Origin of the sequence: Rahnella rivi (assembly GCF_019049655.1) — a bacterium.
In the GTDB taxonomy this organism is placed as follows: Bacteria; Pseudomonadota; Gammaproteobacteria; order Enterobacterales; family Enterobacteriaceae; genus Rahnella; species Rahnella rivi.
The window spans coordinates 57,113-172,455 of sequence record NZ_JAFMOX010000061.1; the positions used below are offsets into that span (position 1 = coordinate 57,113).

Annotated in this window: 96 protein-coding genes, 2 tRNA genes and 2 pseudogenes (2 of these 100 running past the window's edge); 57 read left to right on the forward strand and 43 right to left on the reverse strand. The window is 53.2% G+C overall.

Translation table 11 applies throughout. The features are described 5' to 3' along the window. Nucleotides 1-61 carry the final stretch of an L-threonylcarbamoyladenylate synthase gene (locus J1779_RS14380; protein WP_056780712.1) on the forward strand. It extends 560 nt beyond the left edge of the window, so only the last 61 of its 621 coding nucleotides appear in the window; the start codon falls outside the window, past its left edge; the stop codon is at nt 59-61. Nucleotides 62-790: 729 nt separating this feature from the next. Continuing rightward, entirely contained in the window at nt 791-1,681 is an 891-nt protein-coding gene (gene rluB, locus J1779_RS14385) for a 23S rRNA pseudouridine(2605) synthase RluB (RefSeq protein ID WP_183848129.1), read from the forward strand. A 97-nt stretch (nt 1,682-1,778) separates the two neighbouring features. Here rluB and cobO read toward each other — a convergent pair whose 3' ends face one another. Both cobO and J1779_RS14395 read right to left on the reverse strand, forming a co-directional pair. Continuing rightward, nucleotides 1,779-2,369, reverse strand: a complete 591-nt coding sequence (gene cobO, locus J1779_RS14390; RefSeq protein ID WP_217204064.1) for a cob(I)yrinic acid a,c-diamide adenosyltransferase — start codon at nt 2,367-2,369, stop codon at nt 1,779-1,781. Between the two features lie 38 nt (nt 2,370-2,407). Beyond that, nucleotides 2,408-3,169 (reverse strand): YciK family oxidoreductase, encoded by a 762-nt coding sequence (locus J1779_RS14395; protein ID WP_056780701.1) that lies wholly within the window; start codon nt 3,167-3,169, stop codon nt 2,408-2,410. Nucleotides 3,170-3,527: 358 nt separating this feature from the next. Between J1779_RS14395 and sohB the strand changes: the two genes are divergently transcribed. Next, nucleotides 3,528-4,571 (forward strand): protease SohB, encoded by a 1,044-nt coding sequence (gene sohB / locus J1779_RS14400; RefSeq protein WP_056780698.1) that lies wholly within the window; start codon nt 3,528-3,530, stop codon nt 4,569-4,571. Between the two features lie 92 nt (nt 4,572-4,663). Here the strand turns inward: sohB and J1779_RS14405 are convergent, their stop codons facing one another. Further along, nucleotides 4,664-4,915: a YciN family protein gene (locus J1779_RS14405; protein ID WP_056780695.1), complete on the reverse strand. Its 252-nt coding sequence runs from the start codon at nt 4,913-4,915 to the stop codon at nt 4,664-4,666. A gap of 461 nt (nt 4,916-5,376) precedes the next feature. On the opposite strand from J1779_RS14405, the gene topA reads away from it, so the two are divergent. From topA to acnA, 3 genes are all read left to right on the forward strand, one after another. Next, the gene (topA, locus tag J1779_RS14410; RefSeq protein ID WP_122095507.1) at nt 5,377-7,974 is read left to right on the forward strand and encodes a type I DNA topoisomerase; all 2,598 of its coding nucleotides are present in this window, start codon (nt 5,377-5,379) and stop codon (nt 7,972-7,974) included. Between the two features lie 363 nt (nt 7,975-8,337). Beyond that, on the forward strand, nt 8,338-9,312 hold the full coding sequence (gene cysB, locus J1779_RS14415) for an HTH-type transcriptional regulator CysB (RefSeq protein ID WP_056780687.1): 975 nt from the start codon (nt 8,338-8,340) through the stop codon (nt 9,310-9,312). Between the two features lie 192 nt (nt 9,313-9,504). Continuing rightward, nucleotides 9,505-12,180, forward strand: a complete 2,676-nt coding sequence (gene acnA / locus J1779_RS14420; protein ID WP_217204065.1) for an aconitate hydratase AcnA — start codon at nt 9,505-9,507, stop codon at nt 12,178-12,180. Between the two features lie 81 nt (nt 12,181-12,261). Here the strand turns inward: acnA and ribA are convergent, their stop codons facing one another. Further along, complete coding sequence (gene ribA, locus J1779_RS14425) at nt 12,262-12,867, reverse strand: GTP cyclohydrolase II (protein ID WP_056780679.1); 606 nt, start codon at nt 12,865-12,867, stop codon at nt 12,262-12,264. 297 nt (nt 12,868-13,164) lie between these two features. On the opposite strand from ribA, the gene pgpB reads away from it, so the two are divergent. The 3 genes from pgpB to lapB all read left to right on the forward strand — a co-directional run bounded on the left by pgpB (nt 13,165) and on the right by lapB (nt 15,673). Continuing rightward, nucleotides 13,165-13,920 (forward strand): phosphatidylglycerophosphatase B, encoded by a 756-nt coding sequence (gene pgpB, locus J1779_RS14430; protein ID WP_136375330.1) that lies wholly within the window; start codon nt 13,165-13,167, stop codon nt 13,918-13,920. A gap of 265 nt (nt 13,921-14,185) precedes the next feature. Further along, on the forward strand, nt 14,186-14,497 hold the full coding sequence (locus J1779_RS14435) for a LapA family protein (RefSeq protein ID WP_056781019.1): 312 nt from the start codon (nt 14,186-14,188) through the stop codon (nt 14,495-14,497). 6 nt (nt 14,498-14,503) lie between these two features. Then, nucleotides 14,504-15,673 carry a lipopolysaccharide assembly protein LapB gene (gene lapB / locus J1779_RS14440; RefSeq protein ID WP_056780671.1) on the forward strand — a complete coding sequence of 390 codons (1,170 nt, stop codon included), beginning with the start codon at nt 14,504-14,506 and terminating at the stop codon, nt 15,671-15,673. 75 nt (nt 15,674-15,748) lie between these two features. Here lapB and J1779_RS14445 read toward each other — a convergent pair whose 3' ends face one another. Beyond that, on the reverse strand, nt 15,749-16,036 hold the full coding sequence (locus J1779_RS14445; RefSeq protein WP_056780668.1) for a hypothetical protein: 288 nt from the start codon (nt 16,034-16,036) through the stop codon (nt 15,749-15,751). Between the two features lie 191 nt (nt 16,037-16,227). On the opposite strand from J1779_RS14445, the gene pyrF reads away from it, so the two are divergent. Beyond that, nucleotides 16,228-16,956 carry an orotidine-5'-phosphate decarboxylase gene (gene pyrF / locus J1779_RS14450; protein ID WP_217204066.1) on the forward strand — a complete coding sequence of 243 codons (729 nt, stop codon included), beginning with the start codon at nt 16,228-16,230 and terminating at the stop codon, nt 16,954-16,956. Between the two features lie 12 nt (nt 16,957-16,968). After that, nucleotides 16,969-17,298, forward strand: a complete 330-nt coding sequence (yciH, locus tag J1779_RS14455) for a stress response translation initiation inhibitor YciH (protein ID WP_056780660.1) — start codon at nt 16,969-16,971, stop codon at nt 17,296-17,298. A gap of 70 nt (nt 17,299-17,368) precedes the next feature. Here yciH and osmB read toward each other — a convergent pair whose 3' ends face one another. Next, on the reverse strand, nt 17,369-17,587 hold the full coding sequence (gene osmB, locus J1779_RS14460) for an osmotically-inducible lipoprotein OsmB (RefSeq protein ID WP_056780657.1): 219 nt from the start codon (nt 17,585-17,587) through the stop codon (nt 17,369-17,371). Nucleotides 17,588-17,988: 401 nt separating this feature from the next. Here osmB and araD point away from each other — a divergent pair, with 401 nt between their 5' ends. Then, on the forward strand, nt 17,989-18,684 hold the full coding sequence (araD, locus tag J1779_RS14465; protein ID WP_217204067.1) for an L-ribulose-5-phosphate 4-epimerase: 696 nt from the start codon (nt 17,989-17,991) through the stop codon (nt 18,682-18,684). A gap of 12 nt (nt 18,685-18,696) precedes the next feature. Here the strand turns inward: araD and J1779_RS14470 are convergent, their stop codons facing one another. Genes J1779_RS14470 through J1779_RS14480 form a run of 3 tightly spaced genes read right to left on the reverse strand, consistent with a single transcriptional unit; the run spans nt 18,697 to nt 22,838 of the window. Then, nucleotides 18,697-19,440, reverse strand: coding sequence for a DeoR/GlpR family DNA-binding transcription regulator (locus tag J1779_RS14470; RefSeq protein ID WP_122095503.1), 744 nt, complete (start codon nt 19,438-19,440; stop codon nt 18,697-18,699). Between the two features lie 60 nt (nt 19,441-19,500). Continuing rightward, nucleotides 19,501-21,933, reverse strand: a complete 2,433-nt coding sequence (locus J1779_RS14475; RefSeq protein WP_217204068.1) for a formate C-acetyltransferase/glycerol dehydratase family glycyl radical enzyme — start codon at nt 21,931-21,933, stop codon at nt 19,501-19,503. A 5-nt stretch (nt 21,934-21,938) separates the two neighbouring features. Next, complete coding sequence (locus tag J1779_RS14480; protein ID WP_217204069.1) at nt 21,939-22,838, reverse strand: glycyl-radical enzyme activating protein; 900 nt, start codon at nt 22,836-22,838, stop codon at nt 21,939-21,941. 146 nt (nt 22,839-22,984) lie between these two features. Between J1779_RS14480 and fsa the strand changes: the two genes are divergently transcribed. Together fsa and kdgT are read left to right on the forward strand one after the other, a co-directional pair. Beyond that, nucleotides 22,985-23,650 carry a fructose-6-phosphate aldolase gene (gene fsa / locus J1779_RS14485; protein WP_056780627.1) on the forward strand — a complete coding sequence of 222 codons (666 nt, stop codon included), beginning with the start codon at nt 22,985-22,987 and terminating at the stop codon, nt 23,648-23,650. Nucleotides 23,651-23,911: 261 nt separating this feature from the next. Next, the gene (gene kdgT, locus J1779_RS14490; protein ID WP_217204070.1) at nt 23,912-24,907 is read left to right on the forward strand and encodes a 2-keto-3-deoxygluconate transporter; all 996 of its coding nucleotides are present in this window, start codon (nt 23,912-23,914) and stop codon (nt 24,905-24,907) included. A gap of 44 nt (nt 24,908-24,951) precedes the next feature. Here the strand turns inward: kdgT and lsrK are convergent, their stop codons facing one another. Next, nucleotides 24,952-26,544, reverse strand: coding sequence for an autoinducer-2 kinase (lsrK, locus tag J1779_RS14495; RefSeq protein WP_168734077.1), 1,593 nt, complete (start codon nt 26,542-26,544; stop codon nt 24,952-24,954). A gap of 70 nt (nt 26,545-26,614) precedes the next feature. Next, complete coding sequence (lsrR, locus tag J1779_RS14500) at nt 26,615-27,601, reverse strand: transcriptional regulator LsrR (RefSeq protein WP_056780619.1); 987 nt, start codon at nt 27,599-27,601, stop codon at nt 26,615-26,617. Nucleotides 27,602-27,832: 231 nt separating this feature from the next. Between lsrR and lsrA the strand changes: the two genes are divergently transcribed. Genes lsrA through lsrG form a run of 6 tightly spaced genes read left to right on the forward strand, consistent with a single transcriptional unit; the run spans nt 27,833 to nt 33,708 of the window. Continuing rightward, complete coding sequence (lsrA, locus tag J1779_RS14505; protein ID WP_217204071.1) at nt 27,833-29,395, forward strand: autoinducer 2 ABC transporter ATP-binding protein LsrA; 1,563 nt, start codon at nt 27,833-27,835, stop codon at nt 29,393-29,395. After that, nucleotides 29,389-30,465, forward strand: a complete 1,077-nt coding sequence (lsrC, locus tag J1779_RS14510; RefSeq protein ID WP_217204072.1) for an autoinducer 2 ABC transporter permease LsrC — start codon at nt 29,389-29,391, stop codon at nt 30,463-30,465. The genes lsrA and lsrC overlap by 7 nt, the downstream gene beginning before the upstream one ends. Then, nucleotides 30,465-31,490, forward strand: coding sequence for an autoinducer 2 ABC transporter permease LsrD (gene lsrD, locus J1779_RS14515; protein WP_217204073.1), 1,026 nt, complete (start codon nt 30,465-30,467; stop codon nt 31,488-31,490). Before lsrC ends, lsrD begins: the two co-directional genes overlap by 1 nt. A gap of 28 nt (nt 31,491-31,518) precedes the next feature. Further along, nucleotides 31,519-32,520: an autoinducer 2 ABC transporter substrate-binding protein LsrB gene (lsrB, locus tag J1779_RS14520; RefSeq protein WP_420804209.1), complete on the forward strand. Its 1,002-nt coding sequence runs from the start codon at nt 31,519-31,521 to the stop codon at nt 32,518-32,520. 18 nt (nt 32,521-32,538) lie between these two features. Next, the gene (gene lsrF / locus J1779_RS14525) at nt 32,539-33,414 is read left to right on the forward strand and encodes a 3-hydroxy-5-phosphonooxypentane-2,4-dione thiolase (protein WP_122095493.1); all 876 of its coding nucleotides are present in this window, start codon (nt 32,539-32,541) and stop codon (nt 33,412-33,414) included. 3 nt (nt 33,415-33,417) lie between these two features. Then, nucleotides 33,418-33,708 (forward strand): (4S)-4-hydroxy-5-phosphonooxypentane-2,3-dione isomerase, encoded by a 291-nt coding sequence (gene lsrG, locus J1779_RS14530; RefSeq protein ID WP_217204075.1) that lies wholly within the window; start codon nt 33,418-33,420, stop codon nt 33,706-33,708. Between the two features lie 147 nt (nt 33,709-33,855). Here lsrG and J1779_RS14535 read toward each other — a convergent pair whose 3' ends face one another. From J1779_RS14535 to J1779_RS14555, 5 genes are all read right to left on the reverse strand, one after another. Then, nucleotides 33,856-34,701 carry an amino acid ABC transporter ATP-binding protein gene (locus J1779_RS14535; RefSeq protein WP_238485167.1) on the reverse strand — a complete coding sequence of 282 codons (846 nt, stop codon included), beginning with the start codon at nt 34,699-34,701 and terminating at the stop codon, nt 33,856-33,858. Nucleotides 34,702-34,728: 27 nt separating this feature from the next. Continuing rightward, entirely contained in the window at nt 34,729-35,643 is a 915-nt protein-coding gene (locus tag J1779_RS14540; protein ID WP_056780589.1) for an amino acid ABC transporter permease, read from the reverse strand. A gap of 35 nt (nt 35,644-35,678) precedes the next feature. After that, nucleotides 35,679-36,182, reverse strand: coding sequence for a GNAT family N-acetyltransferase (locus J1779_RS14545; protein WP_056780587.1), 504 nt, complete (start codon nt 36,180-36,182; stop codon nt 35,679-35,681). Nucleotides 36,183-36,197: 15 nt separating this feature from the next. Beyond that, nucleotides 36,198-37,127 carry an ABC transporter substrate-binding protein gene (locus J1779_RS14550; RefSeq protein WP_200930324.1) on the reverse strand — a complete coding sequence of 310 codons (930 nt, stop codon included), beginning with the start codon at nt 37,125-37,127 and terminating at the stop codon, nt 36,198-36,200. A gap of 204 nt (nt 37,128-37,331) precedes the next feature. After that, entirely contained in the window at nt 37,332-38,516 is a 1,185-nt protein-coding gene (locus J1779_RS14555) for a M20 peptidase aminoacylase family protein (protein ID WP_217204076.1), read from the reverse strand. A gap of 236 nt (nt 38,517-38,752) precedes the next feature. Between J1779_RS14555 and J1779_RS14560 the strand changes: the two genes are divergently transcribed. The 6 genes from J1779_RS14560 (at nt 38,753) to J1779_RS14585 (ending at nt 45,517) form a co-directional block, all read left to right on the forward strand. Then, nucleotides 38,753-39,739 carry an MsnO8 family LLM class oxidoreductase gene (locus J1779_RS14560; RefSeq protein ID WP_122095489.1) on the forward strand — a complete coding sequence of 329 codons (987 nt, stop codon included), beginning with the start codon at nt 38,753-38,755 and terminating at the stop codon, nt 39,737-39,739. 9 nt (nt 39,740-39,748) lie between these two features. Beyond that, nucleotides 39,749-41,086 carry an LLM class flavin-dependent oxidoreductase gene (locus J1779_RS14565; RefSeq protein WP_217204077.1) on the forward strand — a complete coding sequence of 446 codons (1,338 nt, stop codon included), beginning with the start codon at nt 39,749-39,751 and terminating at the stop codon, nt 41,084-41,086. Between the two features lie 185 nt (nt 41,087-41,271). Further along, nucleotides 41,272-42,249, forward strand: coding sequence for an oxidoreductase (locus J1779_RS14570; RefSeq protein WP_217204078.1), 978 nt, complete (start codon nt 41,272-41,274; stop codon nt 42,247-42,249). A gap of 194 nt (nt 42,250-42,443) precedes the next feature. Continuing rightward, nucleotides 42,444-43,418, forward strand: a complete 975-nt coding sequence (locus J1779_RS14575; protein WP_217204079.1) for a chemotaxis protein — start codon at nt 42,444-42,446, stop codon at nt 43,416-43,418. 291 nt (nt 43,419-43,709) lie between these two features. Further along, nucleotides 43,710-44,804, forward strand: a complete 1,095-nt coding sequence (locus J1779_RS14580) for a GGDEF domain-containing protein (protein ID WP_217204080.1) — start codon at nt 43,710-43,712, stop codon at nt 44,802-44,804. A 173-nt stretch (nt 44,805-44,977) separates the two neighbouring features. Next, complete coding sequence (locus tag J1779_RS14585; protein ID WP_056780564.1) at nt 44,978-45,517, forward strand: DUF2058 domain-containing protein; 540 nt, start codon at nt 44,978-44,980, stop codon at nt 45,515-45,517. 9 nt (nt 45,518-45,526) lie between these two features. Here the strand turns inward: J1779_RS14585 and J1779_RS14590 are convergent, their stop codons facing one another. Continuing rightward, nucleotides 45,527-46,225, reverse strand: a complete 699-nt coding sequence (locus J1779_RS14590) for an RluA family pseudouridine synthase (protein ID WP_217204081.1) — start codon at nt 46,223-46,225, stop codon at nt 45,527-45,529. A 348-nt stretch (nt 46,226-46,573) separates the two neighbouring features. Here J1779_RS14590 and J1779_RS14595 point away from each other — a divergent pair, with 348 nt between their 5' ends. Next, nucleotides 46,574-47,329, forward strand: coding sequence for an HNH endonuclease (locus J1779_RS14595; protein ID WP_217204082.1), 756 nt, complete (start codon nt 46,574-46,576; stop codon nt 47,327-47,329). Between the two features lie 1,233 nt (nt 47,330-48,562). On the opposite strand, the gene J1779_RS14600 is transcribed toward J1779_RS14595, so the two are convergent. Then, nucleotides 48,563-49,498 carry a LysR family transcriptional regulator gene (locus J1779_RS14600; protein ID WP_217204083.1) on the reverse strand — a complete coding sequence of 312 codons (936 nt, stop codon included), beginning with the start codon at nt 49,496-49,498 and terminating at the stop codon, nt 48,563-48,565. Nucleotides 49,499-49,673: 175 nt separating this feature from the next. Between J1779_RS14600 and J1779_RS14605 the strand changes: the two genes are divergently transcribed. From J1779_RS14605 to J1779_RS14660, 12 genes and pseudogenes are all read left to right on the forward strand, one after another. Continuing rightward, entirely contained in the window at nt 49,674-51,179 is a 1,506-nt protein-coding gene (locus J1779_RS14605; RefSeq protein WP_217204084.1) for an MFS transporter, read from the forward strand. Nucleotides 51,180-51,297: 118 nt separating this feature from the next. Further along, nucleotides 51,298-51,525, forward strand: a complete 228-nt coding sequence (locus tag J1779_RS14610; RefSeq protein WP_183846766.1) for a hypothetical protein — start codon at nt 51,298-51,300, stop codon at nt 51,523-51,525. Nucleotides 51,526-51,539: 14 nt separating this feature from the next. After that, nucleotides 51,540-52,562, forward strand: a complete 1,023-nt coding sequence (locus J1779_RS14615) for a 3-oxoacyl-ACP synthase III family protein (protein ID WP_217204085.1) — start codon at nt 51,540-51,542, stop codon at nt 52,560-52,562. Nucleotides 52,563-52,593: 31 nt separating this feature from the next. Then, nucleotides 52,594-54,447, forward strand: coding sequence for an asparagine synthase (glutamine-hydrolyzing) (gene asnB, locus J1779_RS14620; RefSeq protein ID WP_217204086.1), 1,854 nt, complete (start codon nt 52,594-52,596; stop codon nt 54,445-54,447). Further along, nucleotides 54,447-55,532: an AfsA-related hotdog domain-containing protein gene (locus J1779_RS14625; RefSeq protein ID WP_217204087.1), complete on the forward strand. Its 1,086-nt coding sequence runs from the start codon at nt 54,447-54,449 to the stop codon at nt 55,530-55,532. The genes asnB and J1779_RS14625 overlap by 1 nt, the downstream gene beginning before the upstream one ends. Nucleotides 55,533-55,536: 4 nt before the next feature. Next, nucleotides 55,537-56,664, forward strand: a complete 1,128-nt coding sequence (locus tag J1779_RS14630; RefSeq protein WP_217204088.1) for an oxidoreductase — start codon at nt 55,537-55,539, stop codon at nt 56,662-56,664. Nucleotide 56,665: 1 nt separating this feature from the next. Continuing rightward, a complete protein-coding gene (locus tag J1779_RS14635) occupies nt 56,666-57,436 on the forward strand; it encodes an SDR family NAD(P)-dependent oxidoreductase (protein WP_217204089.1) in 771 nt (256 codons plus the stop codon). Nucleotides 57,437-57,444: 8 nt separating this feature from the next. After that, on the forward strand, nt 57,445-58,221 hold the full coding sequence (locus J1779_RS14640) for an SDR family NAD(P)-dependent oxidoreductase (RefSeq protein ID WP_217204090.1): 777 nt from the start codon (nt 57,445-57,447) through the stop codon (nt 58,219-58,221). Between the two features lie 53 nt (nt 58,222-58,274). Further along, a complete protein-coding gene (locus J1779_RS14645; RefSeq protein WP_217204091.1) occupies nt 58,275-58,586 on the forward strand; it encodes a hypothetical protein in 312 nt (103 codons plus the stop codon). Nucleotides 58,587-58,673: 87 nt separating this feature from the next. Next, nucleotides 58,674-59,339 carry a 4'-phosphopantetheinyl transferase family protein gene (locus J1779_RS14650; protein ID WP_217204092.1) on the forward strand — a complete coding sequence of 222 codons (666 nt, stop codon included), beginning with the start codon at nt 58,674-58,676 and terminating at the stop codon, nt 59,337-59,339. An 11-nt stretch (nt 59,340-59,350) separates the two neighbouring features. Next, nucleotides 59,351-60,037, forward strand: coding sequence for an NADPH-dependent F420 reductase (locus J1779_RS14655; RefSeq protein ID WP_217204093.1), 687 nt, complete (start codon nt 59,351-59,353; stop codon nt 60,035-60,037). A gap of 179 nt (nt 60,038-60,216) precedes the next feature. Continuing rightward, a pseudogene (locus J1779_RS14660) lies at nt 60,217-61,096 on the forward strand (IS5 family transposase). Between the two features lie 215 nt (nt 61,097-61,311). On the opposite strand, the pseudogene J1779_RS14665 reads toward J1779_RS14660, so the two are convergent. Then, nucleotides 61,312-62,564: pseudogene (locus tag J1779_RS14665) on the reverse strand (tyrosine-type recombinase/integrase). A gap of 194 nt (nt 62,565-62,758) precedes the next feature. Next, a tRNA-Asn gene (locus J1779_RS14670) sits at nt 62,759-62,834 on the reverse strand. Between the two features lie 265 nt (nt 62,835-63,099). On the opposite strand from J1779_RS14670, the gene J1779_RS14675 reads away from it, so the two are divergent. Both J1779_RS14675 and katG read left to right on the forward strand, forming a co-directional pair. Then, nucleotides 63,100-64,125: an LLM class flavin-dependent oxidoreductase gene (locus tag J1779_RS14675; RefSeq protein ID WP_183846786.1), complete on the forward strand. Its 1,026-nt coding sequence runs from the start codon at nt 63,100-63,102 to the stop codon at nt 64,123-64,125. A 261-nt stretch (nt 64,126-64,386) separates the two neighbouring features. After that, nucleotides 64,387-66,597 carry a catalase/peroxidase HPI gene (gene katG, locus J1779_RS14680; protein ID WP_217204094.1) on the forward strand — a complete coding sequence of 737 codons (2,211 nt, stop codon included), beginning with the start codon at nt 64,387-64,389 and terminating at the stop codon, nt 66,595-66,597. A gap of 245 nt (nt 66,598-66,842) precedes the next feature. Here the strand turns inward: katG and J1779_RS14685 are convergent, their stop codons facing one another. From J1779_RS14685 to J1779_RS14695, 3 genes are all read right to left on the reverse strand, one after another. Beyond that, nucleotides 66,843-67,874 (reverse strand): methionine synthase, encoded by a 1,032-nt coding sequence (locus tag J1779_RS14685; protein WP_122095463.1) that lies wholly within the window; start codon nt 67,872-67,874, stop codon nt 66,843-66,845. Nucleotides 67,875-67,901: 27 nt separating this feature from the next. Next, nucleotides 67,902-68,885 (reverse strand): DUF1852 domain-containing protein, encoded by a 984-nt coding sequence (locus J1779_RS14690; protein ID WP_217204095.1) that lies wholly within the window; start codon nt 68,883-68,885, stop codon nt 67,902-67,904. A gap of 332 nt (nt 68,886-69,217) precedes the next feature. Further along, nucleotides 69,218-69,778 (reverse strand): TetR/AcrR family transcriptional regulator, encoded by a 561-nt coding sequence (locus J1779_RS14695; protein WP_217204096.1) that lies wholly within the window; start codon nt 69,776-69,778, stop codon nt 69,218-69,220. A 157-nt stretch (nt 69,779-69,935) separates the two neighbouring features. On the opposite strand from J1779_RS14695, the gene J1779_RS14700 reads away from it, so the two are divergent. Beyond that, nucleotides 69,936-70,718, forward strand: a complete 783-nt coding sequence (locus J1779_RS14700) for an SDR family NAD(P)-dependent oxidoreductase (RefSeq protein WP_217204097.1) — start codon at nt 69,936-69,938, stop codon at nt 70,716-70,718. A 713-nt stretch (nt 70,719-71,431) separates the two neighbouring features. Here the strand turns inward: J1779_RS14700 and J1779_RS14705 are convergent. The 3 genes from J1779_RS14705 to J1779_RS14715 all read right to left on the reverse strand — a co-directional run bounded on the left by J1779_RS14705 (nt 71,432) and on the right by J1779_RS14715 (nt 74,134). Continuing rightward, a tRNA-Asn gene (locus J1779_RS14705) sits at nt 71,432-71,507 on the reverse strand. Between the two features lie 143 nt (nt 71,508-71,650). Then, entirely contained in the window at nt 71,651-72,427 is a 777-nt protein-coding gene (gene mtfA / locus J1779_RS14710) for a DgsA anti-repressor MtfA (protein ID WP_056780536.1), read from the reverse strand. Nucleotides 72,428-72,598: 171 nt separating this feature from the next. Continuing rightward, the gene (locus J1779_RS14715; RefSeq protein WP_238485169.1) at nt 72,599-74,134 is read right to left on the reverse strand and encodes an EAL domain-containing protein; all 1,536 of its coding nucleotides are present in this window, start codon (nt 74,132-74,134) and stop codon (nt 72,599-72,601) included. A 226-nt stretch (nt 74,135-74,360) separates the two neighbouring features. On the opposite strand from J1779_RS14715, the gene J1779_RS14720 reads away from it, so the two are divergent. Next, on the forward strand, nt 74,361-75,374 hold the full coding sequence (locus J1779_RS14720) for an alpha/beta fold hydrolase (protein WP_056780532.1): 1,014 nt from the start codon (nt 74,361-74,363) through the stop codon (nt 75,372-75,374). Between the two features lie 86 nt (nt 75,375-75,460). On the opposite strand, the gene J1779_RS14725 is transcribed toward J1779_RS14720, so the two are convergent. Then, nucleotides 75,461-75,967, reverse strand: coding sequence for a phenolic acid decarboxylase (locus tag J1779_RS14725; RefSeq protein ID WP_122095459.1), 507 nt, complete (start codon nt 75,965-75,967; stop codon nt 75,461-75,463). Between the two features lie 160 nt (nt 75,968-76,127). Between J1779_RS14725 and J1779_RS14730 the strand changes: the two genes are divergently transcribed. Next, nucleotides 76,128-77,024: a LysR family transcriptional regulator gene (locus J1779_RS14730; RefSeq protein ID WP_217204099.1), complete on the forward strand. Its 897-nt coding sequence runs from the start codon at nt 76,128-76,130 to the stop codon at nt 77,022-77,024. 24 nt (nt 77,025-77,048) lie between these two features. Here the strand turns inward: J1779_RS14730 and J1779_RS14735 are convergent, their stop codons facing one another. Further along, entirely contained in the window at nt 77,049-78,677 is a 1,629-nt protein-coding gene (locus J1779_RS14735; protein WP_217204100.1) for a phosphoethanolamine transferase, read from the reverse strand. Nucleotides 78,678-79,060: 383 nt separating this feature from the next. Between J1779_RS14735 and lpxA the strand changes: the two genes are divergently transcribed. Then, nucleotides 79,061-79,849, forward strand: a complete 789-nt coding sequence (lpxA, locus tag J1779_RS14740; RefSeq protein ID WP_056780517.1) for an acyl-ACP--UDP-N-acetylglucosamine O-acyltransferase — start codon at nt 79,061-79,063, stop codon at nt 79,847-79,849. A 21-nt stretch (nt 79,850-79,870) separates the two neighbouring features. Here the strand turns inward: lpxA and J1779_RS14745 are convergent, their stop codons facing one another. The 4 genes from J1779_RS14745 to J1779_RS14760 form a co-directional block, all read right to left on the reverse strand. Further along, on the reverse strand, nt 79,871-80,884 hold the full coding sequence (locus J1779_RS14745; RefSeq protein ID WP_217204101.1) for a DUF2891 domain-containing protein: 1,014 nt from the start codon (nt 80,882-80,884) through the stop codon (nt 79,871-79,873). A gap of 12 nt (nt 80,885-80,896) precedes the next feature. Beyond that, nucleotides 80,897-81,844 (reverse strand): DUF979 domain-containing protein, encoded by a 948-nt coding sequence (locus J1779_RS14750; protein ID WP_390975824.1) that lies wholly within the window; start codon nt 81,842-81,844, stop codon nt 80,897-80,899. After that, on the reverse strand, nt 81,844-82,533 hold the full coding sequence (locus tag J1779_RS14755) for a DUF969 domain-containing protein (protein WP_056780508.1): 690 nt from the start codon (nt 82,531-82,533) through the stop codon (nt 81,844-81,846). Before J1779_RS14755 ends, J1779_RS14750 begins: the two co-directional genes overlap by 1 nt. A gap of 351 nt (nt 82,534-82,884) precedes the next feature. After that, complete coding sequence (locus J1779_RS14760; RefSeq protein ID WP_056780504.1) at nt 82,885-83,544, reverse strand: epoxyqueuosine reductase QueH; 660 nt, start codon at nt 83,542-83,544, stop codon at nt 82,885-82,887. A 186-nt stretch (nt 83,545-83,730) separates the two neighbouring features. Between J1779_RS14760 and J1779_RS14765 the strand changes: the two genes are divergently transcribed. The 6 genes from J1779_RS14765 (at nt 83,731) to dsrB (ending at nt 88,658) form a co-directional block, all read left to right on the forward strand. Next, nucleotides 83,731-84,741, forward strand: coding sequence for an AI-2E family transporter (locus tag J1779_RS14765; protein ID WP_056780501.1), 1,011 nt, complete (start codon nt 83,731-83,733; stop codon nt 84,739-84,741). Between the two features lie 215 nt (nt 84,742-84,956). After that, nucleotides 84,957-86,015, forward strand: coding sequence for an NAD(P)-dependent alcohol dehydrogenase (locus tag J1779_RS14770; protein WP_217204102.1), 1,059 nt, complete (start codon nt 84,957-84,959; stop codon nt 86,013-86,015). A 166-nt stretch (nt 86,016-86,181) separates the two neighbouring features. Next, a complete protein-coding gene (locus tag J1779_RS14775; RefSeq protein ID WP_056780492.1) occupies nt 86,182-86,526 on the forward strand; it encodes a hypothetical protein in 345 nt (114 codons plus the stop codon). A gap of 245 nt (nt 86,527-86,771) precedes the next feature. Then, on the forward strand, nt 86,772-87,560 hold the full coding sequence (locus J1779_RS14780) for a potassium channel family protein (protein WP_238485170.1): 789 nt from the start codon (nt 86,772-86,774) through the stop codon (nt 87,558-87,560). Nucleotides 87,561-87,858: 298 nt separating this feature from the next. Beyond that, nucleotides 87,859-88,068, forward strand: coding sequence for a transcription antiterminator/RNA stability regulator CspE (cspE, locus tag J1779_RS14785; RefSeq protein ID WP_013575246.1), 210 nt, complete (start codon nt 87,859-87,861; stop codon nt 88,066-88,068). Nucleotides 88,069-88,460: 392 nt separating this feature from the next. Next, nucleotides 88,461-88,658: a protein DsrB gene (gene dsrB / locus J1779_RS14790; RefSeq protein ID WP_056780486.1), complete on the forward strand. Its 198-nt coding sequence runs from the start codon at nt 88,461-88,463 to the stop codon at nt 88,656-88,658. Nucleotides 88,659-88,744: 86 nt separating this feature from the next. On the opposite strand, the gene J1779_RS14795 is transcribed toward dsrB, so the two are convergent. The 5 genes from J1779_RS14795 to J1779_RS14815 all read right to left on the reverse strand — a co-directional run bounded on the left by J1779_RS14795 (nt 88,745) and on the right by J1779_RS14815 (nt 96,074). Beyond that, nucleotides 88,745-90,442, reverse strand: coding sequence for a methyl-accepting chemotaxis protein (locus J1779_RS14795; RefSeq protein WP_217204103.1), 1,698 nt, complete (start codon nt 90,440-90,442; stop codon nt 88,745-88,747). Nucleotides 90,443-90,681: 239 nt separating this feature from the next. Then, a complete protein-coding gene (rcsA, locus tag J1779_RS14800) occupies nt 90,682-91,296 on the reverse strand; it encodes a transcriptional regulator RcsA (RefSeq protein ID WP_183846810.1) in 615 nt (204 codons plus the stop codon). A gap of 388 nt (nt 91,297-91,684) precedes the next feature. After that, nucleotides 91,685-92,875, reverse strand: coding sequence for a glycoside hydrolase family 88 protein (locus J1779_RS14805; RefSeq protein ID WP_217204104.1), 1,191 nt, complete (start codon nt 92,873-92,875; stop codon nt 91,685-91,687). A gap of 31 nt (nt 92,876-92,906) precedes the next feature. After that, complete coding sequence (locus tag J1779_RS14810) at nt 92,907-94,193, reverse strand: oligosaccharide MFS transporter (RefSeq protein WP_217204105.1); 1,287 nt, start codon at nt 94,191-94,193, stop codon at nt 92,907-92,909. A gap of 42 nt (nt 94,194-94,235) precedes the next feature. Then, nucleotides 94,236-96,074 (reverse strand): DUF2264 domain-containing protein, encoded by a 1,839-nt coding sequence (locus tag J1779_RS14815; protein ID WP_217204106.1) that lies wholly within the window; start codon nt 96,072-96,074, stop codon nt 94,236-94,238. A gap of 248 nt (nt 96,075-96,322) precedes the next feature. Here J1779_RS14815 and J1779_RS14820 point away from each other — a divergent pair, with 248 nt between their 5' ends. After that, a complete protein-coding gene (locus J1779_RS14820; protein WP_217204107.1) occupies nt 96,323-97,174 on the forward strand; it encodes an AraC family transcriptional regulator in 852 nt (283 codons plus the stop codon). 5 nt (nt 97,175-97,179) lie between these two features. On the opposite strand, the gene J1779_RS14825 is transcribed toward J1779_RS14820, so the two are convergent. Beyond that, nucleotides 97,180-98,568 (reverse strand): CoA transferase, encoded by a 1,389-nt coding sequence (locus J1779_RS14825; RefSeq protein ID WP_217204108.1) that lies wholly within the window; start codon nt 98,566-98,568, stop codon nt 97,180-97,182. Nucleotides 98,569-98,957: 389 nt separating this feature from the next. On the opposite strand from J1779_RS14825, the gene J1779_RS14830 reads away from it, so the two are divergent. Continuing rightward, nucleotides 98,958-100,613 (forward strand): glucan biosynthesis protein D, encoded by a 1,656-nt coding sequence (locus J1779_RS14830; protein ID WP_217204109.1) that lies wholly within the window; start codon nt 98,958-98,960, stop codon nt 100,611-100,613. A 142-nt stretch (nt 100,614-100,755) separates the two neighbouring features. Here J1779_RS14830 and J1779_RS14835 read toward each other — a convergent pair whose 3' ends face one another. Then, nucleotides 100,756-100,938 (reverse strand): hypothetical protein, encoded by a 183-nt coding sequence (locus J1779_RS14835; protein ID WP_056780449.1) that lies wholly within the window; start codon nt 100,936-100,938, stop codon nt 100,756-100,758. 390 nt (nt 100,939-101,328) lie between these two features. On the opposite strand from J1779_RS14835, the gene J1779_RS14840 reads away from it, so the two are divergent. Continuing rightward, nucleotides 101,329-102,426, forward strand: a complete 1,098-nt coding sequence (locus J1779_RS14840) for a glycerol dehydrogenase (protein WP_122095444.1) — start codon at nt 101,329-101,331, stop codon at nt 102,424-102,426. A gap of 33 nt (nt 102,427-102,459) precedes the next feature. On the opposite strand, the gene J1779_RS14845 is transcribed toward J1779_RS14840, so the two are convergent. Continuing rightward, nucleotides 102,460-103,746, reverse strand: coding sequence for a DUF445 domain-containing protein (locus J1779_RS14845; RefSeq protein WP_056780443.1), 1,287 nt, complete (start codon nt 103,744-103,746; stop codon nt 102,460-102,462). Nucleotides 103,747-103,895: 149 nt separating this feature from the next. On the opposite strand from J1779_RS14845, the gene J1779_RS14850 reads away from it, so the two are divergent. From J1779_RS14850 to J1779_RS14860, 3 genes are all read left to right on the forward strand, one after another. After that, on the forward strand, nt 103,896-105,554 hold the full coding sequence (locus J1779_RS14850) for a multidrug ABC transporter permease/ATP-binding protein (protein ID WP_217204110.1): 1,659 nt from the start codon (nt 103,896-103,898) through the stop codon (nt 105,552-105,554). Between the two features lie 29 nt (nt 105,555-105,583). After that, nucleotides 105,584-106,402, forward strand: coding sequence for a hypothetical protein (locus tag J1779_RS14855; protein WP_217204111.1), 819 nt, complete (start codon nt 105,584-105,586; stop codon nt 106,400-106,402). Nucleotides 106,403-106,553: 151 nt separating this feature from the next. Further along, on the forward strand, nt 106,554-108,983 hold the full coding sequence (locus J1779_RS14860; RefSeq protein ID WP_217204112.1) for a DUF3772 domain-containing protein: 2,430 nt from the start codon (nt 106,554-106,556) through the stop codon (nt 108,981-108,983). Between the two features lie 825 nt (nt 108,984-109,808). Here J1779_RS14860 and J1779_RS14865 read toward each other — a convergent pair. The 3 genes in view from J1779_RS14865 to J1779_RS14875 are tightly spaced (each overlapping or abutting the next) and all read right to left on the reverse strand, a layout consistent with a single transcriptional unit that may run on beyond the window. Then, nucleotides 109,809-112,946, reverse strand: a complete 3,138-nt coding sequence (locus tag J1779_RS14865; RefSeq protein WP_217204113.1) for an efflux RND transporter permease subunit — start codon at nt 112,944-112,946, stop codon at nt 109,809-109,811. Beyond that, nucleotides 112,943-114,184 carry an efflux RND transporter periplasmic adaptor subunit gene (locus tag J1779_RS14870; protein ID WP_217204114.1) on the reverse strand — a complete coding sequence of 414 codons (1,242 nt, stop codon included), beginning with the start codon at nt 114,182-114,184 and terminating at the stop codon, nt 112,943-112,945. The genes J1779_RS14865 and J1779_RS14870 overlap by 4 nt, the downstream gene beginning before the upstream one ends. After that, a protein-coding gene (locus J1779_RS14875; protein WP_217204115.1) for a TolC family protein crosses the window boundary here: on the reverse strand, nt 114,181-115,343 show its 3' portion. It continues 94 nt past the right edge of the window; the window shows 1,163 of its 1,257 coding nt (coding positions 95-1,257); the start codon falls outside the window, past its right edge; it ends in the stop codon at nt 114,181-114,183. Before J1779_RS14875 ends, J1779_RS14870 begins: the two co-directional genes overlap by 4 nt.

The window sequence follows — 115,343 nt, forward strand, 5'->3', positions numbered from 1 at the left end:
GACCGAGTCGGTTCCGGAAGTGGTCCGCGAAGGGGCCGGCGATCCGACGCCTTTCCGCTAAGCATTTACGCGTTACTGGCTAAAAAATAATCACCCTGACAGCCCCCGAAGCATACAAATTGAAGATAATTGTGTATAATGGCGGGCTGACTTTTTGTAAGTCATTGTATTGATAAGTAATGCTGTCTGGCGATGTGTTTTATCTGTGCATGTGTCGAGTGATCCCGTGCAGAAATGAAGTTTCCGCGACAGTCCGCTTATCTCCCAAACTGAATTTTGACGGGCAGGCGATGTTCACATCGTGCTGGCCGCTCCCCCCGACGCCTGTGAAGGCGACAAATGAGGCTGCTCAATGAGCGAGAAGTATAATTCCCAGAAACACTCCAGTGACAGATCCAAACCGGCACGTTCACCAGGTGATAAGCCGAAAAGCGGCAGAAACTCCGGTGCAGCGAAAGCCCGTCCTGAACTGTCACGTGCTGAAAAACGCGGCGAAAAGCCACGTTCAGACAAGCCACGTTCAGACAAGCCACGTAGCGATAAACCTAACAGTGATAAACCCCGCAGCGACAAACCGCGTTCAGACAAACCACGTTCTGATGCCGGTCGCAGCGATTCACGTTCTGATTCCCGCATCGAAAAACCAGGTCGCGGCAAGACGCGTCCTGAAAATCCACGCGGTGAAAAACCTCGTGCGGTGAAACCACGCGCCGGCAAGCCAAAAGCTGAAACGCTGTTTGATGAAACCGGTGACGAAGACGAAGTGAAGTACCAGAAGCCGAAAAATGCGCTGGACAGCACCGAAGGGCAAAGCGAAAAGCTGCAAAAAGTGCTGGCACGTGCGGGCCACGGTTCGCGTCGTGAAGTGGAAGCGATGATCCAGGCCGGGCGCGTCAGCGTCGACGGTAAAATCTCCACGCTCGGCGACCGCGTTGAAGTCACCGGCGGCACAAAAATCCGTCTCGACGGCCACGTGCTGTCAGTGATGGAGTCTCAGGACACCGTGTGCCGCGTACTGGCGTACTACAAGCCGGAAGGCGAGTTATGTACCCGCAGTGATCCTGAAGGCCGTCCGACCGTCTTCGACCGTCTGCCAAAAATGCGCGGTTCGCGCTGGATTGCCGTAGGCCGTCTTGATGTCAACACCTCAGGCTTGCTGCTGTTCACGACCGACGGTGAACTGGCAAACCGCCTGATGCACCCAAGCCGTGAAGTTGAACGTGAGTATGCGGTGCGTGTATTCGGTCAGATTGATGATGAAAAAATCAAACAGCTGAGCCGTGGCGTGCAGCTGGAAGACGGCCCTGCCGCTTTCCGCTCGATCAAATTCCAGGGTGGCGAAGGTCTTAACCAGTGGTACAACGTGACCCTGACCGAAGGCCGTAACCGTGAAGTGCGTCGTCTGTGGGAAGCCGTTGGCGTTCAGGTCAGCCGTCTTATCCGCGTTCGTTACGGTGATTTGAATCTGCCAAAAGGCCTGCCTCGCGGCGGCTATAAAGAGCTGGATCTCCCGGACATCAACTACCTGCGCACGCTGGTAGAAATGAACGAAGAAACCGTCAGCAAAATGCCGGTAGAACGTGACCGCCGCCGTGTGAAAGCCAACCAGATCCGTCGCGCCGTTAAGCGCCACACTCAGGTTGCTCCTGCACGTCGCAGTGCCCCGGCGAAAAGAGGCTAATCGCGACTTAGCGATATTGTTTCGAATCCGCTGAAGAACCGCAGTCACTGACTGCGGTTTTTTTTATCTCCATTCAGGGAACTGACGAATACGCCTGTTACCAGTCGATTCCCTGTTGCGCCATAATACCGGCATCAAAAGCATGTTTCACCGGGCGCAGTTCGCTGACGGTATCGGCCATTTCCAGCAAATCGCGATGGCAGCCCCGGCCGGTGATGATGACTGTCTGATGCGACGGACGCGCATTCAGCGCATCCACCACGTCCTGCAATTCGAGATAGCCGAAACTGACCATGTACGTCAGCTCATCAAGCACCACCAGATCTAACGACGCATCGGCAAGCATCCGCTTTCCGTGCTGCCATACGGCCTGACAGGCCTGCGTATCCGTCTCTTTGTTCTGGGTTTCCCAGGTAAAGCCGGTCGACATCACCTGAAACTCAACACCGTGCGGTTCGAGCAGGTTTTTTTCACCGTTCGGCCATTCTCCTTTGATGAACTGTATGACCGCAGCGCGCATCCCGTGACCGACGGCGCGGGTGACGGTGCCGAAAGCCGCCGTGGTTTTGCCTTTGCCGTTGCCGGTGAAAACAATCAAAATTCCGCGCTGTTCTTTCGCGGCGTCAATGCGTGCATCGACCTGTTCTTTTAACTTTTGCTGGCGCTGCTTGTGGCGATCTTCGGTCATGAAAGGCTCCGTTGTATTTTCAGGGCATTCTGGCACGGCTATTCGGCAGGGCCCGCTTTGCGGCCTGGCTGGGCATCAAAACTCATGCCGGTTTTACGGCGGCTGTCATCACCCATCAGGTACAGATACAGCGGCATAATATCGGCAGGTGTCTTGAGCTTATCCTTATTTTCATCCGGAAACGCCGAGGCACGCATACTGGTGCGCGTGCCGCCGGGGTTGATGCAGTTGACCCGCAGCCCGGTGTGCTTATGTTCTTCCGCCAGCACCTGCATCATCCCTTCAGTGGCAAACTTCGAGACGGCATAGGCGCCCCAGCCGCTGCGGCCTTCGCGCCCCACGCTTGAGGTGGTGAAGACCAGTGAAGAGCTGGCCGATTTCAGCAACAGCGGCAACAGCGCCTGCGTCAGCATGAAGGTGGCGTTCACGTTCACCTGCATCACGTTCATCCAGTCCTGCAAGTCGATGTCTGCCATCGGCGTGATCTCGGTGAGCAGCCCTGCATTGTGCAGAACACCGTCGAGATGCGGTACCCACTGTGCAATCTGATCCGCAACGCGCTGGCAATCCTGCTGGCTGGCAGTGAGCAAATCAAGAGCATAAATGAAAGCAGGGCGCAGATTTCTCGCCGCAATCTCCTGCTGAACGCTGGCCAGTTTACTTTCTGTACGGCCAAGCAAAATCACCTGAGCGCCGAAGCGGGCATAGGTGAGGGCGGCTTCGCGGCCAATGCCGTCGCCTGCGCCGGTCACCAGAATAATGCGGTGATTGAGTAAGTCAGATTTCGGATGATAGTGCACGTTCTGTCCTCATAACGGGTCGGAATGTGGCGGCAAATGGCCGTCGTCACATGCGTCATTTGTAAAATCAAAACGCCGGAAGTGGGAGATACTGCGCTCAACCAGGGTCCGGCATTTCGGCGGAATTAGGGTGTGTTTCAGGTGTGATCACCGGTTATATGCCTGAAATGAACATGAGTTTCAATGATTAACCGAAAAACAGACAGCTCTTTTGTAACAAAATTGGAACAGACGCGCATCCGTATTTACCTCTGGCTGACAATGTCACATTCCCGCAAGACGCCGGTTAAGCTATTGTCTAGAATGTTCAGCATCTTTATTACCACGGTTTTATTTGCACATTGAAAAGGCGGTTTGAGTGGATTTACTTTCTCTTTATGGGTTGTTTTTAGCCAAAGTCGTCACCGTTGTCATTGCCATCGGCGCACTGGTGGTCCTGGTGGTCGGGCTTCGTCAGCGTAAATCTCAGGGTAAAGGTGAGTTACAGCTGACAGACCTGGGTGAACAATATCGCGAGATGCAGCGTGAAATGCGCACTGCAAGGCTTAATCCCGCAGAGCAAAAACTGCGCGGAAAAGAGCTGAAGAAAAAGGATAAAGCAGAAGCCAGACAGAAGAAATTGCAGGCGAAAACCGGCGAGAGCAAACGCAAGCCTTGTCTGTATGTGCTGGATTTCAAAGGCAGTATGGACGCCCATGAAGTGACCTCGCTGCGTGAGGAAATTTCTGCGGTGATGGCCGTCGCCACGCCGGAAGATGAAGTGTTGTTACGTCTGGAAAGTCCCGGCGGTGTGGTCCACGGGTACGGCCTGGCGGCCTCGCAGTTAGTGCGTTTACGCCAGAGCGGCATCCGCCTGACGGTGGCGGTAGACAAAGTGGCGGCCAGCGGCGGTTATATGATGGCCTGCGTTGCCGATCGTATTGTCGCGGCACCTTTTGCGATCATCGGTTCCATCGGCGTGGTTGCGCAAATTCCTAACTTCAACCGCTTGCTGAAAAAGAATGATATCGACATCGAATTGCATACTGCTGGCGAATTCAAACGGACGCTGACCCTGTTGGGGGAAAACACCGAGGAAGGGCGCGAGAAATTCCGTGAAGATCTCAACGAAACGCATGTGCTGTTCAAAGATTTTGTGCACCAGAATCGCCCTTCACTGGACATTGACGCCGTGGCGACCGGTGAGCACTGGTTTGGCACACAGGCGCGTGAAAAAGGGCTGATCGATGCCATCGGAACCAGTGATGATTTGCTGATTGCTGAAATGAAAAACCATGAGGTGATTGCAGTGCGTTACGCACGCCGCAAACGCATGATGGACCGGTTCACCGGCAGCGCGGCAGAAAGTGCCGACCGCCTGTTCCTGCGCTGGTTGCAGCGCAGTCAGAAACCGCTGCTGTAACCGAACATTCAATAATGAAAAGGGGACGAAAGTCCCTTTTTTATCACTGTTTTTTATCGGTAAATCTTCAGACAATCCCGGTTGGTATTCACTTAATTTTCGAGATGGTATTTTTCTGAAAACAGATGTGCCAGATGTTTAAACATATTAAATACAGCCGTTGTTTTTCGGGTGGGTAAACCGTCGTCATCCATGAAGAATTCCCCGCGGAAAACCAGCACATTGCCTTTCTGCTCAACCTCTGTGGCGATCATTCCCTGCATGTAATCTTCATGTTCACGGATAACCTTATTCGCTTCGATCAGTAAAGCTTCACGACTAATTGCCGATGTATTTTCGTGCATGTTATTTACTCCCCACTATAATTTCTGACGATATTGTAATCCTGCTGATGATAAAACCGCAAATCCGCTGGGGTTAATCCTTTAAGTAAGTGCTCATGTTTTGCACAGTCAGGGGAAAAGTTTCACCACTTTATCGAAATGGGGGATTCGGTGTTAATTAGGTTGCGCAGCGATTTTTATCAGGTAGAGTGTGGGATTTTGTGGCTTCAGGTGGAATGTTTTGTTTACGCTTGGTCATTATTTGACGTGAAAACAGGCACAGTCCGCTGAACCCTGTCTGGTTAATCCCTCGCAGAATCAGTGTTTTGAACCTCTGGAAGTCAGATCGCTCGTTCTTTGAAAGAAATGAGTTGACGTTCTGACTCACTGCCGCAATATAAAAAAAGACATGATATTGTGCCGCGGCATAACTAGACAAAAACTTCTTCAGCTGATGAAGAATCATTCAGGTAAAGGTAATTATGGGCAAAGCTCTCGTAATAGTTGAGTCCCCGGCAAAAGCCAAAACGATTAATAAATATTTAGGAAATGACTACGTGGTTAAGTCCAGCGTCGGTCATATTCGTGATTTACCGACCAGTGGATCCGCTGCTAAAAAAACCGCCGTCTCAACCGAAGAAAAGCCAAAGAAAAAAGTAAAAAAGGATGAGAAAACTGCGCTGGTTAATCGCATGGGCGTCGATCCTTATCACGGCTGGGAAGCGCAATACGAAATACTTCCGGGCAAAGAAAAAGTGGTTGCCGAGTTAAAAGCGTTAGCCGAAAAAGCTGACCACATCTATCTCGCAACCGACCTTGACCGCGAAGGAGAGGCGATTGCCTGGCATTTGCGGGAAGTGATTGGCGGTGACGATAAACGTTTCAGCCGCGTGGTCTTTAACGAAATTACCAAGAACGCGATTCAGAACGCTTTTAAAGAACCGGGCGAACTGAATATTGATCGTGTTAATGCCCAGCAGGCGCGTCGTTTCATGGACCGCGTGGTGGGTTACATGGTGTCGCCACTGCTGTGGAAGAAGATTGCCCGCGGTTTATCCGCCGGTCGTGTTCAGTCTGTGGCGGTGCGTCTGGTGGTCGAGCGTGAAAAAGAAATTAAAGCGTTCGTGCCGGAAGAGTATTGGGAATTGCATGCAGATTTGCTGGCGAAGAAAGACACCGCGCTGCAAATGGAAGTCACGCATCATCTCGACAAACCGTTTAAACCGGTTAATAAAGAACAAACTCACGCTGCGGTTTCGCTGCTTGAAAAAGCGCGCTACACGGTTGTCGATCGTGAAGACAAACCGACCAGCAGTAAGCCGGGTGCACCTTTTATTACGTCCACGTTGCAACAGGCTGCCAGCACGCGTCTGAGCTTCGGCGTGAAGAAAACCATGATGATGGCCCAGCGTCTGTATGAAGCCGGTCACATTACCTACATGCGAACCGACTCCACCAACCTGAGTCAGGATGCGGTAGAAATGGTTCGCGGCTACATCGGTGAGAATTTCGGTGATAAATACCTGCCGAAAGCGCCGTTGCAGTACAGCAACAAAGAGAATTCACAGGAAGCGCACGAAGCGATTCGTCCTTCTGACGTGGCCGTGGTGTCTGAACAACTGAAAGACATGGAAGCCGATGCCCAGCGTTTGTACCAGCTGATCTGGCGTCAGTTTGTTGCCTGCCAGATGACACCGGCGCAATACGATTCTTCCACGCTGACGGTGAAAGCGGGCGATTACTCCCTGCGCGCCAAAGGCCGTACTTTGCGTTTCGACGGTTGGACGAAAGTCATGCCAGCGCTGCGTAAAGGCGATGAAGACCGCATTCTGCCTGCTATTGAAGTCGGTACCGACCTCGATCTGCAACAACTGCTGCCTACTCAGCACTTCACCAAACCGCCTGCGCGTTTCAGCGAAGCGTCACTGGTTAAAGAGCTGGAAAAACGTGGCATTGGCCGTCCGTCTACCTATGCGTCGATCATTTCGACCATCCAGGATCGTGGCTATGTTCACGTTGAAAACCGCCGTTTCTACGCCGAGAAAATGGGTGAAATCGTCACAGATCGTCTGGAGCAAAACTTCCGCGAACTGATGAACTATGATTTCACCGCGCGCATGGAAGACGGTCTGGATCAGGTTGCCAACAACAAAGCTGAGTGGAAAGCCGTGCTCGACGAATTCTTCACCGAATTCAGCAAGCAACTGGAAACCGCAGAAAAGGATCCGGAAGAAGGCGGTATGCGCCCGAACCAGATGATCCTGACCAGCATTGAGTGCCCGACCTGTGGCCGCCCGATGGGTATCCGTACCGCCAGCACCGGGGTGTTCCTCGGCTGTTCCGGTTATGCATTGCCGCCGAAAGAACGCTGCAAAACCACCATCAACCTCATCGCGGATGCCGAAGTGCTCAACGTGCTGGAAGGGGATGAGGCAGAGGCCAATGCGCTGCGTGCGAAACGTCGTTGTGGCAAATGTGGCACTGCGATGGACAGCTACCTGATCGACAACCAGCGTAAGCTGCACGTCTGCGGTAACAACCCGGAATGTGACGGTTACGAAATCGAGCAGGGCGAATTCCGCATCAAGGGCTATGACGGCCCGATCGTTGAGTGCGAGAAATGTGGTTCTGAAATGCACCTGAAAATGGGACGTTTCGGCAAGTACATGGGTTGTACCAATGACGAGTGCAAAAACACCCGTAAGATCCTGCGTAACGGTGACGTTGCACCGCCGAAAGAAGATCCGGTTCCGCTGCCTGAGTTGCCGTGTGAGAAATCAGACGCCTACTTCGTTCTGCGTGACGGCGCTGCCGGTGTGTTCCTCGCGGCCAATACTTTCCCGAAATCGCGCGAAACCCGTGCGCCGCTGGTGGAAGAGCTGAAGCGCTTTAAAGATCGCTTGCCAGAGAAACTGAGTTATCTTGCGGACGCGCCCGTCGCTGACCCGGAAGGCAACAAATCGATGGTACGTTTCAGCCGCAAAACTAAGCAGCAGTACGTGTCTTCGGAAAAAGACGGCAAAGCCACTGGCTGGACAGCGTTCTTCGTTGACGGCAAATGGGTGGAAGGCAAAAAGTAATGATTGCCGTTAGCCCGCCTGTCAGGCGATAACTCATTGTTACTCTTTTGTGAAAAACCAGTCCTCCGGGCTGGTTTTTTTATTGCATTCAGATCTATCATCGACAGGTTTCTGACCACTTTCTTCTCAGGCTTATGCTGTCTGCGTTAATCCTTATGTTATCTGGCTATACAACGTGTTAATTCTTGATATAATTGTTATATAAAATTTATTTTTATTCACAATAGTAATAAGCTAATGCGTCTGCCTCATAAAAAGGCGCGTTTACAGACTTCGGGCATTCAATAAAAATCATTTCCAGTCTGTTCAGCCGGCAGGCGAACAGGGATGGTGACAGGGTTTGAAACCAGGGTGGTATGAGATATGAAATTGCAGCAACTGCGCTACATCGTAGAGGTTGTTAATCACAATCTGAACGTCAGTTCGACGGCAGAAGGCCTGTACACGTCGCAGCCAGGGATCAGCAAACAAGTCAGAATGCTGGAAGATGAGCTCGGTATTCAGATCTTCTCCCGCAGCGGAAAACACCTGACGCAGGTCACACCGGCAGGGCAGGAAATCATCCGTATCGCCCGCGAAGTGTTGTCCAAAGTTGATGCGATCAAGGCCGTGGCCGGTGAGCATACCTATCCTGACAAGGGATCGTTGTATGTCGCCACCACGCACACGCAGGCACGCTACGCCTTGCCGAACGTGATTAAAGGCTTTATCGAGCGTTACCCGCGCGTTTCACTGCATATGCATCAGGGCTCTCCGACGCAAATCGCGGAGGCCGTTTCAAAGGGCAACGCGGATTTCGCCATTGCTACCGAAGCGCTGCACCTGTACGACGATCTGATCATGTTGCCTTGCTATCACTGGAACCGCGCGGTGGTGGTTCAGCCCGATCATCCGCTGGCGGGTAAAGAGAAGGTCACCATCGAAGAGCTGGCGGCCTATCCCATCGTCACTTATACCTTCGGTTTTACCGGTCGCTCGGAACTCGATACCGCGTTTAACCGCGCCGGTCTGACGCCAAAAATTGTGTTCACCGCCACTGATGCGGACGTGATCAAAACCTACGTGCGGCTGGGGTTGGGCGTGGGCGTGATCGCCAGTATGGCGGTCGATCCGGTTCAGGATCCGGATCTGGTGACCGTGGATGCGCGGGATATTTTCACCTACAGCACCACCAAAATCGGTTTCCGCCGCAGCACGTTCCTGCGCAGCTACATGTACGATTTCATCCAGCGCTTTGCACCGCATCTGACGCGTGACGTGGTGGATACCGCGATTGCCCTGCGCTCGAATGAAGATATCGAAGAGATGTTCAAAGACATCAAATTACCGACGAAATAATTCCGCCACTGTTTCTGATGTAAAACGTCCCGCGCCATCTTCTGATGACGCGGGATTTTTTTTATCGGATGATCCGTTTGAGCTGTTATCAAAATGTTAACAATAATATGTGTTATCTTTATATATGCACTTATAAGCCAGCGGGTTATTCCTCTTTCGCCCAGCTGGTGCTGTGAAGCATAAGGAGAAGCTATGTCGTCCGATATTCGTAACAGAAGTCTGGATAAGCTGGCAGTCCAGGGTAAGGAGTTCCACTACTACAGTCTGCCACTTGCCGCCAAAACGCTGGGTGATATTCAGCGCCTGCCTAAATCTCTTAAAGTCCTGCTCGAAAATCTGCTGCGCCACGTTGACGGTGACACTGTCACGGAAAATGATTTGCTGCAGCTGGTGGAATGGCAAAAAACCGGCCACGCCGATCGCGAAATTGCTTACCGTCCGGCACGCGTTCTGATGCAGGATTTCACCGGGGTACCCGCCGTGGTGGATCTTGCCGCAATGCGTCAGGCTGTTAAACGCCTCGGTGGCAATGTCGATCAGGTGAATCCGTTATCGCCGGTCGATCTGGTTATCGACCACTCGGTCACCGTGGATGAGTTTGGCGATGAAGAGGCGTTTGATGAAAACGTCCGGCTGGAAATGGAGCGCAATAACGAGCGTTATCAGTTCCTGCGCTGGGGGCAAAAAGCTTTTAACCGTTTCCGTGTGGTGCCGCCGGGCACCGGTATTTGTCACCAGGTCAATCTGGAGTATCTCGGTCAGACCGTCTGGCATGAAGAACAGAATGGCAAAACGGTGGCTTATCCCGATACGCTGGTCGGTACAGACTCCCACACCACCATGATCAACGGCCTGGGCATTCTGGGCTGGGGTTGCGGCGGTATTGAAGCTGAAGCGGCGATGCTCGGACAGCCGGTTTCCATGCTGATCCCGGACGTCGTGGGCTTCAGGCTGACGGGAAAACTGCGCGAAGGGATTACCGCCACCGATCTGGTGTTAACCGTCACGCAGATGCTACGTAAACATGGCGTGGTGGGTAAATTCGTTGAATTCTTTGGCGACGGTCTGGCCGATCTGCCGCTGGCGGATCGCGCGACCATTGCCAATATGTCGCCTGAGTTTGGTGCAACCTGCGGGTTCTTCCCGGTGGATGACGTCACCCTCGGTTACATGAAACTCAGTGGCCGCAGCGATGAACAAATCGAACTGGTGAAAGCCTATTCACAAGCGCAGGGCTTATGGCGCAATGCCGGTGATGAGCCTGTGTTCACCAGCACACTGGCGCTGGACATGGGCGATGTCGTGCCGAGTCTGGCCGGTCCGAAACGTCCGCAAGACCGCGTTGCGCTGCCGGATGTGCCAAAAGCCTTCAAAGCCGCCACCGAACTGGAACTGGGCAATAACAAGCCGGGGCATACTGACAAAGAAAGTTTCACTCTTGATGGTCAGCATTACTCGCTGGACACCGGCGCGGTGGTCATTGCGGCAATCACCTCCTGTACCAACACCTCCAACCCGAGCGTACTGATGGCGGCCGGGCTGCTGGCCAAAAATGCCGCTGAAAAAGGGCTGACCAGTAAACCCTGGGTGAAAACTTCGCTGGCACCGGGCTCTAAAGTGGTGACCGATTATCTGAATGCCACCGGGCTGATGCCGTATCTGGAAAAATTGCGCTTCAATCTGGTGGGTTATGGCTGTACCACCTGTATCGGTAACTCGGGCCCGCTGCCTGAGCCTGTTGAATCCGCTATCAAAAGTGGTGATCTAACGGTGGGAGCTGTGCTGTCGGGTAACCGTAATTTTGAGGGGCGTATCCATCCGCTGATCAAAACTAACTGGCTGGCATCGCCGCCGCTGGTGGTGGCTTACGCGCTGGCCGGGAACATGAACGTCAATCTGACGACCGATCCGCTCGGTGAAGATCAGCAGGGTCAGCCGGTTTATCTGAAAGACATCTGGCCAACGGCGGCGGAAATCGCGCTTGCCGTCGGGCAGGTCACGACGGAAATGTTCCACAAAGAGTATGCCGAAGTGTTCAACGGCGACGCCAGCTGGCAGGCGATTCAGGTTGAAGGGACGCCAACTTACACCTGGCAGGAGGACTCCACCTACATCCGCCATCCGCCGTTCTTCAGTGACATGAAGGCTGAACCGGATGCCGTGGAAGATATTAAAGACGCGCGCATTCTGGCGATTCTGGCGGATTCCGTTACCACCGATCACATCTCACCGGCCGGGAACATCAAAATCGACAGTCCGGCGGGACTGTATCTGAAAAACCACGGTGTCGAACCGAAAGCCTTTAACTCGTACGGCTCCCGACGCGGTAACCATGAAGTGATGATGCGCGGAACGTTTGCCAACATCCGTATCCGCAACGAAATGGTGCCAGACGTGGAGGGCGGCTATACGCGCCACATCCCGTCGCAGGAACAGCTTGCCATCTACGACGCAGCGATGCGCTATCAGCATGAAAGCGTGCCGACGGCGGTGATTGCCGGCAAAGAGTATGGTTCCGGCTCCAGCCGTGACTGGGCAGCGAAGGGGCCGCGCCTGCTGGGCGTGCGCGTGGTGATCGCCGAATCTTTTGAGCGGATCCACCGTTCTAACCTGATCGGCATGGGCATTTTACCGCTCGAGTTCCCGCAGGGCGTGACGCGCAAAACGCTGAAACTGACCGGCGACGAGCAGATCAGCATCAGCGGGCTGCAAACGCTGAAACCGGGGCAGGAGGTGCCGGTGCAGATCGCGTTCGCTGACGGCCAGACGCAAACTATCAACGCCCGCTGCCGTATTGATACCGGCAACGAACTGACCTATTTCCAGAACGGCGGCATTCTGCATTACGTGATCCGCAAAATGTTGTGATGGGTAAAATGCGTTAATACTGCGTTTTCTGCATAAAAAAGGGCACCTTCATAAGGTGCCCTTAATATTTGCCGGTCAGAATTACTTGTGGCGCAGATCGTTATCGAGCAGATGACCCATTTTGGCCGCTTTAGTCGATAAATAACGCTCGTTTTCCGGGTTACGCCCGACGACCAGCGGAACTCGTTCGACGATGTTGATCCCGGCTTCTGTCAGAATTTCGACTTTTTTCGGATTGTTGGTCAGCAGGCGGACCGAATCAACACCCAGCAATTTGAACATGTCGGCGCACAGCGTGAAGTCACGTTCATCGGCGGCAAAACCGAGCTGGTGGTTGGCTTCGACGGTGTCGTAGCCTTTGTCCTGCAGGGCGTAAGCGCGGATTTTGTTCAGCAAACCGATGTTACGGCCTTCCTGACGGTGATACATCAGAATGCCGCGACCTTCTTCGGCGATGTCGTTTAACGCTGCTTCGAGCTGAAAACCGCAGTCGCAGCGCAGGCTGAAGAGGGCATCGCCCGTCAGGCATTCAGAGTGAACGCGTGCCAGAACGGGCGTTTCACCACTGATGTCACCAAAAACTAACGCCAGGTGGTCATGCCCGGTGGCCAATTCTTCAAAACCCACCATCAGGAAATCACCCCAAGGTGTCGGCAGATTGGCTTCTGCCACCCGTTTCAGCTGCATTTTACGCTCCAAAAAAAACACAAATTGTCTTCATTTACAGTGAGTATTTTACTTATTGATGCGCATCCTACGTGCGGATGCGGTGTCAGGATAGGGAATCGGTGCCTTTCCTTCACAACAGGGCACCATTTTGCCACAGTTTGACCTGCGCATTGACGGGAATATTTGAACAAATAGTTCATAACTTATGAACTATAACAGTAACCTCAACAACCTGGATTTAAGGAATGTGCAAGAATTACAACATTGCTACACTTCTACTCTTTTACGCATTTTACGAAAACAGAAAGGACGACTATGTTTGATATCGCCAAACGCACCGCCCTCGGGGCACTTCTTCTGCTTATCATGCCAGCGGCGGTGTGGGTCAGTGGCTGGCTATGGACCCCCGGCGGCAATCCGGCGATTTTACTCCCGCTCTACTGGGTGACCGAAACCGTCAGCCAGCCCTGGGGCGTGTTGACCACGGTTATTCTGTGCGGCTGGTTCTTATGGTGCCTGCGTTTTCGTCTCAAAGCGGCAATCGGGCTGGTGCTGATGATTTCTGTGGCGCTGCTGATCGGCCAGTCCACCAAGACGTACATCAAAAAGGAAGTGCGCGAGCCACGCCCTTACGTCGCCTGGCTGGGCACTGATCATCAGATGAACGTTGAAGAATTTTACGGTCTGAAACGCAAGGCGCGTAGCCAGCAGGTGAAAGAACTGCTCGGCGATAACGTCCAGATCCCGCACTGGCTGAACAGAAGCTGGCAGAAAGATACCGGTTACGCGTTCCCGTCCGGCCATACCATGTTTGCTGCTACCTGGGCATTACTGGGTATCGGGCTATTGTGGCGCCGTAAACACTACAAGACGGTGACCGCGCTGATGGTGTGGTCGGTGGTGGTGATGGGCAGCCGGCTGATGCTGGGCATGCACTGGCCGCGCGATTTGATTGCTTCGGTGGGGATAAGCTGGCTTTTGGTGACGCTGGCCTGCTGGCTGACGGACCGTTACATCGGTCCGCTGACGCCGCCACCGGCAGAAGATCAGGACATCGCAGAGCGCGACTGAGGCTGTTTTCACGCGCACAGCATTTCTGAAAAGAGGGGGGCTTTTACCGTTCCCCTTTGATTTCACGCAGATCGTCCCCATATCACTGATATGTTGTTTTCACCGGTTCACGTCGCCGATCGCAAAAGTCGTGCGATCTTCAGACAGTTACTCTTTTAACCCTCTGCAATGTTTCCCAGCTTTGTGCAGAAATGCTAACTTATTAGGTCGGGACGAGAGTTTTTGGCATAATTCATCCGGTACACCCGGCATTACAGGAATGAATGTGAAATATCTGCTGATTTTTTTATTTTTACTGGTCATCGTGGTGATTTCCATCACGTTAGGCGCGCATAACGATCAAACTGTGACCTTCAACTATTTGCTGGCGCAGGGTGACTATCGCGTATCGACGCTGCTCGCCGTGCTGTTTGCGACCGGTTTCATTCTGGGATGGGTCATCTGCGGATTGTTTTACCTTCGTGTACGCCTTTCACTTGGCCGTGCTCAGCGCAAAATCAAACGTCTGGAACTGCAAATCGAACCCGTGGCTGTCGTGACGCCGCCTGCAGCATCTTATGATGTCAGCAAGGAATAATCCTTTATGTTAGAGCTGCTGTTTCTGTTGTTGCCCGTTGCGGCCGCCTATGGCTGGTACATGGGGCGCAGAAGTTCTCAGCAGGACAAACAGGAAAATGCTAACCGCCTGTCGCGTGAATACGTTGCCGGGGTTAACTTCCTGCTTTCCAATCAGCAGGATAAAGCGGTCGATCTGTTCCTCGAAATGTTGAAAGAGGACAGCAGTACGGTCGAAGCGCACCTGACTCTGGGTAACCTGTTCCGCTCCCGTGGCGAAGTCGATCGCGCGATACGTATCCACCAGTCCCTGATGGAAAGCGCATCGCTGACGTTCGAACAACGTCTGCTGGCCGTGCAACAACTGGGCCGTGACTACATGACCGCCGGTTTTTACGATCGCGCCGAGGACATGTTCAACCAGCTGGTGAAAGAGCAGGATTTCCAGCTTTTCGCGCTCGAGCAGCTCCTGATCATTCATCAGGCCACCAGCGACTGGCAGAACGCCATCGATGTGGCCGAACGTCTGGTGAAACTGGGTAAAGAAAACCGTCGCAAAGAGATCGCGCATTTCTGGTGCGAACTGGCCTTGCAGGCAATGGTGTCGGACGATTTTGATAAAGCCACCGGCCTGCTGAAGAAAGCTGCGCAGGCCGACAAACTTTGCGCCCGCGTGTCGATCATGCAGGGCCGCATTCTGATGGCGCAGGGCGATTATCGCAAAGCCGCCGATGCGTTACAGCGGGTGCTTGAGCAGGACAAAGAAGTGGTCAGCGAAGCGCTGCCGATGCTGCAGGAGTGCTATCAGAATTTGCAGGATACGCTGGCCTGGGCGGAGTTTCTCAAACGCTGCGTGGATGAAAATACCGGTGCCACGGCTGAACTGATGTTGGCGGAAATCATTCATCAGGAAGAAGGGCGGGAAGTGGCGCAGAACTACATCAACCGTCAGCTTCAGCGCCACCCGACCATGCGCGTGTTCCACCATCTGATGGATTACCATCTGGCGGATGCGGAAGAAGGGCGAGCGAAAGAAAGTCTGGGATTACTGCGGGATATGGTCGGCGAACAGATCCGCACCAAGCCGCGTTACCGTTGCCATAAATGCGGCTTTACCGCGCATTCGTTGTACTGGCATTGCCCGTCGTGTCGTGGCTGGGCAACCATAAAACCTATTCGCGGGCTGGACGGGCAGTAGCGATATAAACGCAAAACAATGTTTTTAAACGGGCAATAACCTTATTGCCCGTTTTTATGTCGGTCAGACCTGAATTTACTTCTTCTTGCTGCTCGCTTTACGGGCGCTGATCAGCGTACGTAATTTCTTGATTTCTTTGGCCGTCAGCGCAGGCTCGGACTCTTCCGCCAGATGCTGATTATCAATGTCATGTTCGGTCGCTTTTGCGGCTTTCTTCCCTTTATGCGCTTCCGGATTAAAACTTGCCTCCAGACGTGCGGCGACTTCTGCACTGAGTGAATGTTCTGCGTCTGCAGCTGCGTTCTTGATCAGCTCTTTTAATTCCACCGGAATTTTTACGGTCAGGGTCGTTATCTCACTCATTTTTCTGCCTTTCCTTCGTGTAAAAGTAACAAGCTAAGCCAGCCTTGTGACATCGTCTAGTGATTAACAAAAATTTAATAAAAGTGTCACATTAGGCATAGCTGTAAATTCAGCGTCTTGCCATGTAAAATGCGGGCGGCAGAAATTAAGCTTTCCCTTCCAGATTTGATAACTCACAAGAGGCTGAAGACATGAAGTCAGAAAATAAGATTAACAACAACGACTTAAATTCCTCACCTATTGTTGTCGCCCTCGATTATGCCGATAAATCTGCGGCGCTCGCCTTTGCAGATAAAATCGATCCCCGTGATTGCCGTCTGAAAATCGGCAAAGAGATGTTCACTCACTTCGGGCCGCAGATGGTCAAAGATTTGCAGTCGCGCGGATTCGACGTATTTCTGGATCTGAAATTCCACGATATTCCTAACACCACCGCCCACGCGGTGGCCGCGGCTGCCGATCTCGGCGTATGGATGGTCAATGTGCACGCCAGCGGTGGCGCGCGCATGATGACGGCGGCAAAAGAAGCGCTGGCCCCCTTTGGTAAAGATGCGCCACTGCTGATTGCCGTGACGGTTCTGACCAGCATGGAAGGCAGCGATCTGGCCGATTTAGGCATTACCCTTTCTCCGGCGGATTACGCAGAGCGTCTGGCTCGCCTGACCCGTAACTGCGGCCTGGATGGCGTGGTCTGTTCCGCGCAGGAAGCCACGCGCTTTAAAAGCGCGCTGGGCAGTGCATTCCAGCTGGTCACGCCGGGGATCCGTCCTGCCGGCAGCAAAGCTGACGATCAGCGCCGGGTGATGACGCCGCAGGAAGCGATGGCGGCCGGGGTGGATTATATGGTGATTGGTCGTCCGATCACCCAATCCGCCGATCCGGCGCAGACCCTGCGTGAAATCCGTGATTCATTGCGTTAAGCAGAGGCTGATATGAACAACGACAACAACAGTCGCCTGGTCTATTCAACAGACAGCGGCAGGATTGATGAACCGAAAGCAGCAGTCGTTCGCCCGAAAGGCGATGGCATTGTGCGCATTCAGCGTCAGACCAGTGGCCGTAAAGGGAAGGGAGTGTGCCTGATCACCGGCGTTGATCTGGATGACGCAGCGCTGGACAAACTGGCGGCGGAATTGAAGAAGAAGTGCGGCTGTGGCGGTTCAGTGAAAGACGGTGTGATTGAGATCCAGGGCGATAAACGCGACCTGCTCAAACAATTGCTCGAAGCGAAGGGAATGAAAGTCAAACTGGCGGGCGGCTGATCAACTCTGAAGGTGATGAGATGCTGCGCCGGTCAACAGCGCAGCGTCTTTCTGTTTTTTGACTCTGTTTTTATTTGCTAACCTGATGACCCACAATACCACCGACTGCTGCGCCACCTAATGTACCTAACGTACTGCCATCAGTCAGAACCGCACCACCCAGTGCACCGGCACCGGCACCAATTGCCGTGTTACGGTCACGTTTAGACCAGTTACCGCAGGCGGTAACAGACATCGCAAGAGTCAGAACCAGTGCAATACTGGCAACGCGTTTATTTACGAGCATCATAGTTATCTTCCTCAAAGGATTAACGTTCAGCATCATTTATAAGTATAGGTAAGTTGCAGCGTTCTCACCGAAATTCACCTTGTATTCCTTCACGCTACTTACAAATTCTCTGGCTGTTCCGAACCTTTATTCATAATTCGTATCATCCGGACGCACTTTTGCATCCGTTGAATTAAAATAGTGAAATTACCATTCATTCACTAGGTGAATAATCTTAATTCACCAGTGCATTGCGTGAGCGGAGCACAAAAGACTAAAGCGCGGCGAGATTTCATCCAAATCTGTCCCTGTGGGCACTTTTGTGTTTGCAGCAGAACTGTACGCACTCTTTAGCGATTTTCCCCATACCTGCCACCTCCTGCCGCCCAGACAATAGGTCATCGACAGACGAGGGAACCAACATGCTGAAACAACTGAAAGAGCAGGTACTGGAGGCTAACCTGGCACTGCCCCGCCATCATCTGGTGACCTTCACCTGGGGAAATGTCAGCGCGGTAGATCGCCAGCAGGGGCTGATGGTCATCAAGCCGTCCGGCGTGGAATACGACCACATGGGTGTGGATGACATGGTGGTGGTGGAGCTGGAATCCGGCAAAGTGGTTGAAGGCAATAAAAAGCCCTCATCCGATACCGATACCCACCGGGTGTTATACCTGAATTTCCCGCAGGCGGGCGGCATCGTGCATACCCATTCGCGCCACGCCACCATCTGGGCGCAGGCAGGCATTGATATTCCGGCATGGGGCACCACGCACGCGGATTATTTTTACGGCAATATTCCCTGCACACGCCTGATGACCGAAGCAGAAATTGCCGGGCGTTACGAATGGGAAACCGGAGAGGTGATCGTGAAAACGTTCGCCGAACGCAACCTGTCACCGGCTGATATCCCGGCCGTGCTGGTGCATTCTCACGGGCCGTTCACCTGGGGAAAAGATGCAGATAACGCGGTGCACAATGCGGTCGTGCTGGAAGAAATCGCCTACATGGGCATCTTTTCCCGCCAGCTGACGCCGCAGCTGCCAGACATGCAGCCGCAGTTACTGGATAAACATTATTTACGCAAACACGGCAAGAACGCCTATTACGGTCAGTGAGACAGGATGAAGTCAGCCGACCAGGCTGACTTTTACACCTGAAAGCGCAAGCTGTTGCTGAAAGTCTTCCGGCAGTTTGTCATCTGTGATCACCCGGCTGAAGGCATTGACCGGCCCGAGCGGATTGAGGTTAATCTGGCCGAACTTCGACGAGTCCGTCAGCACAATGTTCTCAGCGCCTTTCGCTATCACCGCATTGACAATATCCGCCCGCAACATATCTCTGCCGGTAAATCCGGTGGCCTCAGTAAACCCGTCAATGCCGACAAATGCCTTGCTGAAATTGGTCTGTTGCAGACACATTTTGGTCAGCGGGCCGACCACTGTCTGGCTGGTTTTCTGATACATTCCGCCAAGTAACACCACCTCGCACGGCATACTTTTCAGCAGTGACGCCACATAGCTGCTGACGGTGATCACCGTCAGATTCTTCTTGTCGGAAAGGTACTGTGCCAGCAGGGCAATGCTGCTGCCGCTTTCAAAAAAAACCGTTTCACCGTCGCGGATTAACGATGCCGCGAACCTGGCCAGTTTTTGTTTCTGGGCGAAATTCGACATCATGCGGGTATCCACGTCATCGGTTTGAATGGCGACGGCAAAACCGTGCGCACGACGCAGATAATCACGCTGCTCCAGCTGGGTCAGATCATGGCGGATGGTCACTTCCGACACCTGACAAATCTCCGACAACTCACTGACGCTGATCCGCTGTTTATCGTTTACCCATTGCAGAATAACTTGTTGTCTGTCGTTCATAATCGCCCGAAATACGGGCGGCCACAGCCGCCCCGATAAAGGTAAATTCAGAGGAGAACATCAAAGCGTATGTTCAGTGCGCGCAATAATATCATCCTGCGCCTCAGGCGATAAAGCCGTAAAGAACGCGGAATAACCGGCAACGCGCACCACCAGATCGCGGTAGTTTTGCGGCTCTTCGCGTGCCTTGAGCAGCGTCTCGCGGGAGACAATATTGTACTGCACGTGCCAGCCACGATGTTCCTCAAAGAAGGTGCGCAGCATCAGCATTAACGTCTGGCGGTCGCCTTCATTGTCCAGCGAGGCCGGATTCAGCTTCTGGTTCAGCAACACCCCGCCCAGTATTGCTGCGGTCGGCAATTTACCCAGCGAATTAAACACCGCCGTCGGCCCGAGATGGTCGGTGCCGGATGCCGGGCTCGCGCCTTCTGCCAGCGGAGTGTACGCCTTTCTGCCGTCCGGTGTTGCGGGAGTGGCCGCACCAAAGGGCACGTTGGCAGAAATCGACGAGGTCCCCGCGTAGTAGGTGCCGCCAGTCGGGCCACGGCCAAAACGGGTGTTGTGATAATTTGCCAGTTCATCGATGTAACACTGATAGGCGCGCACCAGCAGCTGGTCCACGTCATCATGATCGTTGCCGTATTTTTCCGCGCCGTTAATCAGACGCTGACGCAGACGCTCACCGTCCAGCCCCTCATAGTCTGATGCCAGCGCTTTAGCCAGTTCCTGCTGGCCAATCACACCCTGATCGAACACCAGTTTTTTTACCGCTGCCAGGCTGTTCCCCAGATTGGCGATACCGACCTGCAACCCTGATACCCAGTCGTACTTCGCGCCGCCCTGTTTGATGGTTTTGCCGCGCTCAATGCAGTCATCGACCAGCGCCGAGCAGAGAATATCCTGCGCATTTTCTTCCAGAACGGTATCAACCACGCATTCGATTTCGATGGATTTGCGCGTGTAATAACGGATCTGCGCATCCCACTGGGCAAACACCTGTTCAAAGTTCTCGAAATTCCCCTGCGACAAACCGCGTGCCTGCGGCAGGAAGCAGGTTTGGCTTTTCGCGTCCTGCCCCTGTTCCAGCGCGGCGAGCATGACGCGGGCAAAGTTGATAAAACTCATGCCGGTGCAGCGGTAACCCCATTTTCCGCCGACCGCGGTTTCGATGCAGCCGATGGCGGCATAATCGTAAGCATCTTCTTTTTCGACGCCCAGTTTGATGAATTCAGGGATCACGATCTCATCGTTATTGAAGGCGGGCATACCGAATCCGCAGCGGATCACCTGTACACAGGCATCGAGGAAATCGGCACTCATACCGGCGTGATAGCGCACGCTCAGGTTTGGCTGGGTCGAACGCAGCTGCCCGCACGACTCCAGCACCGCGTAGGAAAGGGGATTTACGGCATCAGACGGCACGCCGTGATGCAGATTCTGACCGCCGATGGTGACGTTCTGATACAGCGGGCTGCCCGCTGACGCTTTCGAGTGGGTACCGGAGCGGATCTTATTGACCTCCAGCAGTTTCAGCCAGCAACTTTGCAGCAACTCGATCGCCTGATGGCGTTCCAGCGTCTGCTCCAGCTCAACATCGCGGCGGTAGAACGGGTACAAATACTGATCCATGCGGCCAAACGACACCGAGTGACCGTTGGATTCAATCTGCAAAATCAGCTGAATGAAATAGCACAGCTGCAAGGCCTGCCAGAAGCTTTCAGGCGGCTGATGGGCGATCAGCTCGCAGTGGGCAGCGATAGTCAGCAATTCAGCACGGCGGCTTTCGCGCGGCTCCGAAGCGGCCATTTCGCGCGCCAGGCTGGCGTAGCGGACGATGTGATCGCTGACCGCCGCCAGGGTGATATCAATGGCTTTCAGCAGCTGTTCTTTATGCAAATCCTCCCAGTCCGTCAGATTAATGCGGCTGCGGCGCTCATCGACTTTCTGACGCAGCCCGTCCAGCCCCAGCTCCAGCAGCAGCGGGAAATTCACCGCCAGATGGGCATCACCGGACGTCATATTGCCTTCGGCTTTCACGATGCCGCTGTCGAGCAGCGCTTTTTGTTCATCAGTGAACATGCCGTAGCAGCGATCCTGCACCGTCTGGCCGCGCCACCACGGGCAAATTTCATGCAGGATTTTCTTATTGGCTGGGCTGACGGCAAAACCTGTCCCCGGACGGTCAGCCAGCGCGTCTATTTCATTTTCAATCCAGCCGACGGTGTATTCCGGAAAAATCGGCGCGGCGCGCACTTCGCTGGCCTGATTGCCGACGATCAGCTCGTCATGTTTGATCCAGAGGGTGCGCTGACTCAGGTGTCTGGCCAGCGCCAGCGCGCGGCGAACCGGCAGCGGTTTGTCGGCGTGTTGCTGATAAACCTGCGTGTAATGCTGCGCGCGCTCGGTACAGACCGGCGGTTTAACGATATGGATCAGCGCTTCTTTATGCGCACGGATACGGGCGGAAAGGGTGTTCAGATTCAGTTGAGTCATTCTTTTTATCCTCTTAACTGTGCACAAAGCCCTTTTTCTGCGGCGTATTCTTCGGCGAATGTCAGCAGGTCAGGGTCATTTAACGGCTGGCGCGCGGCCAGATAAGGTTGTCCGAGCAGGACGTATTTATTGATACCCAGGGTGTGATACGGCAAAAAATGGATGGCTTCGCAGCCCGTTTCTTCAGCTGCAAAATCGATAATCTGACGGACAGACGCCCGGTCTGCGTTGAAATCAGGGATCAGCGGAACGCGCACAATCAGCCTCTGACCGGCTGCAGCCAGACGCCGGAAATTATCCAGCACCCGTCTGGCCGAGCCACCGGTCAGCCGCCGGAAGGGGGCGTCGGCGACATGTTTGAGATCGGCCAGCAGCAAGTCCAGCGCGCCAAGTGAAGGGTCGATGTATTTCCACGGCACATGCAGACAGCTTTCCACGGCGGTGTGCAGCCCTTCCTGACGGCAACGTTGCAGCAGCGTCAGCGCGGTGTGCGGCTGCATAAAAGGTTCTCCGCCGGAAAGCGTCACGCCGCCGCCGGTGCGCTGATAAAAAGGTTTATCGCGCAGGATCTGCGTCATCAGCGCGTCGATATCCGCCTTATTTCCGCACACGCTCAGCGCACCGGCCGGGCAAACCTGTTCTATCTGGCACATATCGCTGGCGAGGAAATCGTCCCGACGGATCTCAATACCGTTCTCCGTGACGGCCACGGCGTGCGGAAATGCCTGCGCACAGTGCTGGCATCCGGCGCTGCACAGGCGGGCGTCGAACAGAATGTCAGGCGCAGCCGCACGGCTTTCCGGGTTCTGACACCAGGTGCAACTCAGTGAACAGCCTTTGAGAAAGACGACCGTGCGGATCCCCGGGCCATCATGAGTGGAATAACGCTGCACATTGAAAATCATACGGACACTCTCGCGGTTAAAAACCTTCACTCATAATTTACAGGCTTTCATTCGTAAGTCAGTTTGATGATGATCAACAAACCTTGCGCTTGCAGGCGTACACTCTCAGAACTTTGCATTCGCTCACAGGTTTCAAGGAGAGGGTTATGGAGCTGTATCTCGATACTGCCGATGTCATTGCGGTAAAACGTCTTTCACGCATTCTGCCGTTACAGGGAGTGACCACCAATCCGAGTATTGTGGCGAAAGAGGGGAAATCGCTGTGGGACGTACTGCCCGCACTGCGTGATGCGCTGGGTGGCACCGGGAAATTATTTGCACAGGTGATGGCGTCAGATGCCGAGCAAATGGTCGCTGAAGCTCTGTTACTTTCACAGCGGGTGTCGGGTTTAGTGGTGAAAATACCGGTCACGCGGGAAGGCCTGGCGGCGATTAAAAAGCTGAAAGGGATGAACATTCCGACGCTCGGCACAGCGGTTTACGGCGCGGGTCAGGGATTGTTATCGGCGCTGGCCGGTGCGGAATATGTTGCGCCTTATGTGAACCGGGTCGACGCGCAGGGCGGTGACGGCATCGCGATGGTCAAAGAGTTACAGACGCTTCTCACCCTCCATGCACCGCAGTCCAAAGTGCTGGCAGCGAGTTTCAGAACGCCGCGTCAGGCGATGGATTGTTTGCTGGCAGGCTGCCAGTCGATCACCCTGCCGGTGGACGTGGCTGAACAGCTGCTCAACACGCCTGCGGTCGAAGCGGCAATAGAAAAGTTTGACGCAGACTGGCGGCAGGCCTTCGGCACCACTTCCCTCGGCTGATTTCCTCTTCGTTTCACCCCCGCCCGCACAGGTCACTGTTGCGGGTTTTTTTGTTTCCATAGGTTAAGAATTTTCGTACAAAAAAGCTGGAAATGTGATTTCGCGCCGAAATTAATTATTGACGAACGCCATTAATGAAACCGCTGATCTAAAAAATAGAAACATCGTTTCATTTTATGATTGCGGTCAATTTTATAAGCCTGATGAATGGATAACGTAGCGGCATAACGTCATCCAATACTTTTATATCAGGTGGAAAATATGCACATTAAAAGAGCGATAGAAAGAATCCCCGGCGGCATGATGTTGGTGCCTCTGTTCATCGGCGCGCTGTGTCACACCTTTGCCCCTGACTCGGGAAAATATTTCGGTTCCTTCACCAACGGGCTGATGACCGGCACGGTGCCTATTCTGGCGGTCTGGTTCTTCTGCATGGGTGCCTCCATCAAAATCAGCGCGACCGGTACCGTACTGCGTAAATCCGGCACGCTGGTTATCACCAAAATCGCTGTTGCCTGGATTGTGGCGGCAATAGCCTCGCGCTTTATGCCGGAAAACGGCGTCGAGTTTGGCTTCTTCGCCGGGCTGTCGGTGCTGGCGCTGGTGGCGGCGATGGACATGACTAACGGCGGTTTATACGCCTCGGTGATGGAGCAATACGGCACGAAAGAAGAGGCGAGCGCCTTTGTTCTGATGTCGCTGGAATCTGGCCCGCTGATGACCATGATCATTCTCGGCACGGCGGGTATCGCCTCTTTTGAACCGCACGTCTTTGTCGGTGCCGTTCTGCCCTTCCTGATTGGTTTTGGCCTGGGGAATCTGGATCCTGAACTGCGTGAATTCTTCGGCAAAGCGATTAAAACGCTGATCCCGTTCTTTGGTTTTGCACTCGGTTGCACCATCAATCTGACCGTGATTGCACAGACAGGTCTGCTGGGTATTCTGCTGGGTCTTTCGGTGATTGTCGTGACCGGTATCCCGCTGATGCTGGCAGATAAATTTATCGGAGGGGGTGACGGAACCGCCGGTATCGCCGCCTCCAGCTCCGCCGGTGCGGCAGTGGCAACACCCGTGCTGATTGCTGAAATGGTGCCGGAATTCAAAGCCGTCGCCCCGGCCGCCACGGCGCTTGTCGCCACCTCGGTGATTGTGACCTCGATTCTGGTCCCGATCCTGACCGCCATGTGGTCGAAAAAAATGAAAGGAAGAGCCGCAAAACAGAGCGTTAAGCTGGAGACGGTGGCGCGAATTAAATAAGCAGAAACGAAGGGGGCGTTCAGTTCCCCCTTTATCACCCCGGTTTATAACCCCGGCGCTTTCCACATCGACGTCGTCAAATGCCGGTCAACCAGCCCCAGTTGATCGGCATACACTTCCTGCCAGTTGGCTTTCTGCACCAGATATTTTGCATGATTCGCCACATCCGGCTGATATTCCCGCTCCCAGCGCACCAGGGCTTCGCCGGTATCCGCGAGAGAGGCATACACCCCGGCGGCCACACCGGCCGCAATCGCGCAGCCCAGCGCCGTGGCTTCTTTTACCACCGGCACATTCACCGGCACGCCGGTAACGTCACTTAAAATCTGACACCACAATTTCCCCTTCGAACCGCCACCGGAAAACACCAGTGATTTGGCGCGCACGCCTGAAAAAGCGGCGATCATGTCAAGATTACAGGCCGAGACGATAGCGGCATTTTCTTCCAGTGCGCGGAACAACGTCGGTTTGTTGCATTTTTCAGGGTCGATGGAGAGATTGATGAACGACGGCGCGGCGTGATACCAGTTTTTGAAATGCATCGCATCAGAGAACACCGGCGTCACGCCCCACGAACCGACCGGCACGCGGGCGGCCATGTCTTCCAGCAGGCTGTAAGTGTCCACGCCCAGGCGCTGCGCCAGGGTTTTCTCTTCGGTGCAGAACGCATCACGGAACCAGCGCATGGTCAGGCCGGTGAAAAAGCTGATGGATTCTGCCTGCGCCATGCCGGGGATGACGTGCGGATTCACGCGGATATTCATCTCAGGGTCGGTCACCGGCTGGGGTAAATTGACGATTTGCTGCCAGAACGTGCCGCCGAGTACGGCGGTCTGGCCGGGGCGCACCAGCCCGAGGCCGAGCGTGCCGAGCTGCGCATCGCCGCCGCCCATGCCGACCGGCGTACCCGCTTTCAGGCCGCAGGCATCGGCGGCGCTGGCGGTGACGTAGCCGAGGCGGGTGCCGGTTTCAGCCACCGGCGACAGCATATCGGCACGCAGACCGGCCATGTCCAGCAACTCAGGCCGCCAGTTACGGGTGGTGAGATCTAACATCCCGGTGGTGCCGGCATTTGACGGGTCAACCGCCAGTTCGCCGCTGAGCATATACGCCAGCCAGTCGCTGATCATCGTGATGGTGGCGGCCTGACGGTAGATATCCGGGCGATGATGAGCCAGCCACAGCAAACGCGGCATGGCGCTGAGTGCCAGCGTCTGGCCGGAACACTCATAGACTTCGCGTTCAAATTCAAAATCGTGGATTTCTTTCAGTTCGGAGACTTCGCGGCTGGCGCGCGCATCCACGTTGGCGCAGGCCCAGATCGGGGCGCCGGATTTGTCATACAGCACAATGCCTTCGCGCATCGAACAGGCGGCAACGGCCCGGATGGCGGAGGCGGGGAGATGTGCTTCCTGCAATGCCTGACGGATACACTGGCAGGCCAGCTGCCAGTTTTTTTGCAGATCAAATTCCATCGAGCCGGGCACATCCGGCACCGCCAGATGGATCCACTCGGCCTGTCCGGCGGCTATCTGTTCGCCTTCAAGATTGAAAATCACCGCGCGGACACTGCCGGTCCCGGCGTCCAGCGCCATTAAATAGCTGCGTTCGTGGTCAGAGTTCAGGGTTGAGGTCATCGCCAGGTTCTCCCGTGCCGGTTTATCGGGCACCTGTTACCTGACCGCCACACCCCTTACACCCTGCGGGTCAGCCGAGCAGCGCCAGCATGGCTCTTGCTGTGCTCTCTTCAGTAACCAGTGCGTTAATGCGTTTACCTTTCAGCGCCGCGACAATGGCCTCGGCTTTCTCGACACCGCCCGCCACGCCTAACACGGTGGGGATGCTGGCCAGTTCGTCCGGCTTCACGGCGATCAGCTCATCGTGGATCGCCATATTTTCCGCCAGCTCGCCGCTGCGCTGCATAAAGAAACCGAGAATGTCGCCGACCGCGCCTTTGCGGCCAAATAACAACTGTTCGCCTTCGCTGATATACCCGGAGCGCAGGATGGTCGCTTCCTGTTTCTGATTCAGCGAACCAATGCCCACCACCGCGATATCGGCGGCGCAGGCTGCCAGCATCACGTCATGAACGTTTCGTTCCTGACGGAAAATCGCGGCCACGCTGGCGGATGACGCCCGCAGCGGCGCGGGAATAATGCTGACCCCGCAGGCGGCATCCAGCTGGCCGATGCCGGTCATATACGGCCCGACACCGCCGGAAAGCGTCACCATGCGGATTTGCTGCGAGGAGATAAATCCGCTCAGGTGTTGCAACGTACTCATCGCCGTTTCGCCAAACCCTACCGCCAGCAGCTGTTCTGGTTTGAGCAGGGTCATCAGCATATGCGCCGCGCCGACGCCCAACCGTGCGCTCAGCGAGCCGTCGGCCAGCTGCGGCAGCACGCGGATTTGCTGCAAGTCAAAACGTTCCAGCAGGGTGTTTTCCAGCGACAGACACCCCTCGAAACGCGAGTTAATTTGCACCCGGATTACCCCGGACTGCCGGCCTTTTTCCAGCAGGCGCGAGACTTTCAGCCGCGTCAGCCCAAGCCGTTCACCAATCTCATTTTGGGTCAGGCCGTCGTGGTAATAGAACCACGCGGTGCGCGCCAGCAGTTCCTCTTCACCCATGCTGAATTCCAGATGATTAGTTAAATCGGACAGGACCGTTTTTGTGCCGTTTTCAGAAGTCATAGTGAACACTTATCAAAATGTAGATCAATTGTTCGTTAACGAAATGTTGTTAACTGTGATGTGTATGGCAAATTCCAAATGATTGACGCCTGAATCATATCGCAGAGTATATGAGTTGAACAAATTGTGATCGACCCAAAAGTTTTCTTCCCCGCCGCAGACTAGGTTTATGAACAATGTTAAATGATAAATACATTTGTTCACTTAATGTATCCAGTCCGAGGTCGACGCATGCAGCACAGCGAACATTCATCCGCAGCACCCGGTTGCCCGCCTGTACTTTTACAGGTCAGCGGCGTCAGCAAAAATTTTTCCGGTATCGCCGTGCTGAAAGACATCAGTTTCAGCCTGCACTCCGGGGAAGTGCATGCGCTGCTCGGCGGGAACGGGGCCGGGAAATCAACGCTGATGAAAATCATTGCCGGCGTCGAGACAGCGGACAGCGGTGAGATGCAGCTCGCGGGGCAACCGCTGGTGGCGATGACCCCCGCGAAAGCGCATGAGGCGGGCATCTATCTGGTGCCGCAGGAGCCGATGCTGTTCCCGAGCCTGACGGTGCGGGAAAATATTCTGTTTCGCTTACCCGCCCGGCAGGCCAGCGAGAAAAAACTGCAACACACGCTGGACGGGCTGGGCTGCAACCTGCCGCTCGGTGCGCTGGCTGGCACCCTTGAGGTGGCCGATCAGCAACTGGTGGAAATCCTGCGCGGTCTGATGCGCGACGCGCGATTGCTGATCCTTGATGAACCGACCGCCTCGCTGACACCGGCAGAATCCGCCCGCCTGTTTACCCAGGTCAGGCATCTGACTGACAAAGGCGTCGGCGTGGTGTTTATCTCGCATAAACTGCCGGAAATCCGCGCGATTGCCAACCGTGTCAGCGTCATGCGAGACGGCAATATCGCGCTGAGCGGCACATTGTCTGACCTCGACAACGATGCGCTGATCCGCGCTATCACCCCGCAAAACCTGGAGAACGCGCTGCCCGCAGAACAAAAACTGTGGCTGGATCTGCCCGGCACACGGCGTAATCAGGCAGGCAGCGAACCGGTCTTACAGGTGCAGAATCTGACCGGTGAAGGCTTTATCAATATTTCATTCAGCGCCCGCGCCGGGGAAATCGTCGGGCTGGCAGGCGTGGTGGGGGCTGGGCGAACCGAACTGGCGGAAACCCTGTATGGCCTGCGCCCCGCGCAAAGCGGTCAGGTGATGCTGATGCAACAAGACATCAGCGGCCTGACGACCTTACAGCGGCTGAAAAAAGGGCTGGTGTATCTGCCGGAAGACCGGCAGGCCTCCGGCCTGTATCTGGATGCGCCGCTGAGCTGGAACACCACTTCACTCACCTTCAACCGTCAGGGCTGGTGGCTGAATATCAAACGCGAAGCCGCAGTGCTGGAACGCTATCACCGGGCACTCGGCATTAAATACCGCGACGGGGCGCAAACCGCCCGCACGCTTTCCGGCGGTAATCAGCAAAAACTGCTGATCGCCAAATGCCTCGAGGCGCAGCCAGCGGTGCTGATTGTGGATGAACCAACGCGGGGCGTGGATGTGTCCGCGCGCGCCGACATTTACCAGCTGCTGCGCAACGTGGTGGAGCAGAACGTGGCGGTGATCCTGATTTCTTCCGATCTGGATGAGATCGAAGCGCTGGCAGGGCGGGTGTTCGTCATGCATCAGGGTGAACTGAGCGGCGAATTGCGCGGGGCGGACATCAACGTCAATAACATCATGCACATCGCGTTTGGTAATCATCCCCAGACCGCCGCCACCGGAGGATCCTCATGCTAAAGCGCATACAGAACAATCGTGAACTGACCGCGCTGATGGCGATTATCGCGCTGTTTGCCCTGCTCGGCGCAATGGACAGCCAGTCGTTCAGCTTCCAGACCCTGAGCATGATTTTCGGCAGCGCGCAGATCCTGATGCTGCTGGCGATGGGGGCCACCGTGGTGATGCTGACCCGTAACATTGACGTGTCGGTGGGTTCCATTACCGGCCTGTGCGCCGTGACGCTGGGTGTGCTGCTCAACGGCGGCATGAGCCTGCCGCTGGCCTGTCTGCTGACGCTCGGCACCGGCCTGCTGGCCGGGGTATTCAACGGTGTGCTGGTCGCGTGGCTGCGTATTCCGGCGATTGTCGCCACGCTCGGTACGCTCGGGTTATACCGCGGGCTGATGCTGCTGATGACCGGCGGCAAATGGATTGAAGGCTTACCGGCCGGGCTGAAATCGCTCTCCGAACCGGTGTTCCTCAGCGTTTCATCACTGGGCTGGCTGGTGATTGTTTTACTTATGGCGATGTTCTGGATGCTCAGCCGCACCGCCTTTGGCCGCAGTTTCTACGCTGTCGGCGACAACTTACAGGGCGCACGGCAGCTCGGCGTGGCGGTCAACCGCGTGCGCATTCTGGCGTTCGGCATCAACGGCATGATGGCGGCGATCGCCGGGATCGTGTTCGCTTCGCAAATCGGCTTTGTGCCAAACCAGACCGGCAGCGGGCTGGAGATGAAAGCCATCGCTGCCTGCGTGCTGGGCGGCATCAGCCTGCTCGGCGGCACCGGTTCAATCGTCGGCGCGGTGCTCGGCGCCTATTTCCTGACCCAAATTGACAGCGTGCTGGTGCTGTTACGTCTTCCTGCCTGGTGGAACGATTTCATCGCCGGCGTGGTGTTGCTGGCGGTGCTGGTGTTCGACGGCAGATTGCGGCAGGCGTTGCAGAAAAACCTGCGCCGCCAGAAATACGCCCGTTTCCTTTCTGCCAGCCCGCCGGTTTCAAAGAAACCTGCTGAACGTAAATCTCAGCAACCGAAAAATACCAGCCGACGGCTAAGTACCGGCAAAAAGAGCGGGGTGGTGTGATGAACAAACTTCAACAATATGGCTGGGAAGCGGCGCTGCTGGTGTTGCTGATCGCCGAAATCTTGCTGTTCGGTTTCGCCAACCCGCGCATGCTGGACGCCAGTACACTGCTGTTCAGCACCAGTGATTTCATCACCATCGGCATTGTGGCGCTGCCGCTGACGCTGGTGATTGTCAGCGGTGGCATCGACATTTCTTTCGGTTCCACCATCGGCCTGTGCGCCATCGCGCTCGGCGTGTTGTGTCAGGCCGGTGTGCCGCTGGCGCTGGCGATAGCCCTCACGCTGGCGCTCGGTGCCGCCTGCGGTTTACTCAACGCGGCGCTGATCCTCTATACCGGCGTCAATCCTCTGGTGATCACGCTTGGAACGCTCTATCTGTTCGGCGGCAGCGCCTTGCTGCTTTCGGGGCTGGCGGGCGCGACGGGTTTCGAAGGCATCGGTAATTTCCCGGATGCCTTTACCAATTTCGCCAATCAGGTGGTGCTGGGATTACCCATGCCGCTGCTGATCTTCCTGCTGGCGACGCTGTTTTTCTGGCTGCTGATGCACCGCAGTCGCACCGGCCGCAACGTGTTTCTTATCGGTCAGAATGCCCGTGTGGCGCGTTACGGCGCGCTGCCGGTCAGCCGCACGGTGTTTGCCCTTTACGGCATGACCGGTCTGGCCTCGGCAGTGGCCGCCATTCTGATGACCTCTTATTTCGGCTCGGCGCGTTCTGATCTCGGTAACGCCTTGCTGATGCCCGCCATCACCGCCGTGGTGCTCGGCGGCGCCAATATCTACGGCGGTTCAGGTTCCATTCTCGGCACGGCGCTGGCGACGCTGCTGATCGGGTATCTCCAGCAGGGTTTACAGATGGTCGGCGTCTCCAGTCAGGTTTCCAGCGCGCTGTCGGGTGCGCTGCTTATCCTGGTGGTGATTGGCCGTTCCGCCAGCCTCAACCGGGGTCTTATCCGCAGTGTTTTCCAGCGTTATCGCCAGCGTTGGTCTGCGCCTTCTTCTTCTGTCACGTCTTCTCAATAAGCCGGGGTTAATGATGAAAGCCAACACAATGAAAACCGTATTAATTGCCAGCGCCGTCAGCCTCGCCTGCCTGAGCGCGCAGGCGGCAGAACGTATCGCGTTTATTCCTAAACTGGTGGGCGTCGGTTATTTCACCAGCGGCGGTAACGGCGCAACGGCGGCGGGCAAGGCGTTGGGCGTGGATGTGACCTACGACGGCCCGACCGAACCGAGCGTTTCCGGCCAGGTGCAGATGATCAACAACTTCGTCAATCAGGGCTACAACGCGATTGTGGTCGCGGCGGTGTCGCCCGACGGATTGTGTCCGGCGCTGAAACGCGCCATGCAGCGCGGCGTAAAAGTGCTGACCTGGGATTCCGATACCAAACCGGAATGCCGCTCGATTTACATCAACCAGGGCACCCCGCAGCAGCTCGGATCCCTGCTGGTGGAGATGACGGCGAGTCAGGTGAAAAAAGAAAAAGCCAAAGTGGCATTCTTCTATTCCAGCCCGACGGTGACCGACCAGAACCAGTGGGTGAAAGAGGCGAAAGCCAAAATTGCCAAAGAGCATCCGGGCTGGGAAATCGTGACCACGCAGTACGGCTATAACGACGCCACCAAATCCCTGCAAACCGCCGAAGGGATCCTCAAATCTTATGGCGATCTCGACGCGATTATTGCCCCAGATGCCAACGCATTACCGGCTGCTGCACAGGCAGCGGAAAACCTCAAACGCACCAACGTCACCATCGTCGGCTTCAGTACGCCAAACGTGATGCGCCCGTACGTTGAGCGCGGCACGGTGAAACAGTTCGGTCTGTGGGACGTGGTCAGTCAGGGCAAAATCTCGGTTTACGTGGCCGACCATTTATTGAAAAAAGGCGAATTTAACGTGGGTGACAAACTGGACGTACCGGACGTCGGAACGGTGGAAGTGATGCCGAACAGCGTGCAGGGCTACCAGTATGAGGCCAAAGGCAACGGCATCGTGTTACTGCCGGAGCGTGTGGTCTTCACCAAAGACAACATCGGTAAATACGATTTCTGACGATAAGGAGACAGGAAAATGGCAGATCTGGATGACATCAGAGACGGCAAAAACTTCGGCATCGGCACGCCGCAGCACAATCACGCCTTCTTTCTTAAAGGCTGCGGTCAGCTGGACTGGGGCATGCAGTCGCGGCTGGCGCGGATTTTCAATCCTGAATCCGGTCGTACGGTCATGCTGGCGTTTGACCACGGCTATTTTCAGGGCCCGACGACCGGCCTTGAACGCATTGACATCAACATTGCGCCGCTGTTCGCCCACACCGATGTGCTGATGTGTACCCGTGGCGTGCTGCGCAGCGTGGTGCCTGCCGCCGTCAACAAACCGGTGGTGATGCGCGCGTCCGGCGGTAACTCGATCCTGACCGAACTTTCCAACGAAACGGTGGCGGTGGCGATTGAAGATGCGCTGCGCCTGAACGTCACGGCGATGGCGGCGCAGGTGTATATCGGCAGTGAATACGAGCATCAGTCGATTAAAAATATTATTCAGCTGGTCGATCAGGGGATGCGCTACGGCATGCCGACCATGGCGGTGACCGGCGTCGGGACCGACATGGCGCGCGATCAGCGTTACTTCTCGCTGGCGACCCGCATCGCGGCGGAAATGGGCGCCAACATCATCAAAACCTATTTTGTTGATGAAGGTTTTGAGCGCGTCGCGGCGGGCTGCCCGGTGCCTATCGTGATAGCCGGCGGTAAAAAACTGCCGGAACGCGAGGCGCTGGAAATGTGCTTCAAGGCCATTGATCAGGGCGCATCGGGTGTCGATATGGGGCGCAACATCTTCCAGTCAGAATCACCGGTCGCCATGCTGAAAGCCGTGAAGGCGGTGGTGCATGAAAACGCCAGCGTGGCGCATGCGTATGAACTGTTCCTGAGCGAAAAGGGGTGAATCATGGAAGTGACGCTGGTCGAAATTAATGTTCAGCCGGAGAAGGTGGAAGAGTTTCTGAAAGTATTCCACGCCAACCATCTCGGCGCGGTGCAGGAGCCGGGAAATCTGCGGTTTGATGTATTGCAGGACGAGACGGTACCGACGCGGTTCTTTATCTACGAAGCCTATCAGGATAACGACGCGGTGCTGGCGCATAAGAAAACCCCGCATTATGTCCGGTGCGTCGAGGCGCTGGAAGAGATTATGTCGGAGCCGAGGAAGAAGACGGTGTTTAAAGGGGTATATCCGTAAGCTGACGTTTAACGTCAAGGTAACACCGGCCTGGGGGGCGGCCTGTCGCCGCCGCCCAGGTGCGTAAACTGCGCTTGCTGAAAAAGCAGGGCATAATCCAAAACAGCAAAAGCACTTTCCTGCCAGCTTCCGGTGCAATCGGAAATCTTAAAGCACCTTTTCTAAGAAAGCCCGGGTCCTCGCATGAACCGGGCGCTCCAGTACCTGTGCGGCAGCGCCGCTTTCCACCACGCGGCCATCCACCATAAACACCACCTGATCCGCCACCTGGCGCGCAAAGCCGATTTCATGGGTGACCACCACCAGCGTGACGCCCGACTGCGCGAGTTTTTTAATCACGTCCAGCACTTCGCCGACCAGCTCCGGGTCAAGGGCGGAGGTGGGTTCGTCGAACAGCATGACTTTGGGATTGAGTGCCAGCGCACGCGCAATGGCGATGCGTTGCTGCTGGCCGCCGGACAAATGTCGCGGCCAGGCGTGGGCTTTTTCGCGCAGGCCAACGGTGTCGAGCAGATCATAGGCCCGCAGGATGGCCTGCTTACGGCTCAGGAAACCGTGCACCACCGGCGCTTCGATAATGTTATCCAGCACCGTCATGTGCGGGAATAAATTGAAATTTTGGAACACATAACCGACGTGAGTGCGCTGTTTGAGAATGGCGCGCTCTTTCAGTTCGTACAGCGTGTCACCCTTGCGGCGGTAACCGATGTACTCGCCGTCGATCTGAATAAAACCTTCGTCTACGCGTTCGAGATGATTGATGGTGCGCAGCAGGGTGGATTTGCCGGAGCCGGAGGGGCCGAGGATCACCGTGACCGTCCCCGGTTCGATGTTCAGGCTGACGTTATCCAGCGCCTTATGCGCGCCGTAATATTTGCTCAGGTTACTGATGCTGATGTGTCCGACGGTGGCCGCCTGCGGCCTGCGCGGGAACAACGGCTTAACGGGAGTTTCCGCCGGGCGGTTTACAAATAAATCAAAGGCTTCGGACATGATGATTCTCCTGGAAAGTTAAGCCGCTCATGCGCGGGTCAGACGCCACTGGCGCAGGCGCTGGAAAAGCGTCGGGGCGGTCTGACGTACGGTGCCGCGTGAGAAATAACGCTCGACGTAATACTGTAAAACCGACAGCACCGTGGTGATCAGCAGATACCAGATGGTCGCCACCATCAGCAGCGGGATCACCTGCTGCGTGCGGTTGTAAATCACCTGCACGGTGTAAAACAGTTCCGGCATCGACAGCACGTACACAATCGACGTGCCTTTCGCCAGGCTGATCACTTCGTTAAAACCGGTCGGCAGAATTGAGCGCAGCGCCTGCGGCAAAATGATGCGGAAGGTGCGGCGGTATGCCGGTAATCCCAGCGCCGCTGCCGCTTCGTGCTGACCCTGCTCAACGCCCATGATCCCGCCGCGAATGATCTCTGCGGTATACGCCGATTGCACCAGCGACAGGCCAAGCACGGCGACGGAGAACTGATCCAGCAGATCCACGGTCGGCGTGCTGAAAAACGACAGTGAGGTAAACGGAATGCCGAGCGAGAGGTTGTCGTACAGATAGGAAAAGTTGTAGAGGATGATCAGCACCAGCAACAACGGCAGCGAACGGAACAACCAGATGTAACCCCAGGCCAGCGAATTGAGCAGGTAGGATTTCGACAGTCGGGCGAGGGCCAGCGCGGTGCCGAAGATCACGCCAAAGACCGTGCCGAGCAGGGTGAGAAGCAGGGTTTTACCCAGCCCCGACAAAATCACCGGTTCAAAAAACCACTGGCGAAACACACCCCATTCCCAGCGGGGATTGGTGGCTATCGACTGCACAATCGCCAGCAAAATGAACACCGAAAAAACCGCACCGGCCAGCCGCCACGGATAGCGTGCCGGCACCACTTTCAGCGGGGGATGATTCACGAACGGGGATGTGTTTTCGCTCATACTTTTTCTGCCTGTATTCAGTGTTATCGTGCCGGTCAGGTGACCGGAACATCAGCGGTCAGCGCCTTGATGAAGGGCAGACGCCCGTCATACGGCGGGCGGGAATACACTTCCGGATCCAGCCGGGTGTCGAACTGCGGCTGATAACCGTGGGATAAATACAACCCGACGGCTTCCGGCTGACGAAAACCCGTGGTCAGAAAGACCCGGCGGTAACCTTGTGCGGCCACCCGACGCTCCAGTTCCTGCAAAATCTTCTGTGCCAGCCCCTGACGGCGCAGCGAACGGTGCGTCCAGATGCGTTTCAGTTCGGCGGTGTCCTCGTCGTAGCGTTTGTAGGCGCCCATCGCAATGGGCGCGCCGTTTCTCAGCAGGACGATAAATGCGCCGCCGGGGGCGGAAAATACGCTGTCATCTTCCGGTGGCTGGCTGGAGAAAAAGTCGCCGTAGCGCTCGCGGTATTCACCAAATAACCCTTCGATGACCGGCGCAATCAGCGGATCGTCCGGCACGGTCTGAATAAAGATATCGTCGCTCATGGTGCAGTCTCCTGATCAGTCGCCCAGTCCCGGCGGGTTGATTTCTGAATGGTCAATTTTCTCGACGCTCTCGCCCCAGCGATCCAGCACCTGTAAATAGGCACCGCTGGCGATGGCGCTGTTGAGCGACGCCTGCACGGCATCCACTAATCCGTTACCCTTTTTCAGCGTGACAGCGATGTTGGCGGTTTTCGGCCAGCCGCCCGGCACGGTGCCGACCAGTTGGGTTTTACCGGTCAGCAGCGATTTATACGCGCCGGTCACGTTCGGGCCGAAAGTAGCATCGGCGCGGCCAGACTGGATCGCCAGCGTCGCGGCGGCATCGTCGGTCACGTATTGCGGTTTAAACGCCGGCAGCCCCTTGGCCTGATTCTCTTTATCCCACGCCAGCAGCACGGCTTCCTGATTGGTGCCGGAGCCGACGATAATGCGTTTACCGGCGATGTCCGGTGCGGATTTTATCGAGGTGATTTTGCTGCCGGTCTTCACGTAAAAGCCCAGCGTGTCTTCGCGGTAAGTGGCGAAATCAAATTTGGTTTTGCGGTCTTTGGTCACGGTGATGTTGTAGATCGCCGCGTCGTATTTGCCGGAGGTGACGCCCAGCGGCCAGTCCTCCCAGGCAGCCGGGACCACTTTCAGCTTCAGGCCCAGACCGTCGGCCACCAGACGGGCGATATCCGCCTCGCTGCCGATCACCGTTTTGTTATCACGGGCGAACAGGCCAAAGGGCGGGGCACTGCCGAGGACGGCCAGTGCCACGGTCAGCGTCCCCGGTTCGACAAACTTAAAGTTGGCCGGAATTTTTGCTACGGCTTCCGGGCTTTTCGGCGTGTGTATCGGTGTTTCATTGGCAATCAGATCAATACCCGGCGCGGCGTAAGCTGCTGAAGAAAAACTGACGAGTGCTGCGATGGCGGTGGCTGTGAGAGTGGCGCTATGTTTCATCATTATTATTTTTACCCTGCATGCTTATTGTCTGTGGTGATGACGGTGAGGTGACACTTTCACTATTCCCGAGTGTTACAGGGATGTAAAACAACAAAATTAAATAATCAAAGAGAGAAAATGGAAATACAGCGCAGCGGGTAAAGTCCACGAAAAATGCCCGGAATATCCGGGCATGAGAAAATAAAATCTGGAATAAAGCGGTTATCCGGCGGTTAATTCCTGCAGGGCTTTTTCGGCCAGTTGCTGGAAATAATTCGCCGCCGGGAAAATAGCGGCTTCATCCGGATTAAACTGCGGATGATGTAAACCAAATTCGCTGGCCGAGCCGATGCTGACAAATGCACCGGGGACGTGATGCAAATAAAACGCAAAGTCTTCGCCGCCCATTTGCGCGGTGGCTACTTCGGCCTTGTACCCAAATTCAGCCGCCGCCTGCAGGCTGAACTCTGCCCAGCGCGGGGTGTTGACGACCGCCGGTGGCCCGCCAAACCAGTGCAGTTCGGCTTGTGCGCCCAGGGCAGCGGCGACGCCGGAAATCAGCTGGCGGATGCGCCCCGGAATTTGCTCCCTGATATCGTCGTTGTGCGTGCGCACCGTGCCTTCCAGTTCGACATGCTGGGGCAGAACGTTCCAGGTGTTACCGCCCTCGATGCGGGTCACGCTGACCACCGCCGATTCCTGCGCCGCCACATTGCGGCTGACCAGTGTTTGCAGCGCGGTGACGATATGGCTGGCGGTGACAATGCTGTCCACACCTTCTTCCGGATGCGCCGCGTGCGCGCCTTTGCCGGTGACCGTTATCTGGAAGCGATCGACGTTGGCGTAGAACGCGCCGCCCTTGGTGGAGAAGGTGCCCACCGGCAATTCAGGCGCATTGTGCAGACCAAAAATCGCATCAACGTTTTCCAGCGCACCGGCCTTGATCAGCTGTGTGGCACCGCCAAACCGCTCTTCCGCAGGCTGGAAAAACAACCGCACGCGGCCAGGTAATTGGTCTTCCCGCGCTTTGAGCAAATAGGCCGCGCCGAGGATCACCGACGTGTGGAAATCATGGCCGCAGGCGTGCATGACGCCCGGTTGCTGCGAGCTGAACGGCACGCCGGAAGTTTCTTCAATCGGCAGGGCGTCGATATCCCCGCGCAGCGCCACCACCGGCCCGTGATCAGGGCCGATTTCAGCGACAACGCCGGTTTTCAGGCCGAGGGATAAAATACGGATCCCCGCCGCGTTCAGCCAGTCGGTAATTTTCCGGGTGGTGACAAATTCCTGATTGGATAATTCGGGATGTTGATGTAATTCGCGACGGTGGGCGATGAGTTGCTTTTCTAATTCAGTATTTTTTGTACCTGCATCGGTACGGATTTCATCGGCAAGTGAAAGGGTCATTATAAATAGCCTTATATGGGTAGAGATTGCAGTCATTTCATCCTAGCCACTCAGGGCGAAGGGACTAAATACCCTGTGGCTATAATTTATAAACGAAATCGCAAACCCGCCGCATAGCAAAATATTCACTATAGAAACGCGATTTAATTATTTCGTTTCAGGCTGACTTCGTGGAACTCTTTTTATCATTAATGATGTTGCTACCGGACACCGGCAGATAAAAAGGAATGCCCGACGTGAATTACCGACTGAGCTTATTAGATCAAAGCCCGATACCTGACGGGCAGAGCGCTGCGCAGGCACTGGAGGCGACGCTGACCTTTGCCCAGGCGGCGGAAAAACTGGGGTATCACCGCTTATGGGTTTCCGAGCACCATGACACCGATAAACTGGCCGGTAGTTCGCCGGAAGTGCTGATCGCCTGGCTGCTGGCGCGCACCTCGCGGCTGCGTATCGGCTCCGGCGGTGTGATGCTGCAACATTACAGCCCGTACAAAGTGGCGGAGAATTTCCATCTTTTGTCCTCGCTGGCGCCGGATCGCGTCGATATCGGCATCGGCAAGGCACCCGGCGGTTTGCCGCTTTCAACCAAAGCCTTGCGTGCGCACAATCACGCTGACAATGCGCCGGGCTTTCCCGCGCAGTTGCAGCAACTCACGCATTATCTGACTCATCTTGATGACCATCTGGCCGGGACCGAAGCGCGCGCCTTGCCGCGTCCGCCGGTGGCTCCGCAGCGCTTTCTGCTGGGTGCCAGTAAAGAGAGCGCGCGGCTGGCGGCATCCCTTGGCTGGAACTTTGTTTTCGCCGGTTTCATCAATACGTCAGCAGAAGTGATGACCGAATCGGTGCTGGCATTCCATGAATATTCTGCGGGTCAGGGCCAGGCGCTGGTGAGCCTGGCGGTGCTGGCGGCGCAGACGCGTGAAGAGGCCGCCGCTCTGGTGGCGGAACAACATAATTTTCGCGTCACGATTGGCGACCGGCATGTCACCGTCGGCACGCGCGAGCAGGCGGAAGCCTTTGTCCGTCAGGCCGGTGAGAAACATTTCACCATCGAAAAGCAGCAGATAAGCGTGCTGCACGGCACACCCGGCGATATTCATGAGCAGTTGCGTGATATTCAGCGCCGTCTGTGCGTCAACGAATTCGTCCTGCACACCCCACTGACAGATGCCGCCGTGCGTCTGAAGTCCATTGAATTGCTGGCTGGCCAGCTGTAAGGAGATTTCATGAGCCATTCAAAAAGTATCAAGCTCGGTCTGATGTTGCACGGTGCAGGCGGCCATATGAATTCATGGCGTCATCAACAGGCGCCTGCCGATGCGAGCGTTAATTTCCCCTATTTTCGTGATCTGGCCCTGCGCGCCGAAGCTGCCGGGTTTGATTTCCTGTTTGTCGCCGACGGCCTGCACATCAACGAAAAATCGCTGCCGCATTTCCTCAACCGTTTTGAGCCGATCGCGCTGCTGTCTGCGCTGGCCTCGGCCACGCACAGCATCGGGCTGGCGGGCACCATTTCAACCTCTTACAGCGATCCCTTTACCGTCGCACGTCAGCTGGCGACGGTAGACAACATCAGCCAGGGGCGCGCGGGCTGGAACGTGGTGACGTCGCCGCTGGCCGGTTCAGCTAAAAACTTTGGCAAGGATCACCCTGAACACGCGCTGCGTTACCAGATTGCCGAGGAGTACATCAGCGTGGTGCAGGGGTTGTGGGATTCGTGGGAAGACGATGCCTTTGTTCGTGACCGCGAAAGTGGCGTGTTTTTCGATGCCGCCAAACTGCACAAACTGAACCATCAGGGGCAGTTCTTCTCGGTGGAAGGGCCGCTGAACATTCAGCGTTCGCCGCAGGGGCAGCCGGTGATTTTCCAGGCCGGTGCGTCGGATGCCGGGATCGCCCTGGCGGGAAAATCTGCCGATGCCGTTTTCACTAACGCCCGCACGCTGGAAGAAGCGCAGGAGTACTCAGCTAAATTACAGGCGCAGGTGGCGAAAAATGGCCGTCATCCGGTGGGTATTTTCCCCGGCATCAGCCCGATTGTCGGCCATACCGAAGAAGAGGCCGAAGCCAAATATCAGTATTTGCTGTCGCTGTTATCCCTCGACGATGCGCTGGCGTACCTCGGGCGCTTCTTCGATCACCACGATTTCAGCCAGTATCCGCCGGACGGCCCGTTCCCGGAGCTGGGCGATCTGGGGCAAAACACCTTCCGTTCGACCACAGACAGCATCAAGAAACAGGCAAAAGAGCAGCGTCTGACCCTGCGTGAAGTGGCCTATCAGACCACGCTGCCGCGCGGTGAGTTTTTCGGCACGCCGGAGCAGGTCGCCGATACACTGATCCGCTGGGTGGAAGAGGGCGGTGCGAGCGGATTTATCATCAGCGGACCGGTACTGGTGGAAGCGCTCGCCGACATTACGCGGCTGGTGTTGCCGGTGCTGGAAGCGCGCGGTTACTGGCATCCTTCGCAGGCGACCACGCTGCGCGAACGGCTGGATATCCCGTTCAAATCCAACCGCTACAGCGTGCAGGAAACCCGCCGTGAAACGGTGAACGAGAAATAGTTACAACATACTAGCCATTGACTCCCCGCCCGCTTCGGTAGCCCCGAGCGGGCTTTTTGCTTTGCAGGGCGGTACAGGGTGCCGGGGGGTATCCTGACAAAAAGCCTTCCGGGCTTGCCTCGTCAAAAGATTGGGCGTAGGTTTCGCAAAACCCTTCGAAATCCCGGAACGCTTAAGGAAAACATATGAAAGCATTGGTTCTCGAACAACAAGACAAGGCAACGCTTGCGCAGGTGAAAGATATTGCGCTGCCGGAAATGACGGAAGGCGATGTGCTGGTTGATGTCAGCTGGTCAGGGCTTAATTACAAAGACGCGCTGGCCATCACCGGCCAGGGCAAAATTATCCGTCAGTTTCCGATGGTGCCGGGCATCGATTTTTCCGGCCACGTCAGCCGCAGCAAAGACCCGCGTTTTTCCGTCGGGCAGTCAGTGATCCTCACCGGCTGGGGCGTCGGTGAAACCCACTGGGGCGGGCTGGCGGAACAGGCCTGCGTGAAAGGCGACTGGCTGGTGCACTTGCCGGAAGGCATGGCGGCGCGTAACGCCATGATCATCGGTACCGCCGGATTCACCGCCATGCTGTGCGTGATGGCGCTGGAAGACGCCGGTGTGACGCCGGAAAGTGGCACCGTGGTGGTGACCGGTGCCAGCGGGGGTGTCGGCAGCACGGCGGTGGCGTTACTGCATACCCTCGGTTACACAGTGGCGGCGGTCACGGGCCGGGAATCGACCCACGAATACCTGCGTAAACTGGGTGCCAGCGAGATCCTCTCCCGCGATGATTTTGCCGAAACCCGTCCGCTGGAAAAACAGATCTGGGCCGGTGCGGTGGATACCGTCGGTGACAAAGTGCTGGCGAAACTGCTGGCGCAGACCAATTACGGCGGCTGCGTGGCAGCCTGCGGCCTGGCCGGAGGGTTTAATCTGCCGACTACCGTGATGCCGTTTATCCTGCGCAATGTGCGTCTGCAGGGCGTCGATTCGGTGTCGGTGCCTGCCGAACGTCGTGCGGCGGTCTGGGAACGCCTGATGAATACCTTGCCGGAAAGCTTCTACCAGCAGGCTGCCACGGAGATCACGCTGGAAATGACGCCGGCGGTGGCGGCAGATTTCCTGAACAATAACATTCAGGGCAGAACCCTGGTGAAGATCGGCGGCTAAGCTGCCTGACCCGGTATCCTCTGCGATACCGGGTAACTTTCCGCTCAATTTTCTCTTCGCTCTAAAGAATTGCCCCTGACCAGCCGATAAAAAGAATGTCCCTCTGAGAAAAAAGAGAATGAAATTCCTTATTTTCCGAATGACGCACAGCGTAATCACAGATAAAAACAAATCACGACAGGCCTGGGGAAAGTATGGACAATTTTCAGAAAGACATCGATGAGAGAACGAACCTCACTTCATCTAACCGCTTTGAATTATTGCTGTTCCGTCTGGGCTCTGCGCCAGATGAAGAAAAGTCTGAACTCTTTGGTATCAACGTGTTTAAACTCCGTGAAATCGTACCGATGCCTGCGCTGACGAAAGCGGCGGGTATGGCCTCGCCGATGATGGGGATGGCCAATATTCGCGGTGAAATTATTCCGGTGATCGACCTGCCTGCCGTGGTGGGCTGTGTACCTAAAACCGGCCTGAACATTCTGCTGGTCACCGAATATGCGCGCAGTACACAGGCGTTTGCGGTGGAATCGGTGGACGATATCGTCCGTCTTGAATGGAGCCAGGTGCTGGCTGCGGAATCCGGAGTGAAGAGCCGCAACATCACCAGCATTGCGCGTCTGGATAACGATACCTCCAGCAACCGTCTGGCGCTGGTGCTCGACGTCGAACAGATCCTCTATGACATCGTGCCATCCAGTGGCAACGTGTCCATCGATAAGCAAAAAACCAAGGCGTTTTCTCTCAAACCGGGCGCGGTGGCGATCGTGGCGGAAGATTCCAAAGTGGCGCGTTCGATGCTTGAGAAGGGCCTGAACATGATGGAAATTCCTGCGCAGATGCATATCACCGGTCTGGAAGCCTGGAATAAAATCCGCAAAATGGCCGAAGAGTGCAAAGCCGAAGGCCGCCCGATTTCCGATAAAATTTCCTTCGTATTAACCGATCTGGAAATGCCGGAAATGGATGGCTTTACGCTGACGCTCAATATCAAGCGCGATGAGTTCCTGAAAAATATTCCGGTGATCATCCACTCTTCTTTATCCGGCAGCGCCAACGAAGATCACGTGCGCAGAGTCGGGGCTGACGGTTACGTCGCCAAATTCGAAATCAACGAACTGGAAGCGGCAATTCACAAAGCGCTGGACGCCAAAGCCGCGGCGGTGGCGTAACGGCTGAAAAGGGCAGCGGCCTGCCCGGCGTGTTTCCGGTCAGGATTGGCTCAGTTTTCGATATATTGCAGGGCGGTAAGGTAAATATTCCCGACACCGCCCTGTGCGTTATTTATTACTGCCGTTTCATGTCAATAAAATAATGCACATTTAACTTCATGGTGTTAATGGTGTTAAGTCGCTGGCACGCGGTGGATAATTGTAATTAATGTTATTTTCGGGTGCTTTGTTTTGCTTTTCGGGAAATGTTAGTATTGCGCACATTAAGTCCGCACAATATTGGAAAGATTGATGATGTTTTTCCTGGAAGAAACGTTAATAAATACGCTTGTCGGAATGTGTATTACCTATACCTGTATTTCAATTCCTTTTTTATATGTGAAGTTTACGCAGAAAAACAGCCTGCTGGTGAAGTGCGGCCTGGGTGTGCTGTTCGGGTTGGCAAGCGCTTATATTTTTCAGGAAGGGTCTGTCAATCATGCCAGTCTTTACAGCGTGATTATCGCTCCGGTTACCTTTGGTTTTATCTTCTATGGCTACCCGGTGCTGATTTTAGGCTTTATCACAAGCACGCTATTTATTTTCGGGAAAACCAGTTATTACGATGTGTTTTCCATTATCTATTTTATCTGTCTGACCGGATTCAGCCTGACACATCGTAAAGGCATGATGTTTGTCATTTTGTCCTACAGCATTGCTCAGTCGATTAATTTGCTGTCACATATTTCCGCACTCCACGACAACGGGTACTGGGAACTGGCGATCGTCAAAACGCTGATGAGTCTGGTATTCCTGATGGTGTTGTATTTTTCTTTTGGAAAACTGACCGACCTTTCCACCAGTAAAAATTATTTTAAAAAAGCCTCAGAAACCGATCCGCTGACCGGCCTCAGTAATCGGCGGAGTATTGATCTCTATTTAAAAGAAGCGGAAGAAAACAGCAGCAGCAATTTCTGCGTGTTTATGCTGGATATCGATAACTTCAAATCAATTAATGATAATTTCGGTCACCCGTTTGGCGATGAAATTATCAGCACGGTGGCCAAAATTATTAAAAAGAATATTCGCGGCAATGATTTCGTCGGCAGGTATGGCGGCGAAGAATTTCTGATCGTCCTCAATTCCGGCCTCGTCAACGCGTTGCCGGTGGCAGAAAAAATGCGCCTGAAAATCCAGGAGCATGTCAGTGCCAGTCAGGGGCCGGACAATGTCCGCATTACCGTTTCCATCGGCGTCGCCGAACATGCACCGGGTTCACCGGTAAACGGCACGGTCGCCAACGCCGACAGCGCGCTGTATCAGGCCAAAACCCAGGGAAAGAACCGGGTCATCGCCTGGGAAACCCTGCAGGATGCCGACGAGGGGAACGTGAGGGGGGAGCCCTGACTATCATTTACGTTAACGCCTGTTTTTTTCCCTCATACCGAAAGCCGGAAAGCGGAGCGGGCAAGGGGCTGGTTGACCGCAAATCTTAGCGTAATCCGATCCTGCAACCTGACACAGCCACGGCATTTACAGGTATAATCCCACAAATTTTTTAAACTGGTTTAGAAACGAAGATGACAAAACTCACCTTACAAGAGCAGTTGCTGAAAGCCGGATTAGTCTCCAGCAAGAAAATGGAAAAAGTCCAAAGAACGGCTAAAAAATCACGTGTTCAGAGCCGTGAGGCAAGGGCAGCTGTGGAAGAGAACAAAAAAGCCCAGCTTGAGCGTGACAAACAGCTCAGCGAACAACAAAAACAGGCGGCCTTATCTAAAGAGTATAAGGCTCAGGTTAAGCAGTTGATTGAGATGAACCGAATCACTGACGCCAAAGGCGACATTGGTTTTAACTTCACCGACGGTAACTTAATTAAAAAGATCTACGTGGATAAAACGACGCAAAGCCAGCTGATCAGCGGGCGTCTGGCGATCGCCCGTCTGCTGGTTGATAGCAACGGCGAGAGCGAATACGCAATCATCCCGGCAAGCGTCGCGGATAAAATTGCGCAGCGCGATGCGGGCAGTATCGTGCTAAACAGCACGCTGAGTCAGGAAGAGCAAGACGAAGAAGATCCGTATGCTGATTTCAAAGTGCCTGATGATTTGATGTGGTAATAAACCGGTTCAGAACGGACTTTCGTGACGGGCAACGATCGGCTCCTGGCTGACGGGGTGAACAAAATGCAGTTCACTGGCATGCAGCATCAGGCGCGGTGTCCGTTCGGTTCCCGGCAGCAAAAGTCCGCCATACAGGTCACAACCCAGAATAGGGTGGCCTGTGTGCTGACAGTGGATCCGCAACTGATGCGTGCGGCCGGTTTCCGGGGTGAGCTGTACCCGCGTTAACGGCAGTAGCGCCCCGTCATCCTGTTCCTGATAAAACCGCTCAATGACCTGATAGCCAGAACGCGCGGGTTTACCGCTGAGTGCGCAAATTGACATCAGCGGGAAAAGCGCCGGATCTTTGGCAATCGGCGCGTCTATCACCCCTTCATCTTGGTCCAGATGTCCGCAAAGCAGCGCGCTGTACACTTTGGTGACGGTGCGCAGGCTGAACTGCTGGCAGAGGGCGGCATTAACCGCTTTGTTGCGGGCAATCACCATCAGACCAGATGTCCCAAAATCCAGGCGGTGGACCAGCGTGCAGCCGGGAAATATCTGTACCAGCCGGTGATGCACTGAATCAAGATTTTGCGGATTTTTGCCCGAAAGGCTGAGCAGACCGGACGGCTTATTGATGAGCACCAGATGGTCATCCTGATACAGCGTCTCAATCTGGTCATGGCACGGCGGGGCAATAAACGTATCGATAATCGTAGACATCAGGCAACCCGGACGGAAAGTGGGAGCGGATGATAACGAATTTTAAACCGAGTTACGACGTCAGGCTGCGCATCATCGCTCCCTGCGGAAGGTTCATTCACATTCTTCAACAATGACGTCAGGGTGAAGGCGAATATAAACACTGCACTACCGACGCAAAGATAACTCACTTGGTTTTGTCAGAAGATTACCTACTTTCCATGAAAGTTTTCTCCTCTGGCAAACTTTCAGATGAGAACGGGTATGTAAAAACGGTTCACAGTGAGATAAATAGTCGCCTTTTAACCAAATTAAAATACTCATGCTTAGACGTCATTTGCCGATAATGTGTTTAAACACAGGGAGATCATGATGTCCGAGGTTAAATATTTCAGTAATTGCTACGAGTTTTTGAATTCACAGAACATAGATGATAATGCCGGCATTGCCGCAGTGAAAACGAAAGGCTTACATCTCGTATGGGAAAATGGCGTGCCTGTATCAACAGGAAATTGGGGATTTGTGGCGCCAAATGACATTGATCACCTCTTAATATTTTACGTTCAAAATAAACTCCCGACGCAGTTATGGTTGGGTGAAGTCGTTGGTTCGACGAGGGTAAGCAAGCTGAAGAGAAAAGGGGATAACGTCCAACTTCAGGTCAGAAATATGGCGTTGATCGGTGAAACAACTCAGAAATGGAAAACGTTCACCAATAATGGTCAATCAAATGGGATAAGAATTTTACAACGGAAAACGGTGAGTCCAGCCACCCTGATTTCCGATGAAACGCCGATGAGTATTCCTGCTGGTAACAGGTATCCTCAAAAAATCTCTGAAACCAGGGATATTGTGGAACGATGTGAGCAGGTTAAAAAATATACTCTTTTGCGCGCTAATGGCCAGTGTCAGGGATGTTCTAATCAAACAACGCCTTTATTGACAGACAGTCAGTCAGTATTTCTGGAGGTCCATCATGTGAAGTTTCTACGAAATTCAGGGCCAGATACCATCGATAATACTGTTGCTCTATGCCCTCGCTGTCATAAAAAAGCTCATCACAGTCATGACCGTCATCTATTCATGAACCATCTGTATGAATTGAACGATTTTCTGAAACCTTAATTTTGTGTCAGTAGCGTGACGTATAATTCCTTGTCACAGGTTTTCAAGGCTTTACTATGGGGCATGACGGCATCTCGCCCATATTGCAATAAGCGTCAACTTAATCAGAGCTGACTCTGGATATAAAGCACAAAAACTAGAAGCCCGCTTAAGTTTGCTTAAGCGGGCTTCTAGTTTTTGGATCCTCTGACTGAGATCGCCCTGCCAGTAACTGGCTAATAATTAAGCTAATCCTGAATTGCGATGCTGTCAAGAGCACCAGAATGATCACTAATTGAATTTGGCGGTATAAAACTGGTTCTGGGTTTTGTACATAGAGGGCAATACGCACCACGCGGCCACAATGGTTGATGATAATGCGGGTGTCAGGTACCTGACGTACAACCTCGTACAGCTCCGATAACGTGGTGAAAAACAGCAGGCATCATAGTTCAACCTATATCGGCCAACTGTTCAAATCAACACCCGCCTGATAGTGCTTATCGAGCAATAGTCCAGCGGATGCAGCTGAAAGCGGATTAACAAGGCTCGGATCTGCGTCCCTGGAGACTCGATGACGTACGCCGCGTAGGTGACCATGCGCAGCAGATAACTCCGCCTCCAGTACCTTGTGCACCGCCACGCCATGACATAAATCGACATAACCGACTACCACTGCGCCGCTTTGGGTAACAGCTGCTGCTGGCGGGGAGTAGCTTAGGTTACGTACTCAATTAAGCCCACCGGGCGCAAGGCTTTTGACCCCGAACTGCGGTAGCTGGTCAGCGCCTGCGTATACACCGAAGCTGTAATATTGTTGTGGCCGTAAGCCGCATCTACAAGGTACTCGAGTAGCAGGTATTGTCTGCCGGGGCGGTCATAAATGTGGTAATAGGCGTCAATAATCGCCAGGTCAGGTTACAGCGCCGGTTCGGTGCCGTTTGCAAGCTAATTCGCTCTAATCGGGAGATAGTCGTTGCTCATACTAGATAACTTATTGTAAGTAGATCGAGTAGATCGCGATTAACTATAGAACGAAGATGCGTATTTTGCGAGCGGAGGAAAGGCGAAATGTCCCCCTTGCTGTCAAGGCTATTCGGCAAGGGAGGCAGCCGCTATTCCAAGCGTAAGTGTTATAAAATTTGATATATCCAACCATAATTAACACGAATGATTCTGATATCAATGCGTTAAATAATCATCTGGAAAGTTACATAAATGAGTCAGGTTATCGTATTGTTGTTCAGTTATTAATTAAATTTCGGAATGCGCGATGAACGTTGAATAATCAACTATTCGAGTATTGTTATTTTCATTCGTATTAATATCTGGAGCAGCAATTTCCTGGTGATGGTTTTTGTACACACGCTGAATAGTACGAATAATGGATCGCGTTTTTTGGTCTGACAACGCAGAATGTAACACGATCGCCATCGAGGGAAGCGCTGGCAGAGAGAGTTTAGTGCTCACTTCGACCAGGTTTACAGGCGCCATACGATAAGGCAATACGCCTACCGCAATGCCTGCGCTGAGTGCAGCGATAACGGCGGTTATACCCACCCCGACGAACACCTCTTCCCAACGAATTCCCGACTGGCGTAAACGTTGAGAAGTCAAATCGCGTATACCGCAGTCAGGAGAAAGGTTAGCGATATGCACGGGGTGATCGGGAATACAGGTATATTTTTCGGTAGCAAACCAGCCAAACTGTTCTTGGCACAGTTCCAGCCCTTCGCGGCGGTCATCATCATTACGCACAATCACTGCATCCAACTGACCGTTGTTAAATGAATTCATCAACACGTGAGAGCTATCAACAGTCACCACTATCAATAACGTAGGATCTAATGACTTCATTTGTGAAAGAATTTCCGGCACTTCGGGTCCCATCACATAGCATGAAATGCCCAATTTGAATTTGCTATCACTCGCTATTAAACTGGATATGGCCCGTTCATGAGAGCTGAGAAAATCACGCGCGGATGAAATAAATTTTTCTCCAAAAATAGAAAGGCGCACCTGACGAGGTGTACGTTCTATCAATTTTTGCCCAAGCTTATCCTCGAGTCGCTTCAGTTTAACGCTTAAAGCTCCTTGCGTTGTGCCCAGTTCAGTCGCCGCACGAGTGAAACTTTTTGACTCTGCAATCACGACAAATGCGCGCACGGCATCAATATCCAGCGTGGTCATCTCAACTATTCCATTTTGTTGTCACAGATATACCAGACTTTACCATATCTGATGAGTTCGAGAAGTGATACTTTCTTGCCGTGTTAGAACATTTAGCTAAATAGAAAACTTCATTTTTCATAAATACTTTCATAAGAAAAATGCCATCTGATTAGATCTACGGAGCAAAAAAGAAATGGCCGCGACCATATCATCAATAAATAAGATAGCACTGGGTGCTGTGTGCTTATCCGCCATTATGTTGGGTCTGGAAATAACCAGTATTCCATCAATTTTACCAACGCTCGAAAAAGTGTTGCCTGCAGAGTTCCGTCAACTTCAATGGATTATGAATGCCTACACCCTGGCAATGTGCTCATGTCTAGTTGCTATGGGTGCTCTGGCAGATCGATTTGGCCGTAAGCGTATCTTTCTTGCGGGGATTACTGTTTTTGGTATTGCCTCTCTCATTTGTGGAATGGCAAGCAGTGCACCGTTGCTGATTGGTGCCAGATTCCTGCAAGGTGGAAGTGCGGCAGCGATGCTTTCCTGTCAGGTCGCTGTGCTTTCACATCAGTTCAGGGACGGGCCAGAGCGAGGAATTGCCTTTGGATGGTGGGGAATTATGTTCGGTCTGGGGTTGGGGTTCGGCCCTATTGTTGGTGGGGTTATCCTTGCTCTGTTGAGCTGGCACTGGGTGTTCCTTATTCATGTTGTGATTGCCGTAGTAACCGTTATTGCTGCCCGGATGGGTGTGGTGGAGTCGGGTGACCCGCATGTGGTGAAAATTGATCTTGGTGGTATGATCACCTTACCGATCGCCGTATTTGGTTTTGTCTATCTAATTACACAGGGGCATGAATTAAGTCTGGCATCGGGTACGGGCCAAGAAATTATTGCGATCAGTATTGCGAGCCTGCTGCTTTTCATCATCATTGAGCTGAAAAGCCAACGTCCTATTTTTGATTTTAAAGCTTTCCGAATTCGTAACTTCTCAGTTGCATTGTTGGGAGCCAGCGGCATGAATTTTTCATTCTGGCCGTTCGTTATCTATTTTCCGCTCTATTTACAGTCAGTGTTGGGCTATAGCAGTGTGGTAGCCGGGCTAATTGTGCTGGCTTATACCCTGCCAACGATTGTGGTTCCGCCTTATGCTGAGCGCCTGTTACAGAAGCGCGGCCCAGGTTTTATTATCCCGGTGGGATTATTCACCATCGCGATTGGCTTTGCGGTACTGCACATAACCATTTCCAGCGGACATGCTAGCTGGTTGACATTACTGCCGGGCTGTCTTATTGCTGGAGTAGGATTAGGGTTGACCAATACGCCAGTGACCAATACCTCAACCGGCTCACTGCCTCCAGAACGTGCAGGCATGGCATCGGGAATGGAATTCAGCGCCCGCATGATTTCACTCGCAGTGAATATCGCCGTGATGGGTTTTGTGTTGCTATCTGGCGTCTCTGCCGAGCTGGTTCATAGCGTAAATGTAGATTCGCTTGCAAGTGTTGCTAATACGATTGCCGCAGGCAACTTCAATGCAGAACTTCTGGGTGGCGTGAATGTTGCCGCAGCACATGATGCCTTTGTAAATGGTATCAGCTGGGTCACATTGTACGGCACGTTGGCTCCGGCAATTCTTGGATTACTGGCACGTCTTATTTCACAACAAAAATCATCAAAACAGATCGCAACGAGTTGATATTCTATTTATTAAAATTCATTTTTCGATGAAAAAATAAATAAAATTATATTCTTCACTATTATGGAACAGGGTGTTCCAGATAATACCTTATTTTCATAAAAACAAGGGTGCTAAGATGAAAAAAGATATTGAAACTGTTCGGCCACAACTCGCATTGGTTTTGGATATGGAACCTCATGATATTTACCCATATACAAATCTAAATGAGAATGAAAAATGGGACTCTTTTGCAATTCTCGCGGCAGTCGCATTAGTCACTAAAGAAACAGGGAAGCAGGTGGCCGTAGAAGATATGAGAAATATCAAAGTCGTGAATGATCTGGTTCTACTACTGGTGGAATAATAAGGTTTTATAAAATGCGTACCCATTCAATCATTGGCATTAATATTAAAGCAATTGCAGCAGCAATACCGTCTACGTTGATGCAATCGTCTGATTTCACTCTTTTGTACGGAGAGAAAAATGTTTCACGTGTTATTAGAGGAACAGGAATAAAATCAATCAGGGTTGCTAAGCATATATCAACGACAGATCTGATGACTGCCGCGGTGAATAATTTACTGAGCAATATTGATTTAGAGAATAATCAGATAGATGGTTTGATCGTTATCACTCAAACACCCGATGTATGGAGCCCCGGAACCTCATTTTCTCTTCACCAGGTATTGGGTCTCAGCGAAAACTGCTTTTTACTTGATCTTAATTCGGGTTGTTCTGGTTACGCCAATGGACTGATTCAGGCTGCGTCGTTGGTCAAGGCGGGTGTGTGTAAAAATGTGTTGGTATGTACTGGTGATGTTAATTCTCGCGTCATTGATGATAAAGAATATCAATCCAGAATGCTTTTTGGCGATGCTGCATCGGTATCATTGATCACTAATGGTGAGGACACCTGTACATTTATTTATGGCGCTGATGGGCAAGGTAGAAAATCCCTTGGTGTGGGAATGCATTATCAAAAAGAAGACGCAATTTCTGGAACGGTTGGCTATTTAAAAATGGATGGTGCTGCTGTAATGAGCTTTGCTCTAAAACGTGTTCCTGAAGCTATCGATACGCTGTTATCAGAATCGAATGTTGATAAAAATGAAATTGCGCTTTACGCCTTACATCAGCCAAATGAATTTATTCTTGGATACCTGAGAGACATCATGAGTCTGAATGATGAACAACTGCCTGCAGATGTTGACGGTATTGGTAATACTAATTCTACATCTATTCCTTTATTGTTAAGTCGAAAGGACTGGGGGCATTCACGGAAAAATATAATAATATGTGGTTTTGGTGTTGGCCTTTCCTGGAACGCAATGTTAATAAATCTGGAAAAAACAAAAATTATTAAACCTACAATAGTGTTAGATAATTCTCACACTGAGTAACTTAAATTTTTTCTACAATTAGAGGTGTCATATGTGTGGGATTACTGGTTGGGTAGATTTTAATAATAGGTATTTTGACAGAACGTATTTTGTACAAGCCATGACGGAGTCGTTGGCACATCGTGGGCCAGATGGTCAAGGTGTCTGGAATGATAAATATGCATCCTTAGGACATCAGCGATTAGCGATTATTGATATTGAGCATGGTGCTCAACCAATGGAAGCCAAAGGTTTTAATGGTAACCATGCGGTGATTGCATTCAATGGGCAAGTGTTTAACTTTCAGGAACTGCGAAGAGATTTACAAGGACTAGGTTATCATTTTGATACGACCAGTGATACGGAGGTGCTTCTCAAAGGCTACTTACACTGGCAAGAAAATATTGTCCATCATCTTAATGGCATGTACGCGGTAGCCATCTGGGATTGTCAACGTAACCAGCTTTTTATGTTTCGCGATCGCATGGGGATAAAGCCTCTTTATTATGCATTGACTGAGAGCGGCGTCATTTTTGCTTCGGAGCCGAAAGCTCTGTTTGTTAGTGGTGTCGTTCAACCAAGTATTTCCAGAAATGGATTTTGTGAAATACTCGATATGCTAAAAACACCTGAATGTACTGTATATGATGGAGTGTTTGAAGTGCGTCCGGGTACGATGCTTATATTTGATAAAAATGGGTTACAAAAAGAGACCTACTGGGCACTGGAAGCTAGGGAACATGTTGACTCTCTGGAAACGACCATTGACACAGTCAGAACCTTGCTTACTGACACAGTGAGCAGACAAATTGTGTCAGATGTGCCGGTATGTTCGCTTCTTTCGGGAGGGCTTGATTCATCTGCAGTCACCGCGATGGCGGCTAAATCCTTACCTTCAGGGTATTTACCGTCCTTCTCTATTGACTTCAGTCATAACATCGAGACTTTTCAGGCTGATGGGGTGAGAGGAGCCGCCGATGCGCCTTTTGCTCGAATGCTTGCCCAGCACGCGGGCACCAGACACACTGAGTTACTGCTACGCAGTGAAGATATGCTCAATGAATCTGTCAGGCAAAAGGTCTTACGTGCGGTGGATGCGCCACCTGCTTATTGGGGAGATATGTGGCCATCTTTGTATCTGTTATTTCGCGAGCTAAAAACACACTCTAGCGTTGCCCTTTCAGGCGAGGGAGCAGATGAAATTTTCGGTGGATATCAATGGTTTAGAAACCCAGCAGCCAGAGATGCAGATACATTCCCTTGGTTAACTGCGGGATCGGCACGCTATTTTGGTGGTCTCCAGTTGCTTTCACGTGACTTTGTCACTTCATTAGAACGTGAAGATTATCGAGCTGAATGCTATAGCAAAGCGGTGAAAGAAGTCCCCACTTTGCCAGGAGAAAACGATACAGATTGGCGTATGCGGAAAACGTCTTATCTCGCCATTACTCGATTTTTACCCACATTGCTTGACCGCAATGACCGTATGAGTATGGCGGTTGGAGTGGAGGTTCGCGTGCCATTCTGTGACCATCGGTTAGTCGAATATGTATTTAATACACCGTGGGAAATGAAAAGTTTTGACGGCAGAGAAAAAAGTTTACTGCGTGCCGCAACACGGCACCTGCTACCGGATGGGATTGTTAACCGAATCAAAACACCATATCCGGCCACCCAAGATGGTGCATATGAAAATGGACTTCGAGTTGAGTTAGGTACAATTATTGAAAATAACCGTTCACCAGTTTACGAACTGATTGACCGTGAAAAAATCATTAGCCTACTAAAAAGAGAGTCATCAGAAATAAGCCAGCCTTACAATCGAGGAAGTATTGAAATGGTGCTCTGGATGCATCGCTGGTTGAACGAGTATCAAGTCAACGTTAAGGTAAAAAAGGGGATGTGATGACAATTCAGTATAATAATACCATTGCGCCAAAATTATTGCACAAAGGCAGCTCTGATGACGTATTACTGTGCAGTCCAAGAAAAATCATGCCTTATATTGTTATTCCTAAAACCCCTATTTCTCAGAATGTTAGTGTTATTTTAAATGCATTTTATCACTGTAATGGAAATGGTGATTATACTTTTATTGATGATCATAACGAGGCATTACCAGAAGTGGAATTTGAGGGTGATGCTGAACTGATCTCCCAAGGAATTCCATTTCAAAGGCTTGATTCGCTCAGTAAAAAAAATAATCTCGATCATGATTTTATAAATGCCGAGAATGTCACTTCTTTCCTGAATGAATGCAATATTGAGCGTTATTCGACCAGTTTCCAGTTAGTCAATAATGCAGACCACTATTTCTTCTACAGAAAGCAGCATGAGCATGTTCCCGGCATTATGCTTATGGAAGTAGCCAGACAGGCAATTTATTATCAATTGTATACGTACTCTCAACATCAGTTAGGTAAGGTCACTATCAGTTTAAGCCAAATGCAAGCTGATTTTTACTCTTATTGTGAGCTTATGTATCCGGTGGAAATCGTTGTTGATGATTTTACTTCATCAAAATCATCAACTCCAAGGGAAATTACGTATTTAATCTCGTTCTATCAAGAGGCGAAACTGATTGCAAGAATCAAAACTGTGGCACCCGTGATTTCGATTGGGAAATTTAAGTTGGCTAGAAATGTGCTGCTAAATACTGATGATTTATTTAAACCTTTAAGTCACTCGCCACTAACCGTATTTATTACGTCACATGATCTTAGTCAGAATATTGTTGTATTGAAAAGTGTATCAGGCAAGGGGTGTGTTACCAGCAGAGTAAAGAATAAAAATATAGAGAAAGCGATTGTAACTTTTGTTTATGATAATTCAATATCTTTCAGCACATCTATTTATAGGGTTGGTGAAGGTAATGGGGAGAGTCATTGGTTATTTGAACGAGTCTCCTTTGAAGAGTTAGAAAGTCTTAAAGAGATGATCAAACGAGGATTTATAGAAAATTCTGTTGAAACTAACGTGTTCGGCGAGTGAAATTATGCCTAATTATTCAAATTTGACGCGGCCCTTATCCTTCGGGAAAAATCATTTAGCAGCAAACAGAATGTATTTTTCCTCTGTTGGTTTTGATCTTTGTGACCCAATGGGTAGGCCTCTACCTGAATTTTTTTCAATTTATGATTCTCTCATGGAAGGGGGATGTGGTTTTGGTTTTTTAGGAAATGCATCAGTTGACCCTTTGTCACAATATACTGATCGCAGCATGAAAATTGTTTCTGAAGACCATGCAAATGATTTAAAGCCAATTATTGAAAGTGCGAATAATAAAAAGTTTATTTTAGGCGTTCAATTGCAACATTATGGTGTAAAGCCTGAGGGAAACTCTTTAAGTTATAATCTACCCGATATTCCTGGTGATGTGACAAGGTTGAATGAAGACCGCATTGAAGATTATATCTATCAGTTTCATAATGCTGCGTGTCTGGCATTAAGAATAGGTGCGCCTGCAATTCAAATACATGCAGCTAATGGCTACCTATTGAGTTCTTTTCTCTCACCAAGAACTAATCGGCGAAAAGATAAGTGGGGTGGTTCACCGCTAAGAAGATCGCTAATTTTGGTTGAAATCATTCGCAGAATTAAAATTTCTGTTGGTGATAACATGGCAATATTTGTGCGTCTACAAATCGATGATGGTTTGGGTAAGGAAGGAATTCATGTCGATATATTAAGTGATGTCATTATTGCTATTGAAGAAGCTGGGGCTGATGCAATCATAGGTGCTACAGGAATTGCTGAGACTTATAATAAGTTCTTGAGCGATAAAAATTTCACAATTGATATTTCTCGCTCAGCTGGGCGTTTCTTTAAACAGAGAACAGCTTTGCCTATTGGTTTTGCTGCTAATATCGATAGTCTGAAATTAGCCGATGAGATTCTTGACAGTGGAGATGCCGATTTTATTGGTTTTGGGCGAGCGATTGTTGCAGATCATCAGTTTGTTAACAAAGAGCTGGCTGGGGATTATGATGACGTTTTCCGTTGCCGGTGGGATTCGTATTGCTTGTGGGATAAGAAAGAACCATCAGCAGACAGGGTATTTTGTTGTGTAAATCCGCGCTATTTGCGCCCTGTTCATATTCAATTAAAACATCAGGAGAAATAAAATGTCTTATACTGGTAAAGTCGCATTGGTTTCTGGCGGGACTCGTGGGATTGGATTTAATGTAAGTAAAAGCTTGATTGAAAAAGGTGTTTTTTGTTACATCACGGGAAGAAATAAAGAAGACGGATTGAATGCGCAGGAAGAATTGGGTAGTAATTCACGTTATGTTCAACTTGATGTCACCAATGAACGTGCCGTAATTGAGCTTTTCGATTTAATTCGTAAGGAGCACGGGCGTTTAGATTTTGCTGTTAATAATGCAGGTATCACCACTAAAAGAGCCTCAGTTCAAGAACTGGATTTAAACGAGTGGAACCGTGTATTACAGGTTAATCTTGTTGGACCATTGTTATTGATGTCACACCAGATTCGCCTGATGGGTCTAAGTGAGAAAGGCTCGATTGTGAATGTCTCGTCTTGTGGCGGGGTTTTAGGGCAACCACGGCAGAGTGCATATTCTACCAGTAAAGCAGCTTTAAATATGTTGACACAGGTTGCTGCAGTTGAAAGTGCCAATCCACCAGAAGGGCTGAGTGTGGTGAGGATCAATGCAGTTTGCCCAGGCCCGACCTTAGGTGGTATGAACACCAAGGAGAGACTTCGTGCTAACCCTGCATCAACAGAAGAGAAAATTCAGTCAACCGCATTGAAACGTTTTGCCGAGCCAGAAGAGATCACTGCCGCTATATTATGGCTTTTAGGTGAACAGTCATCCTATGTAACGGGGACATTGCTTTCAGTTGATGGCGGATTTAGTGCTGGGAAATTTTAAGGAAAGCCATGCGTACTTTGAGTTCACTCGAGAACCAGAAACAGCAGGAAGCTTTCAAGAGGGTATTCATTACTGGAGTGAGCAGAGGCTTAGGTCTGGCGCTGGCTTGTCTTTATCTCGATAAAGGTTGGACAGTATACGGTACAGCACGACATAAACCGACTCAGCTTGCAGGACATGACCGGTTTATTTTCAAATCCTGTGATTTGCAAGATCCTGAGCAGGTCGCAGCACTATTTGAACAAGAATTCAGCCCTGTTATTACACTGGGTGTGTCGGTTATACATCTTAATGCCGGTGTTTCTTCTAATGCACCATTGCATACTGATGAATATGATCTTTCACAATTACAAAAGGCCATGATGATTAATGTTCTGGCTAATAAGTTAATTCTTGACGCGCTTTTTCAATCAGGTTTTAAACCGGCACTTGTTGTGGCATCAGCTTCCATTGCTGGTATACGATACCGCGCTGGTATGTTGTCATATAGTCTATCTAAGGCTGCCTTAAATGCATTGTGTGGGGTTTATGCTCAAGAAAACCCAGACGTATTTTTTGCTGTGTTGGGGATGTGTAATATTCTGACTGATTTATCTTTAGGGATAATTTCAAAAGATAGTTTATGCAAATTTCCCGAGCATTTAAAATTAAGAGAAAGGTTTAATATGCCCGGATACGCAGTTAGCCCTGAGAAACGTGCAACAGAAATTTATCAAAGGGTCATTGAGCATGAATGCATAGGAATCACAAGCGGTGAGTTTATAGAGTTAAGAAATATCCTATAAAACTCGGTATGTTTTATCAATGAAGTAATTACAGTTTAAATTTAGGGATTATTATGGAAGTCGAGCTTAACGATATTTTAACATCTGCTATATATCGACAAGAGCCATTTATGGATCAACCTTTTGATTTTTCAGAGGGAGATGATACGGAACTCTATTCTTCAACGGGACAGCTAGATTCATTGAGTCTGTTGACTATCATTTCAGATGTAGAAAAACAGTTATTTAAGGTGCTTGGATATAAGATTAAACTCGCAACAGAGCAAGATCTTTCATTTCAAAACTCGCCGTTTAACACATATGGTAAAATGTTGAGGTTTATTAATGATAAAATTCAAATCTCGTTAAAAAATATAGCAAGTTAGTTTTTATCCGACCCTGTAGAAGGGTCGGCATTCTGACGGATAAATCTCAATGCTATCTATTAGTATGGATTGGGGCTAAATAATAATATGCTTTGGCGTGAAGTGGCTTACTTAAAAGATAACGATGATGAAGAAATTACCGTTTTTGTTGGAAATTATTCTGATTTTACACAGGATGATGCCATCTTCCTTTCTGAAGACGAGAAAATAAAGTCTCAAGCATTTTCGAGTGTTTCTGCGCGAAATCGATATATTGCAGGTAAGGCTTTTTTACGCAGAGCGCTAGGGTTTATGTTTAACACAGATCCCTTTCAAGGGGCTGTATTGAAAGATGAGTATGGTAAACCATACATAGTGGATTTTGATAAAAAGATAAACTTTAACGTGTCCCATACGGGTGATGTTATTGCAATCGCGTTCTCAAGAAATAAGCCTCTTGGTATTGATATTGAGCTAAAAAATCGCGCAATACATCAACAAGTTGTAGACTATATATTTACAAATGAAGAAGCTGAAGAAATCTTGAGTAAGGCTGATTGGCCAGAGTGTTTTTTACGCGCATGGACAAGAAAAGAAGCTGTGCTGAAATGTATAGGTTGTGGCTTTGCTGGTGATGCGAAGGAAATTAGGGTTCCACTGGATGATGAAAAACTTACGGCTTATAAATATTTATTGGATGTAAATATTTTTCAGGTTTGGCATCTATTTACGATAGATTTTTTGCCAAATATAATTGGCGTTATTGCTATTTAATTGATGTAGAAATGGATATTATGAATTTAAAAGTAGGGGTTATTGGTGCAGGTGCAATGGCACAGGCAATTACGTTACAAGCGGTAAAGAATGGATTTGAGGTTATGGTCAGTAATACTCGTGGTCCTGAATCTCTCGAGTTATTAGTCAGAACATTAGAATGTAAGGCGGGCACACCCGAACAGGCAATCAATTTTGGTGATATAGTGATAGCCGCAGTTCCCCTTTATGCTATTCCAGAATTACCTAAAGCATTGCTTATAAATAAAATAGTCGTTGATCCGTTAAATTACTTCCCTCATCGTGATGGTGTTATCCAGTCGTTAAAAAATGGTGAGATAACTACCAGCGAGTTCTTGGCAGAAAACGTACCAGGTGCCATTATTGTTAAGGCCTTTAACTCTATTACGGTTGAGGATTTACGACGTGATGCGCGGCCAAAAGGGGCGATTAATCGCCGGGCTATTCCGATCGCCAGTGATAATATCAAAGCGAAGTCTACGGTAGCGAATTTCATTGAAAGTATCGGTTTCGACGTTGTGGATGCAGGTGAGTTAAGTGGCAGTTGGCGCTTTGAGCGTTACCGGCCTGTATATTGCGTTGCACTAAAGCAGGATGTGTTGAAAGAGCGTCTGTTTGCCACCAATCGTGATACCTGGGTTGCTGATGGCTACTGGATATTTAATCGGGGTGTGTAACTCTTATTACAGAAACCCTCTAATTTTGTTGTAGGCCGTGGAATTCAACCTGTTAACAGTCGTATTAAATCAGCAAATAATCAAGATACACAGGATTAAATGGTCTTTGTTGAATAAATCGAACTTTTAGCCGTTGTCAGGATCAGATCACCACACTCCTGATCCTGCAGCGATATCACGTGGCAAAACAAAAGTTCAAAATCACCAAGTGGGCTACCTACAACAAGGCGCTCATCCATCGGGGCTCACTGACATTCTGGCTTGATGAGTCGGCCATTCAGGCCTGGCATAACGATCCCAATACGTCTTCACGTGGTCTTCCTCAACGTTATTCTGTGCTCGCTATTTCTACCGTACTGATGATCAAACAAGTTTTTCGCCTCACGCTGCGCGTCGCGCAGGGATTTATTGACTTCATTTTTACCCTGATGAACTCCCGCTCCGGCGCCAGGATTACTCCTGCGTCAGCAGGCGGGCTAAGTCCGTCAACATCCCGTTTAAAACCCCGCGAGCGGCGAAATTGCCCATCTGGTTATCGACTCCACCGGATTAGAAGTCTTCGGTGAAAGGGAGTGGAAGGTGAAAAAACACGGTCAGGAAAAGCACCGCGTCTTGCGGAAACTTCACCTGGCGGTGGACGCCGGTACTCATGAGGTTATCTGCGCTGACCTGTCCCTGAATAATGTTGACGCAGAGGCATTCCCGGGAGTTATTCGTCAGACCCACCGGAAAGTTAAGGTCGTTTCTGCCGATGGCACTTATGGCACAAAACTTTGCCATGACGAGATGCGGCGTAAGAAAATCAAGGCGCTTATCCCTCCGCTAGATCAGGCGGGTTACTGGCCGGTGGAGTATGGGGACAGAAATCAGGAGGTGGCGAGGCAGAGGCTCACGGGGAGTAATGCTTACTGGAAATGGAACACGGCTTATAACCGACGTTCGGTGGGTATCTAACGATGCATGACTTCGATGCGCAGGTTGGTGAGGCTATGGCCATGATCCGTGCCTTAAACAAAAATGGCGCGTGCAGGGATGCCAAAAAGTGTGCGGATTGCCTAAGATAATGATTGATATGGGGCAGTTTTATCTAAACTCGATTTATTCAATAAAGCCTTGTGAGGGACCAAATTCAATATTCAGCTCTATTTTGTGACTAAAAACCAAGATCTGTATCAAGCTGACGTTGTTTTACTATATATGCGAAGTATTTAGTCTTAAACGGGACCCATTAGCTGAGCGCTTTTTCAAGGTTATCAATCGGTATGTACCGAAGTTCAGACTTTGGACTGCTGATGGCCCAAAATATAGGATGGCACGAATTCCTCTCTGCATCTGTTCAGATAATCTGACCACCACTGCATCATCGTCTTGCGGGCTTCCAGATGTTACGCCTTGTGGATGTATGCTGCCCGTACGCTATTACGCTCCTGATGACTCATCTGACGCTTGCGGCCACAGCCCAGACTCCATGAGGGCACTACAGGCCATTGTCCGAAATCCGTGGCCGCATATTTCATCTTTCGTGTCATAACCCATCAAGCGTAGCGCTTTGTTGACCGTGTTTTCACACATCGGTTTATACGGATTGTGATCGCCGGGGAATATAAGTTCCTGATGCCCGGATATTTCCCGTATCTGTTTCAGGATGATGATGGACTGACGGGAGAGCGGCACAATATGCGGGGTACGCATTTTCGCGCCACGTCCTGAATAGCGGACACCGGTTATGACTTCTCGGGTCGCTGGAATTGTCCAGATTTTGTTTCTGAAATCGATCTCAGACCAACGCGCGAAACGCAGTTCGCTGGAGCGGATGAAAAGATGCAGGGTGAGTGATACTGCCAGGCGGGTCAACTCTCGTCCTTGCTGGTAGTCCTCAATGCGAGCCAACAGTTCCGGCAGTCGCTCCAGCGGAAGGGCGGGGTAGTGGCGTTTTGCAGGAGGGGAGATGATACCCTCCAGATTTGCTGCCGGATTGTTCTCTATCAACTCCTGATGTACGGCATGACGCATGATGTTGCACATATGCTGTCGGGTACGTGCTGCCACTTCCAGCAAACCTTTTTTCTAAATGCCTTTCAGCAGGTCGATAAAATGAAAAGGTTTCAGTTCAGCTATCGGCAAGTGTCCAATCACAGGAAATATATGATTGTTCATGCAGGCAAGCAGGCGGGAAGAGTGGTTCTCTGACCATGTTCGGTTGCTTTTATGCCAGTCCTGTGCCACACGCTTGAAAGTTTTTTCTAGCGAGGAAGTGGCTCTTTCAGCAGAGCGCTATTGTGCTGGATTGATATTCTGCGCCAGCAATTTACGGATACCATCACGCTGTTGACGAGCATCAGCCAAAGACACGCCTGGGTAGGTGGCTAAGCCAAGGTGAGATTCTTTTCTATTGATACGATATTTGAGATACCAGAGACGTGAACCGCCGGGATTGACCAAAAAGGTACAGGCCATGAGAATCGGAAACTTTGAAGGTTTTTTCGGCTGGTTTTAAGTTGCGGATTTTTGAGTCGTTAAGAGACATTTGGGGTCACTCCGTCATCGAACCAACATGACCCTAAATCTGACCACCAAATTTTTCCGGCGCGGAGGGAAAACTGAAAATGCCTCAGGAAGATTTTTCACATTCACTGACTGCATCATAGCCATACAGGCCCTGGCGCCGGGCATAAAAAACAAAAAGCCCGCTTAAGTTTCCTTAAGCGGGCTTCTCTAATTTGGCTCCTCTGACTGGACTCGAACCAGTGACATACGGATTAACAGTCCGCCGTTCTACCGACTGAACTACAGAGGAATCGTGTGAACGGGGCGCATGATAACGAGTGACGGGGGCGGGATCAAAGGTTTTTTTGCTGCGACGTTCTGATGGGAGACAATTTGTGCAGATGGGTCAAAAAACAGTAAATCTTTCCCGCAGTTCATCAAATAAACTGAATCCTTATGTTAAATAAATGACATTTATTCTCATCCTGAGTCGCGTAAAGTAATCCCATCAGTGTGCTGTTATCCGCCAGTCGGGTCCGGCGCAGCGTTTTTCGCACTATGAGGATGAATACGCGATGAAAAAGATTGGATTTTTATCATTTGGTCACTGGACGCCATCTCCGCAGTCGGGCACCCGTTCGGCAGCAGATGCATTATTACAATCTATCGATCTGGCCGTGGCGGCTGAAGAACTGGGAGCCGACGGCGCTTATTTCCGCGTGCATCACTTTGCCCGTCAGCTGGCCTCGCCATTCCCGTTGCTGGCGGCCATTGGCGCAAAAACCCGCAAGATCGAGATTGGTACCGGTGTTATCGATATGCGTTACGAGAATCCGCTGTATATGGCCGAAAGCGCCAGCGCCGCGGATTTGATTTCCGGGGGGCGTTTGCAGCTCGGTATCAGCCGGGGTTCGCCGGAGCAGGTGATCGACGGCTGGCGCTATTTTGGTTATCAGCCGGAAGAGGGCGAAACAGAAGCCGATATGGCGCGCCGTCATACTGAAAAGCTGCTGGATGCGCTGCGCGGTGAAGGTTTTGCGAAACCCAATCCGCAACCGATGTTTCCAAATCCGCCGGGTTTGCTGCGCACTGAGCCTTATTCTGAAGGGCTGCGCGAGCGCATCTGGTGGGGCGCTGGCTCGAATGCGACCGCCGTCTGGGCCGCGAAGCTGGGCATGAATTTGCAAAGCTCAACGCTGAAAGATGATGAAACCGGCGAGCCGTTCCATATTCAGCAGGCGCAGCAAATCCGCGCCTATCGTGCGGCCTGGAAGGAAGCCGGGCATGAGCGGGCACCGCGTGTCTCGGTCAGCCGCAGCATTTTTGCCCTGATGGATGACCGCGATCGCATGTACTTTGGCGGCAGCAGTAACGATGGCGATAAAGTGGGTTTCCTCGATGAGAAAACCCGTGCGATTTTCGGTCGCAGCTATGCAGCCAGCCCGGAAATGTTGATCAAACAGCTGAAACAGGATGAAGCCATCGCCGAAGCCGACACCTTGTTACTGACCGTGCCGAATCAGCTGGGCGTTGAGTATAACGTGCATGTGATTGAGTCGATCCTGAAACATGTTGCTCCCGAAATGGGATGGCGTGAGTAGTCGCTAAGCAACATGACGAAACGAAAGCCCGTCGGGGGAAACCCTGACGGGCTTTTTTCTTTTTGCGACGCGGGCAGATAAGCCGCTGTCATTAAGGGGTTATTCTATAATCAGTGATGGCATTATTTTGATGAAAAAACCCGCAGGCACTGCACAAAATTCTGAAGGCAAGATCTATCAAATACATAGGGTGATTCAGATGTGACTGGTTTCAATCCGCGTATAGAGTAGCAATGAGACTACAAAAACAGGAGTGTGAGCATGAGCAATTCCATTGATGAAGAAGCAAAAGACGCAAAGCCCATTGTTGAAGCAGAAAGAGAAGCATCCGCCGGTAAATGCCCCTTCCATGAAGGTAATACCAATAAATCCTCCGGCGGTGGCACATCCAACCGTGACTGGTGGCCCAATCAGCTCAGGGTTGACCTGCTAAATCAGCACTCGACTCGTTCCAACCCGCTGGGCGAGACGTTTGATTATCGTAAAGAATTCGCTAAGTTAGATTACTCTGCACTCAAGTCCGATATCAAAGGGCTGCTCACCGAATCTCAGGCCTGGTGGCCCGCCGACTGGGGCAGCTACATTGGCCTGTTCATCCGTATGGCGTGGCACAGCGCCGGGACGTATCGCTCCGTCGATGGACGCGGCGGATCAGGACGCGGTCAGCAACGCTTTTCTCCTCTCAACTCCTGGCCGGATAACGTCAGCCTCGATAAAGCGCGCCGCCTGTTGTGGCCGGTGAAGCAAAAATACGGTCAGAAAATTTCCTGGGCAGATCTCTATATTCTGGCGGGTAATGTCGCGCTGGAAAATTCCGGTTTCCGCACCTTTGGTTTTGGTGCCGGTCGCGAAGACGTCTGGGAACCGGATCTGGACGTGAACTGGGGTGACGAAACCACCTGGCTTGAACACCGCCATCCTGAAGAACTGGCAAAATCTCCGCTGGGCGCAACGGAAATGGGGCTGATTTACGTGAACCCGGAAGGTCCGAATCACAGCGGTGATCCGGCTTCTGCCGCTCCGGCCATCCGTGCCACCTTCGGCAATATGGGGATGAACGACGAGGAAATCGTCGCGCTCATCGCCGGTGGTCATACGCTCGGTAAAACGCATGGCGCTGCATCTGCCACCCACGTGGGTGTTGATCCCGAAACCGCACCGATTGAATCTCAGGGCCTCGGCTGGGCAAGCAGCCACGGAACCGGCGCGGGCGCAGATGCCATCACCTCCGGTCTGGAAGTGATCTGGTCGCAAACCCCGACGCAGTGGAGCAATTACTTCTTCGAAAACCTCTTCAAATATGAGTGGGTGCAGACCCGCAGCCCGGCGGGGGCTATTCAGTTTGAAGCCGCCGATGCACCGGACATCATTCCTGATCCGTTCGACACGTCAAAAAAACGCAAACCGACCATGCTGGTCACCGATCTGACGCTGCGCTTTGATCCTGAGTTTGAAAAAATTTCACGTCGTTTCCACGGCGACCCGCAGGCCTTTAACGAAGCTTTTGCCAGGGCGTGGTACAAACTGACTCACCGCGATATGGGGCCAAAAGCGCGCTATATCGGGCCGGAAGTGCCAAAAGAAGATCTCATTTGGCAGGATCCGCTGCCGGTCCCTGTGTATCACCCGACCGTTGCAGAGATTGCGCAGCTGAAGGAAAAAATTGCGGCTTCCGGTCTTACCGTCAGTGAACTTACGTCGGTCGCCTGGGCTTCGGCTTCGACTTTCCGTGGCGGCGACAAACGCGGGGGCGCGAACGGTGCCCGCCTGGCGCTTCAGCCACAAAGAGGGTGGGAGGTGAATGCCACGGCGGCGCGTGTACTGCCCACTCTGGAATCCATCCAGCAGTCCACCCGCACGGCCTCACTGGCGGATGTGATCGTACTGGCGGGCGTGGTCGGTGTTGAGCAGGCAGCGAAAGCGGCTGGCGTTGATATCGAGGTGCCATTCACTGCCGGTCGTGTGGATGCCCGTCAGGAACAGACGGACATTGAGTCCTTCGAATTGCTGAAACCTAAAGCCGATGGTTTTCGTAACTACCGTGGCAGTTCGGCCAATGCCTCGACCGAAAATCTGTTGATCGACAAGGCCCAGCAACTGACGCTGACCGTGCCTGAATTAACGGTGCTCGTCGGCGGATTACGCGCGCTGGGGGCAAACTATGACGGCAGTCAGCTGGGGGTTTTCTCGCAAAAAACCGGCGAACTTAACACGGATTTCTTCGTCAATTTGCTCGACATGCGCACCGAATGGAAAGCCACCGACGGAACGGGTGAACGTTTCGAAGGCCGCGATCGCGTCAGCGGAGAGGGTAAATTCATTGCCTCCCGTGCCGATCTGGTGTTTGGTTCGAATGCCGTATTACGTGCAAATGCCGAGGTTTATGCCAGCGCTGATGCTAAAGAGAAGTTTGTGAAAGACTTTGTCGCTGCCTGGACAAAAGTGATGAACCTGGACCGGTTCGAACTGTAAACGTAAAGGCAGGATCGTAAAGGGTAGTTATTACCCTCAAAAGCCCGCTCAGGGATAACTGAGCGGGCTTTTTAACAGGGAGATTACGCTGTCAGAGAGGGGATCCGCCGTTTCCGCCGTTACCGCCAGCGCCGACAGAAGCAGTATTGGATTTTTCCGGAAATGGCGTTTCGGTGGTGAAGTGAGCCTGAATGGGGATCGCACCACCCTACAGGCTCTCTTCAAACATCAGACGGGTGGCGAAATTATTTCGCCAGAAGCTCTTTGCGGACGATTTCAGCGCCTGCACTTAAGGCATCCAGCTTGCCTCTTGCCACGCTGCGAGGCAGGGGGATCATGCCGCAGTTAGTGCAAGGATAGAGCTTGTCGGCGTCTACAAACTGCAGCGCTTTGCGAAGGGTGGCGGCGACTTCTTCCGGTGTTTCGATGTTATTGGTTGCCACATCAATGGCTCCCACCATTACCTTTTTACCGCGAATAAGTTCCAGCAGCTCAATGGGTACATGGGAGTTCTGACATTCCAGTGAAATAATATCGATATTAGATTTTTGCAGCTTTGGAAAAATCTCTTCATATTGTCGCCATTCGGTGCCCAGCGTTTTTTTCCAGTCTGTATTGGCTTTAATGCCATAGCCGTAGCAAATGTGGACAGCCGTTTCACATTTAAGCCCTTCGATAGCTCTTTCTAAAGTGGCAATGCCCCAGTCATTCACTTCATCAAAGAAGACATTAAACGCGGGCTCATCAAACTGAATAATATCGACGCCCACAGCTTCTAATTCTTTGGCTTCTTCATTGAGAATTTTAGCGAATTCCCAGGCAAGTTTTTCGCGACTTTTATAGTGGTTATCATACAGCGTATCGATCATGGTCATCGGCCCTGGCAGAGCCCATTTAATTGGTCGTGTGGTTTGCTGACGTAAAAACTTAGCATCTTCGACAAAAACCGATCGCTGGCGGCTTACCGGCCCAACAACTGTCGGCACGCTCGCTTCATAACGATTACGAATTTTAACCGTTTCGCGTTTTTCGAAATCAACGCCGCTGAGGTTCTCAATAAACGTCGTGACAAAATGCTGACGGGTTTGCTCGCCGTCGCTGACAATATCAATACCTGCCTGTTGCTGATCTTCCAGACACAAACGCAGGGCGTCCTGTTTGCCGTCAATTAATTCCTGATCCTGCAATTTCCACGGGGACCAAAGCACCTCAGGTTGTGCCAGCCAGGAAGGCTTAGGTAAACTGCCGGCAGTCGATGTCGGTAATAATTTTTTCATAACAGGTGACCTTATATTTTTTTATAATCAAAGAACAGTTTGCGCAGACCATTGTTCAAGAACGGATTGATAGGGTTTAATGAAGTTCTCTTCAGTAAACTTCCCTTGCTCAACAGCCAGCTGGCTACGTTCTTCCCGATCGTAAACAATGCGTGTTAAAGAATAATCCTGATAATTCAGGCTTGGCTGATACTGTATTCCGGCCGCAGAATTAGCATTGTAAATCTCAGGGCGGTAAATCTTTTGGAAAGTCTCCATCGTGCTGATGGTGCTGATCAGCTCAAGATTTGTGTAATCACTGAGTAAGTCGCCGGTAAAATAGAAGGCTAAAGGTGCCACGCTGTTTTCAGGCATGAAATATCGCGCCCGCAATCCCATTTTTGCGAAGTATTCATCGGTCAGAGAAAGTTCATCCTGCTGATATTCGATACCCAATACAGGATGTTTCACGCCGGTGCGATAATAGGTGTTTTTGCTGGAGACGCTCAGGCATATCACCGGTTTCTTATTGAAGTTATCTTTATAGGTGTCTGAGTTGACGAAGCATTTAAATATATCCCCATGCAGTTCTCCAAATTTCTCAGGAAGACTGAACGCGGATTGGGTTTTATTGTGCGCGGGCAATAAAACGCTAAAATCATAATCCCTCACATAGGAGGAGAAATTATTCCCTAAAATACCTTCAATACGCTGACTGGTGTGTTTATCCACGATATTTGTTTTCAGTATTTCAATCACCGGGAAGGAGTCTGAGCTGTCCTCGCCGGAAATAGTTAACTGAACAGTAATGATATCAAGTTCAACAGAATAGCGATCGCTCTTCGGGTTATCCCAGTGAGCCAGAGAGTTGAAGCGGTTATCGATCATCACTAAGGTGTTACGCAGGTTATCCTGGCGTTTCTCACCCCTTGCCAGATTAGCAAAGTTGGTGGTAATACGCGTATTTTCCGAGGGGTTATAATCTTCGTCGAAACGAATGCTCTTAATAGCAAAGGTAATATTTTTATTCATTGTTATCTGATATCCCGACATCTGATATGAAACCTGTTTTGATTGTTTGCTTTTCAGGGCTTCTCAATTTTATTTTCAGATTTACCTTCAGCAGCCTCAAAATTTTCTATAGTTAATAACCGTGTATAATTTATGCCTGAGTCGCTGACTAAGGAAAAGTGATTTAATTTCACTGAACATGAACGATTTTCATGATCAGGGGACAGATGTTCAGCTTCTCATGACAGTTCTTCACGCCTCCCGGACATAAGAAAACCCGCTCAGATTTCTCCTTACGGGCTTTTCAGCACTCATTTCGGCGCAGCCACGTGCACAAAGCAGGGCCGGAAAGATCACTCCTCGCTGACGGCCTTATTGAGAAGGCGCGCGCGGCACACCTCGAGGATCTCATCAGCCAGTGCCGAATCATCGGGGCAGGCGCGGGAGAGCACCAGAGCGCCAACAAGATGGGCCATGCTGTCGATAAGGTCAGCGCGCGTTGCGCTGTGCGGGCCACGTTCACTGGCTAACAGGGCCAGCTGCGTTTCAATGCCTTGCGCAAATGCAGCTTTGATTGGCGCGGGCTGACGCGCGGTATCTGCCCCCAGCGCCGACATGACGCAACCCTTGCCCATGGAATCACGGTGCTCCCGGGAGAGGTAATTCTCCACAAATTGCTCACGGCTGACCCCCTGGGTACTTTCTGCCGATCGCATAAAACCGCAGCTCATCGCCTCCGACATCAAATCCGCCTTGGAGGCAAAGTGTTTATAGAACCCGCCGTGAGTGAAACCTGCCGCTGACATCAGTTCCGCGACGCCAACACCGTCATAGCCCCGTTCGCGAAACAACACCGAAGCCGTTTCAACAATGTGTTTGCGGTTTTCACGAACCTGCTCTTTTGACACTTTCATTTTTGCCCACCTCCCGAAAATTCATGCCTCAAGTATACATTGATGATAACCGTAATCAAACCGATTGACTTTTTAGATTACGATCACCATCATTAAGTCTGTACTTTGGCCGCGCACTGGCGGATTTTGTTTACCCACCAATAAAGAAGATCAACTCATGACCAAATCATCAGTCCTCATTACTGGCGCCTCGACAGGCATCGGCTCTGTTTACGCAGAGCGTTTCGCCCGCCGGGGGCATAACCTTGTTCTGGTCGCCCGCGACAAGGAAAAACTCGACACTTTAGCCGTGCGTCTGCGGCAGGAACACGGCGTGGCTGTCGACATTCTGCCCGCTGATCTGACCCAACCTGATGCACTGGCGGCTGTCGAAACCCGTCTGCGCGACGACGCGCAAATTGGCATTCTGATCAATAACGCGGGCATTGCGCAGTCGGGCGGTTTTGCGGAGCAGACCTCTGAATCCATTGAACGGCTGATTGCGCTGAACATCACAGCTCTGACGCGGCTGGCCAACGCCGCGACACCGCGTTTTGTGCAGGCGGGAGAGGGTGCAATCGTCAATATCAGTTCCGTCGTCGGGCTGGCTCCGGAATTTATGATGTCGGTGTATGGCGCCACTAAAGCCTACGTGCTGTTCTTATCGCAGGGATTGGATCTGGAACTGTCATCCCATGGTGTGTATGTCCAGGCGGTGCTGCCAGCCGGAACTTATACGGAAATTTGGGAACGCGCAGGCATTGACGTGACAACGTCACCTAAAATGATGCAGGTAGATGATTTAGTGGATGCCGCACTGGTCGGTTTTGACCGTCGCGAAAAGGTGACCATTCCGCCACTGCAAAACGCCGCACACTGGGACGCCCTCGACGGTGCGCGTCAGGCGCTGATTTCAGACATCAAACAAGATGAACCCGCAGCGCGATATAAATCCCTTTAATTAGGAAAGGTTCGTTGTGCAGGAGAACAAATGGTTGGCACAAGGGATGAGTAGCGTGTTTTTTGTTCCAGACAGGCTATCACGGGCATCAGGAGCGGATTTAACCAGAAAGCGTGAGCGCGTCGAAATGAATCTTAAAGTGACTTAAAAGGGGAAGTGGCCTTCCCCTTTAGATGCGTTTTAACCGGAGAGTTAACTCACCAGGTTAATCAGTCGTAAAAGGGCTAAAAACAGCTCCAGTACGACGATGATCACTGACAACATGTTCATCCGCGTTCTCCACATAATGCGGAGCGCAACACCAGTACCTTACCCTTACATTGCCTGTCAGTACGGGTGTACAAGTGTTAGATTGTATAGTCGCACTCCAGACTGGGGCACTGCTTGCGGCACCACCCGTCTGGCAGTCAGGGCTTTAAAATAGGTAAAGCCTGAAGCACGACAAACCTAACGGCCTGTATTATTAATGAGCATCCGTGGGTTTGCAACGGGTATTGAAGAAAGCTATAATCTCGTCGTTAGATTGTATGGTCGCACGTCGCTGCTTCACGATTACCTGTCGTTAAGGGCGAAAAATATAGAACCCCGTCTCACCAGCGGGGTTTTTTATTGTCTGGAATTTGGTTTCTCCGGCATCCCGATTTTCGCCGAACGAAAGAAAAGCGGAAAAGCAAAAAGCCCGCTTAAGTTTCCTTAAGCGGGCTTTTCTAATATGGCTCCTCTGACTGGACTCGAACCAGTGACATACGGATTAACAGTCCGCCGTTCTACCGACTGAACTACAGAGGAATCGTTTGAACGGGGCGGATAATATCCAGAGGGCGCCGGGGTGTCAACGCAAAATTCAATAATAGCCGCTGACTGCTCAGCATCTAATCAATACGGCTGAAAATCATCATCAGCGCCATCAAAATATGGGGTCAGCCGTCAGATTAACAATCACAGCGTTGTCCGCGACGTTGCCGTGCCAGCGGGTCTTGCTGATAAAAACGGGTGAAATGGCCGTAAACCAGCGGAAACCGGTCAGACAGCAATTCTGGCGCACTAAAGAAATATTCAGAAAGTACGGCGAAACACTCGGCGGCGTCGGTTGCTGCGTAGGCGTCCATGCTGGCAGCCTCTTCGCCTACGGTGTCGATTTCATCCTGCAGATTTTGCATGGCGGCCTGCAAATCATGCTCCCAGGCAACCACGTCACGCAGCGGAATGGGCGGAATGCCGCTGACTTCGCCGCCGTTACGCATATCCAGTTTGTGCGCGGCTTCGTGGATGATCAGATTAAAGCCAGAATTGTCGAAGGAGTCTTCAATGTCCTGCCAGTTGAGGACGATCGGCCCCTGATCCCAGCTTTGTCCGGCGTGGATTTGCGTTCCGGCGTGGATCAAGCCGTTCTCGTCCTGCCACGGGGTATCGACCACAAAAGGAGAGGGATAAAGCAGAATCTCATGAAACCCGTCGAGCCAGGATGCGCCCAGCTCCATGACCGGCAGCGCAAACAGCAGGGCGATGCGCGCCTGCATTTGTTCGGTGAGCACAATGCCCTGCAAGGGCACCAGCCGTTTTTGTTGCAGCAACTGGCTGGCGATGCGTATCAGACGTTGTTGCTCTTCGTCATTGAGAGAGGACAACAGCGGAATGTTCAGGGCGTCGTTCCACGCGTCCGATCTCTCAATTTTCAGCTCATTTGCTTTCCACGGCCACTTAATCATCATTTTGCTCGCAAAGTGATCATTTGATTTATCAGTGCCAGCTAAGCCGAAGTCACTCCAAAACAAGTAACTTCAACAAGTTAGCGTCGGACTGCACAGATTCTGAGAGGATGTTACACATCCGCTCATTTTAAGCAAAATGCGGGATCCTCTTATAAGACATAGCTCACGTTATTCTTTAAGCCATTTTTCGATGAAAGTATTTGGCGCAAGGGGCTTGCTGAAAAAATAGCCTTGCAGGAATTCGAGCTGATACGGCGTCAGGTAATCGACCTGTGCCTGTGTTTCGACACCTTCAGCCACGATAATCAGGCGCAGACGTTTTGCCAGATCGATGACGTTATCGACGATGTGCCCGGCCAGTGCGTCGGTGCCGATTCGGCCAATGAAGCTCTGGTCGATTTTTAGGATATCGATGTGGAAATTTTGCAGATACGCCAGGCTGGAGTGGCCGGTGCCAAAGTCATCCATGGCAATCAGGACGCCCATCCGGCGCAGCGAGCTGAACAAGCTGTGGGTGATGTCCGTTTGTTCGATCAGTTCGCGCTCGGTAAGTTCCAGCACCAGATGCACAGGGTTTTCTTTAAAGGCGTCGATGAACGCTTTGCAGTCTTCCACCAGCGTCAGATCTTTAAAGTGACTGGCGCAGATGTTAAACCCGAAATGGAAGCCTTTCGGCAACTGCGCGGCCATCGGACCAAACTGATCGCGCACCTGCGCCATCATTGAACGGGTCATCGGCACAATTAATCCGCTTTCTTCGGCAAGCGGAATGAACTGGTAGGGCGGGATCAGCCCGGAATGCGGATGCTGCCAGCGCATAAGCACTTCGCAGCCGGTGATTTTATGATCCGTGCCATCCACCACCGGTTGCAGCCAGGGAATAAACTGTTTTTTCTCCAGCGCCGTTTTCAGTGCGGTGACCGGCGTGCCAAAACGGCCAAGCAGCCCGTAGGTCATGAACGCCACAAATAAGCCGACCAGCGGAAAGAGCACCAGACTGGCGGTGGCGTAATCAAAGATGTAACGCCAGTGATCGCTGCCGCTGATCACCAGGCGCATCTCATAAGGGTAACGCTGAGACGCCAGCGCCATTCTTTCGCCTTTCGGCCAGCCCAGATCACGATGAATTTTGCCCTGATTATCCATCCACTGGTCGCCGACCTTCAGAACGAGAAATTTTTGCTGGCTGAGTAAACGAAGAATGTTGTGCAGGAAATAGCCGTCAACGCCGACCAGAACGCCCTGGCCGTTTACGTCGTGACGATAGGCGATCAGCGGATGATTTGGCGTTACGGCATTGCCGCTCATCAGCATCAGTTGTCCGCCAGCGTAGTGGCCTTTCGAAACGAAATCGATCTTCTCGCCAAACAGGGAGGTGCAATAAATGGTGTCGCCGGTATAGAGATTGACGGTGCGCACATTGGGCACTTTCGCCACCTGCCAGCGCAGAGCCTGAATCGTCTCCTCGGTACAAGGGGCGCCGATCAGATTGTTGACGGTATCGGCGGCGACGGCGGCATTGTCGAGGGTCATATCCACCATGTAGACCGATTGCGCCAGACTGGCGGCGTGATCTTTGCGCAATCCCTGTGAGGTCTGCCATGAAATCGCCAGCGTGCCCAGCGCGGCGACCAGCAGAAATGCCAGCACCGACAGACAGAGTCGGAATCGCGGCCGGTATAGCCAATGTACGGATAAGGCCAAAGGAGTGTCCACCTTAGGAATTTGTGAAGGCTTACTGTTTTTAATATAACGCATAATCAGCGAAATCTGCTGCAAACCTCGGGTAATAATGAGGGAAATCAATCTCCCACCTACCCGATGCTCATGCTGAAAAGTCAGTTCGTGCGGTTTCAGTTTTATTGAGGGCCTAAAATTTGTAGCATAAGCGTTTACGCCGCCTGTCAGAAAACGACATCAGGACGAACACATGCCTTCCCGCTTTTCCATACTTCTCTGCGCTGCTGTTATCTCTCTTTCCGTCAGCGGTGCTGCACTGGCCGCCGATGCACCAAGCTACGGGCCACAATTACAGGGGTTCGATTACCCGTTTCCGCTCAAACAGTTCTCGCTGAATTCGCAGGGCGCGCCGCTGCAGATGGGCTATCTGGACGTGTCGCCGGCAGGCCACAAAAACGGACAGACCGTGGTGCTGATGCATGGAAAAAATTTCTGCGCCGCCACCTGGGGCGGGACGATTTCGGCACTGGCGGCCAAAGGCTATCGCGTGATTGCGCCTGATCAGGTGGGGTTCTGCTCCTCCACCAAACCCGGACATTATCAGTACAGTTTTCAGCAACTGGCGATCAACACGCATGAGTTACTCAAAAGCCTGAAGATCAGCAAAGCGGTGATCGTCGGGCACTCTACCGGCGGAATGTTAGCTACGCGTTACAGCCTGATGTTCGCGCCGGAAGTGTCGAAACTGGTGCTGGTCAATCCCATCGGGCTTGAGGACTGGAAAGCGAAAGGGGTGCCATACCGCACCGTGGATCAATGGTATGACCGCGAGCTGAAAACGTCGGCAGAGAGCATCAAACAATACGAGCTGAAAACGTATTACGTAAACAAATGGAAACCGGAATATGACCGCTGGGTGGATATGCTTGCCGGTCTGAACAACGGGCCGGGGCATAAGCTGGTGGCATGGAATTCGGCCCTGATTTACGACATGATTTTCACGCAGCCTGTGTTCTACGAATTTAAGAATTTACGTGTCCCCACCACGCTGATGATCGGCACGTCTGATACCACGGCCATTGGCAGCGACATCGCCCCGGCGGCAGTGAAAGCCAAAATTGGCAACTATAAAGTGCTCGGTAAACAGGCCGCCAAGCTCATCCCCCATGCCAGGCTTATCGAATTCAAAGGATTGGGGCATGCGCCGCAAATGGAAGAACCGGAAAAATTTAATGCCGCTCTGCTGAAGACCCTGGCGAACTGAGGCCGCAAGCATCATAAAAAAAACCGCAGCCTGCGTCAGGGCTGCGGTTTTTTATGGTTTTGCGTTTCGACATTCTGCTTCGGCGATTAACGCAGATTGTCCGGGAAGTTAGCCGGTAACTCGCTGGCTGCGCAGTCGATCACGGTGTCATTGTTCGCGCCGCAATCACGGACGAAAGTGATGGTCGCGAATTCATCAATCACTTCGGTCGGATAGGCCGGACCGGCATCGCGGTAAGCATTCATCAGCGGAATATGATCGTTCTGGAAGCAGACGGTTTTTTCCGGATTGTTCATGACCCAGCGCGGGAAGAAGATGGTGCCGTGGAACACGTTATCGCCAAGATTCACAATCAGGCTGACGTCAGTACCGGTAGGCTCGGTCCACGAAATTTTGTAAACCTCTGATGCCACACGCACGATGTAAGCTTTCTGGTCTTTCACCCAACGGTTACCCACCAGGCCACTGTGAATACGGTAATCCAGTGTCTGTGCGTTTTTCACATAGATTTCATAGTTCCAGCCGTTATCGTAGGTGTAAACCACATGTTTACCAACGAAGCCGCTCAGGTCATTTTTATCAAAGTTACTCATGGTGAATCTCCTCAGGTTTTCTGGATGAAACGTGTGTTTCGTTTCGATGAAAGAATCATACCCCTGGTAAATCTGATAAAAAAACGCTGATTTTCGATAAAAACAATCGGTTTATTAGATGTATTATGCGGTGACGAATTGCACTGCACAGGAGACAGATATGGCGCTGCCGAGAACCACACTTGAACAATGGGTTGTGTTGCAAACGGTGATTGAGCAGGGAAGTTTTGCGCAGGCGGCCACGGTGCTGAACCGCAGTCAGTCATCGGTCAGTTATGCGTTGAGCGGCTTGCAGGAGCGGCTCGGGCTGCCGCTGCTGGAAATTACCGGGCGCAAAGCCACGCTGACCGAACAAGGGCGAGCCCTACTGGCGCAGGCGGCGCCGCTGATCTCCTCTTTCCTGCAACTGGAGCATCGCGCGGCAGGCTTGCGCGGCGGGGTGCGCACGGAGCTGAGTCTGGTGGTGGACAGCGTGTTTCCTAAAAACCTTTTGTTCCGTGCGTTGAAATGCTTTCAGCAACAGTTTCCCGATACCCAGGTGCATCTGACGGAAATTCTGCGGGGTGAAAGTCCCGGCCAATTAAATGAACGATCAGCAGATTTGTACCTCACCACGCTGGCGCCGGAAAATGCGATACACGGACGGTTCCTTCTCGATGTGGATTTCGTGCCGGTGGCGAAAAGCGATCATCCGCTGTTACAACTGCCGGTGCCGCTTTCCGCTGAAGATCTGGCGCGCTTTCCGTTAATTACGGTGGCTGACCGGCGCTCGCCGCGAAGCGACAACCGCGCAGCGGGTCAGGCGGCGAACTGGACGTTTACCACGGTGGAAGCGGCGATGGAGGCGATATCAGTGGGCGTGGGTTACGGCTGGCTGCCGCTGGGAAGTGTTGGCCCGGCGCTGGAAAGCGGTGTGCTGAGCAGGCTGACGCTGTCGGCCCGCACGGTGCGGCAAACGGCGTTGTATATGGTGATGGATAAAGAATCACAAAACTTTGACCAGACGGTGCATGCCCTGTCGCAAAGCATTCTGGCGGCGTGTGGCCTGCTGCCCTGAAACGCCGGGCAGCAGGTGTTCAGATTAGGGTTTTTTGCAGGCCGCGAGGAGATCAAGCTGCGGATCCCGTACGCTGGTCTGAACGTTCATGGCACTGAGTACGGTGTGGAACAGATTATCCTGCGACACATCGTCCTTCGCGGCATGAGCTTGCAGGCATGACACATCAATACCCTGCGCTCTGGAATAGCCGTCAGATAACCAGAACAGCATAGGCACATGCGTCTGCTCGGCGGGCGCGACGCTGTACGGCGTACCGTGCAGGTACAAACCATTTTCCCCCAGGGATTCGCCGTGATCGGACAGATAAATCACCGCCACGTTGTACTTATCCTGATATTGCTTCGCCTTTTCAATGACCTGTGACACCACATAGTCGGTGTAGTGCAGGGTATTGTCGTAGGTATTGACCAGCTGCTCCTGCGTGCAGTTTTCAATGTCACTGCGCGGGCAGTCTGGCATAAATTTACGGAATTCCGGCGGATAGCGTCTGGAGTAGGTCGGGCCGTGGCTGCCGATCAGATGCAGGCCGATCAGCGTGTTCCTGCCATCGGGTTTGATGTCCTCATCGATATTTTGCAGCAGCGCCATGTCGTAACAGGTGTCGCCATCGCAATATTTACCGTCTTTTTGAGTATTGAGGGTGACGTTAGGCACGCGGTCACAAACGCCTTTACAGCCTTCGTCATTGTCTTTCCAGAACACGGAGACGCCCGCTTTATGCAGAATATCCAGCAGCCCTTCGCTGTTGCGCGCCCGGTTGGCGTCATAGCGGGTACGTTTCATGTCCGAGAACATGCAGGGCACCGAAATCGCCGTGGCCGTACCGCAGGAGGTCATGTGCGCAAAGAAGATCACATCGGGCATGGCCTGAGTGTATTCATTGGTCGGTTTCGCATACCCGTTAAAAGACTGATTCTGCGCACGGGCGGTTTCGCCGATCACCAGAAACACCAGGTTGGGTTTCTCGCCGGGCGTCTGCACCAGTCTGGCGTCGTTTCCGAGGGTCTGAAACGGCATTTTTGGCGTGAAGTAACGGTGATTCATGTACTGGAAGGCGCTGTAGAGGTAATTAGTCGGCACGATTTCCAGATTCAGGGTGCGGTTGTTACGGCCAACGGAGGCGTAATCTTTGTAGAACACCCCGGCGATGGAGGCAACGATCGCCAGTGACACCAACATCGACACCAGACGCACGCCCAGACGACGTAAACGCGTCTGATCATAGCTGACGGGCGTGAAGAAAAGCACAATCGCCGGTAATACGCCGGTAAAGACAAACCACAGCACCACTTGCAGATTCAGATACGAAGACGCTTCGGCAGACTGCGTCTCCAGAATGTTTTCGATCATCCCCCGGTCAAAGACCACCTGATAGGTCATCATGGCAAAACTGGCGAGGGCGCTCACCGGCAGTATGATGATGAAGAAAGGTTTAAGTAACGGGCGGAAGCTGAACGGCATGAACACAAAGTTCAGCGCAAAGAAAAGTGCCACGGGGATGGTCAGTGCGAACGCGAGGCTGTAGGCAGGCAGCGCATGAAGAATGCGGTAAAAGTGTAACAAGATTGGCAGGTTAACGATAAACGTAAAATATAAGCTGAGCAGCAAAGTCAGCCAGAAGTAGCTGATCTTCGGAAATAAATGGCGCAATGAAAACTCCCAAAAAACTGAAGGATGCAGGCGTTAACGGACTGAAACCATAACGCACATAAATGAATTGTCGTGAATCATAATATTGCTAGCTTAAGAAAGCCTTAATAGAAGTGTCACAAAGGGTTCACAGCTCACATTTTTCAGAAAGGTTCAGAAAATAAATAAAATATAGTTGGCAGGGTTTCGCCCCCGCAACCCTTATGCTGGGCGGCATAGCAGGGGAGTTGCGCAAAAAGCCATCAGCCTGTTTATACCTTTCTGAGTGCGACTTCCGACTCATTTTGATCTTCCCGCTGATTAATCCTCCCAGGTTTAATTTAACACTGACGATTTTGCGTCCGGCCTCTGCATGCGGAGCGATTGTCAGAAGGATTTATGCGTTGATTTCATCTTCGGCCACAATTGCGGCCAGCAGTATCATCGAACCGGGTGTTGTTATCGGCCCGCACGTTGTTGTCGGCCCTTTCTGTTTTATCTCCACGGGTGTGCGGATAGGCGAAGGATCAGTCATTGCCTCACATGTCGTCATTAACGGCGATACGTCTATCGGTCGTGAGAACCGAATCGGGATGGGATCGTCCATCGGCGAAGTCAGCCAGGATTTGAAATACAACGGCGAAGCGGCGAGCCTCGACATCGGCGACGGCAATGAGATTGGCCGTCACTCGACGCTGCACCGGGGCACAGAGCAGGGCGGCGGTGTCACGCGCATTGGCGATCAAAATATTTTTCAGGCGGGTGTGCACATCGGGCACGACTGTCAGGTGGGCAATCACACGTCAATGGGCGATCACAGCGGGCTGGCCGGTCACGTCACGCTGGGGGATTATTCGCAACTCGGCGCACTGTGTGCGGTGCATCAGTTTTGCATCGTCGGCACCGGCTCGCTGCTGCTGGACAACACCTGCGTGGTGCAGGACGTTCCGCCGTTTGTTGTGGCGAGTGGTAACCGCGCAGTCCCGCGCGGCATCAACGAACGCGCGCTGGCGTTTACCCGCGCGAATGCCGTTGAGCGGAAGGTGATCCGCCATCTGTACGATCTTTTATATCATCAGCAGGTGGCGGCAGACGTAGTGAAGCTTGAGATTGAACGGCTCAGCGCGGAGCACCCGATACTGTGCCAGTTCAATGATTTCTTTACCCGCTCGACGCGCGGAATTATCCGCTAACCGGCGGGATGTAAAGGCCGGTCAGGCTTCCAGCGCCAGCAGGGCAAAGGTAGCCAGCCAGTGTTCGCCCATGTAATCGCTGTCGAGATTATCCAGTGCGCTGTGCAAATGCTCTTCCGCCGTGTGGCGTAAAAGGGTTGCGCGCGCGTCGCCTGCCGGTAACGCCGACGCCAGAGATCGCTGGCACCAGGCGCGGCTGAGGTTCAGACCGTCCAGATGCCCGATCTTGCCGTCACTGCGGTCAGTGACCGTGGCGGGAGTGAACAGCGTGGCGGGCTGACGTTGCGCCAGTTCCGGCAGAAAACGGTCGAACCAGAGAATAAATTCCTCCCCCGGCAGTACGCGGCGCATCAGCTCCGCTTCCATCAGCGATGGCGACAAAAATTCATCACCACCCGGTTCCCATGCCTGACAATGCACATCATCCTGATGCCAGCGCCGCGCCGTTTCTTCAATTAACGCGCACAGCGGGCCATGCTTAACGCTTCGGGCATAGTCCAGCGTCAGAGCCAGCGCGAAGGCCGTATTGAAATGGCTGCCGACGCGCAGCGGATAGGTCGCTTTCGGCAGAAACGCCGTAAAACTCTCTTCGAAAAAGCGGGCCATCGGCGCCAGATTTTTTGCCCATTCAGCGGCCTGTGGCAACGCCATTTCCTGCAACTGCTGCGTCAGCGCCAGAAACCATGCCCAGCCATACGGACGTTCAAACCCGGCATGTTGTGGCTGTTGCAGATAGGCCATTTCGCCCGCGACGTTTTGTGCAGTGAAATGCTGCCCGACCACGGTTATGATTTTCTCGGCTTCCGGCAGCTCAGGGTAAGTGTTCAGCAAGCGCAGCAACAGCCAGTAGCCGTGAACGCAGGAGTGCCAGTCGTAGCTGCCATAAAAAATCGGGTGAAGCTGGCGCGGGGTGCGGGCGTCCTGCGCGCTGCTCATCGCGTGCATCAGTTTATTGGGAAACTCACGCGTTAAATGATTGAGCGCAAGTGAGGCAAAACGGGACGCCATCGCTGGCGTCATCTGCGTTGTGGTCATCGTCTTTCCTTATCAGAAGCGGAAAACAAAGAAATACATAAAGGCGGTGTTGACCAGCAACAGCAGCACGCCGGTTTTCCACTGTGCCTTGATCACGCCATTTTTATCCTGCAATTCAAGCAAGGCGGCCGGAACGATGTTGAAGTTTGCCGCCATCGGCGTCATCAGTGTCCCGCAGAAACCGCACAGCATACCGATGGCGCCCATGATGGCCGGGTTGCCGCCAAGCTGATTGACGATAAGCGGCAGGCCGATGCCTGCCGTCATCACCGGGAACGCGGCAAAACCGTTGCCCATGATCATGGTAAACAGTGCCATCCCGAAGGTGTAGGCCACCACAATTGCCAGCGGTGAACCCAGAGGGATAATATTTTTCACCAGGTCGGCCACCACGCCGCCGACGCCTGCCATCGCAAACAACGCGCCCAGCGCCGCCAGCATCTGCGGCAAAATAGCCGCCCAGCCCACGGTGTCCATCGTCTGCCCGCCGGCTTTTATGGCTTTGAGTGGCGAATCGCGCAACATCACCAGCGCGGCGACAAAAGCCACCAGCGTGCCGATCACCAGAGAAATCAGCGTGACGTTTTTGGCTTCCACCAGCGGGGTGTATTTCAGCGTCAGGGTGCCGATCAGCGTCACAATCGGGATCAGCAGGGCAGGAATAAACAGTTTGCTGCCAAAACGTCGGGCACCGGCTTCGCGCTGTTCCACGCGTTCGGGCTGGTCGTTATCCGTTTTGCCTTTACCCAGTTTGCCGCTGCCGGCAATCACCGCCAGCAGAATCGCCAGACAGCCGGTGACAAAGTGCGGCAACTCGCCGCCAAACAGAAAAGTGACGCCGTAAACGCCCCAGAACAGCGCATTCACATAGCGACGTGCATTACTTTTGTCGCGCAGATTGAAGAGCGCGAAGGCGCAGAACATCAGGCCCGCGAGAATATAAACTGACTGTAGGTTGATCATTTCGCGGTGCTCCCGTGGTGGCCGTCAAAACGTTTAGCCAGCGAGCGGTCAAGCAGCCACAAACGGATAAAGTGAATAATCAGTGCGGCAATCGCGGTCGGGATCGCCCAGACAGACAGGTGCAGGGGTTCGACGTCGATTCCGTATTGATCGAGAAAACCTTTGATCAGCAGAATCGATTGCACGGCGATAAAAATGTCCTCGCCGAAAAAGACCGCCACGTTATCTGCCGCAGCAGAATGGGCACGGATTTTCTGACGCACGTCGTTAGGTAAATCACCGTATTTGGTGGTGGCGGCGGCTTCGGCCATCGGTGCGATCAGCGGACGAACCATCTGCGCGTGTCCGCCCAGCGAGTTCAGCCCCAACGCTGCCGTCATCTGGCGCAGGAAGAAATAGAGCATCAGGATGCGGCCGGTGGTCGCCACATGAATTTTAGAAATCAGGTGTTTCGCCTGCTCTTTCAGCCCGTTACGCTCAAGCAGCGCAATCACCGGCAAGGTCAGCCAGATAAGGCCCATATAGCGGTTATCGGTAAACGCCTTTCCGAAAGCGCTGATGATTTCCACGGTTTGCATGCCGCCGGCCAGACCGGTAGAGATCCCGGCGATGGTCACGACCAGTAACGGATTAAACCGCAGTGCAAAACCCAGCACGACGATCGGAATACCTATTAGCACCCACATATAACTTCCCCTGTAATGATAAATACGATGTTGTGTTTTTTGTTTTACGTGCCAGTCTGCCTGCGCAATACACGCGAAATAACCGTGGGTTATTTCTTATAGCGATTACGCATAAATAAAACTGAGAGGCGGAAAGTAACAAGCGATTTAACGGAACGCAAGATGCAAACCGGCGGCCATCATAGGAAATGAGTCTGGCTGTTTGAAACTTTGTTATCGAACAAAATAGTGAACTGGCAGATGCTTTATACGCAGGGGATCAGAAGGTTATCAGCGGGAATTATCAGCATAATTAACCCGACACAGGGCCGGGATTAATGATAAAGGAGTATCAATACGCAGTGTGGCAGATTATTCGTCGTCCTCATCCCCGTAATATTTCACCCCAAGTTTGATCAGATCACGGCCCTGGGATTTACGGTGCAAATTACTGTCGCGCAGCGAATAGACGCAACCGCAATATTCCTGCTGATAAAAGCGTTCGCGTTTGCTGATCTCCACCATGCGCGCTGCGCCGCCTTTCTTGCGCCAGTTGTAGTCCCAGTAGACCATTCCTGGATAAGGCGCGGCAGCGCGATCGCCGCAGCCATTAATTTGCTGCATATCTTTCCAGCGCGAAATGCCCAGTGAACTGGAAATAGCACTGAAACCATGTTCCCAGGCATAGAGTGCCGTGCGTTCAAAACGCATATCGAAACACATGGTGCAGCGGATCCCACGCTCAGGTTCATTTTCCATTCCTCTGGCGCGTTCAAACCAATTATCGGTGTCGTAATCGGCGTCAATTAACGGGATGCCGTGTTGTTCGGCAAAACGTATATTTTCTTCTTTGCGCAGCAAATATTCTTTCTGCGGATGAATATTCGGATTGTAGAAGAATATCGTGTAGTCGATGCCGGACGCCTGAATAGCCTCCATCACTTCTCCCGAACAGGGCGCACAGCAGGAGTGCAATAAAAGACGGTCATGCCCTTCAGGCAGGGAAAGTTTCTCACGAATTAATTCAGACATCCTGTTCACCTTTATTTCAGAATAACTTTAACGATTGTTCTGAGGGGGATGATAGAAGACCTCGCTGTCGTGTCAAAATTTTCTTAACTGTTTCTGAACACACATCATGGCGTTACAGGGTTAGATGCTATGATAGAGGCAACATTGAGGGCCAGGCCCGGGACACGTTTTTTAAGGATGCAGGCAATGCAAATTATGAGATCGAATCACATTCGCTGGCTCAGTTTGTTGATTGTGATGGGCGGGTTGTTGTTGATTCTTCCTCTTCATTTACTGGCGTGCTTTATCGCCGGTTTTGTGGTGTACGAACTGGTCAATGCGCTGACGCCGCATTTTCAGAAAATCCTCAGCGGCGAACGTGCGCGCTGGGTGGTGGTGGCTTTTATCAGCACCGTGGTGGTGAGTTGCCTGATTCTGTTTGTCGCGGCTATCGCAGACTTCCTGATGGAAGACATGAAAAATCCGGTGGCGTTTAACGCCATGGTGTCGCGATTATTGACTGACGCGCAAAGCCGTTTGTCGCCGGTCCTGTTGCACTATCTTCCGGCCAATATCGAAGAGTTACAGCGTACTTTCCTGCAATGGCTGCGTGAGCACATTGTCATGATCCAGACGTTTGGTAAAAACGCTGCGCACGTTTTTGTCACCATGCTGATTGGTATGATCCTCGGGGCGATTATCTCTCTCCAGCGCCATACCCGTGGCGAGCACCATGCTCCGCTGAAACAGGAATTGCTGGATCGCGTGAGCCTGCTCAGTGCTGCTTTTCGTAATGTGGTGTTCGCACAGTTCCAGATTTCACTGATCAACACGGTGCTCTCGGGCATTTTCCTGTTTGGTATTTTGCCGCTGTTTGGCATTCACCTGCCGCTGGCAAAAACGCTGGTTGCGCTGACTTTCGTGTGCGGCCTGCTGCCGGTGGTGGGGAATCTGATTTCCAACACCCTGATTTTCATCGTGGGTTTGTCGCTGTCCTTGTGGGTGGGGGCGCTGGTGCTGGGGTATCTGATCATCATTCACAAGGTGGAATACTTCCTGAATGCGCGCATTGTGGGTAACCGCATCAAGGCCAAATCCTGGGAGGTTTTGCTGGCGATGGTGGTGTTTGAAGCCGCATTTGGTATACCGGGCGTGGTCGCCGCACCTATCTATTACGCTTACCTGAAAAGCGAACTCAAAGACGCTGGTCTTATCTAAACCTTTCTGTATTCCTTCTCAAAAGTGACGCTGCGTTGTGCGGCGTCACTGTCTGGCTATCGGATTACCCTGATTTAAAACTCCTGAAAAAAACAGATTCAGGCAAGTAATGGCGAGGATCGTTATATTTGTTTGTCTCCTTAACGCGTCATACTTTCCTGGTGCACTGCCTTTTGCCGTGCGCATGTATTCCGTTAGCCCTTCAGGAGAAATAAATGACTCTTAACGTTCGTGGTTTCGCTGCCCTTTCAGCGGATGCGCCTCTTGCGCCTCATAATTTTGTTCGCCGTGACCCGCGTGATACCGACGTTGTGATCGACATTCTGTATTGCGGCGTGTGCCACTCCGATATCCACCAGGCGCGCAATGAATGGCACCAGAGCATCTATCCGATGGTTCCGGGACACGAAATTATTGGCCGTGTGAAACAAGTCGGCGCGCAAGTCAGCGGCTTCAAAGTCGGTGATACTGTCGGTGTGGGTTGTATGGTCGATTCTTGTCAGCACTGTGAATCCTGCGCGGAGAGCCTGGAACAGTACTGTGAAGAAGGCGCGACCATGACCTATAACAGCTACGATCGTCATGACAACATGATGACCTACGGCGGTTATTCCGAACAAATCGTGGTGGCAGAGAAATTCGTGCTGCGCGTTTCTGAAAAACTGGACATCAAATCCGCTGCGCCGCTGCTGTGCGCTGGTATCACCACCTTCTCTCCGCTGAAACACTGGAAAGTCGGTAAAGGCCATAAAGTTGCGGTTGTCGGCCTGGGCGGTTTAGGCCACATGGGCCTGAAATTTGCCAAAGCATTGGGCGCAGACGTCACGCTGTTCACCCGTTCTAAAGGCAAAGAGCAGGAAGCTTACCGTTTAGGCGCCGATCACGTGGTGCTGTCGACGGATGAAGAGCAAATGGCGGCGGTGAAAAGCCACTTCGACTTCATTCTCGATACTGTGCCAAACCAGCACGATCTGAACCCGTACCTGGATACCCTGAAACGCGATGGTACCCACATTCTGGTCGGCCTGATCGAACCTATCGACCCGGCGCTGCACAGCGGCAAACTGGTGATGGGGCGTAAAACCGTTGCAGGTTCCCTGATCGGCGGGATCGCAGAAACTCAGGAAATGCTGGATTTCTGTGCTGAACACGACATTACCTGTGACGTCGAGATGATCGACATGCAGGACATCAACGGTGCTTACGATCGTATGCTGAAAAGCGACGTGAAATACCGCTTTGTTGTCGATATGGCTTCACTGAAAAACGCGTAACCCGCTGATTTCGGTTAAATAGTGACCTGATGCGTCTGCCGGAGAGTGAAGAAATTCACACCGGCAGGCGCATTGTGACGAAATTTACGCTTTCCTTCTTACGGTGGCTTCTCGGCTTGTGACGGCAGTGGTATCCTGCTGCCTTTCGCCGGGCGAAGGAAAAACAGTGGCTAAGAGTTTTGATGAACTCATCAGAGATATGGACCTGATGATTGAACATGTGGACAGACTGAAAAGCCTGCCTCCACGGGCTGCAGAGCCAAGTTCAGCGGCGGCTGAGAAACCGGCATACGATTCTTTCGGCGAGATCTTTGCGCTTAAAGCCGTGATGCGTGCCTTTATCTCTTCCGTCGATACGATTGTAAAAGTGCAGATTGCGAAGAAAGTTGAGCAGGATATTGGCCATCTGGAAAACACGGTGCGCTCTATCGGCGGTGGCAGTGCGAACGCTGAAGACGTTGCGCAAATCACCGCTTACGTCCGTAATGCCGTTTCTGAACTGATGGAATAGCGTACGCTGCTTCCTGGCAATACACGAAAACTGTCTGCTAATAAACGCCGGTCACCTCAGTGAGCGGCGTTTTTTTTGGTCGCAAGGGTGAGCCAGACGGTAGGCGTACAGGCGATAAGGGGATATTCTTCGCGTATGTTTGATGGCTGGCGCTTGTTATGACTCAGGATTATCGCTTTTTCGCGGCAACGCGACGCAGATGTTTTGCGCTTTTGTTTGAGCACCGCACCCGCAGCGGTCACCGTATGGAAATCTTTTGGATCACCGCGTCCTTACTGAGCGTGGTGGTGCTGTTTTTCGAATCCAGCGCGACCGATCTGTTTCCCAATACGCCGAATGTTCTCTGGCGCTTCGGTTTAATCGAACTCGGATTCACGGCGCTGTTCAGCGTGGAGTACGTGCTGCGCATACTGTGCTCGCCGCGCAAAATGCATTATCCGGTCAGTTTCTTCGGCATTATCGATCTGTGCACTGTGTTGCCGATGTATATCGTCTGGATGATGCCGTCGCTGGCCGGATCTGCCGATCTGGTGGTAGTGGTGCGATTGCTTCGCGTATTGCGCGTCCTGCGCGTGCTGAAACTCCTGCGCTATATGAATGATGCCGGGATGTTGTGGCGCAGCCTGATGCGCGCGCGCCGCAAGCTGAGCATCTTCTTTGGCTTCGTGGCCATCATCCTGTGTCTTTTCGGCGGACTGATGTTTGCGGTGGAAGAGGGCAAGGATGGATTTACGTCGCTTGGCGCATCGGTGTATTGGGCCGTGGTGACGCTGACAACCGTCGGGTACGGCGATATCACCCCGCATACCGCGCTCGGCAGAATGCTGGCATCGGTGCTGATTCTTTTAGGCTATTCAATCATTGCGGTGCCAACCGGAATTCTGACGGCTTATATGTCACAAGAGCTGGAAAAGGGGCGGGCGGCACGTTCTTGTCAGAATTGTCTGCATTCTGGACATGAATCTGATGCAAAATTTTGTGCACATTGCGGTGCGGTTCTGGAAGCGCAGAGATCACAAGCTGTTGATAAATAGACCTATAATTGTTCAATGATTGTACTGACTGGTTCATAAAAAGACTATTTTTGGGGTTTCCCCTGACATTGCGTTAAAAAGAGTTGCTATTAAATGGCAGTCATGAGTAAATACGTCTCGGCCTGTGGTACAGACCTATTTATGCACGACATCCTGAGTAAAGTTGTTCCAATTTAAAGCGTTATCCATGATAACCCTGCTCTGACGAATTTCCTTCTTAGTGCCTCCATAAGTAACGACTGAAATCCGGCTATAACATGCCCATGGTGGCGAAATTTATTTTTAAAAGGTAATTCTTATGTCAATGATGAAAGGTCAGGTTAAGTGGTTTAACGAGTCTAAAGGCTTTGGCTTCATCACTCCTGCTGACGGCAGCAAAGATGTGTTCGTACACTTCTCCGCTATCCAGGATCAAGGTTTCAAGACCCTGGCTGAAGGCCAGAACGTACAGTTCACTATCGAGAACGGTGCTAAAGGTCCGTCTGCGGCTAACGTTACCGCTATCTAATCTTACTTTACCGCTGTTACAGCGATAAACGTACAGATGACAAAAACCCGCATGCGCGGGTTTTTTTACGTCTGTCGTTTGTGAAATACCCCTTTGTCATTTTGCGAGCGCCTGTTGTTTACCGGCGAGCTCTGGCAAAAAGACAAAAAAAAGCCCGCATAGTGGCGGGCAAAAATATTTCTTATGACATTCATTACGTACTCCCTCGGGGGTGAGCACGCAGGCAGTATAAAAGAAATATCTGTCAGGATTCTGGCGCTGAAATGTTAAGGAATTGAAAATTAATCCCCCCGCGTTATCTCAGGGTTTTTGCCCTGCATTCACCTTGTCCCGTGCCTTTCTCTGCCAGTCTGTACTACAATGAATACAATTGAACACTATGGGGTAACCTGATGAAAGTTAATGATCTTGTCACAGTAAAAACCGATGGCGGGCCGCGTCGTGAAGGGAAAGTGCTTGCTGTAGAAGAGTTTTACGAAGGCGTTATGTATCTGGTTGCGCTGGAAGATTATCCGGCGGGGATCTGGTTCTTCAATGAAGGCGATACCAAAGACGGAACCTTCGTCGTACCACGGGACAGCGAAGAGTAAAATATCGCAGGTAACATGAATCAATAAAAAAACACCGGAGCCATCGCTGCCGGTGTTTTTGTTTTATACGCGGGTGCGGTCAGAATTTAGAACGTTTCCCAGTTCGGTTCTGTGCTGGTGGTTTTGCCTGAACGCGGCGATGAACCCGGCAGGGCGCGTGCGGCGGGCTGAGTACGCACGGCGGGGCGATGTGTACCGTCAATTTTGAAGACGGCAACCGCCTGGGTGAGGCGCGCGGCCTGTTCTTCCAGAGAGGCGGCAGCGGCCGAGGCTTCCTGCACCAGCGAGGCGTTCTGCTGAGTCACGCCGTCCATCTCAGAGACAGCCTGGCTGACCTGACTGATGCCGCGGCTTTGTTCATCGGACGCGGAGGCGATTTCCCCCATGATGTCAGTCACATGGCTGACGGCGGTGACGATCTCAGACATCGTCGTCCCCGCATCGCCCACAAGAATGCTGCCTTCACCCACGTAATCCACCGATTCTTCAATCAGTGATTCGATCTCTTTTGCCGCCTGTGCGCTGCGCTGGGCAAGATTACGCACTTCGCTGGCGACCACGGCAAATCCACGGCCTTGTTCGCCCGCGCGGGCGGCTTCTACGGCGGCATTCAGCGCCAGAATGTTAGTCTGGAAGGCGATGCTGTTGATCACATTGGTGATTTCAGCAATTTTGGTCGAACTGCGCGAAATATTTTCCATTGTGCTGACGACGTTGGCGACGATTTCTCCGCCTTTCTGCGCTTTATTCGAGGCAGCGGCTGCCAGTTTGCTGGCGTGATGGGCGTTTTCAGAGTTCTGTTTCACCGTCGCGGTGAGCTGTTCCATACTGGCGGCGGTTTCTTCCAGCGCGGCGGCCTGTTGCTCGGTGCGTGAGGAGAGGTCGGTATTGCCGGAAGCAATTTCCGTTGACCCCTGATAAATGGACACGGCGCCTTCGCGCACGGTCAGCACGGTGCTGGCCAGTGAATGCTGCATGTGGTCGACATTGCTGCTTAGCACGCCGATTTCGTTGCGGCCATTATTTTGTGCCGGCTGAGTCAGATCGCCTTCGGCGATTTTCTGAATGCGCACCACCAGACGGTTCAGCGGATTGATGATCACTTTACGCATCACCAGATAAGTGATGAACGTCAGTACCAGCGCCAGCAGGAATGCGCCGCCCATCAGGCCATAACCGAGCGTGGCATTTCGCTGCGCTTTATCGTTGATTTTATTGGCAGTTTCGGTGCGATAGGCGATTGCGGCCAGCAGCGGTGTGTTGTTAGCCTGATCCAGTTCGCGCACTGTTTCGGCTTCCTGAGAAATCACTTCCTCAAAATGCGCCTGCTTCGCAGAATCCATCATCGGCAGCATGCCCTGCGTCATGTAGGCGTTGTAGGATTTTTTCAGCGGTTCATCGAGCGCCAGATCGGTGGCATTTTTACCGGGCCGGTTGATGTAGGTATCAAAAGCCGTCTGCGACTGTTTCAGGCGGGTGGCGGCATCGCTGAGATTCTTATTAAAGACGTCCTGATCGCCAACGCGGGCTGCCGCTGCGGCCTGAATCAATAACAGGCGGGCAGTGCGCAGGTGGTTGGAGCTGTTCGACAGCGCCAGACGTATTTGCAATTCCTGCGTGGCATTCGAAAGTGCCGCATTACTTTGTTTCAGGAAAAAGCTGGATGTGCCAATCGAAATGGCAAACAGGAACAGGATCCCCACCAGAATCTGGCTGATCAAGGTGATGAGTCGAATATTGCTGATAAAAGAGGTTCGGGTATTGATGTTTAAAGGAGTATCCATTTTATTCCGCTCTGTTAATCCTGTTCACCGGCAATTGAGGGTCGGTGAGTGACAGCGATGTAGGGTCTGCCTGCGGGCAAGTCCTGCCGTGGCGAAAACACGCCATATAAGGACATCGGCAATCCAGAGAGGAGATTGAGTTTATATTTGCGACGCGGATCTCATTTCAGAAGTTTGTGTAGCCTTCTACAGGCTATGCAATGGCATAGCCTGTAGAAATAGCCCGTCATTAAAGAAAATTAGCTGACATAAATACCGTCTGTAAGCTGATCACATAAACGCACAACATGATAAATAATGTGTTTGTTCGGTGATTTTATTTTCCGCTTAATATTTCCTTTATATGACGACACTGTTTTGGTCTTAATTTTCAGCTTATCCGACATTTCATTTGTGCCGTCGCCTGACATCCACATTCTCAGCATGGCCGATTCAGACCGGCTGAGCATCACGGGGCGGATGTCCAGCAGGCCGCTGCTGGCCGGGTTTTTCGCCTGCGGCAGTCGCGGGTGATTCAGCAGTTGTTTCAGGGTTTCAGCCTTAATGGATTTCGAGGTGATAATCACGTTCTTGCGAACGAAAACGTACTCTTCAAAATGAATACGTGTGCTGGACATAAAAATAAAAAATAACGTGTCGGCATATTCAGTAATCAGCGCTCGCAGGCGGGATTTACTGTCCGCATTGGATTGCATGCAATCTTCATTAATAAACACCACGGACGGCTTCAGTTTGCGGCAACTCTGGTGTAACTGATCAAAGTGGCTGACATAACTGATGTCCTGTTCCTCGGCGAGAAATTGCTGCAATCCAATGCGGGTAAAACGGCAGGGATCCAAGATTATCGTTTGCATAGTGAGTCCTCACAGGACGTCCTTGTTCGGCATAATGATTGGATTAAAACAGATGAATCTTAAAAGCACGAAGAACGTGCTGACCCTATTTCTCGCATGAAAAAACCGCATATTCAAAGTTTTTTTTAGCGTTTAAAGAGAGTTACGAGATTATATTAATTTGGTTTATGTCAGCGTTTACTTTGTGACTGAACAAAGGGATCGTGAAATTAGGACTATTCTGAGCGGATGTAAGGACATAGCAGTAAAACTTATTGATGATGGCGTAATTATAACGACAGGGAATACTTAGCATTCACATCAAGAGCCGCAAAATGCTTCAAAACAATTCACGCATTGTAAACGGCAAGTTAACGGGACGCGATACAGAGTACCGCGTCCATAAAAGTTACCAGTAGGATTGCCAGCACTGAGTCAGGCGTACCAGGGCCTCAACGTAAAAATAGTCGCCCCAGCTGCAACATTCATCCACTCCTTTACCACTCGCCATGTGGTAAACCGAATGTTTAAGCAAGCCGTCACAGTCTTCCTCTTCACGGACAAGATAATGGTCGGTCAGAGAATCCATTATGCGCAGCGCCATTTCCTCATAACAGGCGCGCTTGTCATCGGTGGCGGGCAGGGTGTTGACCAGGCTCAGCAGACCGCATACCGCAATTGCTGCCGCTGAACTGTCGCGGGGTTCCGTGGTCCCCAGCAGCGCCAGATCCCAGTGGCAGACATCATCCTGTGGCAGACGGTTGAGGAAATAGTGTGCCAGACGCCGTGACAGCTCGACCTGATCCTCGTCTCCGGTGTAGTGGTAACTCAGCAGGAAGCCGTAAATCCCCCATGCCTGGCCGCGCGACCAGCATGAATCGTCGGCATAGCCCTGATGGGTGTTTCCAAACCGCGGCTCACCGGTCTGCGTGTCCATATAAAATGTGTGATAGGTCGAGGCATCGGGGCGAACAATGTATTTCGCGGCCTGCTCTGCATGGGCGCGCGCAGCCTGTGCAAAGCGCGGCTCACCGGTTTGCTCACTGGCCCAGTAAAGCAGCGGCAGATTCATATTGCAGTCGATGATCATGCGTCCGGCCTGTTCCGGATCCTGCAAATCGCCCCAGGCCTGAATGATTTTCGCTTTCGAATTAAAACGCTCCATCAGGGCTTCGGCGGCCAGCAGCGCGATGCCGCGGGCCTGGCGGTTGCCGGTCAGTTTCCAGGCACTGACGCAGGACAGGCTGTAAAGAAAACCAAGATCGTGCGTGGCGGTATCAATGCGGTTAACGATGCGATTGCCAAATGAGGTGACCTGTTTCTCTGCCGCATGACGGTAGCGATCGTCACCGGTCATTTCCCACGCCAGCCACAGCTGGCCGGTCCAGAAGCTGGTGGTCCATTCCACATTTTCAGTCAGCGGGTAATGCCCGTTCTGACAGGTTTCTGCCGGAAACTTATCGCCAAACTTTTCCACGTTGCGGGAAATTTTGCTCAGCACCGTCTGGCGCGCCCGCTGCATTTTTTCTGCAAACGCAATCCTGTCTAACTGATTCAGTTCAACCGGCAATAAATTCTCTTTCGCGATATTCATCGTCATATCTTCTCCCTTTTTCAATTAATTCATTCACTCAGCGTTTCGCCGGGGTCAGTTCTGCCGGGGTTTCCAGCGGTTTATCGGTGGAGGGGGTACCTGACCGGATGCTCTGACAGGCGGATAACGTAAAGGCTGAAACCAGCGTAAAGAACAGCGCAATACTGCCCATGATCAGATAGGTGTGTTCGAAGCCGATGCGTTCATAGAGATAGCCAGCCGGCGGGGCGATAACGATCGAACCGACGTAAATCATGGCCTGATAACCCAGCAGATACATGGTGGCGTTAACGCGTTTGCTGAAATGCTCGGCGATATATTTGAAGACTGAAATCAGCAGCAATGAGATTTCCAGCCCGTAGAACGGCTTGATGATGGAGATCAGCAGCGGATCGTGCGTCAGCCCGGAGGCTATCAGGCGGATCCCCACCACCACGCCGACCAACAGCAGGCTTTTCTTGGCACCGAAATAATTCACCAGGAACGGGATCACCATCATCATCAGGAATTCGAACCCGGACTGCACGGTGCTCAGGTAGCCATACCAGGCGTTGCCTTGCTCTTTGGTGGTAAAAAAGGTGACGAAATAGCGCGAGAACTGCTGCTCGGCGACAAACATCATCCAGGCGACACCGGCCACATAGAGCGAAAACATCCAGAATTTGCGGTTTTTCAGCAACAGGATCACATCGCTGAACACGATTTTTTGCTGCGCGATCACGTCGTTGTTTTTCAGCTCTTCATTGCCAATTTTCAGTGAAAGTAAAACGCACAGCATGACCAGCGACGTGGCACTGCTCAGGCCGAAATTCCAGGCAGGAGACAGATTAAACAACAGGCCGGAGAACGAGGCGGCCAGCGCCCAGCCGAGCGAGCCCCACATACGGACCTGCCCGAACTCCATGTGATACAGGCGGCTGAAGCGATCGGCATAAGATTCTGACGCAGCGACACCGGCATACCAGCCGAGGCTGAGGTACAGCGCGCCGACAATAATGCCGATCATCATGTGGCTTTCCAGCAGCGGCTGGTACACGAAGATGAAGAAGGGAGCCATCAGCGCCGACACCAGCACGACAAAATAGAGCAGGGATTTGCTCATGCCGATCTTGTCCATGATGTAGCCATAAACCGGCTTCATCACCACCGCAAAAACGCCGTTAATGGCGAAAACGGTACCGATGCTCATACTGTCCAGCCCGGCCTTTTGCCCCAGCCACAGGGCGTAAAGCCCGAAGCTGGAAGACCAGGTGAAGAAGTACAGGAATATAAAGCTACTCATTTTATAGTAAGCCGATTTACTGGCTGTTTTTATGGCTTTCATGGTGACTCCTCAAGCGTGAACTGCCGGGATTTACTGTGAAATTCAGGCCAGAGAAATCTGCCCGCTGCGTCCCTGATACTGCCAGTGCAACTGGTTGCCCTCGCGGATGATTTCCGGTGCTGCAAGGTCGCCGGTGTCGCTGCCGGTGCCGGCGCAGACCGCGCTGATGAGCCAGTGCGAACCGGCGGGGTAACTGGCTTTAAGCACGGGGATCACCGCCGTTTCGGCGAACATAATGCTGCTGTTCGGCGGAGTCACGACCGTCGTGGCCTCGCGCTCGCTCCCGCCGTTCAGGCTGACTATCCGGCTGATGCCGTTGCATGCCGTCACCGCAATTGCGTGCTGATTGGGGGTGATTTGTGACCGGGTCGCCGGATCCTGAATCACCGCAAATCCGCCCTCGGCGGTGTCCAGCGGACGCTGGTTTTTCAGATGATGAACGCGCAAATGCCAGTCGCCACACGGGATAAGCCAGGTGCGCACTTCCACGTCGTGCCAGGGCAGCCAGCGCGAATAAATCGCATCCTCGCTGATGCGGGTTTCAGCGCAGTCACGGCGTCCGCGAAAATATCCGTCGCCTTCGGCCAGCATCAGCATGGAGTCGCAACCGGCGTGATTCAGCCCGTAGCGTCCGCGATCCAGCGTGAAACCGAACTGGCTGGAATAGGCGAATTTGGTGTATTTGGCTTCGGTATTGACGAAGTTATTCAGCTCCAGCTGGCCGGACGTGAGCATCACAACGTGCTGACCTTGCGCGTCGCGCATCAGGATCTGACTGGCGTGAGGAATACAGTGCGTGCGGGGCAGTTCCGGCAGTGGCGCTTCATCCGCCAGCCAGAACGCATCATCCTGCGGCAATGCCAGGATCAGAAAGATTTTGCACGCCCAGTAAGGCGAACCCGGCGCGTTGTAGTCTTCGGCCATCACCAGATTGGGTGTGTGATACCCGATGCTGAGCAGGCCGTCGCGGTCGAAAATGGGCTGTTTCAGCCAGTGACGCAGATGGCGCAGGATCAAGCCTTTGACGATGCCCGGCGTAAACACATCCAGCTTGCTGTACGCCGCGGCGCTCCAAAAAGCGGCTTCGGCAAAGCGGTAGGTCAGGCTGCGGCCAAACGGCACAGCGGCACCGTCGGCGGAGAAAAGAGTGATGAAATCCTGCGCAAATACCCCGGCGCGCTGGCGCAGTAAGGCCGCGCGCGAAGGATCCACATCCGCCATGTTTTGAGCGTACAGCAGGCCGTAATAGTGGAACGCCATTGAGATGTAGTAATCGCGCGGACGTCCGGGGCCGTCGGAGTACCAGCCATCGCCGAGATAATAGGCTTCCATCAGTTCAAAACGGGCAGCCACCGCGTCGTGGCTCCACGGCAGACCGGCCTGTTTAAAGCCCATCTGCACCATGATCGGAAAGAAATTCCAGTTGTTGTTGGGAATGAGTGCGTCACGTCCCTGATTCAGCCAGTCGGCCAGATGTTGCTGTTCCTGCGCCGTAAAATGCTGCAACAGACGTTTATCCAGCAGCGCCAGCCCGACGCCAAAAGCAGCCATTTCCACACAGCGCTGATCGAAATCACGCAGGGTGCCCCAATACTGCGGATGCTGCGGGTCGGTGCCGAAACGGATCGCATCCAGATAGAAGGGCAGATCGGCGCATTCGCCACCCCCGGCCACCAGCGGAAAAATCCCCCACAACATGCGGGACAGCGCTTCCATTTTGGCAATCTCTTTACCGTAATGGGTGGTGGACTCTCCGAGGTCGATACCACTTTTGCCTTTTTCGGTATAAGGCGAGACGGCCGAGAGCAGGTCATTCAACAGATGTTGTACGTCTTCGCGATTACGCAGCGGATTTTGAGGATTCACTTTATTTTGCGTCATAAAAGCTCTCCCGGTGGTGTTAAAGGACCGGTAAATAAGGTTTTTATTATTTGAAATACTATTTCAATTCCTTGTGTCGCGATTGAAATATAGAGAAATGGAAAACGCTGATTGTTACGGGGTTCACAGATTCAGCTGAATTTTGAAATTGTGATAAAGAATTTCGCCTGAAAGCGGCTTAAATTATAAAAAATGGACTGAAAATTGTGATCTGCTGTTATCCGTATTATGCGTAAAGGACATCCCCAATGCCGGTATCAGATTATCTTGAACGTATTGCCCTTAATGAACGTCAGGTTTCTTTTAACCGGATGAGTCGCGGCAGCGCTAATTATTTCCACTGGCATCAGTGTCTGGAATTACTGTTTGTCAGCCGGGGTTACGGCATTGTGATTGTTGATAATCAGCAATACACCTTAAAACCGGGGCGCCTGTTCGTGTTTCCGCCGTTCAAATTGCACAAAGTGTTTGTCGAAGCAGGCGAAAATAATGCCTATGAACGCACCACGGTTCATCTGGATCACCAGCTGCTGGACGGCTGCCTGCAATCTTTCCCGCAGCGTCGCGCCCGGTTTGCCAGGTTGTGGGATCCCGACCGCGCCGCCCATATTTTTGACCTGAGCGACCACGCCGCGCACATTGAAGTGATCCTCGAACAGTTCAACCAGCTGACCGAGCAGCAAACCCATCAGTGGGAGGAAATCGCGATGCTGGTGTTGCAGCTGATGGCTTTTATGCCCGCGCAGGGCGATACGCCGAAAACGGTCAGCCGCACGACGGCGTCAAAGGTGATGCAGTGGATTGAAGAAAATTATGTGCAGAAATTTTCGATGGCCCGCCTTTCGGCGGCGGTAGGGCTGTCAGAAAGTTATATCTCACGGGTTTTCGGGCAGGAAACCGGCGGTTCTGTTCAGGATTATCTGGCTACGCGCCGGGTGAAGCGCGCCTGTGAGCTTTTACGTTTAACGGATCAGTCTGTGGAAAGTATCGGTCTGCAATGCGGGTTCGCGGACTCGCCATACTTCATCACCCGCTTCAAAAAAATGATTGGAAAAACGCCGCTGCAATATCGCAAGGCGGCGTTTTCATTATTGCAGTGAACTGGCTACGCCTTCCGCCAGCTGGCTGGGGACGTGCCGAGCGCAGAGGCAGGCAAATCCCATTGCCACGCGGTGCCCTCGAGCTGAACGGGCGCACGTAAGCGCCACCCCGGCCCCCACACGGTATATTCCGGCTGCGACGAGTAGTCTTCTGCCTGCGCGGCATAAATCCGCGACGCAGGCGCTGTCTCTTGTGCCCCGGAGGTCATCAGTTCACGGGCAGTACGCGCCAGCGACAGCCGTGTTTCACTGCCCTGATGCGTTTCGACGCGCTGTGCTAACCCCTGAATCACCGCTGCCGCCATCAGATAACCGGTGACGTGATCCAGCGCCTGAACCGGCAGCGGCACAGGCTTATTCTCGCCCGATTGCTGCATACCCTGTTGCGCGATGCCGCAACTCATCTGCACCAGACTGTCGAACCCGCGCCGCTCGCGCCACGGCCCGCTCCAGCCGTAGGCATTCAGACAGACATCCACCAGCCCCGGCGACAGGGCGCGCCGCTGTTCACTGCCATAACCGAGTTTGTGCAACGCACCGGCGCGATAGCCGTGAACGATCACGTCCGCCTCCCGCAGCAAGGTTTCAAAACGGTGCCTGTCCTGCGGGTTGTGCAGGTTGAGCCGTGCGCAACGTTTACCTAACGTCACGTCGGCTTCCTGGCCCGGTTCATCCCAGCCAAACGGGTCGATGCGCAGCACATCCGCGCCCAGTCCGGCCAGAAAACGCGTGGCTACCGGCCCGGCAATGATGCGCGTGAGATCGAGGACGCGCACGCCTGCCAGCGGACGCTCGCGGCCCATGGCCCATGCAGGTGGCGTGGCAGGGGGGCAAAGTGCGCGCTGAAACAACGGCTCACTGACCAGCGATTTTCCCTGCACATGCTGCTGCCACTCACCGGCGCTGAACATTTGCGCGGCACAACCTCCGGCCAGCACCACCGCCTGTTCCAGCTCTGCTTTCTTCCACAGAGCCACCCGTGGCGCCAGCGCCTCCCGGTGGTTTGCCTTGCCCAGCACCGTTTCGACGACAAGGCGATGGGCGGGCGCATTGGTGTGAAGACGGATCCAGCCGTCGGCGGTGGCGTAATCACCGGCCAGACTGTCCCAGACCGGAGGGATTTCCCAGCCGTCAGGTTTGATGCTGCTCTGGCACCACAATGACGCCAGCCTGCGGTCAACGGTGACAGCACGGGTAATGCCGTCTTTCAACGACAACAGATGCGACAGCGCCTGCGCCGCCACCGCCACGGATGCTGTGATGAGCGTTGTCACCGGATAATAAGCCGGTAAATCCCCTTCACCGGTCACATGCAGCGCCGCAGGCAGGCGGTCCCTGCCGGTGAGTTGTGCATACAGCGCGCGGGTTCGTTCCGGGATGTTTTCATCAGACATACTGCGACTCCAGAAGGCGGATAACGGAGTTACAAATTTAGAACATTTTGGCCGCAGCGTGCCAAATGAGGGAGAGAAGTGCCCTGAAGCGCACGAAATTCAGGGTTCTGTAACAGAATGCTCCTAAAACGCCCGCGTGAATTACCACCACACCACGCCCCGCAAAGGGCGGTTGGCGAACCTGCCCGCAGCCCCTGACCGGCGGGGGCTGCGCGCTTTCAGATGTGCTTACTTTTACAAGCAAAATATTAGCTGAATGCATTCAATTTCTTATACTCGGCGGGTGAATTTTACGTTAGCCTTGAGGTCGAATTTTTTCGAACACCGCGGGGGCGGCGCCCTGAGGCGAAGCCCCCAGATTTTTGCCCAGTACAGGAAACGAATCTGGCATGGAACGAAGAGCATTTATTCAAGCTTCAATGGCATTCGCCGCCTGGTGCGGTGTGCCGGCTATGTCCACACTGTTCACCCGTTCCGCTGAGGCGGCAGAGGCGAACGTGGCAGACGGCGGCGAACTGCCGTTTGATTTCAACGCCCTGCAAAAGATGGCGAAGGACTTAGCGGATAAACCCTATGGCGGTGCGCCACAGCCTTTACCTAAAACGCTGGCTGAGCTGACACCGCAGGCCTACAACGCCATACAGTACGATCACGCCCATTCCTTGTGGAACGGATTGCAGGACCGGCAGCTCGACGTCGAACTGTTCCACGTGGGCATGGGCTTCAAACGTCGCGTGCGCATGTATTCGGTGGATCCGGTCAGGCACATGTCGCGCGAAATCCATTTCCGCCCTGAATTGTTCAACTATCATGATGCTGGCGTGGATACCAAACAGCTCGAAGGTTTCTCCAATCTCGGATTCGCCGGTTTTAAGGTCAACAAAGCGCCTGAACTGACGCGCCGCGACGTCGTTTCTTTCCTCGGCGCCAGCTATTTCCGCGCGGTGGATGACACCTATCAGTACGGCCTTTCTGCCCGTGGCGTGGCGGTGGATACCTTCACCGATCAGCCGGAAGAGTTCCCGGATTTCACCGCGTTCTGGTTCGATACGCCTAAACCGGGTGATACCACCTTCACGGTGTATGCGCTGCTCGATGGCCCAAGTATCACCGGTGCCTATAAGTTCGTGATCCACTGCGAACCGACGCGCGTGGTGATGGAAATCGAAAACCATCTTCATGCCCGTGAAGACATCAAACAGCTGGGCATTTCTCCGATGACCAGCATGTTCAGCTGTGGCACCAGCGAGCGTGGCCGTTGCGACACCATCCATCCGCAAATTCATGACTCCGATCGCCTGCAAATGTGGACCGGCAACGGCGAATGGATTTGTCGTCCGCTGAATAACCCGAAACGTCTGCAATTCAATGCGTTTGCCGATAACAGCCCGAAAGGTTTTGGCTTGCTGCAACTCGACCACGAGTTCAACAATTATCAGGATGTGATTGGCTGGTACAACAAACGTCCGAGCCTGTGGGTGGAACCAGTCGGTGACTGGGGGAAGGGCGCGGTTAACCTGATGGAAATCCCGACCACCGGCGAAACGCTGGATAACGTGGTGTGCTTCTGGCAGCCGGAAACGCCGGTGAAATCCGGCGCTGAGTTCAGTTTCAGCTACAAGCTGTACTGGAGCGGCACGCCGCCGCACCGCAGCCCGCTGGCCAATGTGCTGGCTACGCGTACCGGTATGGGCGGGTTCCCGGAAGGCTGGGCGCCGGGTGAAAACTATCCGGCAGTGTGGGCGCGTCGTTTCGCCATCGACTTTGTCGGCGGTGAACTGAAAGCCTATGCCGATAAAGGCATCGAGCCGGTGATCAACGTCTCTCACGGCCAGATCAAGAATATCGAAATTCTGTATGTCCAGCCGTTCGACGGATACCGCATCTTGTTTGACTGGACTCCGGACAGCGATTCCGTCGCGCCGGTCGAACTGCGCATGTTCCTGCGTTCCGGTCAGACCGCGTTGTCAGAAACCTGGCTGTACCAGTATTTCCCGCCAGCGCCTGAAAACCGCAAGTACATCGACGACCGCCAAATGCGCTAACCCGCAGCGGCGTTTAAAAAAGCAAAAGCCCCGATTCGCTCGGGGCTTTTGCTTTTTACTGACTTGTTTTGCAGATGCACCGGACACAGGATCTGCCTTGGGTAAAACAAGGGTACTCAGCTGACGAAGGCGAAGACGGCAATCAAAACGCCTTAACCAGCATTCCGGTCTGCGGTTGTTGCTGAGGATTTCTCAGCGCCGCGTCGAAAGATTTTTCAACCTCTTTCAACTGTTGTAAGAATTCTTGCGGCGAGAAGTCGTGCGGTTTGCTGCTCATATAGGCCAGGGCCAGTTCTTTGGCGTTGTAACGCTGAAAGTTATACATGCTGTTCCTTATTCATCTCAGAGATTATTAATGGGATGGCTAACAGCAAGCTGGTGTACTCAAACGTCCTGCCACTGCTTACGACGTGCTGCCAATGCAATGCATTCTACGGAAAAGATTGATAAGTAAAAGCTGGTGCGGTTTATGCATTTGATAGCTGAAACCTAACTCATCACGGTTTTTTGCTTGCACATCCCAATAGTCTTTTCAGGTGATTAATTCATCAGGCCACTGTCTCTGCGGAGGAAAGCCTTCATCCTGCTCAGAGAGAAAATTTCTTTGCCAGTCATGCTGTTAATGTGAATTAAAAGGGTGGGCGCGGGCCGCCTGCTGGGGTAGGCTGAAGGGAGTCATTCACATCTCAATGGTCTACGAAAAGAGGTTTTTATCATGAGTAAATTTATCTTCTCTTCGCCAAGAAAGTACGTTCAGGGAAGCGGTGTGCTGGATGAGTTAGGGGATTACCTGCCGGCGCTCGGCGGGAAATCTTTCCTGATTGCTGATGACGTGGTCTGGGGCATTATCGGCGAGCGCGTAAAAGCATCGCTGAGCGCCGCACAGGTCGAATTTCATTATGAACGTTTCAACGGCGAAGCTTCTGCCAGTGAAATCAACCGTCTGGCGGCCATTGCCCGCGAAGCGGGGACGCAGGTGGTGGTCGGTCTTGGGGGCGGTAAAACCCTCGATACGGTAAAAGCTATCGCGGATGAACTGAAACAAAACGTGGTGATTGTGCCGACGGTGGCCTCAACCGATGCGCCGTGCAGTGCGCTGTCAGTGATTTACACCGACGAAGGCGTGTTCGAATCCTACCGTTTCTACAACAAAAACCCGGATCTGGTACTGGTCGATACCCAGGTGTGCGCCCAGGCGCCGGTGCGGTTGTTTGCCTCCGGGATTGCAGACGGTCTGGCGACGTTTGTGGAAGCGCAGGCGGTGTTGCGCTCACACTCCCACTCGATGGTAGGCGGTGACCCGACTATCGCCGGGATGGCGATTGCTGAAGCCTGTGAAAAAACGCTGCTGACCTACGGTTACAGCGCCTATACCGCCGTTGAGCAAAAACTGGTGACGCCAGCCGTCGAAGCGGTGGTGGAAGCCAATACGCTGTTGTCCGGTCTGGGCTTTGAAAACGCCGGTCTGGCGGGTGCTCATGCGATCCACAACGGATTCACCGCGATTTCCGGCGACATTCATCACCTGACGCACGGTGAGAAGGTCGCCTACGGTACCCTGACGCAGATGGTGCTTGAGCAGCGCCCTGACGAAGAGATCGCCAAATACGTGCGCTTCTACCGTTCAATCAAAATGCCTACCACGCTCAAAGAGATGCATCTGGAAAATGAAACCTTTGCCAGCCTGGTAAAAGTGGGTGCACTGGCGAACGGCGAGGGCGATACGCTGGGCAACCTGAATCCGCATCTGTCGGCAGAAGACGTTGCCAGCGCCATTCTGGCGGTCGATGCGTTCAGCAAGTCAGTGAAGTAAATAGTGCGTCCTCCCCTGCGCGGGGAGGACATTTCAGAACCGCGCCATCGCCCACGGCAGTACTACCGGCAGTTGCGACAGCAGATACAGCACCAGCCCGATAAACGCGCCAACCAGCGTGCCGTTGATGCGGATAAACTGTAAATCCTTACCGATGTTCAGCTCGATTTGCCGCGACATGTCACGCGGATCCCAGCCTTTGACCGTATCGCTGATGTGGCGGGTGAGGAAGGTGGCGAAATCCGGCGCGAGTTTACCGGCGATGGTTTCCATTTGCAGATTCAGCGAAGCCCGCAGTTTTTCATCCTGTGCCAGCGCATTTCCCAGCCACTGGCCGGATTCGGTGACTTTGACAAACACCCGCGAATCCTCGCTTTCTAAATCTTCCTTCAGCCAGTTACGCATGTCGCCCCACAGTTGCAGCACGTAGGCGTTCAGCTTCTCGTCATCTTTCAGGTACTGCTTAATTTCTTCGGCTTTCTGCGCCGTCGCCGGATCGTTTTGCAGCTTCCAGATAAAACTCTGCACCGAGCGGTCAAAGCCTTTGCGAAAGGCGTGGGTTTTATCGTTGCCCATATCGTCGAGCACCGAATTCACCGCATTGGACACCATATCCGCGCCGTTGCGTCCCAGCCAGCCGGTGGGCAGCAGTTTGGCCGTCAGGGGGTGTTCACGCTTCATCCAGCCGACGATTTGCGCCGAAATAAACTGCCGGGTGCTGTCCTTTGCCAGCAACACTTCCAGCTGATCCATGGCCTGATCGAGCAACTCCTGATGGCGGCCATTTCGGGTCAGGCTTTCCAGCAGCGTGGCGATGGATGACGAGAGATCGATTTTGTCGATCACCCGGTACAACGCGCGGCGAATCAGCTGCGCGATGCGCTGATCGTCAGTGACATCCAGAAAACCGCGGATCATTTTAATGGCGTAGCGGGCAAAACGTTGGGCGTTGTCCGGTGCGTTCAGCCAGTCGGTCAGCATCCGCGCCGGATCGTGCTGGCGGATAAGGTTTATCAGCGTGGCGGGTGCGAGGAACTTTTCCTGCACGAACACCGCCAGATTGTCGGCGATTTTGTCTTTGTTTCGCGGGATGATCGCCGTATGTGTGGAAACAAACGGCACCGGCACACGGCGGAACAACGCCACCACGGCGAACCAGTCAGCCATTGCGCCGACCATAGCGGCTTCGGAAATGGCTTTCAGCCCGGAAACCCAGAAATTGGGTGGCAGAAAAAGGGTGATCACAAACAGGGCCGCAGCAATCAGCAGCAGCCCCAGCGCGTTACGTTTACTTCGGCGAAGTTCTTGTTCTTTATCCATGGCCCCAGTTTAGGAAGCGAAAAGCAGGCTGTCAGCTTTTTTCTCCGTGGCGAAGAGAGTTGATAAAATGAGAATTATTCTTGATATGAGACAATGTCTCATTAAACTGCCTGCAATCAGGTTTCTGGCATTCACAATGAGAGCATTTCATGGAGTTGTTACGCGTCGTTTTTAAGCAGTATCGCTGGCCGTTTTTGGGCGTCATGTTGCTGAGCCTGCTCAGCGCCATTCTGGGCATTGGCCTGATCGCGTTTATCAATCTTAAACTGATAGAAACAACCCACGCTTCCCTGATGGTCTTACCGCAATTTCTCGGCTTATTGCTTCTGCTGATGGTGGTGACCCTCGGTTCACAACTGGCGCTGACGATTCTCGGTCACCATTTTATTTACCGTCTGCGCGGCCAGTTCATCAAACGTATTTTAGATACCGACATCGAGCGCATTGAACAAATCGGCAACGCGCAGCTGCTGGCCAGTCTGGGCAGCGATATCCGTAATATCACCCTGGCGTTTGTGCGTCTGCCGGAGCTGGTGCAGGGGATTATCCTGACCCTCGGTTGCGCCGCGTATCTGGCCTGGCTGTCACCGAAAATGCTGCTGGTGACGGTTATCTGGCTGGTGATCACCATTGTCGGCGGTTTCAAACTGGTGTCGCACGTTTACAGCCATCTGGCGAAAGTGCGTGAAGCGGAAGACAAACTGCAAACCGACTATCAGAAAGTCATCGAAGGGCGCAAAGAGCTGGCGCTTAACCGCGAACGGGCGCGCCATCTGTTTGATGATGTTTACCGCAAAGACGCCGAGGAGTACCGCTACCACATTATTCGTGCCGATACCTTTCACCTGAGCGCCGTGAACTGGTCGAATATCATGATGCTGGGGGCGATCGGGCTGGTCTTCTTTATGGCAAACACGCTGGGCTGGTCAAATACCGATGTCGCCGCGACCTATTCCCTGACGCTGCTGTTCCTGCGCACGCCGATGCTGCAGGCCGTGGGCGCGTTGCCGACGCTGCTCAGCGCACAGGTGGCCTTTGGCAAACTGAAAGCCCTGAAACTGGCGCAATACCAGGAGGAGTTCACGCCGCCGGTGGTGACGACCCGCTGGCAGACACTCGAACTGCGCGATCTGGTGTTCAGCTATGAAGGCAAAGAAGATCATGCCGGTTTTGGCATCGGGCCGCTGAACCTGACCATCACCCGTGGCGAACTGGTGTTTCTGATTGGCGGCAACGGCAGCGGAAAGTCTACTCTGGCGATGCTTCTGACCGGGCTTTATCACCCGCGCGGCGGGCAAATATTGCTCGACGGTGTTGCGGTTACCGCGCAGAACGCGGAGCAATACCGGCAGATTTTCTCGGCAGTATTCACCGATTTCCATCTCTTTGGTCAGCTGATGGGGCCGCAGGGGCAGGCACCCGATCCGCAGGTGGTGGAAGACTGGCTGCAACGCCTGAAAATGAAAGAAAAACTTCAGTTCAGCGGCAACGAAGTGACCAATCTGCAACTCTCCGCAGGGCAGCGTAAGCGCGTGGCGCTGCTGCTGGCGGCGGCTGAGGGGCGCGATTTTCTGTTACTGGATGAATGGGCTGCCGATCAGGATCCGCAATTTCGCCGGACGTTTTATCGCGAACTTCTGCCGCAACTGCGTAACATGGGCAAAACCGTACTGGCAATCAGCCACGATGATCACTATTTTGAACACGCCGATCGTCTGCTGGAAATGCGACAGGGTAAACTTAAAGAGCTGCACGGGCAGGAGCGCGCTGACGCCAGCCGCGATGCGGTCGCACAAATCGGTCTTTAAGCGACGTTTTTCGAGATAAAGGAACACTCATGAACTGGAACGAAGTGATGGTGTGGGGCATCAGCGGTGTGGTGCTGGCGTCGGTGCTCAGCCTGTTACATAAAAAGGGCAAACTGGGCCGCGTGCCCGGCATCATCCTGTTTGTTGTGCTGATTGTGGGCGGCGCAATAGTGTGGGGCGGGGTGATTAAGCCGCGCGTCATGGGCGAAAGCGAAGAGCAGAAAATCGACAGCGCGCTTTCCGAACTGCCGCTGTATGGCACCATCAGAACACAGGAACCGGCGCTGTATGCGCAGATCCGCCGCGATATTTTGCAGATGAAGAAGGAAGGGAAACCGCAGCAGGAAGCCATTGATACCGTGAAACCGAGGGTGTCTGAGTTGCTGTCTGCTCGCATTGTTCATGCGCCGGATGCGGCGGTGAATGCAGCGATGCAGGTCAATCTCGAAGAGATGCAGACCCTGCTGGCGCGCAAAGACGGTTCCTGCTTTAAGTTTCTCTATCCGCAGGTGAGCGGCGGGGTGAACACCGCGCAGGTGCTGCCGCCGGAGCTGTTCCGCAAAGATCTGAGTACCATGAACGATTTACTGCTGGCGACCGGGCCGGGTCAGACCGATCTGCCGGTGGCGGTGAGCACCGAAAAAGTCATCCTGATGATGGCGCCGGTGCGCGAAGCGCTGGGAAATATGTACGGCGATCAGTTGCAAATGTTCAGCGACCTGACCAAGCCGGATGTTGATCGCGAAAAAGTGTGTGAGATTTCCATCAGCCTCTATTCCGGCATTCTGGCGCTTCAGCCCGCCGATTCTGCGGCCATCCTGCGCCAGATGCTGGGTAAACCCAACTGATCCCCACGGACGGTACGCGCCCGCGTGCTGTCCGTGAAGATACGGATTCAGACAAACAGACAATCCCTACTACTTTTCCGACTAAGAACAGGTATTCTTAGCCGGAAATTCATAAAACAATAATTTACCGAACTTCCGGAATCCTTTTTCTATGCAAAAATTGTTAAGAATGCCGCTGTTGCTGGCATTGTTGTCATGTCTGCTGATGACCCCCGCGCTGAGTCAGGGCGATGAAGCCACCGGCCAGCCGGACGCCCAGCAGCCGGTGAAAGTCAACGCCACTACGGCGTTACCTGCGCTGCAAAAACGTCTGGATCAGCTCAAGCAGCAGGTGTCGGCGGCGAAAACCGATAAGAAATTTACCGGCCTCAACGACGGCGCGCAAAAGCTGGCCGAAGACGCCGACAAACTGGCCGTGGCGCTGGCACCGCAGCTGGAAGAAGTGCAGGCGCAACTCGACGTTCTCGGCCCTGCGCCGGCGGCGGGTACGCTGACTGAAACGCCTCAGGTGGTCAGCCAGCGTAATAAACTCAACAACAGCAAAACGTTGCTGACTACCCAGATTGAACAAACCAAAGGTATTGCGACCGGTGCGCGAAATCTGTCCTCGCAGATTTCCGGGATGCGCCGTGACGCGCTGAAAACTCAAATCGCGCTCAATACCGGCAGTATTCTCGGCAGCAATTTCTGGTCACCGCTGATCACGCCAAATGAAGACGATGCCGCGCGCTTTGACGATTTTGGCTCGCAGGTCAGCGATGCCTGGACGCAGGCGTGGAGCCCGGACTGGCGCGTCGGCACGGGCATTTATCTGCTGCTGGCGCTGTTGATTGGCGTGTTTGGCCGGAAAACGCTGGATCGCCCGATGAACTGGATCCTGCCGCGCTGGTTGCCGCAGGGGCGTTTTCGCCGCAGTTTCCTGGCCTGTTTCACCACCCTGAGCACCACCTTTACGCTGGGCATCAGCGTTCAGTTACTCGGTTTTATCTTCACCCGCCTGCCGGACACGTCGCAGTGGGTGAATGAATTTGCCGAACAACTGGTTGAACTGACCTATTTCTCGGCGGTGATCGCCGGTCTGGGTATCGCGTTACTGTCTAACGGCCATCCGTCGTGGCGTTTACCGGGCATCGCTGATCCGCTGGCGAAAACGCTGGCGTCATTCCCGGTGCTGCTGGCGGGCTTTATTTTCCTGTTCGGCATTATCGAACAGCTGAACAATCTGGTCGGCGCGAGCATCGCCGCCACGCTGTTTGGCAATGGTCTGGCGGCGTTGCTGGTGGCGCTCAACTGTCTGATTGCGCCGCTTCGCGTTAACCGTATGCGCCGTAAAATGCGCGCCGACGGAGAGCAGACCGAAGCGCGCTCCACGCTGGCGGGGCTTATCCATCTGGTGATCAGCCTGACGGCCTTCGTCATTCTGATCGCCTTGCTGATTGGCTATATTCCGCTGGCGCGTTTTGTCACCTTCGAACTGTTGTGGATCGGTCTGGTGGTTTGCAGCCTGTATCTGCTGATTCACTTCTGGGTCGATCTGTGTGAAAGCGTGTTTTCGGCGACCACACACAGCGGCAAAATCCTTAAAGGCACGCTGAGCGTCAACGATCGTCACCTGTCGCTGGCGGCGACACTGTGCTCGGCGCTCGGTAAAACAGCGCTGCTGCTGATGGCCGCCGTTGCCTTGCTTAACGGGACGTTCGGCACCACCACGCCGCTGGAATTGCTGAGTAAAATTGTCGACATGTGGGGCGGTAAAGGCCTCGAAAGCCTGAACATTATTCCGGCGCACGCGGTCAATGCGGTGCTGTGTCTGGTGGTGGGCTGGTACGTGCTGCGCTCCGCCAAGCGCTGGCTGGATAACGATTTCCTGCCAAAAACCATGATGGATCGCGGCATGCGCGCCTCGCTGGTGACGCTGTTCACCAACGTGGGCTATGTGCTGATCATCATGCTGACGCTGTCATCGCTGGGCATTGAGTGGAACAAACTGGCGTGGATCGTCAGCGCCTTGTCGGTCGGTATTGGTTTCGGTTTACAGGAGATCGTGAAGAACTTTATCTCCGGTCTGATCCTGCTGACGGAACGTCCGGTCAAAGTGGGGGATTTGATCAGCATCAGCGGTGTGGAAGGGGATATTCGCCGCATCAACGTTCGCGCCACCGAAATTCAGCTCAGTGATAAATCCACGGTGATTGTGCCGAATTCCCAGCTGATTTCGCAGAACGTGCGTAACGCCACCATGGGTAACGCGCAGGGTGTAGCGACCATTGTCCTGACTTTCCCGCTGGACATCGACCCCGAGCAGGTACGCACGCTGTTACTTGACGCCTACAACCTGCACGAAGCGATTCTGGAAAACCCGCCGCCGTCCGTCAGCTTTAAAGAACTGGGGCCGACCGGCATCGTGCTGAGCGTCACCGGTTACGTCAACAGCCCGCGCATGGTAGGCGGAACGCGCAGCGACCTGCTGTACGAAATCCTCAAGATGCTGCGCGCTGCCGAAATCAGCCTCAGCCAGACCCAAACCATGGTGTTGGAACAGCCGCTGGCGCGGATTGCGGCGGCAGAAGAATCCTCATAGTTCAAGGTCATGGGCGCCGGCCCACACCGGGTTAAGGGGCGTAAACGCGCCCCTTAACAATCCCGCGTTTTTTCATTGCGCGTTGCCGCTTGTGGGCTATGTTTCAGCGGCTCCGGCTATTGCCGTAAAATCAGGCCGCTGCGCGCTGCATCAAGGTCAAGGTCGTGGGCGCCGGCCCACACCGGGTTAAGGGGCGTAAACGCGCCCCTTAACAATCCGGCGTTTTTTTAACTGCGCGCTGTCGCTCGCTGGCTATGTTTCAGAAACTCCCGCTATTGCCGCAAAATCCCGCCGCTGCGCGGTGCCCTCCGCTCGGGTTACAACCCGCGCAAAAACACGCGCGGTTTTCCACCACTCTCTCCAGCGTGATTTTTGAGCGCGGCCAATGGCTATGTAATACAAATGATTATTGAGACTTAATTTTTGATTTATAAAGTAAAAAATGTGAGGTTTCGCTTTAAAAAGCCTCTGGCCGCGCTCAAAACGACGTCGAATGAACGGTGAGAAACCGCGAGGGTGTTTTTCCGAGCGGGTCCGAACCTGAAATGAGAGGACCGCGAAGCGGCGGCGTTTGCGGCAATAGCGGTAGCCGCTGGAATATAGCCCGCGAGCGGTAGCGCGCAGTAAAAAGACGTGGGAGATCCAAGAGGGGCCCGTCCTGGCCCCTTTTGGGCGGTTTCGGCGACAGCCGCTGAGCGATCACCGCACGTGAGAAACCGAAACTTTCACCAGGCCCCAAAAGGTCGGGTTCAACCCTTGGAATAGCCTGAGCGGCTGAGCGATCACCACACGTGAGAAACCGAAACTCTCTCGATCTAATGAGTCTCAATTCAGCGATTTAATCGCCCCCTTCCTGTGAAGTAACAAATACACCGCCGGGATCACCAGCATCGAAAGCAGTGGCGCGCTGACCATACCGCCGATCATCGGGGCGGCGATGCGTTGCATCACTTCCGAGCCGGTGCCGCCGCCCCACATGATCGGCAGTAAACCCGCCATAATGGTGGCGACGGTCATGGCCTTTGGCCGAACGCGCAGCACCGCGCCGTGGTGAATCGCGTCGCACAGCTGGGCTTCAGTCATCTCCTCGCCGGTTTTCTGCTGGCGCTGCACCGCCTGATTCAGATACAGCACCATGATCACCCCGAACTCCGCCGCCACGCCGGCCAGCGCGATAAAACCGACGGCAGCGGCGACCGACAGATTGTAGCTGAGCAGGTACAACAGCCAGATGCCGCCGGTCAGGGCGAAGGGCAGCGTCGCCATGATCAAAAGCGCATCCCGCACGCTGCTAAACGTGACGTACAACAACACGAAGATGATCAGCAGCGTCACCGGCAGCACGATTTTCAGTTTTGCCGTGGCGCGCTCCAGATATTCAAATTGCCCCGACCAGCTCACCGTGACGCCTTCCGGTAATGTCACCTGCTGATTCACCGCCTGCTGCATCTCTTCGACGGCAGATTTCAAATCGCGGCCACGCAAATCCACATAAATCCAGTCCGACAGACGCGCATTCTCGCTTTTCAGCATCGGCGGGCCGTCAGTGACCGTGACTGATGCCAGCGCCGACAGCGGCACCTGCGCACCGGAGGCGGTCAGTACCGGCAAATCGCGCAGCGCCTGCACGTTATCGCGTAACTCGCGCGGATAGCGCAGGCTGACGGGATACCGCTCGCGGCCTTCCAGGGTTTCACCGATGTTTTCACCGCCCACCAGTGTTGAAACCAGCGACTGCAATTCCGTCACCGTGACACCGTAACGTGCTGCCTCCCGGCGGTTGATGGCAATATCGACATAGCGGCCACCTTCCAGACGCTCAGCCAGCGCGGAGGTGACGCCCGGCACGGTTTTGACAATGTGCTCAATCTGCTGCGCAACCGCTTCGATCTGCGCAATATTATTGCCGTTCACTTTGATGCCCACCGGGCTTTTGATGCCGGTAGCCAGCATATCCAGCCGGTTACGGATCGGCGGCACCCAGACGTTGGCGATGCCGGGCAGTTTCACCGCGTTATCCAGCTCGGTGATGATTTTGTCCGGCGTCATGCCAGGCCGCCACTGGTCACGGGGTTTAAAGCGGATGGTGGTTTCAATCATGGTCAGCGGTGCAGGGTCGGTGGCGCTGTCTGCCCGTCCGGCTTTGCCAAATACGCTGGCGACTTCCGGCACGGTTTTGATCAGGCGATCGGTTTGCTGCAACAGCCGCGCCGCTTCGCGGGCGGAAATCCCCGGAAGCGTGGAGGGCATGTACAGCAAATCCCCTTCATCCAGCGCGGGCATAAATTCGCTGCCCAGCTTTGCCAGCGGATACAGCGACACCAGCAGAAACAGCCCGCTGAACAACAGCGTGGTTTTCGGGCGTTTCAGCACAGCGGAAAGCACCGGCTGATAGGCGGCGATCAGCCAGCGGTTGACCGGGCTGGCGTTTTCATCCGGGATTTTCCCGCGAATAAAATACCCCATCAGCACCGGCACCAGCGTGATGCCAAGCCCCGCGGAAACCGCCATCGCATAGGTTTTGGTGAATGCCAGCGGGGAGAACATACGGCCTTCCTGCGCCTCCAGTGAAAACACCGGAATAAACGACAGGGTGATGATCAGCAAACTGCAAAACAGCGCCGGGCCGACTTCGGTTGCCGCGCGTTCGGACACCTTCCAGTAATCTGCGGAGGTCGGCTGCTGCCCCGGATGATCGTGCCGCCATTGTTCCAGCACTTTGTGCATATTCTCGATCATCACAATCGCCGCATCGACCATCGCCCCGATGGCAATGGCGATCCCGCCGAGCGACATAATATTGGCGCTGACCCCCTGATAGTGCATGACGATAAACGCGCCGAGAATGCCGAGCGGCAGGGTGATGATCGCCACCATCGCCGAGCGGAAGTGAAACAGAAATAGCGCGCAGACTACCGCCACTACTGCAAATTCTTCGAGCAGTTTATGTGACAACGTCACGATAGCCCGCTCAATCAGCGGCTGGCGGTCATACACCGGCACGATCTCCACGCCTGCCGGAAGGGTGCGGGCCAGCGCATTCAGACGCACTTTCACCGCTTTCAGCGTTTCCAGCGCATTCTTGCCCGAGCGCATCACAATCACGCCGCCGGCCACTTCGCCTTCACCGTTCAGCTCCGCCACGCCGCGCCGCAGTTCGGGGCCGGTGCGCACGGTGGCGACGTCAGAAATCAACACCGGAATGCCGTTGCTGGCCGTCACCACCACGTTGTTGAAATCCTCCAGGCTTTTCAGATAGCCGGAGGTGCGCACCATGTATTCGGCTTCGCCCATTTCCAGCAGTGAGCCGCTGCTTTCCTGATTGGCACTTTGTAATGCTGTCACCAGTTGCTGATGCGTCACGCCACGGGCGCGCATCCGCTGCGGATCGGCCACCACCTGATACTGGCGCACCATGCCGCCAATACTGGCGACCTCGGCGACATCCGGCACGGTTTTCAGATCATAACGCAGCGTCCAGTCCTGCAGGGCGCGCAGCTGTTCGAGGCTGTGTTTGCCGGTTTTATCCACCAGCGCGTATTCGTAAATCCAGCCGACGCCGGTGGCATCCGGCCCCAGCGAAGCTTTTGCCCCCGGCGGCAGCGTGGACTGCACCTGACTGAGGTATTCCAGCACCCGTGAACGCGCCCAGTAGGGATCGGTGCCGTCGTCAAACAGCACGTACACGTAAGCATCGCCGAACATCGAAAAGCCGCGCACGGTTTTCGCGCCCGGCACGGAGAGCAGCGTCGTGGTAAGCGGATAGGTCACCTGATCTTCAATAATTTGCGGCGCTTTGCCGGGGTAACTGACGCGCACAATCACCTGCACGTCCGAGAGATCCGGCAGGGCGTCGAGCGGTGCTTTCTGCAATGACCAGATACCCCAGGCGGCCATGATCAGCGCGGCCAGCAACACCAGCAGCCGGTTTTTTAGCGACCAGCGGATCACGGTGGCAATCATAAATCACCTCCGTGCTGATGCGCTTTTGCCGGCGCGGCTGCCGCGGGCAGTGCGCTGCGCAGGCTGGCTTCGGAATCAATGAGGAATTGCCCGGAGGTCACCACAGACTGACCTTCTTCCAGGCCGGAAAGCACCTGCGTCCAGCCATCACGCGTCGCGCCGGTCGTCACTGCCTGCGCCGTGAAATGCCCATTGCCGTCGTCGAGCAAAACCGTATTGCGGCTGCCGGTCTGGATCAGCGCTTCCTGCGGGATCGCCAGAACCGGAGCCTGTGACACGGCGTCCAGCGCCATCGTCAGGTACATACCAGGGCGCAGTTTATGTTGCGAATTGTCCATCACCACGCGGGCTTTCAGCGTGCGGCTGACGGCGTCTACGTCCGGCAGGAGTTCGCTGATGGTGCCGTGGAACAGCTCGCCGGGCTGGCTGTCGGCGCTGGCGGTGACCTTGCTCCCTGTCTGGATCTGACTGGCGGCGGAGGGAGGATAATCGATCACAATCCATACCTGTTGCAGGCTGGTCAGTTCGAACAGCGGCTGCGTGGCGCTGACCTGCGCGCCTTCGCGTACCGCAAGCTGGCTGAGATAGCCGTCCACCGGCGCAATCACGTCGATACGGGTTTGCGGCTGACCGGTTTTCTCGACGCGGCGCAGTACGTCCTCGGGCATGAAGTGTAAGGCCAGACGCTGACGGGCGGCGGCGCTCAGGCTGCGGTCACCCAACTGGCGTACGGCCAGATATTCCTGCTGCGCGGCGGTCCAGTCAGGGATCCACAACGTCGCCAGTTTCTGGCCTTTTTTCACCTGCTGCTGGCTGGCGGCAACGTAGAGTTTTTCCACCAGACCGGCGGCGCGGGCAGAGACGGTACGCAGGCTGCGCTCATCGGCGGCGACCGTGCCGTAAAGGTTAAGTGGGGCCGAGAGGACCCGTCGCTGCACTGTCTCGCTGCGCATCCCCAGATTTTGCTGCTGGCGGGCGCTGACCGTCACGCCACCTTCGTCTTCCACGTCACCGGCGTAACGCGGCAACAGATCCATATCCATAAAGGGGGATTTTCCGGGTTTGTCAAAACGCTGATCCGGCGTCATCGGATCGTACCAGTACAGCACCTTGCGTGCGGCGGGCGCGTCAGAAACCTGCGTTTGTGCGGGGACGCTGTGGCGTCCGGCAAGGTAACCGGCGGCCAGAGCGGCCAGAATGGCGACGGCCAGCAGGCTGTAAGTTTTCGCGGATGTCATTGAAGATCCTCCTGTGGCGCGAGATAGCGCAGGGCGACCCAGAAACGGGCGGCTTCCAGTTCGGCGTTACGCCCGGCCAGCTGGCTGTCGAGCAGGCTGAGGCGCGCGCCGAGTACATCATTCAGGCTGCTTTTCCCGGCGCGATACTGCGCCTGGATCACGCCAATACGCTGCTGTTGCAGCGGAATGACATCCTTCACCTGCCGTTGCCACAGCGTGACGGCGGCCTGATATTGCGTCACCAGCGTGTTCAGCTGCGCCTGATGATCCCGCGTCAGCTGTGCCAGCCGGTCGTTGCTTTCCATGGCCATCGACTGGTCGGCGGCATGATCTTTGTCCTGTCGCGAGGCGGTAAACAGCGGTAAATCGACGGTGAACATGATGCCTGCCATGTCGTCATAATCGTCGGCACGGTGGGCGTAATACACTTCGACACCCACGTCGGGCAGCGCGGCAATCGCCGATTCGGAGGATTTCGACTGCGCGACTTCCGCCTCGCGCCGCGCCTGCAGAATTTCCGGGTGCAGGCTGACGCTGTCTGCCTGCTGCGCGCTGGCGGGCAACGCACTCACCGCTGGCACCTCACCGTGGATGTCAGGGTGATCGATGCCGGTCAGCTGACTCAGACGGGTGCGCGCCAGCTCAACGTCACGTCTCGCCTGGGTGAGTGTGTCCTGCATGGCAATCAGGGTCAGACGGGCGTCGAGCACCGAGGCAGGCTGGGCACTGCCGCTGCTGACGCCGCCGCGCTGTACATCAATCTGCCGCTCACTTTCTGCCACCAGCGAACCGGCCTGGCCGACGTTCTGCTCGCCTATCGCCAGCGCCATCCAGGCCAGCGAGGTGTCACGTTGCAGCCGTGCGCGGATACTTTGTGTGCCCGCCGCCACCTGCCGCGACTCGGCGCGCAGGGTGTCGGCCTTACGCTCGCGTTTCGTGCTGCTGACGTAATCCTGCATGATGCCGATGCGCTGCATGGTCATGCCTTCACGGGTAAAGCGGCGAGTGTTATTGCCTCCGACCGGCAGGTTCTCAATGCCGAATTTCAGCTTCGGATCCGGCAACTGCATGGCGGCGTCTGCGCGGTTATCCAGCGCGTTGATCTGGTGGCGGCTGGCGGAAAGCTCAGCGGAATATTCCTGCGCGGCAACCAGCGCCT

Bases quoted from the DNA above. Each gene is read 5' to 3' on its own strand.
- cobO (WP_217204064.1), bottom strand. From the start codon at position 2,369: ATGACCGAAGATCGCCACAAGCAGCGCCAGCAAAAGTTAAAAGAACAG.
- J1779_RS14405 (WP_056780695.1), bottom strand. From the start codon at position 4,915: ATGCACGAAAATACATCGGCAATTAGTCGTGAAGCTTTACTGATCGAA.
- topA (WP_122095507.1), top strand. From the start codon at position 5,377: ATGGGCAAAGCTCTCGTAATAGTTGAGTCCCCGGCAAAAGCCAAAACG.
- cysB (WP_056780687.1), top strand. From the start codon at position 8,338: ATGAAATTGCAGCAACTGCGCTACATCGTAGAGGTTGTTAATCACAAT.
- acnA (WP_217204065.1), top strand. From the start codon at position 9,505: ATGTCGTCCGATATTCGTAACAGAAGTCTGGATAAGCTGGCAGTCCAG.
- ribA (WP_056780679.1), bottom strand. From the start codon at position 12,867: ATGCAGCTGAAACGGGTGGCAGAAGCCAATCTGCCGACACCTTGGGGT.
- pgpB (WP_136375330.1), top strand. From the start codon at position 13,165: ATGTTTGATATCGCCAAACGCACCGCCCTCGGGGCACTTCTTCTGCTT.
- lapB (WP_056780671.1), top strand. From the start codon at position 14,504: ATGTTAGAGCTGCTGTTTCTGTTGTTGCCCGTTGCGGCCGCCTATGGC.
- J1779_RS14445 (WP_056780668.1), bottom strand. From the start codon at position 16,036: ATGAGTGAGATAACGACCCTGACCGTAAAAATTCCGGTGGAATTAAAA.
- pyrF (WP_217204066.1), top strand. From the start codon at position 16,228: ATGAAGTCAGAAAATAAGATTAACAACAACGACTTAAATTCCTCACCT.
- yciH (WP_056780660.1), top strand. From the start codon at position 16,969: ATGAACAACGACAACAACAGTCGCCTGGTCTATTCAACAGACAGCGGC.
- osmB (WP_056780657.1), bottom strand. From the start codon at position 17,587: ATGATGCTCGTAAATAAACGCGTTGCCAGTATTGCACTGGTTCTGACT.
- araD (WP_217204067.1), top strand. From the start codon at position 17,989: ATGCTGAAACAACTGAAAGAGCAGGTACTGGAGGCTAACCTGGCACTG.
- J1779_RS14470 (WP_122095503.1), bottom strand. From the start codon at position 19,440: ATGAACGACAGACAACAAGTTATTCTGCAATGGGTAAACGATAAACAG.
- J1779_RS14475 (WP_217204068.1), bottom strand. From the start codon at position 21,933: ATGACTCAACTGAATCTGAACACCCTTTCCGCCCGTATCCGTGCGCAT.
- J1779_RS14480 (WP_217204069.1), bottom strand. From the start codon at position 22,838: ATGATTTTCAATGTGCAGCGTTATTCCACTCATGATGGCCCGGGGATC.
- fsa (WP_056780627.1), top strand. From the start codon at position 22,985: ATGGAGCTGTATCTCGATACTGCCGATGTCATTGCGGTAAAACGTCTT.
- kdgT (WP_217204070.1), top strand. From the start codon at position 23,912: ATGCACATTAAAAGAGCGATAGAAAGAATCCCCGGCGGCATGATGTTG.
- lsrK (WP_168734077.1), bottom strand. From the start codon at position 26,544: ATGACCTCAACCCTGAACTCTGACCACGAACGCAGCTATTTAATGGCG.
- lsrR (WP_056780619.1), bottom strand. From the start codon at position 27,601: ATGACTTCTGAAAACGGCACAAAAACGGTCCTGTCCGATTTAACTAAT.
- lsrA (WP_217204071.1), top strand. From the start codon at position 27,833: ATGCAGCACAGCGAACATTCATCCGCAGCACCCGGTTGCCCGCCTGTA.
- lsrC (WP_217204072.1), top strand. From the start codon at position 29,389: ATGCTAAAGCGCATACAGAACAATCGTGAACTGACCGCGCTGATGGCG.
- lsrD (WP_217204073.1), top strand. From the start codon at position 30,465: ATGAACAAACTTCAACAATATGGCTGGGAAGCGGCGCTGCTGGTGTTG.
- lsrB (WP_420804209.1), top strand. From the start codon at position 31,519: ATGAAAACCGTATTAATTGCCAGCGCCGTCAGCCTCGCCTGCCTGAGC.
- lsrF (WP_122095493.1), top strand. From the start codon at position 32,539: ATGGCAGATCTGGATGACATCAGAGACGGCAAAAACTTCGGCATCGGC.
- lsrG (WP_217204075.1), top strand. From the start codon at position 33,418: ATGGAAGTGACGCTGGTCGAAATTAATGTTCAGCCGGAGAAGGTGGAA.
- J1779_RS14535 (WP_238485167.1), bottom strand. From the start codon at position 34,701: ATGTCCGAAGCCTTTGATTTATTTGTAAACCGCCCGGCGGAAACTCCC.
- J1779_RS14540 (WP_056780589.1), bottom strand. From the start codon at position 35,643: ATGAGCGAAAACACATCCCCGTTCGTGAATCATCCCCCGCTGAAAGTG.
- J1779_RS14545 (WP_056780587.1), bottom strand. From the start codon at position 36,182: ATGAGCGACGATATCTTTATTCAGACCGTGCCGGACGATCCGCTGATT.
- J1779_RS14550 (WP_200930324.1), bottom strand. From the start codon at position 37,127: ATGAAACATAGCGCCACTCTCACAGCCACCGCCATCGCAGCACTCGTC.
- J1779_RS14555 (WP_217204076.1), bottom strand. From the start codon at position 38,516: ATGACCCTTTCACTTGCCGATGAAATCCGTACCGATGCAGGTACAAAA.
- J1779_RS14565 (WP_217204077.1), top strand. From the start codon at position 39,749: ATGAGCCATTCAAAAAGTATCAAGCTCGGTCTGATGTTGCACGGTGCA.
- J1779_RS14570 (WP_217204078.1), top strand. From the start codon at position 41,272: ATGAAAGCATTGGTTCTCGAACAACAAGACAAGGCAACGCTTGCGCAG.
- J1779_RS14575 (WP_217204079.1), top strand. From the start codon at position 42,444: ATGGACAATTTTCAGAAAGACATCGATGAGAGAACGAACCTCACTTCA.
- J1779_RS14580 (WP_217204080.1), top strand. From the start codon at position 43,710: ATGATGTTTTTCCTGGAAGAAACGTTAATAAATACGCTTGTCGGAATG.
- J1779_RS14585 (WP_056780564.1), top strand. From the start codon at position 44,978: ATGACAAAACTCACCTTACAAGAGCAGTTGCTGAAAGCCGGATTAGTC.
- J1779_RS14590 (WP_217204081.1), bottom strand. From the start codon at position 46,225: ATGTCTACGATTATCGATACGTTTATTGCCCCGCCGTGCCATGACCAG.
- J1779_RS14595 (WP_217204082.1), top strand. From the start codon at position 46,574: ATGATGTCCGAGGTTAAATATTTCAGTAATTGCTACGAGTTTTTGAAT.
- J1779_RS14600 (WP_217204083.1), bottom strand. From the start codon at position 49,498: ATGACCACGCTGGATATTGATGCCGTGCGCGCATTTGTCGTGATTGCA.
- J1779_RS14605 (WP_217204084.1), top strand. From the start codon at position 49,674: ATGGCCGCGACCATATCATCAATAAATAAGATAGCACTGGGTGCTGTG.
- J1779_RS14610 (WP_183846766.1), top strand. From the start codon at position 51,298: ATGAAAAAAGATATTGAAACTGTTCGGCCACAACTCGCATTGGTTTTG.
- J1779_RS14615 (WP_217204085.1), top strand. From the start codon at position 51,540: ATGCGTACCCATTCAATCATTGGCATTAATATTAAAGCAATTGCAGCA.
- asnB (WP_217204086.1), top strand. From the start codon at position 52,594: ATGTGTGGGATTACTGGTTGGGTAGATTTTAATAATAGGTATTTTGAC.
- J1779_RS14625 (WP_217204087.1), top strand. From the start codon at position 54,447: ATGACAATTCAGTATAATAATACCATTGCGCCAAAATTATTGCACAAA.
- J1779_RS14630 (WP_217204088.1), top strand. From the start codon at position 55,537: ATGCCTAATTATTCAAATTTGACGCGGCCCTTATCCTTCGGGAAAAAT.
- J1779_RS14635 (WP_217204089.1), top strand. From the start codon at position 56,666: ATGTCTTATACTGGTAAAGTCGCATTGGTTTCTGGCGGGACTCGTGGG.
- J1779_RS14640 (WP_217204090.1), top strand. From the start codon at position 57,445: ATGCGTACTTTGAGTTCACTCGAGAACCAGAAACAGCAGGAAGCTTTC.
- J1779_RS14645 (WP_217204091.1), top strand. From the start codon at position 58,275: ATGGAAGTCGAGCTTAACGATATTTTAACATCTGCTATATATCGACAA.
- J1779_RS14650 (WP_217204092.1), top strand. From the start codon at position 58,674: ATGCTTTGGCGTGAAGTGGCTTACTTAAAAGATAACGATGATGAAGAA.
- J1779_RS14655 (WP_217204093.1), top strand. From the start codon at position 59,351: ATGGATATTATGAATTTAAAAGTAGGGGTTATTGGTGCAGGTGCAATG.
- J1779_RS14675 (WP_183846786.1), top strand. From the start codon at position 63,100: ATGAAAAAGATTGGATTTTTATCATTTGGTCACTGGACGCCATCTCCG.
- katG (WP_217204094.1), top strand. From the start codon at position 64,387: ATGAGCAATTCCATTGATGAAGAAGCAAAAGACGCAAAGCCCATTGTT.
- J1779_RS14685 (WP_122095463.1), bottom strand. From the start codon at position 67,874: ATGAAAAAATTATTACCGACATCGACTGCCGGCAGTTTACCTAAGCCT.
- J1779_RS14690 (WP_217204095.1), bottom strand. From the start codon at position 68,885: ATGAATAAAAATATTACCTTTGCTATTAAGAGCATTCGTTTCGACGAA.
- J1779_RS14695 (WP_217204096.1), bottom strand. From the start codon at position 69,778: ATGAAAGTGTCAAAAGAGCAGGTTCGTGAAAACCGCAAACACATTGTT.
- J1779_RS14700 (WP_217204097.1), top strand. From the start codon at position 69,936: ATGACCAAATCATCAGTCCTCATTACTGGCGCCTCGACAGGCATCGGC.
- mtfA (WP_056780536.1), bottom strand. From the start codon at position 72,427: ATGATTAAGTGGCCGTGGAAAGCAAATGAGCTGAAAATTGAGAGATCG.
- J1779_RS14720 (WP_056780532.1), top strand. From the start codon at position 74,361: ATGCCTTCCCGCTTTTCCATACTTCTCTGCGCTGCTGTTATCTCTCTT.
- J1779_RS14725 (WP_122095459.1), bottom strand. From the start codon at position 75,967: ATGAGTAACTTTGATAAAAATGACCTGAGCGGCTTCGTTGGTAAACAT.
- J1779_RS14730 (WP_217204099.1), top strand. From the start codon at position 76,128: ATGGCGCTGCCGAGAACCACACTTGAACAATGGGTTGTGTTGCAAACG.
- J1779_RS14745 (WP_217204101.1), bottom strand. From the start codon at position 80,884: ATGACCACAACGCAGATGACGCCAGCGATGGCGTCCCGTTTTGCCTCA.
- J1779_RS14755 (WP_056780508.1), bottom strand. From the start codon at position 82,533: ATGTGGGTGCTAATAGGTATTCCGATCGTCGTGCTGGGTTTTGCACTG.
- J1779_RS14760 (WP_056780504.1), bottom strand. From the start codon at position 83,544: ATGTCTGAATTAATTCGTGAGAAACTTTCCCTGCCTGAAGGGCATGAC.
- J1779_RS14765 (WP_056780501.1), top strand. From the start codon at position 83,731: ATGCAAATTATGAGATCGAATCACATTCGCTGGCTCAGTTTGTTGATT.
- J1779_RS14770 (WP_217204102.1), top strand. From the start codon at position 84,957: ATGACTCTTAACGTTCGTGGTTTCGCTGCCCTTTCAGCGGATGCGCCT.
- J1779_RS14780 (WP_238485170.1), top strand. From the start codon at position 86,772: ATGGAAATCTTTTGGATCACCGCGTCCTTACTGAGCGTGGTGGTGCTG.
- cspE (WP_013575246.1), top strand. From the start codon at position 87,859: ATGTCAATGATGAAAGGTCAGGTTAAGTGGTTTAACGAGTCTAAAGGC.
- dsrB (WP_056780486.1), top strand. From the start codon at position 88,461: ATGAAAGTTAATGATCTTGTCACAGTAAAAACCGATGGCGGGCCGCGT.
- J1779_RS14795 (WP_217204103.1), bottom strand. From the start codon at position 90,442: ATGGATACTCCTTTAAACATCAATACCCGAACCTCTTTTATCAGCAAT.
- rcsA (WP_183846810.1), bottom strand. From the start codon at position 91,296: ATGCAAACGATAATCTTGGATCCCTGCCGTTTTACCCGCATTGGATTG.
- J1779_RS14805 (WP_217204104.1), bottom strand. From the start codon at position 92,875: ATGACGATGAATATCGCGAAAGAGAATTTATTGCCGGTTGAACTGAAT.
- J1779_RS14810 (WP_217204105.1), bottom strand. From the start codon at position 94,193: ATGAAAGCCATAAAAACAGCCAGTAAATCGGCTTACTATAAAATGAGT.
- J1779_RS14815 (WP_217204106.1), bottom strand. From the start codon at position 96,074: ATGACGCAAAATAAAGTGAATCCTCAAAATCCGCTGCGTAATCGCGAA.
- J1779_RS14820 (WP_217204107.1), top strand. From the start codon at position 96,323: ATGCCGGTATCAGATTATCTTGAACGTATTGCCCTTAATGAACGTCAG.
- J1779_RS14825 (WP_217204108.1), bottom strand. From the start codon at position 98,568: ATGTCTGATGAAAACATCCCGGAACGAACCCGCGCGCTGTATGCACAA.
- J1779_RS14830 (WP_217204109.1), top strand. From the start codon at position 98,958: ATGGAACGAAGAGCATTTATTCAAGCTTCAATGGCATTCGCCGCCTGG.
- J1779_RS14835 (WP_056780449.1), bottom strand. From the start codon at position 100,938: ATGTATAACTTTCAGCGTTACAACGCCAAAGAACTGGCCCTGGCCTAT.
- J1779_RS14840 (WP_122095444.1), top strand. From the start codon at position 101,329: ATGAGTAAATTTATCTTCTCTTCGCCAAGAAAGTACGTTCAGGGAAGC.
- J1779_RS14845 (WP_056780443.1), bottom strand. From the start codon at position 103,746: ATGGATAAAGAACAAGAACTTCGCCGAAGTAAACGTAACGCGCTGGGG.
- J1779_RS14850 (WP_217204110.1), top strand. From the start codon at position 103,896: ATGGAGTTGTTACGCGTCGTTTTTAAGCAGTATCGCTGGCCGTTTTTG.
- J1779_RS14855 (WP_217204111.1), top strand. From the start codon at position 105,584: ATGAACTGGAACGAAGTGATGGTGTGGGGCATCAGCGGTGTGGTGCTG.
- J1779_RS14860 (WP_217204112.1), top strand. From the start codon at position 106,554: ATGCAAAAATTGTTAAGAATGCCGCTGTTGCTGGCATTGTTGTCATGT.
- J1779_RS14865 (WP_217204113.1), bottom strand. From the start codon at position 112,946: ATGATTGCCACCGTGATCCGCTGGTCGCTAAAAAACCGGCTGCTGGTG.
- J1779_RS14870 (WP_217204114.1), bottom strand. From the start codon at position 114,184: ATGACATCCGCGAAAACTTACAGCCTGCTGGCCGTCGCCATTCTGGCC.